This is a genomic window from Agrobacterium sp. SORGH_AS_0745 (assembly GCF_030818995.1).
GTDB lineage: Bacteria > Pseudomonadota > Alphaproteobacteria > Rhizobiales > Rhizobiaceae > Agrobacterium > Agrobacterium tumefaciens.
The window spans coordinates 203,595-318,937 of the sequence record NZ_JAUTBI010000001.1 but is presented as its reverse complement, the minus strand read 5'-3'; the positions used below and the strand labels follow the sequence as shown (position 1 = coordinate 318,937).

Sequence of the window (115,343 nt, the reverse complement as noted above, 5' to 3'; positions counted from 1 at the left end):
TGTTTCGGCTTGCGGTCGAGATAGGGTTCGATGGCCAGCATGCGTGCCGCCTCGTTGATGCGGCTTTCAATTTCTGCCCGCTTGAAACGCAGGTTTTCAAGGCCGAAGGCGAGGTTCTTGCGCACACTCATATGCGGATAGAGCGCATAGGACTGGAAGACCATGGCGATCTTGCGCTCGGCCGGCGAGAGCGCGCTGACATCGCGTCCGCCAATGCCGATGGTGCCTGACGTCACATCCTCAAGGCCGGCGATGATGCGCAGCAGCGTGGATTTTCCGCAGCCGGAAGGACCGACGAAAACGACGAATTCCCCGTTCTCGATCTGAAGATCGATATCATGCAGGACATGAACGGCACCGAATGCCTTGTTGAGGTTTTCCAGCTTTAGACTTCCCATTACCTGCTCCCTTCGGGCAAGGTCGTCTCTGCGACGATCTCTTTTGCATTCCAGCCCTCGGGTAAGGGCATCGTTCTTCCAATGGCAACGTCGCGCGCAGAAAATCCGTGAACGCCGGACAGATAGACCGCAGGCATGCCGCCGGGGTAATCTTCAAGTCCGACGATCCTGCCGTCGGCGCTGCGTGTCCAGGCATTGGCGCGGCCGGCAGCCTCCGGGCTTGGTGCAATGTCCGCATTGGTCGGGCGAAGATCATATTGCAGGCCGGTGCCGAGTTTGCCGGGCTGCTGCGACAGCGAAATGCGCGCGAGCGTGACATTGTGGATGCCGGCGCTCGAGGTGGCGACGAGGTTTATCGCCCCTTCCATCGAGCCGCTCACGTCTTCCACCACAAGGTTTTCAACCTTACCGGCCTGACGTTCCGGCCGGCGGTCTACCACGGTGACAGTCACGGCTTCGCCCGATCCCCAGAACCCGCCCGGCGTTTCGTGGCACTCCGCCTCGATCCGCGAAAAGCGGATATTGCGCATGGCGCCGCCATCGCGGGAGAAAAGGCCGATGCCGCGATTGGATGCGATGACTTTGCAGTCCTCGAACGCCACATCGGTGAAATCGCCGAAGGATTCCGTGCCGAGCTTCAAGGCGCAGCTCATGCTTGAGACATTGCAGCGGCGAACCGTGATATCGGCGCAGGCGCCAACAGCCTTGCCATCCGGTCCGGCGCTGGTCTTCAGGCAGATACCGTCATCGGCGGTGGAGATGGAGCAATCCTCGATCAGTGCGCGCCGGCAGGCATCCAGCACGATGCCGTCGGTGTTGGGCAGGCGGCGATCGTTTTCGACACGGATGTTGCGGAAACTCAGATCTTCGCAATCGACCATGTGCAGGGTCCACATTGGCGAACCGCTGACGACGAGGTTTTCAAGGCGAACGTCGCGGCAGGATTCCAGAACCATGACACGCGGCCTCTTTTTCGCGGGCACATAGGTTCCCATGGCTTCGTCGTCACCGATGATGAAGTTCTCACCGCCAGCCTCGATACGGCCGGGGCCGGTGACGGCGATGTTGCTCGCGCCCTTTGCAACGATCATGCCGCGGTCGGAATCCTCGGCGATGACAGAAACGGACGTATGGGCATAGGCGTCGTAGTCGGAAATCGGCGCGAGCACAGCGTCTTGTGCAAGGTGAAGTTCCACGCCGCTTTTAAGATGGAGGCCGCCGCTGACATGCCGTCCGGCCAAGAGCGACACGACGCCGCCGCCTGCGGCCGATGCTGTATCTATTGCCTGCTGGATATCGGCAGTGGCGTCACGGCCCTCGGCGGCTATGGTGATATTGGTGTGAGCACTCATGATGCCTGCGGCCTCTTCAGAAAGACGTCGATCAGCAGCAGCATCGTCAGCGCCTGCCCATAGGGTGTCGGCAAATTGGGAATGCGGCGGTAGAAATCGAGGTCGTGGCCCATGGGCGTTCCGTCCGACACACCGTGCACGACGCCTTCATCATCAATATTGCCCAGCACCGCCTTCAGCGCCCGCTCGGCATGGGCGCGGTTTTCTTCGCCGAGAATACCTGCCTCGATGCCTCGCAGAATGCCATAGGCGATGCCAGCGGTTGCCGACGTCTCGACCGGCGAAGTCGGATCGTCGAGGAGCGTGTGGAACATGCCATCCTCGCGCTGATACTGGCGCAGCGAACGCACCTGGCTTGCAAGCACATTGGCGAGGAAACGTTTGTCCTTTTCGGCAAGCGTCGGCACCAGTTCGAAGAGTTCGGGGATTGCAACGGTGATCCAGGAATTGCCGCGTGCCCAGAAGGCATGCGCAAAATTGTGGCGTCCGATGAAGGTCCAGCCGTGATACCACAGCCCGGTCACGGGGTCTGACAGGTAACGCGCATGGATCATGAACTGGTAGACTGCCTCATCGATCCAGTCCTGGCGTTTGCAGACCACACCGGCGCGGGCAAGGAACAGACAAGCCATGAACAGCGTGTCGTCCCAGAGTTCACCCTCGTTAAGCCGCCTCCTTTACCACGTGCTGGAAGCCGCCATCTTCGGTTTTCGGCAATTTGTGCACAAGCCAGTCGGCCCAGTCTTCTACCAGCGCCCGGAAATCCGGCCGGTCGACATGTTCGGTGAGGATGACGAGCGGCAGCATTGGCGCGGAACTGTTGATCTGGCGTGGCGGCAGGCCACGATCGATCTGCCAGCCGTACCAGGTCACGAGATCGTCCAGAGCTTTCTGGTCGTTCGCGGCAAGCGCCCGGCGCAGGAAGCCGTAAAGCCCAACGCCCACTTCCCAATCCCATTCATCGAACTGGATCTTGCCGTCGGAACTGCCGCTTGCCAGGCCTTCCTGTATGCCCTTGAGGCGGCTGAAGGCGGCGGCGACGCTGTCGATCGTCGTTCTGAGAGTGTCTTTCTCGATGCTTTGCTGGTTCATCTGGTCATTCCGCTTAGGAGTAAAATGGCTGTGCCACGCCGTTGCCTGCGGCGGTTTTGGCACTGTCGAAGGTGATCTGTGGCTGTGGCTGCTCGTGGTCGAAGGCCATGCCTTGCCCGCCGATGGTGAAGTTGCCTTCCCAGTTGAGGGAGAGTTCGGGGCCACCGGGCGGCGTGACAGACAGCAGGCGCCTGTCGGCGTCGAACATGACCTGCGTGGCGAGAATTCTTTCGCGGAAGTGCGCGAATGCGTTCGTATCTCCGCAGCCGATAATGCCGATCCAGCCAGCGCGGCGGCCAGGTGATCTGATCTCGCGGTCGGCGGTGGCGCCTGCTGTTACAGGTTCAAGCCCATTGGTCGCATAAAGTGCTGCAAAGCCGCGGCCCGCGCGGGTGATGAGCCAGTTACCCTTCGTCACCACCTCGTCCAGCCCGTCGCGACCGAGATAGGCATGGGTCCAATCATTGCGGTGATCATCCGTATCGAAGACCATCATGGCGATATCCCGGTGCTGCGCCACGCGCGGCAGGATGCCGCTGCCCGCCCAATAAGAGGGGCGCTGCGTGCCCCAGGGGTCGTCTTCGCCCGGATGGTTGACCCACAGCCGCGCCATCGGATGGCCGGCAAGCTTGATGTCCATGACGTGCTGCTGGTGGCCCTTGCGACCTGTCTTGTGGTCCACCACAGTGGAAAGCTGGGCTGCTTCGTTCTTGAAGAGCACGAGTTTGCCCGGCTCCAGTCCCTGCGCATAACGCGCCTCGACCATGCGGCCGCCTGTCAGTTGCGACAGGGCGGCAAGATGCGGTGGCGGCAGGTAATCTCCACAGCAGAACATCGGCAGCGAGGCGACGCCATTGTTGAGCCAGCCCTGACCGAAGGCGACTTGCGCAAAAGGTGCAAGTTCGGTCAGCGGCCCGGCGCGCAGCTCCTTGTCATAGGCTCTGCCCTGGGAACCGGAGGGAACGCCACCAAGCGTGTGCAGAGCGATCATTTCGAAAATGAGATCGAGCTGGTGGCGGGCGCGGGCGGCAAGTTCCGGTTCGGCCCAATGTTCGATGGCGAGAAGGCCGATGAAATCCACGCGGGTAATAGGCGGCCGAATTCCATTCGGCGAGACCATGCGCCTCGACGCTGTCGAACCAGCGCTGCAGCCGCTCAGTGGCGAGTGCCGTCTGTTCTCTGCCCGTGCGCCCGGAGGCGCTGAAGATGGCGTCCGGCAGATAGTCTCCCGCGAGCAGCTGGCTGGTATGGAAGCACAGAACGTGGTTTTCGCTCCAGAACCACATGACGTCGTTGCCGGGTTCGTCCACCCAGTAGCGATAGGAGAGAATAGAAGAGTTGATCCGCTCAAGCATCTGAGGGGGAAGCCGGTCACCATAGGCGCGCACCAGCCAGAGAAGCGGCACCAGCACGAAATCTGAACAATCCTCACGCCGGTCGATGGACCGCAGCGTTGCATCGACGATGCCGGAAATCGTCTTCATGTCACCGCTGCCGGTAGCGACCATTGCCAGCGCGCGGCCGATGCGCCATGCACCAAAGCGGGCGCTGAAGGACAATGCCGCTTTCTTTCGCTCGGCAATATCGGTGGCGGCCGGTTGTGGCGCCATATCGCCCATGAAGGCTGCGTCGATGACGCGCGTTACCGTTCCGGCACCTGAACCGATGGTGATCCTGACGCCATGATATCCGTCCGAAATGCCTACCGTCTCGGGGATCGTCAGGGTCGATTGCCCGGCTTTCAGCACGGTATCGACCTCGGCAAGGGCGGCGCGCTCGTGGCCGTGGCTTTTCACCGCGATGTGGACGGGAAGGTCGCTGGCAGGTGCTGCCCCGAAAACCAGCTCGAGGGCCGCGCCGGAAAAAACGTCGCGTGCGGGGCGAACATCGCGCACCAGTGCGGCAAGACGTTTCGTTTCTTCCCGGTCGAGCGGCACCGGCAGCACGACGGTGAGCGGCGTGGCGTCCGTAACCTCAAGCTCGAAGAACCAGATGATGTCACGTTCCGCCAGATCTTCGCAAAGCAGCAGCACTTCGTTATCGCCGGCCGCAAGTTCGAGCGTGATATCGCGGCTGCTTTCGACATTGCGGATAAAGGGCTCAAAGCGGACCTGCTCCACGCCGCCCACCCAGATGCGCACGCCGCCGCAGGTGCGCAGCCGGAAATGCGCCTGTCTTGTGGTGTCGCTGCGGAACGTGCCCTTCAGCCAGCGCTGCACATGGGTCGGAACATGCCAGAAGCCGGTGAATTCAACTCGTCGATTGGAACCCGGCAGGTTGAGGTGCGAAACTGTAAAGCTGGAGTCGGGCGCGATGTCACGGCCGATCATCGTCTGTTGAAAGGCCTTGCGGCAGGGCAGGTCGCCAACATCCACAAAGCCGTTGATGAAGCGATAATTGACCCGGTCTTCCGCCGGTGCCGCAGTTCCCGGAAATGAGGTTTCCACCAGATCCGAGACGATCCAAGCGGTAACCGTTTCGCCTGTCGGCACGGTATATGTGGGCTGCGACGTGCCCGTTGCCAATGGTCCATCCGTCATAATGGATCGCCTCCCGTCGATCTTTATGAAATTATTTTCACAAATCTATTTTCGCTGTGTTGCGGCGATTTGTGCGATTTAGCCGAAACAAACAGCTTGACGTTTATTCTGTCAAGTCGCAAAACAAGCGAAATCGAATTAAGACGAGGAGCTTCAATTCGATTTGTGAAAAGTTTTTCATTGGGAGGATGAGCATGCTGAAACTGTTTTCGGGCGTCAGCGCCCTCGTATTGGCCTCTATCGCCGGCCTTTCGGTCGCAGAGGCCGAGACAAGAACGATCACGTTCCTTTTTACGGATGACGACCAGGGTTATGTGCAGCGCATGTCTGAACTCAGCAAGGAGTTCGAGGCGGCCAATCCGGGCGTGAAGATCAACTTCGTGTCTTCCGGTTATGATGCCGTTTCCAAGCAGCTGCCGGTACAGCTTGCGGTGGGCGAGGGGCCGGATGTTGCCAAGATCACCGACTGGCAGCTCGCTTCCTACTATCTCGACATGCGCCCCTACATGAAGGATGCGGATGGCTTTGCCAAACTGCACGGCTCGAGCCTTGCCCAGCTTCGTCTGCCTGGTGTCAACGATCCGCAGTCGATAAACGGTTACATGGCCTCGCAGACGCTGAACCTGCCCTTCGTCAACAAGACGCTGTTCGAGCAGGCGGGTGAACCCTTGCCCGGGCCGACCGCGAAATTGAGCGAGATTGTCGAGGCGTCCGCCCGCGTCGCCAAGTCGACCGGCGTGCAGATTCCCTTCACCATGGACCGCTCCGGCCACCGCTTCTCCGGCGGCGCCTTCGCTTATGGTTCGACCTATGTGAAGGACGGCAAGTTCAGCTTCCCCGACGACGCGGCGAAAAAATACATCTCCGACATCTATTCATGGACGCAGAACGGCAGCTTCCCAAAGGAAATGTGGGGTGCTGCGGGTGGCTCGCAATACAAGAACATGGGTGATGAATTCGTCAACGGCAATGTCGTGACCTATCTGGCCGGCAACTGGATGGTCAATCCATTTCAGAACAAGATCGGTGACAGCTTCGAATGGACCGCGATCAACGCCCCCTGCGGCGATGCCGGTTGCTATGCCATGCCCGGCGGCACGGCGATTGTCGGCTTCAAGCGCACCAAATATCCCGAAGATGTCGCCCATTTCGTCGAATTTCTCGGCTCTGAAAAGGTGCAGCGGGAAATCGCCGAAAATTACGTGATCCTGACGGGTGCCGAAATCGTCGATCCGCAATACAAGCTGAAGAGCGAAAACGCCAAGGCGGCGATGAAGGTCTTCCTGGACAACAAGAAGAATGTGCCGCAGGCCGCCTGCGAATTCGAGCACGCCAAGGGTGGCACTGCCATGTATCAGCAGATCGTCCAGCGCATGAGCCAGCTCATCGTCGGCGAACTGACGCTCGACCAGACCTACAAGGTTCTGGAAGACGATGTCGCCAAGATCAATGAGGCCGTTGCGGTCAAGAAATGATGAGCGCCCGTTCTTTCATCACGAAATAACGATGCTCTCGATCTGCCCGGAGTTATGCTCCGGGCATACGTCACCGCTTGTTCGCCGGCTGTCGTGGCATATGCGATCTGACTTAATCAGCAAGTCGAAAAAAAACTGCAATACGCCCGGCATAAAAGCTGACGGCGAGGCGCGCCGGAAGCTGCGTGCGCGCTTCGTCACGCGTCATCCGCTGAAATCATAGGATTCGTCATGGCTAAACTGAAGATGTCGTCTTTTCCGTTCGTGCGGTCGGCCTTGCTTGCCTCCGTCGCATTGCTGGTTCTTGTCCCGAACGCACAGGCATTCGAGCGCACTCAACCCGCAGGTCAGGGTTATGCCATTACGGTACCCGAACCCGCAGCAAGATATCCGCTGCCGCTTTCCGATACCTATCGCAACCAGACTGGCAAGAATGCCAAGGGCGAAGACGTCCGTGCCTATGACGACCGCGACAATCCCGTCATCGAAATCCTCTCGGGTTTTAATCGCATCTGGACGCTGGGCGATGAAAAATGGGCGGATGGCGGCGCCAATGGCGACGGTCCTGCCGATTTCAGCCATGTGAAGGCCGTCAATCCCGCTGTGTGGCAGGAAAACATGCGTTACGTGCTTTCCGTAACCGGTGAGAACCGCACCCCCGCCGCGGCCTTGAACGCCTATATGAAAGACCGCCGCTCGCAGGGTTACAGCATGATCGACGGCATGGGGCCGCTTGCTCCGTGGTATCGCGAAGGCGCGGGCGCGACGACGACCATCAACCACACCCTGGCGGATTTCGATCCGAACGAGGTCATCACGCGCAAGGAGGAGGACAAGGGCACCGAGGCTGGAGCGGCCGATTCCGAGCTGAAGGATGTCGTGGCCCTCATGAAGGTAATGCGTGGCCCGGAAGGCACGACGTCGCCAGCGAAATATTTCTATTCCACGCCGCGCCCATGGCGCATGAATGCCAAGGGCGAGGTGATAGAGACAGGCACCGAGACCATCGGCGACCGCAAGTTTGAAACTTACGAAACCGATCACGGCGTCATTGTGCCCGCGCTCAAATATGCGCGCGAGAACCGTGGACGCGGCAAGGATGGCGGCTTTCCGAGCGGTCACACCAATGCCGCCTATCTCGCTGCCATCACTTATGCTTACGTTGTGCCGGAGCGGTTTTCCGAATTGCTGACTGCCGCTTCCGAGCTCGGCGAAAGCCGTATCGTTGCAGGGATGCATTCGCCAGTCGACGTGATCGGCGGCCGCATTACGGCCACCGCCATAGCCGCCGCTATTCTGCAGGATCCGAAAAACACCGATCTCAAGAAGGCCGCGCATGATGAATTGCAGGCCTATTTTGCCAAACGCTTACCAGCGGGACAGTCCCTGATCGACTTTGCCCATAGCGCGAAACCGGATCTAGACCCTTTTGCCGATGCGGCGATCAACGAGGCTGATTATCGCCGGCGTATGACCATGTCCTTCAGCCGCGACAAAACCGTTGGCGATGCGCCCATGGTGGTGCCGAAGGGTGCCGAGGTTCTGCTGGAGACACGCCTGCCTTATCTCGATGCCGCGCAACGCCGCGCCGTCCTGTTCTCCACCGGTATCGAGGCCGGTTATCCGCTACTTGACGACAGCAATGGCTGGGGCCGGATTAATCTGGTGGCCGCCGCTGCCGGTTACGGTGCCTTTAACGGCGATGTCGACGTGACGATGGATGCTGCAGCCGGCGGGTTCAATGCGGCTGACCGCTGGACGAACGATATTGCCGGGGCAGGGCGTCTCGTCAAATCAGGCAGTGGTGCGCTCACGCTCACCGGCGCCAACAGCTATAGCGGCGGCACCGTCTTGCAGGACGGAACGCTTGTGGCATTTTCCACAAACGCGCTTGGTACAGGCGGCGTGCTTGTCTCCGGCGGAACGCTTTTGCTGAACGGCGACAGTGACATCGTCATTGGCGGCGATTATGCCCAGACGGGCGGCACGCTGGCGCTTGATCCGCAAAAGGCTCCGCTGCGGGTCAAGGGTAACGCGACGCTTGATGGCGCAACCCTGCGGCTCGCCTTCGATGGGGCCGCACCCGCTGTCGGCACGCGCTTCAACGTCATCGCCGCAGACGGCCTGACTGGCACCTTCGCTGCGATCGACGCGGGCAATGTGAAGGTGCGGCCGGTTTATACCGGCTCGTCGCTGTCCGTGGTGGTCGAATAAGGCTGCGAGGCCAAGGTTTTGCGGGCGCGGTTTAATCGCCGCGCCCGGCCGGCCCGGTTACAGGAAATAACGGATCCTGAGCGGCAGCAATGTGGCGCCGAGTGCCGAGGAATCGCCTTCTGTCTCGCTGAGCACCAGTTTTGCTTCCTGCGGGCCGATGCCGTAACGGTGTTCGCGTTGCGAGGGCATGTGTACACGTTCGATCATCATCCGGCCGAGTGCGCGCGGCAATTGTCCACCAAAGACGATCGCCTGTGGATCGAGAACCGCAATCAGGCTCGCCACCAGCCGGTCCACCTTCGGCATGGTCCGCTCAAGCCATTCCTCGACGCCCGGCCAGGCAGGGTCAAAATGCTGATAGAGCGCTTCGATCGAATCTATCTCGCTCCCGTGTTTCTGCAGCGTCGCGATCAGATATTGCAGCGCCGGCCGCCTGTCGGCTTCATCCGGGTTGAAGATGCCGCTGAATTCACCGGCATTGCCGTGAAAACCGTAGAAAGGCTGACCTCCCAGAATGAGGCCGCCGCCGAAACCATAGTTGAAGGATAGATAGGCGAAGGTCTGGCACCACAGTCCCACGCCGCGAAGGCTTTCGCCGATCGCGCCGGTGGTTGCGTTGTTTTCCAGCCAGACCGGCAGACGGAATTTCTCTTCAAGGATCGGTTTCAGGTCCATCAGCGACCAGTCGCGTAATGGTTCCGGTGCGTTGAACGCCCGATCTTCCGACACGAAAAATCCCGACATTGAAAAGCCGAGGCCGAGCAGGCGTTCGCGCGGGATGCCGTGGTCCGCCAGCAACCGTTCCAGAGCGAGCGACAATGCGGCAAGCGTCATTTCGCGATCGCTGGGAAGCATCCGCAATTTTTCTTCGACAACCACCATGCAGCGGAAATCGGCGATGCAGATCACCACGGAGTCAGTGTTGATGGAAATTCCGAGCGAATAGGCCGCCTCAGGCACCAGTTCAATGGTCGGGCTCGGCTGGCCACGCGTTCCTTTAAGCGGTGCGCCGGTACGCAAAAGGCCGCGTTCCAGCAGGCCTTCGATCAACCGATGCACGGATTGCTGCGTCAGGTTTGTGTGACCGGTGATTGTTGCACGGGCAATGGGGCCGTGGCGGCGCACTATATCGAGAATGAGGCGCTCATTCTCGCTGGCAAGCGGCTGGCGGTCGAAGGTCTGGCGCGGTGTCTTATCTGTTGTCATGGCCTTGGATAGCGGCTGCACAAGGCCTTCGCAACTCGGGCCGCGCGCCGGGGACGGCATTTTTCACTGGACTGTCATAAATAATACACTTAGAGTGTAGTAATAAGAAGCCGGTCAATAACGGATCCCCAGGAGGAACCATTCAATGAGCATTAAATTTATTGCGGTCGCCGCGCTTGCGCTGGCGACGACGGTAGCGCCTTGCCTTGCGGCGGATACCAACATGAAGAACCTCGACTTCGATCTGTCGAAGGTCACGCGCGAAAATTTCTATGACATCGTCGTTCCCGCTGCCAAAGCGGAAGGCACGGTGACGATGTACAATTTCGCCGGCAGTTTCGCGGATACGTGGAAAGAACTGATCACCCGGTTCGAGGCCAAATATGGCATCAAGGTTACCTATAGCGACGTGAAGGGAGATCAGGCGAACCAGCAGCTCATCGCCGTGCAGGCGGCTGGGCAGGATTCACCCGTCGACGCCTATTTCGCTGGCGGCGGCGGCTATCCGCTTTTGTCTTCCAAGGGCGTCGTCGGCAATATTCCGCTGACGAAGATCTTGCCCAACATGGCCAATTACAATCCGGAACTGGCCGAGACCGTCTTCGGCAAGGCGCATGGCGGCAGTTTCCCTCTGGTGCATCTCAACCAGACCGCACTCGGTTACGATTCCGCCTTCGTGAAAGCCGAAGACGTGCCGAAGAGCTTCGACGATCTTCTCGTCTGGGCTGAAAAGAACCCGAAGCGCCTTGGCGTCACCCTGCCAGCCAAGGGCGGCTCCGGCGGCGGCTTCATCTATTCGGTGGCGCTCAATTATCTCACCGGCGACTGCCGCAAGCAGCTTACCGACTATAATCAGACGCTGCAGCAGGCCGAAGACTGGGCAATGACGTCCGAGTGCCTTACGCCGGTCTGGGATTATTACCGTCGTCTTCTTGCCGTGGCTGAACTGACAAACGGCAACGCCGACACGCTTAACCTGATCAACAACCAGCAGCTCTACATGGGCACCGTCTGGGAAGACCAGGTCATGAGCTTCCTCGGCACCAAGCAGTTGCCGGAGAGCTTCCGCGTCACGCTGCTGGAAAAAGGCCAGGTCGGCTCGGGCGATGCCATTTTCGTGCCGGCAAATGCCAAGAACGTCGCATCCGCGCTCCTTCTCATCGATATGGCGATGAGCAAGGAGTTCCAGCTCTGGAAGCTGGAGAACAAGGCTTCGCGCTCTCCGCAGGCGGATGTCACCAACGACCTGATGCCCAAAGCCGTACAGGAGCATGTTCTGCCGCAAAGCGTTTATCCGCGCCTGTCGGTTCCGGCGTTCTGGGACATGTCGACGGCCCTTGCCGAAGCGCTCGATGAAAAAGTGCTCAACCAGTAACACCTTCCCGGATCGACCGGACCGTGGGGCTGGAAACCGCCAAACGGTCCGGGAGCCTTGGTCGAAACCATGAGGGAGCCTCGCCATGAGTGAACTCGAGATCAGCAATATCAGCAAGGATTACGGTTTGAGCCGGGCGCTTCATCCCGTGTCGATCACTGTCGAGCGGGGCGAATTCGTCACCATTCTCGGCCCCTCGGGCTGCGGCAAGTCCACGCTTTTGCGCATCCTCACCGGCATCAGCCAGCCTTCGGGAGGCGAAATCCGGCTGGGCGGCAAGCGTATCGATCAGGCGCCGCCGGAAGCGCGCGACATCGCCATGGTTTTTCAGTCCTATGCGCTTTTCCCGCATATGTCGGTTGCCAAAAATCTCGGTTTCGGCCTGAAGATGAAGAAGGTCCCGAAGGACGAGCGCGCGCGCCGCATCGCCCATGCGCTTGAAATCTGTAATCTTGCCGGCCTGGTGGACCGCATGCCGCGGCAATTGTCCGGCGGGCAGCAGCAGCGCGTGGCGCTGGCGCGCGCCATTGTCATGCAGCCAAGCCTCTTGCTGTTCGACGAGCCGCTCTCGAACCTCGACGCCAAGCTCCGCGACACGCTGCGTCATGAACTGACTGAACTTCACCGCCGGATCGGCGCGACCAGCCTTTATGTGACGCATGATCAGGCCGAGGCCATGGCGATGTCGGACCGGATCGTGGTGATGAATGCCGGCCGCGTCGTTGAAGTGGGAACACCGCTCGAACTTTACCGTGCGCCCAAACACGCCTTTACCGCCGGTTTTCTGGGGCAGACCAACCTTTTGCCGGTTTTGGCTGAGGGTAGGCACGCGCAATTGCCTTGGGAGCAGTCCGTAACGCTGGATGCGACTGCTGCCGGCTCCGCACAGATTTCGGTTCGCCCGGAAAACATCCACATCAGCGCCGACGAGGCGGGTGCCGGCACGGTCTCTGCCGTTTCCTTCATGGGCGCCAATGCGCTCTATACGGTCGAAATCGGCGGCCACCAGATCAAGATCAGCCAGTCCGGTGCGGAAAATCTTATCGATGCGGGACGCAGGGTCGCCTTGCGTTTTCCCGGATCGGTGCATTTGCTCAATGACGGGCTGGCAGGGGAGGCGGCGTGATGCGCGGGGTACTTCGCGACAGGCGCGCCCAGCTGCTGGTCCTGCTTGCGCCGGGGGTGGGTTATTTGCTGATCTTCTTCGGCGGTCCGCTGCTTTCGGCGCTAATCGGCAGCTTCAGGCAGGACGATGGCAGCTTCACGCTGATGTTCTACGAGCGGATCTTCACACGTCCGTCGATGATCCGCGGCCTGACGACGTCCATCTATTACGGTGTTATGCCGGTGATGGTGTCGCTTGCGGCTTCGGTGCCGCTGGCGCTTCTGATCCGCAAGAGCTTTCTTGGCCGCAGGCTGTTCAGCGGCCTTTACAAGCTGCCGATGGCGGTGCCCGGCATTATCGTTGGCCTGATGGTGATCGTCGTTTTCGAAAGGGGCGGTTTTCTCGACCGTCTGGTCGCGCCGCTCGGGCTTGAATTGCCCAAACTCGTGCGTGACGACTGGGGCATTGGCGTCATTCTCGCCAGTGTCTGGAAGCAGATACCCTTCATGACGCTGATCATCACCAGTGCCTTTGCCGCCATTCCGGAGGACATCCGTTACGCGTCGCGCACGCTCGGCGCCTCGAGGCTGAAGACCTTTCTGTTCGTCGAAGTTCCGCTCGCGATGCCAGGCATCACCGCCGCCATCCTCCTTACCTTCATCGGCTCCATGGGCTCCTACGCCATTCCCGATATTGTCGGTCCGCCCACTGCCCGGCCGCTTTCGGTTCTCATGGTCACGGAGTTCAATCAGGGGCGGTTCAATCAGGTCTATGCCATGGGCATGGTGCTGAGCCTCTTCGCGGTCTCCGTCCTGCTTCTGTATTACTCCCTGACATCCCGCATCGGCCCCGGCCAAACCCGAGGAGACGCATAATGAGCGCCATTGCCCTCGAACCCGTCACCATGACCCGCCGCCGCACATTCACGCCGGACGACCGGATTTTCGTCTCCGTCGGGCTCTTTACCGCGCTGGCGCTCGCTATCGCCGTGCCTCTGGCGCTGATGTTCCTGTGGAGCATTGCCGATGGATGGACGCCGCCTCTGGTCGTGCCGAAGGATTACACCACCACGCGCTGGGCGAGCATTCTTGGCGATGCAAGCCTCATCCAGGCCGCCGTCAACAGCATCTTCATCGCCATCGTCGTGACTTTCTCGACGGCCGCGATCGCACTGCCGACCGCGTGGGCCATGGCCCGTTTTCCCTTCCGGCTGAAACGGCTGGTGGAGATCTTCATTCTGGCTCCCATCATCATTCCGGGGCTGGTCGTCGCTGTCGGCATCGGCCAAGTGTTTCTTCTTTTCGGTCTCGCTTATTCGGTGACCGGGGTCATCCTTGTGCAGATCGTCGGCACGCTGCCGCTGATGATACGGCTGATGACGGCGACGCTAGAAACCATTCCCGACGACCTGATTCATGCCGCCCGTTCGCTCGGCGCGGGAACGGCCGGCATTGTCATCCACATCATCCTGCCGCTTGCGGTGCCCGGCCTTCTGGCCGGTGGCCTGATGTCCTTCATCGGCAGCTTCGAGGAATTCGACAAGTCCTTCATCGTCGGTGCGCCTGTCGTGCAGACGCTGCCGATCAAGCTCTACATGTATCTCGACCCCTATTCGATGCAGATCCCGCTCGCCTCCATCGTCTCCTTCATCCTGCTTCTTCCCGCACTCGTCGTTTTCATCATCGCCGGCCGCATTCTGCGTGACGACCTGATGGCGGCGGGCATGGGGAAAATCTGATCCGGGCAACCCAACTCCGGTAAACGCAACATCCGAAAGTGAAAAAAATGCCTCAAACCCTTGCAGCCCAACGAAAAGTCTCCAATCCGTGCATTGTTCTTGCCCTCTGCTCGCGCGACAATCCCGCGATCCTCACCATCGCCCATCGTGGGTTCTGGACCGCGACCGCTGAAAATTCGCTGGCTTCGGTTCGCGCAGCGGTCGCTGCCGGTGTGGAGATGATCGAGATCGACACGCAGGCGACGGCCGATGGCCGGCTGGTCGTCATTCACGACGAGACGCTCGACCGCACGACGACGGGGCGGGGGACAGTGAGCGAACTGGCCTTTGATGTCGTCCGTTCCGCACGGCTGAAGGCAGGTGCTGGCGGCGATGCAGCCGATGTGACGGAGGAATGCGTACCGACGCTGGAAGAATTGCTGGAAGAGGCGCGTGGCAAAATCACCGTCAATATCGATACCAAGTTCACCCGTGACCTGCCGCAGGTCATGGAAACCGTACTGCGCCTCGGCGTCGCAGATCAGGTTCTGGTGAAAACCGATATCGATCCTGAAGCCGCGCATTTCGATGTGCTGGATACCGACTGGTTCGGCAAAATCCCGCATATGCCGATGTTTCCGGTGAGAAAGGGCAAGTTTGCCGAGGATCTGCGCCGCATCGAAGCGTTGCGCGCGCCGATGATCGAGGTAAAATTTACCGATATCGCTGATCTGGTCGAAGGCCGCGCCGAAATGGAGCGTCAGAATATCCGCCTCTGGATCAACACGCTCGACGTTTCCCATTGCCTCGATCTCAACGACACGCGCGCACTTTCCGATGCAGAAGGTGTGTGGGGCGCACTGGCGCAGGTCGGCGTCGGTGCAATCCAGACGGATGAAGTTGAGGCCTTCACGGGCTGGCTTAAGGCTGATGCAGGCGAGACGGGCAGGTCATGGACACGATGAACCAGCGCCTCGAGCGTGCAGCCGGCATCATAGAGGAGGCGATGGGGCTTGCCCTTCGCTTTTTCGAAGCGCGCGGCAGCATCGCCACCCGCACCAAGGGTTTTCAGGACTTCGTCTCGGAAGCGGATACCGCGGTTGAAGGGCTGGTGCGCGACCGGCTGGCGGCGGCATTTCCGGGTGAAACCGTTCTCGGCGAGGAGATGGGCGGGATCGCAGATGACGCCTATTGGATCATCGATCCCATCGACGGCACCGCAAACTTCCTGCGCGGCTCACCACTCTGGGGCATCTCGCTGGGCTTCGTGCGCAACGGCGTCCCGGAAATCGGGGTCGTCGCCATGCCAGTCTTCCAGGAGATCTATTCGGCTGCCGAAGGAACAGGGTTGCTGCTGAACGGCAAGCCGCTTGCGCGCGATGTTCCATTTAAGGAAGTGCAGGTGATGTCGCTCGGTGACAGCGCGTCTGCCGATGCCGCAGAGGTGGCGGCGCTCAATGTCGGTTTGAGGCATGCCGGCTGGGTGGTGGAATCCATCCGTTCGACCTCGATTTCACTGGTTTTTGCGGCGCGCGGCATCTTCGATGGCCATCTGCAAAAACTGACGACCATGTGGGACATCGCCGGTGGCGTTGTTCTGGCAAAAGAGGCGGGTCTTGACGTGCGGATTGGAACGCGCGGCGAAACCGGCATTCCCTGGGTTGCCGCCGCAACGCCTGAATTGATGGCCGTGACGGAGACGCTCTGGCCGGAGATCGCGGAATTGGTCCCGGCCGAACTTGCCTGAAATTCCCATAAAAACCGGTACCGGGTGAGAGATCCAGACACCCGGCGCCTTCCACCGGCAACTGGACCGAAAAGCCTCTGACGACTGGCGGTTAAGCCCAACCCTTCAACGCCCGGCCGGAATAATAGCTGGGCGTTGTGGCGCGGTAGATCGGTATGCTGGCGGCACCGAGATGGGGCAGGTCGCTCATCATCGATTTGCGTTATTTCAGGTGGCTCGACGAAAAAGTCTTCGCCGAGCATTTCCAGCGAGCCGATGCGCTGCACGATGTGTTCAAGAACCCAGTCAGGTAGCGATCCGCCAAAAATGATGGCGCCGGGATCCATCGTCCGGGCAACCGTCAGCGCCAGCAGACGAAGCTGGTCGGTCGCCCTTTCCAGCCAGGCAACCACGGCGGGGTGGTCGCAATAGCTTTCATCAATATCTTTCAAACGCCGGATGCCCACTCCGTGGGCGGCCAGCGTGTCGCAAAGGTCCTGTCCAGAGGGACGTGGATGGGATTTGGGAAACAGGCCGCCAAACTCACCGGCATTGCCGTTCGTGCCGCGATAGAGATGGCGCTGAACCACAACGGCGCCGCCTATGCCGTATGTCAGCCAGATCATCGCAAAATTGCGGATGCTTCGACCCGCTCCGTAATACAGCTCCGAGAGGATGACGGTATTGCCGTCATTTTCGTGAAAGACCGGGAAATCGAAATAGGGCTGGAAGTCCTTGTCCACGTCGATGTCGCGCCAGCTCTCGAACTGCTTGATGCGAAAGACATGGCCTCGATCACGTTTGAAGTGGCCTGGAAAGCTGATGCCGCACCCTAGCACATCCTTCTTTTTGATCTTGGCCTTTTCAACCACCTGTCGGGCGGCCGTCTCGGCCATCTCCATGATATGCTCGAAACTGTGTCCCTCAAGCTCGGACCTGATTTCCTGCCTGATCGTGCCGTTGAGATCGGCCAGGCAGACACGCAGATCGTCCGGGTTGAAATAGACCCCGAGCGTGAAAAGTCCGTTCGGATTGATCTCGATGGCAGTGGATGGCTTCCCCCGTTTGCCGTCGCTGCGCGCTTCCTCGGCTTCCAGGATCAGGCCGGATTCCAGAAGATTGGCCGTCAGGCGGGTGAGGGTCGGTGCGGAGACATCCATTTCGCGCGCCAGTTCGATGCGCGACATGCCTCCCTTGCCGCGCAGGATTTCGAGCAGACGCCGTTCATTGTAGCCGAGGTCGATCAACCAGGTCTCCCACGAGAAGTTAAGTCGGATGATTAGCGCAATTTCAGGGGCTGTGCACCTTGTTTTCCGGAACGTCCTGACTTTTCAGGTTCGAAGATTAAGCGCGGCTGTCTTCAAATGTTGAGTTATTTCAGACGGATATTGGATTTTTGTATTCAAGATAAATTGCAGCTTGACTAATTAATTTACGTAAAGAAAATAAATAACAGACGGCGGGTAGCGACACGCAAAATCAATAAGAAATTATGTCGTACTGCCTTGCCAGTCAGGGAACAAAAAAACGGAGCACCCTTTATGCGTCAATCATGCACTATTTTCGCGCGCCTTGTTGCTGGCGCAACTTTCCTTGCCAGTGCGGCTTTCGCCCATGCGGAAGGTACCGTCGTGGTCTATTCGGCAGCGCCGCAGCAGCTCATGGATGAGTTGCTGCCCATGTTTGAAAAGAAGACCGGCACCAAGGTCGAGCTTGTCAAAGCCGGTTCCGGCGAGCTGATGAACCGCATCAAGGCGGAAAGCGGCAAGGCGGCTGGCGACGTGATCTGGAGCGTTGATGGCACCGTCATCGACTTTTCCGCCGACCTCTTCGAACCTTACAAGCCTGTCGAGGCAGCATCGATCAACCCTGCATTTTCGCCGAGCACCAACTGGGTTCCTTTTACCGCAGTCGTTACGGCCTTCATCGTCAACAAGGAAGCGCTGAAAGGTGCGCCGGTTCCGACATCCTGGGCCGATCTTGCCAAGCCTGAATATAAGGGCCTGATTTCCTCGGCCCGTGCAGATCAGTCCGGTTCCGCCTATATCCAGATGGCGACGGTTTTGCAGGATTTCGACAGTGAGGAGAAGGGCTGGGAAGTCTATACCGGCATTCTCGGCAACTCCGTTCTTTCCACCTCTTCAGGCGCTGTTCCGCGTTTCGTCAATGATGGCGAGCAGGCGGTCGGTATCACGCTCGAAGACGCCGCCCTGCGCTACAAGCTTGGCAGCGCCCCGGTAGAGATCGTTTATCCGAAAGAAGGCACGGCAATCGCGCCTGACGGCATGGCGCTCGTCAAGGGTGCGCCGAACGCCGAAAACGGCAAGGCCTTCATCGATTTCATCGTATCCAAGGAAGCGCAGGAAGTCGTGGTGAAAGCCGGTCGTCGCTCTGTCAGAACCGATGTTCCTGCCAATTCGGCGCTCGTTCCGCTGTCCGATGTTCCGGATGCAAAGTACGACTTCAAGTGGGCTGCGGAAAACCGCTCGCGTCTGATGGAAAAGTGGAACGAGATCCTGCTCGACGTCCAGTAAGAACATTGCCGGGGGCGGTGCGTCAGGCAGCCGTCCCCTGCTTACCTCTTTCACAACAGCATTTTCGTTCCGTCCACCGTGGTCGCGTGCCGCGCAGGATATGTCATGGAGCAGCACATGGCCGCCGTAGAAATTACCAGCATCAAGAAAAGTTACCGGGATGTCGTTGCCCTCTCCGACATCAACATCTCCATTCCCTCCGGATCGTTTTTTACGCTTCTTGGACCCAGCGGTTGTGGCAAGACGACCCTTTTGCGCACGATTGCAGGTTTTCACCAGCAGGATAGCGGCAGCATCAGCATCGAAAGACAGGCGATCGAACATGTGCCCGCCCACAAGCGCGATGTCGGCATGGTCTTTCAGGACTATGCGGTGTTTCCGCATATTTCGGTATTTGACAACATTGCCTTCGGTCTGAAACAGCGCAAGGCGTCTTCAGCCGAGATCCGCGTACGGGTCAGCAAGATTCTCGATGTCGTGCAGCTCGCTCCCTATGCCAAGCGTATGCCTCACGAACTCTCCGGCGGCCAGCAGCAGCGTGTGGGTCTTGCGCGCGCACTCGTCATCAACCCGAAAGTGCTGTTGATGGACGAGCCGCTGTCCAACCTCGACGCCAAACTTCGCGTGGACCTGCGCCGGGAACTGCGTGAAATCCAGCAGGCCATGAACATCACCACCGTCTATGTCACGCATGATCAGGAAGAGGCGCTTGCCATGTCCGATTTGGTTTGCGTCATGTATGGCGGCGTCATTCAGCAGGCTGCACCACCCTGGGAAGTCTACAACAATCCCGCCAACCGCTTCGTTGCGTCGTTCGTGGGCGCAAACAACTTCCTGTCGCTTGATCGTGCAGGCGGGCAGACATCCATTTCCGGCCACAAGGTCGCATTGCCGCAGGCGGATGCGATTTCCCCGCAGCGGAAGATCGTCGCCGCCATCCGCCCGGAGGCGATTTCTGTCGGTCCTGCCGCGATCGATGGTGACGAGCGCATCGAACTGCCCGTGACCATAAGACTGGTCAGCTTCACGGGGCGTGAGATGAACGTTGCAGCCGTTCTCTCGTCGGGCGAGGAAATCGAGGCGATCACCAAGCCATCGCCTGAGATCATTGCACTGCAGCCCAACCAGAAGACCACTTTCTCCTGGCGCGCGGCCGATGCGAAGCTGTTCGGCGAGGGCGTAACCGGGGAGCGCCTGTCATGACGGATATGACTGCGACTGCAACTCCCGGCGGTTTCCGCCTGCGACTGCCAGGTTTTTGGACAAGCGTGACGGTATTTGCCGTCATCCTGCTGGCGATCTTCCTGATCCTGCCGATTTTCAGCGTCTTCTTCATAAGTTTCTTCGATGCCAAAACCGGGGCCTTCGGTCTCAGCAACTATGCGGAAGTGTTCACACGGCGTTTTTATACCGTCGCACTCTGGAATACGCTTCTCATCGGTGTGCTGGGCATGCTGGGCGCCTGCCTTCTCGGTATTCCGCTTGCCTTTTGCACGTCCCGTTATCGCATCAAGGGGCGCACTTTCATTGCCACCTTCGCGGTTCTGGTTCTGTGCGCACCGCCGTTCATTGGTGCTTACGCCTGGATTATGCTGTTCGGTGCCAACGGTGCCGTCACCAATCTCTTGTCCTTCGCCGGCATTTCATTGCCGACGATCTACGGGATCCCGGGCATCGTGATGGTCTTCAGCCTGAAGTTCTTTCCCTACATCTTCCTGATGACGGAGAACGCGCTGAACACCATCAACAAGTCCTATGAGGACGCGGCGGAAAATCTCGGCTGCACGGCGTTCGAGCGTTTCCGCAAGATCACCTTGCCGCTGGTCTTTCCGGCAGTCAGCACCGGCGCGATCATCTGCTTCGTGCTGTCCATCGCCGACTTCGGAACGCCTGCAATCCTCGGCAAGGGCATCAGAACGCTTTCGACAATCGCCTATGCGCAATACACCTCCGAAATGGCCGGTACGCCGACCATGGCGGTGACGATTTCCATGGTGATGATTGCAATTTCGATGGCGGCACTTCTGTTGCAGCGGCACATTCTTGCCAAGCGCCGTTACGCCAGTTCACTGACCAACAGGCCGGTAAAGCAGTCCATGCGCCCGTTGAAGTCGTTCATCGTGCACGGCTTCTGCTATCTGGTCGTCTTCATCGCCATGCTGCCGTCTCTCACGGTCATCTACACCTCGTTCCTCGCAACCAGCGGTCCCGTCTTTACCGGCGGCTTCGGGTTGGACAGCTATGCCCGTATCCTTCGTGATTCACCGCAGGCGATTGCCAACAGTTTCACGTTTGCACTGGCTGCCGTGGTACTGATTGCGATCGTTTCCGGCCTGCTGTCCTTCATCGTGGTGCGACGCGACAATGCTGTCTCCGGCTCGCTCGATCTCCTGCTGATGGTGCCTTACCTCATTCCCGGCGTTGTCATGGCGATCGGCTACGTTACGACGTTCCGCTATCCACCCTTTGATATCACTGGGACGGCGCTCATCATCATCGTCCTGGTGTTTATCCGCCGGCTGCCCTACGGCGTCCGCTCCACGACATCGATCCTCAGGCAGATCAAACCGTCCATCGAGGAGGCTGCGGTCAATCTCGGGGCTTCGCCGGCAAAGACCTTCGTGTCGGTGACGGTGCCGCTGATGCTGCCAGGTCTCATCATCGGTTCGCTGATGAGCTTCATAACGGCTATCAACGAGCTGTCCTCGACGCTGATCCTTTACACGGCACGAACGATCACCATGCCGGTTCTCATCTATGTTCAGGTGATTGACGGCGAGTTTGGCACGGCTGCAGCGCTTTCAACCGTCCTTCTGGTCAGCACTGGACTTTGCGTCTTCATCGTGTTCCGCCTCTCGGAAGACAAAGAAGCCTCTTTCGTCTGAAACCATACCATCCCTCACCAAACGACTGCAGGAGCGGCGACATACGTGTCGCCGCCAGCCTCCCTCTGCCCAGCCTCCCTCTGCAAGGAATACACGACGATGAATATCGCGAGCTTTTCGCAATCGAAATACAAGAACGCCGCAACGCCCGGGGACGATGTGGCGCTGATCATACCGGGACGGGTTCTGGCCGTTTTTGACGGTGCGACCGACCCTACCGGTGCAAGTTACGGCGGCTTGAGCTCGGGCCGTATCGCAGCACTTGCTGCCGCAAATGCCGTGGCGAAAATGGGCCTCGATGGCACGCTGGAAACAATAGCCGCGCCCAAGCTCTTTCAGAACATCAGCGATATCTTGAAGCAGGAGGCCGAGCGCATCAATGCCAGCCATCCACCGTCGACAACCCTGGCAATCGTTGCCGACCTGGGAGACAGTTTCCGCCTGCTTCTGGCCGGCGATTCCGGTGTGCGTATCAACGGCTCCCGGTTGCTGCAGCATGCCAAGCTTATAGACAAGGTAAGTACATCGGCACGCATCCTTGTCTTCAAGCAGCTTTTTGCCTTTATGGGGGATGGTGATGCAGCCGAGGCACGCACGCGCGCGACCATCTTTTCCGGCCTGCGTTCCGCTGTCGAAAACGGCATCATGACTGCGCAGGAGGCGGAGAATGTTGTCATTGCCGCAGCCCGCATGAGCGGTCTTGAGAGCGATATCGACGCAGTCGAGGAATTTCTGATGGGAGGAATTCGCGTCCAGCCGCAATTCGCAAACAGGCAGGGACACGTACTGGGATACGCCTCGGTCAATGGCGGAACGGTCATAGAAGAGGGGACGGTCGATCTTAGCATCGCCAAGGACACGCTTGTGAGCCTTGAAATCTTTTCCGACGGTTATCTGTCTCTGCCGGCTGGAACCGATGTCGCTGACTGGGAAGCGGAATTTGACCGCGTCGAGGCGGCAGATTTTCACAAACTCGCCGACTATCCTTCGGTAAAAGGTTCGACAAGCACCGAATTCAGCGATGACAGGACGGTCGTCTGCCTGAATGGCTGGTAAGGGCAGGGTGCGGCGCCGTCGCCGCGGCACTCTCAAAGTCCGAGGAATTTGAAAGGCTTGCTATCTTTCAGCCTGTCGTTCGCCATGCCGGAGTAAATGTGGATCTGATTTGGCCCCAGGTCGAGTTTCTTCACGGAGCCTGTTTCTTTCGAGACGTCGAGCTTTGTCATGTCTATCCAGAAGATGTTCGGCGTCAAAGCGGATTCGAAGAAATAGAGCTTTCGCTTGTGGTCGATCACCGTGCGCCAGCGCGTTGAAGAAATGTTCGGCTGGTCGGGGGTGGTTATGCCATAGGGCACCGAGACGTTGCGGATGACGCTGAACACGCTGGCGATTGCCTCGACCGGGTCTTCGCTTTTGGGGATTGCATTGGCGTAAAACGCTGCGCGGGCAAATCGGTCCGATGCCCGGTTCGTGCCGGGAAGCATCACCGTGCCCCCGATCTGCGTCCAGTATTCGTTGAGGGCCAGCTGTTTGTCGAAAGTCGGGGAATTGGTCATCACCTGGTATTTGCGGCTGTGGTGAATGACCTGTTTGCCATCGATATATTCAACGATTGCGCTGTCGCCGCTCGCATCCGACAGCGATAGATGCAGCGTTGCGAGACGTTCTTCCCCCGGCACACTGTCCGTCACCACCGTGAAGGGGTTCTTTTCGAGTGCGTTGACGGCCTCGCCGACCGTGGCGAAATTGTCGAGTACATATTGCGCCCATGCCGCAATGGACAGTCCCGGAGACTTGCCATCATAGGCCGGGTAACTCGACTCGACCAGCCAGAGCACGTTGGCGGCAAGGCCAGCTTCGTTCATGCCATCCGTGGTGGAAATATCGTAGCCCGAGGCAATGACGCTGCCGTATTTCGAGGTCCATTTGACCGAGTTCGGCCCGGCCTCGCCAGATCGCTCCATTCCGCGCGGAAAGACCCAGATGTTCGTGCCAACATCTGTTTTCCAGTCCATGGAGCGGGCAGTCATGACCTGGTCGTTTTCACCCAGATAGACGAACCGTGTGCAGGCTTCAGCCACCGATGTCGCAAGCGTGGCAATGGAAAAAACGGTGGCGGTGCAGGCAGACAAAAAAGGAATGGTCTTCGGTCGCATGGTGCATCCTCCGGTGCTCGCGGCGCGATTGCAGCGTATGATAGAAAATCGGACTTGTTGCCGGATGTCAAATCGGTTTACCTTCGGTGCCGGACGGGGGGTAAGCCTTTGCTAAAATTATCTATTTTTTCGACCGTTATGGTTTTTTCCGCAAGCTTGGCCTTAGGTGCGGATGCGCAGAGTTTCACTCCCGCGGGAGTTGATCAACCCGATTGGGCGCTTCAGGTCACGGGCTATTTGTGGGCAACCGGGTTGAACGGCAACATTTCACCGTTCCGGCGTGCGCCGACGCTTCACGTCGAGAAATCATTTTCCGACGTCATGGATGATCTCAACTTCGGGGGATTTGTTAATATCTGGGGGCGGTACGACCGCTTCGTTCTGTCCGGCGACTTGATGTATGTCGACACGACCGACAGCAAGGCCACCGGCCCGTTGCCGGCCCTGCAAATTCCCGGCTTGCCGACGCTGCCCCCGGGGGCGGCCATCAACGCTGATGTCGATACCCAGGAATTCATGGCAACGCTGCAGGCCGGGTATCGGATCGTGGATACGGAAGGGTTCACGCTCGATGCGCTGGCGGGTGCACGCTTCTGGCATATTTCCAACGAGGTCGCGGTTACGGCCAGTCACCCATTGATCGGCAGCGTGTCGGCAACCCACAAGGAAAACTTCGGCTGGGTGGATCCAGTCATCGGCGCAAGGGTATTTTTTGGCGTGACGGACCGGCTTTCACTTCAGGGTCAGGTAGACATCGGCGGATTTGGCGCAGGATCGGATCTGACATGGTCGGCCCTGGCGACGGTGAACTACATCTTTACCGATACACTCTCTGTCTCGGCCGGCTACAAGGTGCTTGATGTCGATTATTCGCATAACGGCTACGTCTTCGATTCGCGGCTGAGTGGCCCTGTTGTCGGGCTGACCTACAGGTTTTGACGGTTTACGCCCGACGCACACCCTGTGCGGTCTACCCGCCTGTGGTTGTGAAGATGCACTTCGCCCGCTGCGTCCGCGCTTTGCACTGATGTTTGTTGGGGCTCGTCCTGATCTCATCCGCGCATGGACCACTGACCGTCCCGCGTGACCTTGACACAGCGACCATGCCGACTAGACGGGGTCTCATGTTCATTTTGGGAGTATAGACATGAAATCGCTGGCAGCCGTTTCGGCTTTCGTGGGAAGAACCTTTGCGGTCTGGGTCATCTTGTTTGCCGTGCTCGGCTTTTATTTTCCAGAAACCTTCAAGCAGATTGCGCCGTGGATCGTTACGCTTCTGTCGATCATCATGTTCGGCATGGGGCTCACACTTTCGGTCGACGATTTTCGTGAAGTCGTGAGGCGCCCTGTTGATGTCACCATCGGGGTGCTCGGGCAGTTCCTCATCATGCCGTTACTTGCGGTGCTGCTGACTCTGCTAATCCCGATGCCACCGGAAGTGGCAGCAGGTGTCATCCTGGTTGGCTGCTGCCCGGGCGGTACATCGTCCAATGTCATGACATATCTTTCGAAGGGCGACGTCGCCCTTTCCGTCGCCTGCACGTCAGTGACGACGCTTGCTGCTCCCTTGGTGACGCCATTCCTCGTGTGGTTGTTCGCCAGCCAGTTCCTGCCGGTTGATGGCTGGGCAATGTTCCTGAGCATCGTCAAGGTCGTTCTGGTGCCGCTGGCACTTGGAGCCGCCTTGCAGAAGCTGTTGCCGAACGTCGTCAAGGCGGCTGTGCCTGCGTTGCCGCTTGTCAGCGTGATCGGTATCGTTCTGATTGTTTCGGCGGTTGTCGGCGCATCGAAAGGTGCGATAGCCCAGTCTGGACTGATGATATTTGCCGTCGTGGTTCTCCATAACGGTCTTGGATATCTGCTTGGCTATTTTGCGGCGAAGGCGACCGGTCTCTCCCTCGCCAAGCGCAAGGCAATCGCCATCGAGGTGGGAATGCAGAACTCCGGTCTCGGTGCCGCTCTCGCGACAGCCTATTTCTCGCCTCTCGCAGCTGTGCCCAGCGCCATCTTCAGCGTCTGGCACAATATCTCCGGCGCGTTGCTGGCCAACTGGTTTTCGGGCCGCGTGGACACGACGGCGACGACGAAAGCCGGATAGGATCGCCGGCCGGAGACTGGCCGACGGGATATGAAGCAGCCCGAAAGGGGGGCTTCGAAACATGACGCCTTAGATCCGCAACGCCTCGACCAAAATCGCCATCGACGCGGAAGCACTATCCGCGTCTATGGCGACAGGCGACGATCAAGAGCATGAAAGTGTGAAAGCCCCGACCGGTTTCATATCGATATAGGTGTCGGCTGCAAGGTTGCTTGTTATTGCACCACAAAGACTGCCGGTGGTGACGATCTGTCCGCGCTTCAGCGTTCCATTTCTATTGAGGTTGGAATTGGCGAAAGCGATGAGCGGGGCGAGTGGGTCGGTATTTGGGTGTTTCACCACCGCATCGAAACGGATATCTGTGCCTTCGGTCACCGTCAGATGCGGCAGATCGCCGGTATTGTCGGCAAAAGTATCAACGATTGCCGCGTTGATTTCCGGCCCGAGAACAAATCCGCGATTGGCAAGGCGATCCGCCAGAAAAAGCGGGAAGGGAACCTGGTTCTTTTCCACCAGTCGGTAGCCGAGGAGCTCGACGCCGAGGTGAACGGCGTCGATATGCGTCAATATATCGGCCCTGCTTAGCGGGGTTGCGGTTGCCGCGGGTATGTCGGAGACGAGGGTGAAACAGATTTCCACCTCGATGCCTTCAACGTCTCTTCCAGTAAAAGACGCGACGTTATCCTCATCGACGCCATAACAATCGACCATCGGCGCAGCAACCGCGTTCCCGTCCGGCCGGATCGCCAGCTTCCAGCCCCCCACCGTTTTGCCTGAAGCTTCAACGAAAGCGCGTTGAACGGCCATGGCATCTTCAAGGCCGTCTGGAACGAGGCCATCCACCTCGATTGACGCCAGCGCAATTTTGCCGCTGTTCAGGCCTGCTTTCACAAGGTCCTGGGCCAGTTTTTCGATCGCCGTCATTCCCGTCATCATCCTCGCTTCAGTCTATTGGGCGAATGCTGTCACGATTTGGCGCTGCTTGCCAAGGCCATCTATGCTAAGTTCTACAACATCTCGAGCTTTGAAGAAGACCGTCGGCTTCATTCCAGGCAGACGCGGAGCGGCGTACGGGTCGTGACGACGTCACCGGGCATTAGCCGGATCGAGCCAGAGCACGAGGTTTTGTAGATCGTCGATTTGGTACGGGTTCACAAGCAATGGGCCGAGCAGGCTCAAGCTTTGGCCGCCGAGGAGGGGGTAATCGCTGTTGCCATCCGTTAGGGGAAGGAAGTCGCCGGCACTATGAGCTTTGCCGCGCCGCTAATAGGGTTGAGCGATGAACGCGTGGCAGATTCTGCCGCTCCTGGTGAGGGCAGCGAGCGATATGGATATCGCCTTGTAATCGGCATAACCGGCCGGAGGTATCTGACATAACAGGCAAGCTTAATAAGGATCGGGCGGCAATGCCGCCCGATAATTGTTTGACTTAGGCTACGTCCGCATCGAACTGGATGCTGTGCAAGCGCTTGTAGAGACCATCCGTCGCGAGCAGCTCGCGACGGCTTCCCTGCTCGACAACCTGACCATTATCCATGACGACGATCTTGTCGGCGCGGTTGATCGTGGAGAGCCGGTGAGCAATGACAATCGATGTCTTGTTAAACGTCAACCGCTCAAGCGCGTCTCGGACAAGCGCTTCGGATTCGGAATCGAGCGCGCTCGTTGCTTCGTCGAGGATCAATATGTCCGCATCTCTCAGCATGGCGCGGGCGATGGCAACACGCTGCCTTTGGCCGCCAGACAGACCAGAGCCGTTTTCGCCAAGCTTGCTGTCATAACCATCGGGCATGCTCATGATGAAATCATGTGCGTTGGCCGCTTTGGCCGCAGCGATGATTTCCTCATCGGTAGCGTTGTCACGACCGACAGAAATGTTGTGCTTCACCGTTCCCGAGAAGAGGAAGGTTTCCTGACCCACGTAAGAAACATGCTCGCGCAGGCTTGCGAAGGACACATCGCGCAAATCCATTCCGTTGATCTCGACCGAACCGCTTTGCGGATCATAAAGACGCATCATGAGGTTGATGATCGTCGACTTGCCGCTGCCGGAAGGCCCGACCAGCGCAGTCATCTTGCCACCCTCGAAGAGGACACTGACGTCCTTCAGAACCGGCTGGTTAGCAACATACTCGAAGCTGACGTTCTTGAGTTCCACATTGCCGCTTGCCTTGGGGAGCGGCTGGGCATCCTTCTTTTCGGCAAGTGTCAACGGAGCGTCCAGAACCTCGAACATCATACGCACGCCGATCATACCGCCCTCGATCTGGACACGCATGCGGGCGAGACGCTTGGCTGGCTCATAGGCGAGAAGCAGGGCAGTAATGAAGGCCATCAGGTCGCCCGGCGAACCACCTTTTTCAAGAACAGTGTAACCGGATACGGCGATGACAGCGGCAATGGCGAGACCGGACAGTGTCTCCATGATCGGGCTGGTCGCCGCTTCAAGCTTCGCAATGCCATTGGCGCGTTGCTCGACATCGGATACCGCCTTGTTCATGCGCTGGCGCATCAGCTTTTCGAGAGAGAATGCCTTGATGACGCGAACGCCGAACGGATGCTGGTTTCCTGCACGACGTTGACGATTTCTCCGAGTGAAGCAAGTTCCGCTTCCATGATTTTGCGAACTCGACGTAGAACGAGACGAACGCTGAATATCGCCAAAGGACCGATAATCATGGAAATCGCACTCAAAAGGAAATTCTGAGCGAACATCACGATAATCAGGCCAAGGAGTGAAAAGAGGTCACGGACGAAAGACGTTACGATCGTGTCTATGACGCTTCGGGCCGCTTGTGCATTGTAGGTGACGCGCACAAGCAATTCGGAGGACGGCAGGTTCTGAAAAAAGGAGACTCCCTGTTTCAATAACCGATCATAGATTTTTCGCTGTTGCTCGGCAACAATGCTGTTGCCCGCTTTGCTGAGGTAGTAGCTCTGTACAAAGGTGGCGAAGCCTTTAACGATGAAAATGGCGGCAACCGCAAACGCAATCTCAAGGACAACGTCGAAACCCTGCTTCAGATAAACACTGTTGACGATATCACGCATGATCCATGCGCTGAGAGAGGTCGTACCTGCTACGATAAGCATTGCAGCAATCGCCGCAGAATACCAGCCAACGTGTTTTTTGAAGTTTTCCTTAAAGAGCCGCGCTAGCAGCTTTTTGTCGTCTGGCGACAAAAATGATCCGATCACTGCAATATCCTTACGAATTCAAGATAAATAACGTTCCGAGATAAGACCTGCTCACCGCCCCATGGCGAAGGTAATTGTCGTGTCACCTAGTCAGCATGTTACTTGTATTCACCTTGTTACATCATCGATAAGTGCTGCAGGGGTACGCGCCAGCCTCTATTCAGGTTGGTCCCGCGGCGGCGCGCTTGCGAGGACTAGAAGCTATATTGTTGAAGCTATATGTGCCCACATTTGTCGCTAGGCAATAGTCTTCCTCATTCTGCCTGTCAATATCGGCGTGCCCCTATCGATGGGGCGGACTGCGGTTATGCGTCTTCAGATGCGGCTGAAGGCAAAGTCGCTTACATTAGCACTCAATGATTAGAACTCATCGATCCATTTCATGTGACTGATGGACACAGTGCTTCACGGCTGGCTCCCGAGCTTTCGCCAAGCATTGCAGCGATGATCGACGATGTCATCGTAGGATTTGAAGACCCGCTTTGAAAGCCAGTTCCGGGGCATAGACTGCCAGAAGTTTTCGGCCGGTTTCAGCTCCGGGGACTTTAGCGGCAACGGCACAATGGTGATTTTGCCGGGGACGACGAGATTGTTGCACATGTGCCAGCCCGCCTGGTCGATAATAAGGATGGCGTGAGCATCGTCAGCGACATGACGAGAGTCATCGCCTAGATGTCGCACCACGGCATGATGACTTTGGGGCTGCCATTGTGGCGCACGATCAAGCAGACAAATGCACGACCCGACGAATATGGACGTACGTATGCGATTACCGGCCTTACGGCGGCGCCGCGGCGCCGGCAGCCATATACTATGCGTCGAGCGACCGCCGCGGCGAGCATCCGCAGAAGCACTGGCCGCGGGTATCGCGGCATTCTGCAGAGTGATTGTTACAATGGTTTCGAGCCGCTCAGTGTCGCCGGAAAGAAAGCGGTACCGATCACCTTCGTCTTTTTTTCATGCGCACGCGCGGCGCAAATTCTTTGCACTGGCCGGCATCCAGAAAAGCGCCCGCGACCGCAAACGCAAAGGTAAGCCAATCTCGCCGCTCGTCTTGGAGGCCGTCCAACGGTACGACGCGCTGTTTGAGATCGAGCGCGACATCAATGGATTGAGCGCCGCAGAACGGTTGGCCGCACGGCAGGAAAAGAGCAAGCCGCTGTTCGACGACAAGCACGCGTGGCTGAAACGGGAGCGCGCTACGCTCAGCAAATCGTCCGAGGTGATCGAGCCCATCGATTATACGGTCCCTCAATGATCAGAACCCATTAGCCCATTCTCTTCGGCCGTTGGACATGATGCGCCATGGCTTGCTTTCGAGTCTCCGCCAAGCGTCGCAGCAATAGTCGACGGTGTCTTCGTATGATTTGAGGACCTGGTTTGAGAGCCAGTTTTCGCGCAAGAATAGCCAGAGATTTTCACCCGGGTTAAGCTCCGGCGACTTCGGCGGTAGCGGTAAGATGGTGATGTTGTCGGGCACAACGAGATGGTTGGAAATTGTGCTAGCCCGCTTGATCCATGTTGAGTATGGCGTGCGCGTCCTCGGCAACGACGCGGGAGATTTCGGCCAGGTGCTGGGGCATGGCGTGGGTGTCGGACCGAGGCATGACGAGTGCTGCCGCCTTTCCGAGCATCGTGCAGATCGCACCGAAGATGTAGGGTGACCTTGTTCGCTGATCGTGTGGCGCTGAAGGCCGTCTTCCACGTTTTGCCCAGCGGCGCGTGATCTTGTTCTTCTGCCCGATACGAGCTTCATCTTTGAACCCGCGCGACAAAATTAGTGAAAAGAGCAGGATCCAGATTATCTTTGCCGCAGAAGATAAGACCGCTAAGCTGGTCTGCATCGAGGTATTTTTCAGGATGCATCAAAACATCATCAGTTTGCGTGAGGCAATCGGGAATCGTAGAAGATTTACGCTCTGCGAAATAGGAAAATGTCGAGCTCCAATAGTTACCCCGTGCGATAAACTGCCCGCTCTCTGTAGTGGCGTTTTTTTATCGATTTCCCAACTGCGATGTCGCGATCATAGCTGCTGGATTGTTGAGATATGGTCGGGTAGTATTTTATTCCGAAATAGACGTCGTTTGACGCCAAGATAAAAAGAAGAAATCCCGTGACTGCTTTAGGAGCGTAATTGTGGAACGTTCCAAGTGCCAAGGCTGCCGCAAATAGAAGTAAAGCAAGGTTGGCCGTCGGATAGTAGGTATGAATTATATGCAGATTGGGGAACATAAAAACGGCAGGAAACCAAGGGCAAGCGCCATGCAAAATAACGTCGACGGCACCGAGATTTCCGACGAACATCCGCAGCAGAATGACTTCATCGTAGATCGTAGGTGCAAAATCTCTGAGCCAGCGTGGCCCCAGTTCCAGGAGTTCAGACGAGCGGATGTCAGATACTCGCCGAGTATGTTCAGCGATTTCTGATCGGCGGTAAATTTTACCCACACGTAAGCGACTATGACGGGAATCAAGAAGCCGAAAACCGGAACAGCAAGTACTTTGAATTTGAAGAGCGATTTAAATCGTTCCGCCTGACGCAGGGTTACATAAGCATAGATCAACGCCGCAACGATCATCACGGGCAATGCCGTCGTTGACTTGTGCAGCAAAGCGAGCGTTGCACACAAAGCAGAAATGCGTTGCAACGGATGCTAAAACCCCTCGCGCATGCCGAGTGAAAAATAGTATAGAAACGCGGTGATGAAGAAAAGCGCCGTTGTTTCGATCATGAAAGACCGACTCCAGTACAAATATATGGGGTATGGGAATATTAAGACCGGAAATATATAGAACGTCTCGCGCTTAATCTTAAATATTTTAAATATTCCGGCGACAGGCGAGAGGCCTGCTAACAAAGGTCTGCTGGCGCATTCCCAATTCTGCAAATGAGCGGATAGCAATGGGATGGTTATTTTCGTATAGGCTGTAGCGACGCGACGTGAGAGAGCAAGGGCATTATGAGTTTAAACAATTCATCAGAGAGACAGAGTTCCACAACTGGCGAGGCCCGGTCCGCTTTACCCATTGTCGTTGATTTGGATGGAACGCTTCTTTTATCGGATACGCTTTATGAGGCCGCAGCACTCTCTTTGTTCCGAAAGCCTTTCGCATTGCTGTCGGCGCTGCCAACCCTTTCACGTGGCCGCCATGTCCTTAAAGCTTCCATCGCAAAACACTTGGATCTCACTTCGCTTGTTTTGCCCTTCAGGGAAGATCTGGTGAATTGGCTGCGCTTGAAAGCAGGTGAGGGGCACACTCTGCATTTGTGTTCTGCTGCGGACCAGTCGATCGTTGATGTTGTTGCAGCGAAGATTGGAATATTTGATTCCGCAGTTGGATCCAGCCAGAGCAACCTGAAAGGCCCTGCTAAAGCGAACTATCTGGCCTCGCGTTTTCCAGGAGGGTTCATCTATGTCGGCGATAGCAATGCGGATTTGTCGGTTTGGGATACAGCAGATGCGATAGTTTTGGCTGGTGCGAGTAGCGGCGTTGCTGCAAAGGCCAAGAAGCTGAACAAGCCCGTGATTGCCGAGTTTTCCACCCCGCCTCTCGGTGTAAAAGAGTTCTTGAAGGCAATTCGTGTCCATCACTGGACAAAAAACGTTTTGATTTTTGTTCCGCTAATTCTCGCTCACCAATGGTCAAACGCATTTTTGATTGTCGAAACGCTTCTCGCATTTGTGTGTCTGCTGGCGGTGACATCTGGTACGTATCTTTTGAACGATATTGCCGATCTGCCCGCAGATCGGCAGCATTGGTCGAAACGCAGCCGAGCTATGGCGAGCGGCCGCTTGTCGATCAGATCGGGATTCGTGCTTGCAGTAGCACTTATTTTAGCGGGCTTTCTTGCGGCAGGTCTGCTTTCGTTGCAATTCGCTTCGGTGCTTTTGGGTTACTTTGTTGTCACAGGCGCCTATTCACTTGGGCTTAAGCGTATTCCTCTCCTCGATACGCTGATAATCGGCCTCCTCTTTACATCACGTGTGGTGATGGGCGCTGTTCTGTTAGAGCATTCGCGTCCGGCTTGGCTTCTGACATTTGCTGTTTTCTTTTTCTTTTCCCTCGCTGTTGCGAAACGCCATACCGAGATTGTTCGTGCGTCCACCAGCGGTGGCGCGAGCCTTAAGAGCAGAGGTTATGAGGTAGGGGATGCGCCGCTCACACTTTCGCTCGGCGTGAGTGCGGCGATGGCGTCGCTTGTCGTTCTGGTTATTTTTATCCTGATGGAAATGCTGGCGGGCAATGACTATGCGCGTCCAGAATTTCTATCCGCCATTCCTGTCCTGTTGTCGGTATGGCTAGGCCGTATTTGGATATTGGCTCACAGGGGAAGGATGAACGATGACCCCGTCAGTTTCGCCATCAGGGACAATGTAAGTATCGGTCTCGGCGCGGCCATTGCGATCGTTTTTATGGTGGCGTTATGAGCCGTTTTGCGTCCGCTCTTGGAGTTAGTTCGTGGGGCGGCGTGCTCAAGGCCCGGCATATGCTGTCGCGTCCGACCTGGCGAGACGAATTGCCGTCATTGATGAATGAGGCTCTTAAACTGGATATTCCCTTGTTAGCGTGTGGTCTGCGCCGTTCCTATGGCGATAGCGGACTAAACCCTAACGGAGGGTTGATCGACATGACTTCCCTTGACAGGGTAATTCACTTCGATCCTGAAACAAGGCTCCTGCGTGCAGAGGCAGGTTTGTCCATCGACACCATCCTCAGGATCATTGTTCATCAAGGGTATTTTATACCTGTCACCCCCGGCACCCGTTTTGTAACGATTGCCGGCGCTATCGCAAACGACGTGCATGGTAAAAACCATCACAGAACCGGCACTATAGGCCGTTGGGTAAGGCGCATCGGCTTGTTGCGATCCGATGGCGAAGAAATCGAGTTGGCTGCGGACGACGCGACCGGGCTGTTCGCCGCGACCGTCGGCGGATTAGGGCTGACAGGGCTTATAACATGGGTCGAGTTGGAGGTAATACCCATCCAGAGCGCTGTCATCGACGTTGAAAACATTCCATTTGGTAATACAAAAGAGTTTTTTCACCTTGCTGAGGAGAGCGAGGCAGATTTCGAATATAGCGTCTCTTGGATTGACTGCCTCTCTGGCGGAGACAGGCTGGGGCGGGGAATATTTACGCGTGGAAATCACGCAAAACTCGGTTCCCGTCTGCTGGACAGCGGCAATACCGCGCTCACCATGCCCGTTAGCTTGCCGGCTGCAGCCATGAACAGCTATTCTATTCGTGCCTTCAATGCCGCTTACTTCTACCGGGGCCGCAAGAAAAGCGGGAAAAGCAGGACGGGTATTTATCCTTTCTTTTATCCGCTGGACTCGATCGGCCGATGGAACCGCATGTATGGCAGGAGGGGCATGTATCAATACCAATCCGTTGTCCCTCCATCTGTGCAGGAAGACGCGACGAATGAGATGTTGAAAACGATTGCCGCGAGTGGACAGGGCTCGTTTCTTGCTGTCCTTAAGACATTCGGTTCAATCCAGTCGCCCGGACTTCTATCGTTCCCGCGCGAGGGGACAACTCTGGCGTTGGATTTTCCGAATCGGGGAGAGACGACGCTGAAGTTGATGGATCGGCTGGATGCTATCGTGATGGAGGCTAAAGGACGCCTCTATCCCGCCAAGGACGGCAGGATGCCGGCCAGGATATTCCAAGACGGTTATCCGGATTGGCATCTCTTCTCAAAACATATCGATCCGGGATTTCGTTCAGGTTTTTGGACGCGGGTGACTCAGGGTTAAAGGAAAAACAATTGCGAATTATTCTCTTGGGAGCTACGTCCTCCATCGCTATGGCGACTGCGCGGATTTATGCCGCTGAAGGAGCATCCATTCTGCTTGTCGGTCGCGATATGGGCCGTTTGGAACAAACTTCGGCCGATCTGAGGAGCCGCGGTGCAGGGCGCGTTGAGATTGCTACCTGCGACCTCGCGACGCCAAGTGACGCAGCTGCTCAGCTGCAGGGTTTCGCCGGCCAGATCGGTGGTGTCGATCATATTATCCTGGCCTACGGTATTCTGGGTGATCAGCATGAGGCGGAGCGGGACACAGAACGCGCTGAAGAGATTTTGAGGGTCAATTTCAATTCTGCCGCCGCCTGGTGCCTGGCGTCGGCAGATTTGCTTGAGCGACAGGCGAGGGGCGCCCTGGTGGTTATCGGATCGGTTGCGGGGGATCGCGGGCGTCGGGCTAACTATATCTATGGTGCGGCTAAATCCGGATTGGCGGTACTCGTGCAAGGTATTGCACATCGTTTTGCAAACAAGGGGCCACGGGCTGTTCTGGTAAAACCCGGTCCGACAATAACGCCGATGACAGATGGCATGAATAGGACCGGCCTTCTTTGGGCGAAGCCCGAGCAGATTGCGGCGGTGGTTCATGCCAGCGCGCTACGCGGCGGGCCGGTCGCCTATGCGCCTGGGTTCTGGCGTTACATCATGCTGGTTATCCGAAATATCCCCAATCGCATCTTCAATCGGATGGAGATATAATGAAGAAAATCCTCATAACGGGCGCTGCGGGCCTGGTGGGCCAAAATATCATTGCGCGCCTCAAGGGTGTCGACGGGCTTGAGATCATCGGCATCGACAAACATCCTAGCAACACAGCGTTGCTGCGCCGGCTGAACCCTGAAATTGAAGTCCTAGAAGCTGATCTGGCCGTGCCTGGAGAATGGCAAAATGCGTTCCGGGGCGTGGACGCCGTTCTGCTTAATCAAGCACAGATCGGTGGTCTGGACGAACACGAATTCATCGAAAACAATGTCACCGCGACAGAGAATATCGTAGCGGCGATGCGTATGCATAAAACACCTTATTTTGTGCATATCTCGTCTTCGGTGGTAAACTCAAAAGCTGATGACTTCTACACGCGATCAAAAACGGCTCAGGAACAGTTGATCGATACTGTGACGGATATCCCGCATGTGATTTTGCGTCCGACGCTGATGTTCGGCTGGTTCGATCGTAAGCATCTGGGATGGCTTCGCCGGTTCATGGATCGCACGCCCGCCTTTCCGATTCCCGGCGACGGCAAGTTCATCAGGCAGCCTTTGTATGTCGGAGATTTTGCTGCGATCATCATCTCTTCCATGGAGAAGATGCCGACCGGGACCTACGATATTTCGGGGCTGGAGCAGGTTTATTATGGCGACCTGATAAATCTGATCCACAGCACCGTAAAGCCCAAGGCCCGGATCATAAACATCCCCTACACGGTATTTTGGTGGCTTCTTTTCGTCTACGGAAAGGTGAGCGCCAAGCCCCCTTTCACAACCAGCCAACTCGAGGCGCTCGTGATACCCGAAACATTTCCGGTGATCGATTGGCCGACCGTCTTTGGGGTGGAGGCTACTCCGTTGCGCAAGGCAATCAGTGAGACCTATTTGCACCCGACATACAGCAAGATTGTACTGGATTTTTAGGAGACAATACCAATGAGCCGCATTGTGGTGATCGGGGCGGGGGCCATGGGGCTTGCCGCGGCACATCGTGCCGTAAGTTTGGGCCACGAGGTCGATTTGATCGAGAGCGACGCGGTAGCCGGCGGAATGGCCGCCCATTTTGATTTTGGCGGACTGTCGATTGAACGATTTTATCACTTCGTCTGTAAGTCCGACGAGCCGACATTTGCACTGATGCGAGAGCTCGGCATCGCCGACCGCATGAAGTGGCGCGGAACGTCGATGGGATACTTCATGAAAGGCCGGATTCATCCTTGGGGTGATCCAATCTCCCTGTTGCGGTTCCCGCATCTGAGCCTGATCGCGAAATTCCGTACGGGACTTCAAATGTTCCTGACGACGAAAGCACGCAATTTTTCGAAGATTGAACATAAAACCGCGCGGCAGTGGCTTGAACAGGGGTCCGGCAAAGAAGTGTATGGCACACTTTGGAAGCGTTTGATGGAATTGAAGTTCTACGAACTTGCAGACGATATTTCCGCCTCCTGGATCGCAACGCGCGTGCGTCGTATAGGCAACTCCCGGCGCTCGATATTTCAGGAGGAACTTGGCTATATTGACGGTGGAAGCCAGGTTCTGGTGGATGCGCTTGTTGACGCCTATACGAAAAAAGGTGGACGCCTGCATCTCGGCGAGGCCGCTGAACGCGTCGAGTGCCAGGACGGCAAAGTGACGGGCGTGCGAACGAAAGAGCGGTTCTTCCCGGCAGATGCGGTTATTTCAACTCTGCCGACACCTTTGGTTTCCCGCTTGGTGCCTGATCTGCCTGACGCTTCGAAAAAGAAGTACGATGATATCCGCAATATCGGTGTCGTGTGCCTTCTCTTCAAATTGAAGAAGTCCATCAGCCGTCATTTCTGGATCAACATCGTCGACGACGCCATTGAAATACCCGGACTTATCGAATTTTCCAATCTTCGCCCTGTGAACGATACAGTCGTTTATGTGCCTTATTACATGCCGACGACGAACCACAAATGGAGCTGGAGCGATCAGCAGTTCATCGATGAAGCTCTGGGATACATCAAAAAAGTAAATCCTGACGTCCGCGACAGCGACGTTATTGAAGCGAAAGTCGGGCGCCTCGCTTATGCGCAGCCGGTCTGCGAGCCAAATTTCTATGAGAAATTGCCGCTTGTACAGACGCCCATTTCCGGGCTGCAGATCGCGGACACGTCCTATTATTATCCAGAGGATCGGGGGATTGCGGAAAGTGTCCGGCTGGGCAGATCGATGGCTGAAGCTGCGTCGAAATGAAGCCGATTTCTGAAGTGATCTCATCGCCTTTCATTCGTTTCGTCTTATCAGGCGGCATAGCTGCCGGTGTTAACGTTCTATCCCGGGCAGCATTGTCCACAATCACCAGCTACTCTGTTGCCATCGTGATCGCGTATCTGATCGGGATGACGACGGCTTATGGCCTCATGAAGCTATTCGTTTTCGAGGAGTCGGGTCGCAGACCTGAGGCGGAATACCTGCGCTTTGGCTTGGTGAATGTGGTTGCGTTGGCGCAGGTCTGGGTCGTAAGTGTCGGATTGGCCAGATGGTTCTTCCCGCTCGTAGGGTTTAATTTTCACCCGGAGGCCGTGGCGCATGTGATCGGTGTCTTGAGTCCGGTCGCGACCAGTTACTTCCTGCATAAGTACTTTACGTTCTCGTCTAGCTAAATTTGGTAGAGCTAAATCTACTAGTAGCGCAAATTTTGCATCGTGCTTCATAGGTGGCGAACCGTGCAGAGATTATAAGATGCAAGAAGGCCGTGAGTTTCGATACCCGCCCTGCCGTCGCCTACGCTTTTGTCACGCAACGCCTTATGTAGTAACGCGGCGGCTGAAGCGGTCTTTTTAGTCCGACTGGAGGCGGAATTCGTCGTCTCGTCCATGTTCTAATACCCGAATTACGGAGAATCGTTGTGACACGCGTGTTAGGTCCTCAGCGGCAGAGAATATCGATTTATCTAGACTGGCTTTGGGGCGTGTTTTTGTCTGTTACAGCCTGTGCCGTCTTCGTCCCGTTTTGGCCTAACTTGCCGGAAACTGGACTCGATCCATCATGGGCAATAGCAATGGACACGGCAGCAGGAAGCCGAATGGTTTTCGGTCGAGACATCATATTCACATTCGGCCCTTATGCCTCGGTTTTCACGCGGCTTTCCTATCCACCCACATATCTTTTGACGTGCTTTGCTGCGATGTGCCTATCGTTATCGTGGTCCGTAGCAATACTCACAACATTCAGGCATTCATCTTGGTGGCTCCGCGTAGTTGCAATATTGATTATTGCAGGGCTCATCAACTCGACTGATGCGCTGCTTTTTTCCTACCCAATGGCAGTAACATTTGCCGTTTACAGCACGATTTGCGACCGCGAGGGCGACGGAACTTCTTTGAAACGGTTCGCAGTGCTCTTGGGAGTTATGTTTATCCCGTTTGGCTTGATGCCTCTGATCAAAGGCTCGATGCTGATCGCCTGCGTGGCTATTGCCGTAAACTGTGCGCTCATGCTCTCGATTGCGGGTTACGCCCGGTTGGTACCAATAATCTTCATCGCCGGCGGAGCCGCGACACCCATTTTCTGGTTATGTTCTGGACAAGCACTTCCGAACCTACCCGGGTATTTTTCGTCGATGATTCCAATCATCGATGGTTATTCTTCTGCCATGTCAATATCAGGCGACCCAGTTCAATTACAAGCCTACATCGGCAGTATGACTGTCATTGTATTGCTAGCCTACTACTCTGGACGGGGAAGACCTCTGGTCGCATTCCTTTTCGCAGCGGCAATAGCTGGGATGGCATTGCTCGTCTTTAAAGCTGCTTTCGTTCGTCACGATGGGCACGCCATCATTGGCGGAGGCTTCATAGTGTTCGTTGGTTTAATGGTTGCTACGAGATTTAGGGGCGTCGCAGGAGCTCTACCACTTACATTGGCTGCATTTAGTTGGAGCGTCGTCGATATAGCTTATGTGCATAGCACCCCGACCTCTATCATTCTCCGGGTCGCTAATAAGTTCCAAGAGGCAGGGCAAGGCGTCTCGGACCTCATTATGGCGACCGAAAAACGCAAAGAAATGTATGATGAGCGTATGTCTCAGCTCAGGAACGAGGCGAACATTCCCACCCTAGCCGGTACCACAGACATCTACTCGTACGATCAGTGGGCGCTCTTGGTCTCGGGGAACGCATGGAGTCCAAGGCCAATATTGCAAAGTTATTCTGCCTACACATCTAGCCTGGCGGACCTGAACCGGGAACACTTGCTTAATCAAACTCGTCCAGATAACATACTTTTCTCACTGCAGACGATTGACGCCCGTTTTCCGTCGCTAGACGATGGCCCCAGTTGGCCAACTATAATTACCAACTATGCACCGATAGGAAGAACTTCGTCGCGTCTAATTCTCAGGCGGAAGTTCGAGCATACTGCGACCCCCGCCTCAATGACGGCTATATCACAAGCCACTTATGGTTTTGAGACAGAGATTCCGGTCCCCGAGTTTGAGGGGGCAATCTATTTAACTTTGGACATCCGACCTACGAATCTCGGTAGATTGCAAAATACATTATTCAAAAGTCCACAGATCGAAATAATTGCCAAACTTGTTGATGGCGACGAGCGCCATTACCGAATTGTACCTGAGATGGCGCGTTCCGGATTTGTGATTTCGCCCTTGATCGAAACCACAGAGGATTTCCTGATGCTTTATGGTTATTCGAGCTTTCTTGACCAACAGCGGGTGAAATCTTTTTCACTGCGGTCGATCGGTGGTAGAATATCTTGGAACCACCAAGTCGGGGTGACTTTCCAAGGGCTCCATCTTCCCGACGACGCGAAACTCGCTCCCCCTGCCGGCGTGAGTCAGCCGTTTCAATTAACTGGAAGTAGTCGCACAATTGATGGCGTAGAATGCTCGGGTTGGATCGATGCTATTAACCATTTGGATCCGCGACGTGAAAAGTTAAGCTCTGACGCCCCGTTCAGTGCGAAGGGCTGGTTCGCGATCTCAACTGAAGAGGGCGTGGTACCAGAGGAAGCCCTCATCGCTCTAACAGATAGGCAAGGGCGCAGAAGTTTTCTGGCGACGAAAAGAACTCTGCGATCCGATGTCGCGACCCATTTTAAGCAACCACAACTCATTCAATCCGGTTTCGACGTGCGGGCTGACTTACGAGAACTTGAAGGAGAATACGATTTGCGTATGGCTTACCGGTTGGCGGGCCAAGTGTTCATTTGTGGGGGGGCTGGGTTCAACCTCAACGTCAAAAGTAAGAAATAGCGTTGGCCTATTGATATAATATTACCATTGATCATAAGTTGGCCGCCCGCCAGGGGGTATCGGGTTTCATGCGTTTCGTTGAGGGGAGTGAACTATGCCATGCAGATTCAATACAGGATATAGGTAGATGACTACGTCAGGTGGGTAGAGTGGCAACCACATGGGATAATTTCGGGAGCCGCACCCCTTCGGGCATGATTTGGAAGGTCGCTGGTTCCAAATAAGGTGAGGTATGGGCTCTCGAATGGCCGCCGGGCCCAGCGTCGAAGGAGAACAGCCATAAAAGAGTATATCTGCCTCGATCTATCTATGAAAGAGACGGTAATTGCGATCCGTCGGGATTGCGTGCGTGTTTGGCGTTTGGCGCGGGAAATGCGCATCAGAACCTCACGTCATTGCCGAACTAGTCCGTAAACGGGTACCGATGGTGAAACGGGTGGTGTTTGAAACAGCGGCGCTCTTTGGTGTGGTTCTATCATGTGGTTCGAGCCGAGGGTCTTCATGTCATCTGCATTGATGCGTTACACGCTAAAGCGGCTCTCGACATGGCGACGAACAAAACGGACGCGAACGACACCGATGGGCTGGCCAATCTCGCGGAAGTGGGATTCTTTCGCGAGGTCCGTGTGGAGGGTTTCGGCAGCATGTTTGCGAGCACGCTTGTCGCGGCCGGCACCGGGATGGTCCATATGACCACCGAACTCTCCAATCAGATTATTGATGAACCTCGAGAGAGCCATCAGGTAGCCTCGTATCGAGCGCTTGCTGGCACCCATTTCAGGACAACAGATCTTAAAATGGGTCTTTGGGGTGATCAGCAAAAACAGCTCACCGGACTCGCGGTCTTCTCGTGGCAATTCGAGGCTCATACTATTGCTCAAGAAAACCCTAGTAGTTATACGTGGTGGAGATGTCGTAGAAATCTAGTAAGTATATGATATCTATAATAAAGCGTGGGGATGAAATAGTTTTGGCGATTAAGTTCAGTGGTGAACCGGTTTGTGACGTTTTCCTCGATTTCACGGAAACGGCATTTGATGAAATTAGCCCTCATATTGAGGCGCTTGTAGTCGCAGAAGGGTTGTCCGCGGGTGAGCAACTTGTCACCGTGACCTGTCCGATGGGGGCTGTTGTCGAGCTTCAGGCTGAGTTTCCACATTTTTCTGTTCACGGACATCCATCGAAAGCACTGTGCGCAGCGCTAACAGCGGCAAGTCTTCGGCGTCGACCCCTCGCCCTGGTTCAAGGCGGCTGGAGTTTGCGGAACCAGACGTTACGAAGTCTGGTTGAGGAACTCAACCACGACCCGATGATCGCTAGCGTCCAGCCACGTTTCGTTTCCGTTGGCGGAGACTTACTTCTGCCATTCCTGTCAGGTGCATCAATTCAGATGCCAGTGGCGGCGGCTAGCTATCTTCCCGAGCATTATATCACCGGGGAATATTTATCGCCGCTCATCGTGTTGGCGCCGAATGCGGTGGTGGGGGCGCCGCTGCCAAAAAGCGAGAGCATGCTTCACGCTTATGCGGAACTCCTTTCAGGGCTGCGTCGCCGCGGGTATCGTAACCTGCTTTGCAACCGCATAACGGCGCCTTGGGACGGTCTGGGGGCGCCATGCGGCAGAGTCTTGCCCCCATTGGCGCACGAAGACGACGAATTGTTACGTTCGATCATTCTTGAGCAGCCAGAGTTAAAACTGGAGCGTATTTTATCGCAGGCCTTCACGGTTCAGGGCCAGCCGAAGATTCTTATCGACGCCCGTGGCTTGCCATCGTTTGTTAACGGCACCGCTGTGTGCGTGCTCGGTTTTCTCTCAGGATTACATGCAATCGCTCAAGGCTGGTTGCACATTACCGTCGTGGCAGGTGGGAAGGAAGCGGTTGCCCATCGCCTAACTGAGCGGTATCCTGCATTCGAAATTCATCACGACACGCCTAAAGGGCATTTCGTGGCCATGACGCTTCTAAATCAACCATGGGCCATGAGTACCATTCGGGAAATGCATGAACGTTCGGCGATCATCAGCGCGAACATCCTCGATACCATCCTTTGGGACATCATGTTTATCTCCAACCCAGGTCTGCGAAAGGCTTGGTCTATCCTCGGACAATGTGCGGATATTCTGTTCTTCAATACGGCCTACAGTCGAGATCGCTACTGTTTCCGGTTTCGACCCAAACCGCAGATGCCATGCGTTGTGACGCATCACAGCATGGTAACAGAAGAGATCACTCATGATCCTGGCGAAACCCGTATTGTTGCCGAACGCTATATCCTTATCATGGGCAACAACTATGACCATAAAGAAGTGCGAAATACGCTACGACTTCTTTCGGATGCCTTCCCCTATTTGAACTTCGTCAGCATCGGTGCCGACGACCCGAATCTTGCGAGCGTTCATGCTTATGCCAGCGGGGATCTTTCCAACGAGACGATCGCCAACCTTTACACTCATGCAGAGGCTGTGGTCTTCCCGTCGCATTACGAGGGCTTCGGGCTCCCAGTCGCCGAGGCGCTTGCCTACGGAAAATACGTGCTCGTCCGGGATATGCCACTATGGGACGAAATCAAGTCCATCAGCGCGCGGCCTGATGCGGTTCTAAGCTTCCAGACCGATAGTGATGTCGTGAGACTGTTGGGGCCCATTGTGAGCGGCAATTTGACGGGTCCGGTTGAGTTGCCCTCAACTTCGCTCAGCAGTCAACCCAATTGGGCGGATTGCGCTCGCACCATGTTGGACGCGCTGGAGGCTGCTATGGCGAGCTTCAATGGTCAGCATTGGCTGATCCGTGACGACATACTGTCGCAAAGTTAAGTGCCAGTCGGCGAATTTGTGGAACTCAACCAATGGCGGAAACGATGTTTAACGATGATTCTACCGAAACGATCCAGGGCCGTCACGGTACGATCAGTTTCTTTTCAACTGATCCGGTCATTGGAAACGCGCTGCGTCGGTACGGCGAATGGGCAGAGAACGAGCTTCAATTTTTTGCCAAATTCGTTCCTGAGGGCGGCACAGTTCTCGACATTGGGGGGTTCATCGGAACCCATGCATTGGCATTTGCCCGAATGGTTGGACCAAGTGGTACTGTGCACAGCTTCGAGCCTCAGCCGCTTTCGTTTGATTTGCTGTCTTCAAACGTCATGGCGAACTCTCTGAGCCAAGTCGTATTACACAGGGCGGCTGTTGGCGACGAGGTGGGCGAACTGGCAATCGAGCCGATGGCTGTTGGATCCGAGACAAATTTCGGGGGTTTGACCGTTGGCGGCAAGGAAGCCGGCGCTGATCAAGTAGCGGTCAAGACAATTGATACGCTAGGCCTACAAGGTTGCGATTTCATCAAGTGCGATGTGGAAGGTATGGAGAATTTGGTGCTTCTTGGCGGCGCCTCTACCATTAAAGCTTTCAGACCAGTAATCTATAGCGAAGCTAATTCCTTGGATAGTGCCGTCAAAACGGCAGAGACGCTGCGTCGGCTCGGATACTCCGTCTATGGGCATGTGGTGGATGCATTCAATCCGAATAACCTTTTCTCAGTTACCGACAATATCTTCGGCTATGCGCGCGAGTTCGGATTGATCGCTGTTGCCCAAGGACAGGAGTGTCGTCTCGAGTCTCTCAGCAGCCCCTATTGGGAACTCTATCCCATCGACACTGTCGACGACCTTGCCTATGCGATGATGCAAAAACATCAGTATTTCGACGAAGTACTTCGTTCGGGTCGAGCGGCGTCTGTTGGGGGACGAGTCATTTCGGGACCAGACTATAACGCGATCGAAAAAGAGCTGGCGGAAATTCGGCGTCAGGCCGAGGACATGCATGGCCAACTGCTGAGAGAACGCGACGAACTCGCACGTAGTCGAGCAAGGGCGGACGTGCTTGATGACAAAAACAGGATTCTGGCAGAGGATTTGCTTGTGGTGCGTCGTAGTGACGCAGAGCTTCAGCAGCAGCTGCATGCCAGCCAGACTAAGGCCGCACAGCTGGAAACGCAGTTGCAGCGTATTTTTAAGTCAAAAATTTTCCGGCTTTTCAAGCGCTTCATCGAGAAAGAGATGAGGTTTCGAGAAAGACGCAGAAAGCGGCGTGAGAAAAACAAACTGCGCGTGGAAGATATTCAGTCTTTGGATACAATGTCGAAAGGCGCGCCAATCGCGCCGGCTGCAAGGCCAGGCGATCACCTTTCGGTCAAAGCGATCGGTCGCGGCCTCACGTCAACCGTGGCGCGCAGCGCCGTACCGGTCATGCTGTATGTGACACATGTCTCCCCATCGGAGCCGCGGGCGGGCAACGAATATCGTATTGCCCGTGTCCTTAAATTCATCAAAGGCATGGGAATTGAGCCTATCCTTCTCCTGGTACCCCTTCCAGGCCAGGAGCCAAACACTGATCTCCTCGAAAAGCTCTGCGCGGAATTCGAAAACGTTATCCTTGTAGATCGAGCCGGTTCGCTCAAGTGCCAGCTTTCTCTAAGCGACGCGTCCGAGGTGTTGCGAGGGCTGGATGGCAGAGCAATTAGCGATTACTCGGACAAGCTTGAAGAACGTCACAGCGCGTCCCGTCTCTTGCCTATCGTACGCACTTTCTCGCCTGATCTGCTGATCGATGTCTTGACAGAGCTGGAACGCGGCCTTTCTCCATTCTGTGTAATGGTCAACTACGGCTTTATGACCCGCAGCTTTCCGTTGCTCAGTAATAAAACGTTCAAGGTGGTTGACACGCACGACGTCTTTTCGACCAAGGCGCGAAAGGTTACGCGCTTTGGGATCGAGGATGCACTGACTTTAACAGCGTCTGAAGAGGCGACGCTATTGCGGTCGGCTGATTTGCTGGTGGCCATACAGCCCGACGAAGCCCGTGAGCTTGAAGAACTGGGAAGTGACGTTGATATCATTACGGTGGGTGTCGATATGCCCGTACCTCCGGTAGCGTCGAGGCCGGTTTTGGCCCCACGGCTTCTGATGGTCGCGTCATCAAACGATATGAACTGCAAAGGTCTACGCGATTTCATCCGTTTTGCTTGGCCACTCATTCGAGAGGCAGTGCCTGAGGCGGAGCTTGATGTCGTGGGATCGGTGGGGCGCGAACTCACCGGCCACGAACCAGGGGTACGCGCGCTTGGTTTCGTTGAAAATCTTGCGGCGGTCTATTTGGAGAGCCGCGTTGTGATAAATCCGGCGGTCGCCGGAACTGGGCTGAAGATAAAGACTCTGGAGGCGTTGGGGCATCTTCGGCCCATTGTCCTTTGGCCTTCTGGTCTAGACGGCCTGCATCCAGATCTCGCGCGATACTGCGTGTGCGTCAACGATTGGTATCAGTATTCTCAGGCGGTGATTACATTGCTGCAAGACCCAGCGTCGGCGCATGGACTGTCAGCCGCCCGGGGGGAAATCACTCATCTGCTGTCTGAAGATTTTACCTATGCCGAACTCAAGCAGGTGCTTGAAGTGCAGATCGCAAAAAAAGGGTCCGAGTAAGGCGATGAAAATCCTCAGCCTATTCCTTCGCCATGGTACGGAGAAATACACGGACGCCAGCGCGACGCTGTCTGAATACTATTTGCGCCGCCTGCCTAGCGAAACCATTACCCGGGTGATCATCGATAGTGCCAATCCGGTTGACACGGAGTCAGTACTAGATGATGGCACGCTGGTGATCGGGGGCGATAACAGCTTCTGGGAGTTTTCAGCTTGGGACACGGGGCTAGCCAGGTTTGCTTCTACCCTGGCCAGGTATGACTACGTGCATTTTGTAACGTCGGCCTATCTTCAGCTTTATACCGCCTACATCGACCGGATTGATAGCTCGATGCTGCAAGCGCTCCAGGGGAAGGATATCGCGCTGGGACACATTGACGCCTATAATGAGGCGGTCGAATTCCTGGGTGTGACCAGTCAAGCGTGGATCCGCTCATCGTTCTTGTTCGTTCCGCCTTTCGCCCTTCGACGGTTGGGGCCAATCACAAGCTTGGCTGACCGCGCAGTATGGTTCTCGGGTGATACTGCAAATCCATTCGCCAAGGACGCAGCGATTGGCCCTGACATGCGCCGGAATATTATAAACTGGCTGACCGGCGACGGGACGGGCCAAGGGACGACATGGCATTCACGCTTTGTCCTTACGCAAGAAACGCTTCCATTCTTTGAGGCAAAAACGTTGGCGATCCTCAACGAGCACGCGCTTTCATTGCGGTTGCTGGCACAGGGCACATCGATGGTGGATCCTACCTGGATGTCAGCACTGCTTCAGCAGAAGCCACTAGTGGATGCGAGAGCTCTCATCGATTGGCGGCGGCAGCTTGCTCAACGTGTGCCGTATCTTTGAAGGCGAATTAAACGAAGCACGGCGGTGAAGACAACGCCGCCGACAACGCAAGGGATATTGCGGAATGGGCGTGTCGCGCCCCCGCACACCAGATAGGATGTAACTTAATAATCGCGACTTGCCGCTGCAAATTCAACCATTTCCTTTGTCCATTTTAGTGCCTTAGGATCTGGTCGACCACCAGGCAGCTTATACCTCGGGGACTTCCGTCAGCTGCTCTTGCATCTCGCTGTCGTTGAAGTTGTCTAGTCCCGCGGCTCGACTCTGCAGGGGGAATACGTTATCGGCACTTGGAAGCCGATGGATTATAGCTATGTTGAGGAAATGATGATCGAGGAAACCAGAGGCGCAGTGCGATCCAAATTTCCCGATGTGAAACCAAGCGTCGAAGAGGAATATTCGAAGCGGTATCAGCTGGCGAGAAATTTAGTCGTAGGTAAAGCCGTTCTTGAAATCGCAAGCGGTAGGGGTGTCGGCACGGCATTTCTCGCAAGAACGGCCGAGTCCGTCACTAGTTTGGATATTTCCGGCGACGGTGTTCGTGACGCGCACTCAACGTATCAAACTGGAAATATTTCCTTCAAAAGCGCGTCGCCTGAGGAAATTCCGTTGCCATCGGCATCGGTCGATGTCGTCGTTTTGTTTGATAGGCTGGAAAGTATCGAATCCTATGATCGATTCTTGCAGGAGATCAAGCGAGTTCTGCGCGTTGATGGATTATTGATCATCTCGACGCCAGAAAACTCCCTCGGCGTTGGAACAGGTCCCGATCATGCGGTTGGACTTTTAAACCCGGATTTCAACGAACTCCTGCGAGAATATTTTGCCCACATATCGACGCATCGCGAGAAGATAAATGAGGGTTCGATCAGTCTATCCGATCAGGGGGCCACTCAACATTCTGAAACAGACGCCAACAGGGTCTTAGCGACACCGGTTGACGAGACGCCAGTATTCATGATCAGCATCGCATCAGATCGCGCCCTCGACGATGTACGGATGCGCGACGCCACCTCCAACGGTTTGGAAGCGAGCGAGCCTAGTCTTGAGAGCGTGCAATTTGAACATGCTCATTGGGCTGAACTCCTGATGAAGGATATCGGTGACATATCGGGGAAAGTTGATGCGCTTCAGCGTAACAACTGGATGAGCCAGGCTTCGTTGACGAAAATTTTGAAGCGCCTGATCTTTGCTCGGTTGTTATACGCATTATCCCGCGTGGGCGCGTTCAGTACCCGAAGACGCAAACGCTTCTTGAAGTCCGCAGAAAAGCGCGATCCCATGTTGCTGTCCCGTAAAGTCGATCAGTTCTGTCTAGACTATTACCAGATGATCAGCTCCAACAAGATCATCGCAGCCAGCCGCACCAGTGTTTTTGCCCAAACTGGATTGAGAGTGACGGCGATCGTGCCAAACTTCAACCACGCGCGTTATCTTCCTCAGCGGCTGGATAGCATTTTGTCACAGACATATCCGCTCGTTGATATTCTGGTTCTAGACGATTGCTCCAGTGACGATAGTCGCTCCGTAATTGACTCCTATGTAAAGCGTTTTCCTGGGCGGATCAGTGCGGTCTACAACACTGAAAACTCAGGAAATGTGTTTCGTCAGTGGCAGAAAGGTCATTCGCTTGCGAAGGGTGATTTGGTCTGGATTTGCGAAAGCGACGATTATTGTGAGCCGACTTTCATCGAAAGAATGATCAATGCTTTCCGCGACCCGAGCGTGATGATGGCTTTCGGGCGGATCCAGTTTACGAATGGTCAGGGCGAATATTTCGCCGGGCTTGATCAGTACCGAGAAGATAGTGAGCCTGGGATCTGGGATGCCCGCCTGACCCGGCCAGCCGCCGAATGGTTTCGCCGTGGCTTTGGTGTCAAGAATGTTATTGCCAATGTTGGAGGAAGCCTGTGGCGGCGGTTTGAGATTTCGGACAAGGTCTGGGAAGAGGCACGAAACTACAAAATCATGGGCGACTGGTACCTCTATTCGGTGATCGCGGGCGGAGGACAAATTGCTTATGAGCCAAGTGCCGTCAGCTTTTTCCGTATCCACGAGAGCAATACCTCTGGAAGCAGCGCGCAATCAAAACCAGAATATTACAAAGAATATGCGCAGCTGATGACTGCGTTGAAGAAGAGGTGGGATTTACCTGATGGCACCCTTCAACGATTTATCGAAGTCTGTCGTAGCGTCTCGAGGGGCGCCGGAGTGCAGGCAGAGCTCTTTGAAAAACTTGTCAATTACCGAGCTCTTAGTAATATACCGCGCGAACATATCCACGTCCTAATCGGTATTCTCGGTTTTTCTTTCGGTGGCGGAGAGATATTCCCCGTTCACCTTGCGAACGCGCTCCGTCGACAAGGCATAATGGTTTCCATTCTTCAGATACACGACGCGGACGACCACAAGGATGTCAGGTCCATGCTTGATCCCGGCATACCCGTTTATTTGGCAAATGCGGTTCGCGACATGGGGATAGACAATTTTATCAGGAATGCGGGGATTTCCGTCGTTCATTCCCACGTTGCCAACGTGGAGGGCTTTTTGCTCGACCGAACCCGTACTTCTGTTCCCTTCATCTCCACACTGCATGGCTCTTACGAGGCAATGGGGATTCCAACGAGAAGGATAGCCCGATGGAGCAAAAAAATTGACAAATTTGCCTATACGGCGGACCGAAACCTGAGGCCGTTTGATGATCTAAAGGTCGACGAGAGAAAATTTTTGAAAGTCAAAAACGCCATGCCAGTCGATTACGTGGCGTTTCCACAAACTCGCACGCAGTTGGGTATCACGGATGATGCCGTTGTGTTCTCGCTTGTTGCGCGCGGAGCTGAAGGCAAAGGCTGGGTGGAGGCCGTCAGGGCGTATCGTCTATTGCGTGAACGGAGACCTGATGTCCCGATGGCGATGCTTATGGTGGGCGAAGGGCCGGCCACCGACGAGGCCAAGCGCCTCGCGACATCGGATAAGACGATACATTTCCTTGGTTTTGTAAAAGAGATTTATGGTCTCTATCGTATTAGTGACGTGGCGCTGATCCCGACGCGCTTTCCAGGCGAATCATACCCCCTTTGCTTGATCCAGGCCCTTCAAGTTGGTGTTCCTTGCGTCTCCACCGATGTCGGTGAGATCAAAGCAATGTCGCAAATCGATGGCCAGCAGGCGGGAATAATCATCACTAATGATAGTGACAACGACCGATTTGTCACCGCGCTGAGTAAAGCCATGGAGAACATCCTGGAGAAGGATGTCCGTGACGGCTTTAAAGAGAAAGCGAAGGTCCTAGGGGCAACGTATGATGTCGATGTATTAGCTGGTGAATATATCGATCATTATCGCTCGGTGCTTTCAACAAAATAATTTTCATCGCGGTCAGGTAATAGGTTCTCTATGAAAATACTTGTTCTCGGGGGCGCTGGATTTATCGGTTACCACCTCGTCGAAGATTTGGTCGCTGCAGGGCATGACGTAGTGGTGATGGGAAGAAGCGACGTGGCCTCGCGTCCACTCCCTGCAGATGTGCACTATGTTTCGGGAGAGTTGGCGGATAGCCGACTCATGCGCGAGTTATTGAGCGGTGTTGATGCTGTTGTGCATCTCGTAAGCGGAACCGTGCCATCCACTGGTGATAAGGACCCCGGAAGAGATGTCGAAGTCAATCTTCTCGGAACCCTTAGCCTTCTCGAGGATATGGCCGCATGTAATGTGACACGTATCCTCTATTTATCGTCAGGTGGAACTGTCTACGGAAAACCGCAGGAAGTGCCAATTCCGGAAGGACACATTCTAGATCCGATATGTTCCTACGGTGTGGTGAAAGTCGCAATTGAGTCCTATCTCAAGCTCTACGAGATGAAGGCCGGCTTGCAACCGATCGTGATACGTGCGTCCAACCCCTACGGCCCGTATCAGGGCAATCTTGGGGTGCAAGGCATCATTGGGACTTATCTGAATCTCGCTCTTAAGCATCAACCGATCGAAATTTGGGGTGATGGTTCGACCATCAGGGACTATATCCACGTCAAGGACCTCGCCAGCCTCTGTGTCGCCGCGCTGCAAAGCGACAAGATCGGGATCTATAACGGCGGCAGTGGTACTGGCACGTCAGTCCTGCATATAGCGGAAGTGGTTCAGGAGATTACCGGAAATCCCATACCGATCATCTACAAGCCCCATCGCAGTCTGGATGTTCCTGTATCGGTTCTGGATGTGGAGCGGGCAAAGATGGATTTCGACTGGAATCCGAAGATTGGCCTTAGGGAAGGCATTGCTGGCGTGTGGTCTTGGCTCAAGGAAAGTCAGGTAAAATCCTAAGGTACTTGGAGAGTGAAAAACTTGCGAGTGCTGAACTCTGTTAGAGGCCGATGGGATTCTTGCTGGTCGCCCCCTTGAAAAAACCGACAGCCTTTGCCCGACGCCGCGCTGAAAAAAGAACGGTTGGCGAAAGTAGAAGCGCAAGCGCCTGAACGAATGTCGAAGTTTTTGGGAAGGGTCTCTTGTGTTTGATGCCCGTGTAAATCCTCGATCGAGCCATGTGAAAGGCCTTCAGATGCGCGATCTGAGGTGAACGCCCTGAAGAATGTCCCGCCGCATGAACGGTCAGGGAATTGCGCACGAACATGAGTGGCCCCAGTTGCGCAAGACGCAGGGAAAGGTCGTCATCTTCGTGATAGAGGAAAATATTGGGGTCAAAGCCTCCAACTTTTTCGAAATTTTGCTTCGAAACAACAAATGCGGCGCCGCTGAGGACCGGCACGGGGCGGTCGGCGTCGGGCCATCCCTTCTTCATGTAGTCGCTGCGCGGCAGGAGCCATGAGCGACGCTTGAAGTACTCACTTCCATCCGCGTTGGCGATTCGCGGATTGAAAGCGACTGCTGAAGGATATTGCTCTATTGCCTCCAGCAGTGCCTCAAGAGCGCCGGGCTTCAATCTCGCGTCTGGATTCAAAAACAGGATCCAGGGTGTCTGGACGACTTCCGCTCCTGCATTGCAGCCTCGGCCAAAGCCTAAATTTTCATCAAGCCGGACGATGTCGATGTTTCTTCCTTTAGGAAGACTTGCGAAACTGTTAGTCCGCCCGTTGTCGACAAGAACGATTGGCGTCTCCGCGGGGATCGATGCGATCATGTCAACAATGAGCGCATCGCTCTTGTAGCAAACGGAAACGATTGTCACCGCTGAAAGTGGGACTTTTGCCATTTCGTATCCAATGGGTGGGTAGCGAGTGTGCGCCTGCATTCATTATTGTTTCAAGCCTGTCCGACGAACAGACGTCTAACGAATTCAGTCTCCATCTTACATCAATGGCAGATGATCAAAGCGCTTGCTAGGATGCCGCAAGCATTCTCAAGTAAACACCGTAATCACCTTTGCCGGCCTTTTCGGCGATTTCTGAAAACTGGGCCTTCGTAATGAACTCCTTGCTGAAGGCAACTTCTTCAGGGCAAGCTATCTTGAAGCCCTGACGCTTTTCCAGGGTGCGCACAAATTCCCCGGCTTCGAGCAGGCTATCCGGTGTTCCGGTATCAAGCCAGGCGTAACCGCGACCCATGATGGATACCTTCAGCTTTCCGCGTTCCAGATAGACGCGGTTCACGTCCGTTATCTCATACTCGCCGCGCGCGGAAGGCTTGAGATTGGCGGCGATGTCCACGACATCGGCATCATAAAAATACAGACCGGTAACGGCCCAGTTGGATTTGGGCTTTAACGGCTTTTCTTCAATGGACAGCGCGCGCATCTCGCTATCGAATTCAACGACGCCATAACGTTCAGGATCGTTGACGTGGTAGGCGAAAACGGTGGCTCCGTCATTGACGCCGGTACCGCTTTGCAAGAGCTCCGGCAGTCCGTGCCCGTAATAGATATTGTCGCCGAGGATCAGGCAGGACGGGGAGCCACCAATGAAGTCGGCGCCTATCATGTATGCTTGGGCAAGCCCGTCCGGGCTTGGCTGAACGGCGTATTCGATCGAGAGACCCCACTGGGAACCGTCTTTCAGAAGGTTCTGGAAAAGCGGCATGTCATGTGGCGTCGAGATGATGAGGATCTCGCGAATGCCAGCCAGCATCAACGTCGTCAGCGGATAATAGATCATCGGCTTGTCGTAGACGGGCAGAATCTGCTTCGAGACCGCCAATGTCATAGGATGCAGACGGGTTCCGCTGCCTCCGGCAAGAATGATGCCCTTCATGGCATTTCCTTTTTGTTCTGCGCTAGGGCGGCCATGACCGCGCGCGTTGATGTCTGCCATTCCGGCAATCTTATTCCATAAACTTCTTCCAGCTTACAGCAATCGAGCCGGGAGTTTGCCGGGCGTCGGGCCGGGGTAGGGTATTGTGCGGTCGTGATGTCGTTGACAACAATCGACTTTCCGCCATTTTCCGCAGAAAATGCGAATATCTGCTTGGCAAAACCTGCCCAGTTCGTTTCACCTGTGCCTGACACGTGAAAAACGCCGCGAAGATGCGCAGAAGGATCCGTCGCAAGTCTTTTCGCGATCGACACAATTGCGATGGCGATGTCATTTGCCGAGGTGGGGCAGCCAAACTGGTCCGCAACCACATTGATCTCGTCGCGGCTTTCGCTTAGCCGCAGCATGGTTTTTACGAAATTGCTGCCATATTCCGAATAGACCCATGCGGTTCGCAGAACAGCGTAGTTGTCGGTGCTTTCAGAGACAGCCTGTTCGCCTTCGAGCTTTGAGCGGCCGTAAACGGAGGCCGGTCCAGTGGGATCATTCTCGACGTAAGCGGTTGCCTTGGTGCCGTCGAACACATAATCCGTGGAAATATGAATGACGGGAACGCCGATGTCATTTGCGGCTCGCGCGACGGCTTTTGCTCCGTCCCGATTGACGGCAAAAGCGATGTCTGGTTCGCTTTCCGCTTTATCCACGGCGGTGTAGGCAGCGGCCGATACCACGACATCGGGTTTCGCCTCCCGCAGCGCTTTGAAAACAGTGTCAGGTCGCGCAAGGTCAAGCTCCGGCCGGCCGAGAGCGACAATCTCCAGATCAGGTCCGGCCAGTGCCTGAAGGGCACTAACGACCTGTCCATTTTTCCCGGTGACTGCCAGCCGCATCCGGTTCAGTCCTTCGTCAGAACGCCGAGGCGCTCACCTGAGTAGACGCCTTGACGCAGCGGCTCCCACCACCATTCATTGTCGAGGTACCATACAACGGTCTTGCGAATTCCAGTCGCAAAATTTTCCTGTGCTTTCCAACCCAGTTCCGTTTCGAGCTTTGTTGCGTCGATAGCGTAGCCGGGCATCGTGACCAGGGCGATCCGTGACGTATTTGATAAGCTCGGCATAAGGCTTTGACCGCGGGCGCAGTTCGTCCAGAATGGAGCAGATGCAATTTACCACATCGATGTTCTTCTGCTCGTTTCTACCGCCGACATTGTACTTTTCGCCGGCGAGCCCCGTCTGGACAATGAGCCACAGAGCGCGGGCGTGGTCTTCCACATAGAGCCAGTCGCGGATGTTGGCGCCGTTTCCATAGACCGGAAGCGGCTTGCCTTCCAAGGCGTTTAGGATAATCAGCGGAATGAGTTTTTCCGGGAAGTGGAATGGCCCGTAATTGTTGGAGCAGTTGGAAATCACGACCGGAAGGCCATAGGTCCGCTGCCATGCCGTGGCGAGATGGTCGCTTGCGGCTTTTGAAGCGGAATAGGGCGACGAGGGATCGTAGGGCGTTGTTTCTTCGAAGAGGCCATGCTCTCCGAGCGAACCGTAGACCTCGTCGGTCGAGACGTGAAGCATGCGGAAGGCTGATTTTGCGTCTTCGGCAAGACCGTTCCAATATTGCCGCGCTGCTTCCAGCATCGTGAAAGTGCCATTGATATTGGTCTGAATAAAATCAGCCGCGCCGGTGATGGAGCGATCGACATGGCTTTCGGCCGCCAGATGCATCACGTAGTCCGGCTGAAATGTCGCGAAAGCGTCATTCATTGCAGCCCGGTCGCATATATCAGCCTGAAGAAAGCGGTGGTTTGGCGCGTTTTCGATTGGCTTGAGCGAAGCCAGATTACCGGCATAAGTCAGCTTGTCGATTGTAAGGACATCCGCACCGACCTCGCTTACGAGATAACGCACAAGGGCAGACCCGATAAATCCGGCGCCGCCGGTGACTAGAACGCGCATCATCAGTTTCCAGTTTTTTCGTAGGTGAAATATTCAGGCAATTCGGACAGAGACGGCTGCTTGGCATCCTTGTCGGAAAGCACGCAACTGTCCATTTTTGGCCAGTTGATGCCGATGGCGAGATCATCCCATTTGACACCGCGATCATGGACGGCGCTATAGGGAGCTGTCACCTTGTATGAGATAACGGTGTCGTCAACCAGCGTCATGAAACCGTGGGCAAAGCCTGCCGGAACCCACAGCTGCTCGCCGTTTTCCGGTGAAAGCTCAACGGCTGCCCATTGTCCAAAAGTGGGTGATCCGGTTCTGATATCAACCGCAACGTCCAATAGTCGTCCACGAAGGCAGCGGACGAGTTTGCCCTGTGCGAAGGGTTGCGTCTGGAAGTGAAGGCCCCGAACAGTTCCGGCCTGCGCGGACAGAGATTCATTGTCCTGCACGAATTCGACATCCGAGACATTCTCGCGAAACCATTCCCGTTTGAAAACTTCGCTGAAGTAACCCCTGCTGTCTCCAAACCGAGCCGGAGTTATCTTTTTTAAGCCTGATATCGAGAATGCTTCTACCTGCACTTCGTGGATCCTGTCTGGTCTACCTGTGTACGGTGATATGACTTCATCGCTACGGACAGTCAATAACGCTTTATCGGTCCGCCACACAAGAGTATCTTGCTCTGCAACAGAGAGTATAGCGGATAACGTGCCGGGTCTGTATCTCGCCCAAGACTATGTCCGTTTATGCGGCCTGATCGATGTCCTCAGTTCCACCAGCCTTTCCAGTGTCTCAAGGCTTCGGTCGGGGCGGGCAGCGGAGAGGGCGAGCGCCATGGTTTCCATGGCGATGAAGGATGGGGCGTGTAGCGCTACCCCTTCGTTCTTTGCACGGGGCAGCAGGAGACAAGCGTTGGCGTGTTTTTTGAGAACGCTGTCTTCCTGGCCGAGCAGCATGATAATCGGGATGTCGAGGCGACCAGCCTCAGCGATTGCGGTTTGGGCTTCGCGGTGGGCGCGGCCGTGCAGGAGCATGATGAGGACTTGGCCGTTTTCAAGGTCGAGCAATTGTTCGGCAAGCGTAATGCCGGTGGCGTTCAGCGCATAGGAGCGAACGCCTGAGCGCTGGAACAGCCGGGCGGCATAGGTGGCGATGACGCCGGAGGCTCCGATGCCGAGGACGCCGATGCCGCGTGCTTCCGCCAGAAGACGCACGGCGGCGGCCATGGCGTCGCGGTTTTCCACAGTGGCCAGCATTTCCAGCGCGTTTTTCTGGTTCTCGAGAACGAAGTCGATTGCCGCGTCGCAGTTGCCCGAAATGGATTTCGTGGTAGCGGCCAATTTTTCAACCGGCGAATCCGTCACGCCGAGATAGGCCTCCAGAGTTTCCTTGAGGTCGACTAGCCCCTGAAACCCAAGTGCCTGAATGGCGCGAATGACCGTCGCATCGGAGGTATTGGTCTCAAAGCCGATCTCCAGCGCCGATTTACCAAGAACGGCATGGCGGTGGCCGTCAACATATTCGGCAACGGCAAGCAGCCCTGGCGAAAGACGGTCGCGGCGCTTGCGCAGTTGCTCACCGAAACGGTCTGTATGTCTAGGCCTTGATGTACGGGTTTCGCCAGTCGTCATGGGACTTTCCGTGAAGGTGAGTTTCTTACTCTTCTTCACGGATTAGCAGTGCGCCAAGCTCCCAGGCAAGCGCTTTTGTCGCGGCAATCGTTCCCCCTACTCTTCAGCCGTGGGCCTTACCGTGAGATGCGACTGGATGGCGGAGACCATGAGGCTGAGAGCGGCGTAGGAGTTGGAGATTGCCGCTTCCCGCGGCAAAAGGATGTAGCGACCGTTGCGGCAGGCCTGCAGAAAATTGCAAAAACCCGGCATTACAGCTTCCATCATGTCGATCTCGGCCTGCGGAGAAGCGCCGGTATCGGAACGATACGGATCGAAAATGAAGTCGGCGTCGAGCTCCGGCAAACGCTCTGCGCTGATCTCGATGCGTTCGCCGTCTGGAATATCGTCGATGATGGCTGGGAAACGAAAACCGGCATCTCGCAGCACCCGGCCTAGCGCACGATACGTATGGTAGACGCTGATCTTGCCATTTAGTGGCTGGAACACCGAGACAGTGCTCGCGCCGGTATCGACCGAGGCCTTCAGCGCTTCGATCTGCGCCCGGTAGCGTCGGTCCAGAACGGCAAGTCGCGCCTGCGTGCCGGTCAGTTCAGCCAGCACCCTGTAGATATGCGGCGCGCCGTCCTTCGTATTGTCGATGGCGACGGTCGGGGCAATCTGTTCCAGTTTTTCGATAGGGGTGGGGCGGTCCGGTTCGGTCAGGATGAGATCGGGCTTGAGGGCGACTATCGCTTCCAGATCGGCGTTGATGGAGCCGATATAGGCGATGTCGCTATTGTCGAAATCGACACCGGTCAGAGTGGCGCTGGAGCGCAGGTAGGGTTTGCCGTCTCCACCCATGCGGCCATGGCTACCCACTGGTATCACACCCAATTCTATCAGCGGGATGGTGAGATCGATGTCGTGCAGGGCGACGATACGTTTCGGCTGTAAGGGGACGGACACGGTGCGGCCGAGGTCGTCGGTAAAGGTCCGGCTGCCCTCCGCGTGAGCAACGCATACCCCCAGAAGAAGTCCGGCGGTTGAAAAGAAAGCGAGAATGGTATTGCGCATGAAAGACCTATAGTCGGTGCCGGTGAAACCAAAGAAGGGTAAGAAGCGTGGGGGCGCCCACGGCCGAAAGAACGAGCCCGGTCGGCAATTCCAGCGGTGAGAAAGCGGTTCGGGCAATCGTATCGGCAATTGCAACCAGCGTCGCTCCTGCCAGACCCGCGCCCATAGCAAGCCCGGCATGGGAGCTGCCCGGCAGCAAAAGTCGGGCGATATGCGGGCCGATCAGGCCGACAAAACCGATGCTGCCGATAAAGGAGATACAGGACGCGGTGAGAACGACCGCAAGGATGACATGCAGCGCTGATAGCCAGCGGGTGTGAACGCCGAGTGCCGCTGCATTATTGTCGCCGAGCGCCTGAACATCGGCGGCACGGGCGGTGAGGAGAACAAGACAAAGGGTGATGGCCAGGATGGCTGAAAGGATGGAGACGGCGCTCCAGGATGCGCCTTGCAGGTTTCCTACCATCCAGATCATCGCCGTCTGCAAATTGCGGATATCAAGCGATGCCAAAAGGATAAGCAGCAAAGCTGATAAAAACCATGAGAAGCCGATGCCCGTCAGAACGAAGCGCAGCCGTGAGGTGACACCGGAAAGCGAAAAGACGATTGCAGCACTCGCGATCCCACCGGCGATACCGGCCAGGGGGCGGAATATCACCGGCAGGGATGGCAACAAAAACAGGCAGCCCAGCACCGCGAGCAACGCGCCTTCGCGCACGCCGAGCAGGCCCGGGTCGGCAAGGCTGTTGCGGGTGGTCGCTTGCATGATGGCACCGGCAACGCCCAGCATGGCGCCGGAGACCATGGCAAGTGCCAGGCGCGAAAAGCGAAAGTCGAGAACCATCACGGCGTCATTCGAGGCGGGATGATTATTTCCAGCGGTTAATAAAGACCACAGGGAGGAGGCCGGGATATATTGGCTGCCGGCGGTAAGCGACCAGACGGCGACAAGCGTAAGGCAAAGGGTAAGCGTCACCATAATAGCCAGCCGCTGCGGCAAGAGGCGAATTGAAAAATGCGCCAGTCTGATGACCCTGTAACGGTTCATTTAAGCACCCTGCGCACCAACCAGAGAAAGACCGGCGCCCCGACGAGGCCGGTCATTGCCCCAGTCGGCAGTTCCTTTGGCGCAAGGATCAGGCGGGCGGCGAGATCGGCGGCGATCAGTAAAACCGCGCCGCCGAGCGCGGCTATGGGAATGGCAAGCAGAAGCCGCCCCGTTCTTAGCCGCGACACGAGTGGTGGCACCACCAGACCGACGAAACCGATAGGCCCGGTGACGGCTATGGCCGCGCCACAGAACAGCGATATTGCGGCAAGCGCCAAGATCCGGGTCGAGCGGACAGGTACGCCAAGCGTTGTGGCGGTGGTGTCACCCAAAGCGAGCAGATCGAGCCGCGGCGCGACGGCGAATGCAAGGAGAAGTGCGATAATGGCGGCAGGCAGGGCGGCGGCGACGGCTGCCATCGAAATGCCTGCCGTATCGCCAACCAGCCAGAAGCGCATCTGCTGTAATGTTTCCTCGTTGAGAATGAGGATGGCGGAGGTAAGGGTTCCGGCAAGCGTCGACAGCGCGATGCCGCAAAAGACGAGTTTTGCTGGCGTCAGACCCTGCCGTCCGGCGGATGCGAGCAGAAGGACGAGCGAGAAGCTGATGCCTGCGCCCGTGGCCGCCAGCACAGGGCGCAAGGCCGGCGTTGCGATTAACCCCAGCGGCGTCACGGTCGCCGCGACGACGGCGAGGCTCGCGCCCGCATTTAATCCCAGAATATGCGGCTCGCCCAGCGGGTTTCGAAGCAGAGTCTGCAACAGAAGCCCTGCCACTCCAAGGCAGGCGCCGGCTTGCAGCGCCGCAAGCAGACGCGGAAGCCGCAGACGCAGCAAAACCTGCTGGTCAAAATTGCGGGCGTCGTAGGAAAATATCAGGTCGTTCAGAACATGTGGGGCAACGGCGCGCGGGCCAGAGCCAATATGTGCCAGAATCAGAAGCAGCATGGCCAGAAGCATAAGCAGTGTTGCCGCAAGCGCGCGGCCATTGGCCTGTTCCTGCATGGCGGGCTTGCTGTAGCTCATCCTGGCGAACATCATGCCGCGCCAGTCCGTCCGGGCAGGGGAAGGAAAACCGGCCTCGCCGTGACCGGATGCGTCAGCTGGGCGACAGGCATGTCGAAAACGTCCGAGATGATTTGGGCATCGCACAGCGTCGCTGTTTCCAGCCGGTGCCGCAGCCGTCCATCCTTTAGAAAAATCAGGTGATCGGCATATTGCAGGGCGAGATTGATATCATGCAGCACGGCAACGATCGTGCGGTTGTGGTGGGTGACGAGGCCAGCCAGCATATCCAGCACCTCTATCTGGTGATGCAGATCCAGAAATGTCGTCGGTTCGTCCAGCAGGATGATATCTGTCTGCTGCGCGAGCGCCATGGCGATCCACGCGCGCTGGCGCTGGCCGCCGGAGAGGCTGTCGATTGCTCTTTCGGCAAGGCCTGACATTCCGGTCACAGAAAGTGCCTCGTCCACTGCGTCCGCGTCTTCCTCTCTCCACTGCTTCAAAAATCCCTGATGCGGGTAACGGCCACGGGAGACGAGATCGAAGACCGAAAGCCCTTCCGGCGTGTGGTTCTGCTGTGCCAGCATGCCCAGCCGCTTTGCCACTTCCCGTGTGGGATGATGAAATATGTCGCGGCCGTCGAGAAGGATATGGCCGCCTGCCGGGCGGTGCAGGCGGGCAAGTGCGGAGAGAAGCGTCGATTTTCCCGACCCGTTCGGACCGAGCAGAACGGTGAATCGGTTCGGGGCAACGTCTATGGACACGTCGGCAAGCACGGGCGTGTCGCCATAGGCAAACTCAATTGCCTTGGCCGCAAGACGTATGTCCGCGCGTCTATTGTTGCCACCGTCGTCCAAGATCTTCCCCGTTTGAATGAGCCGCCACCAGAATTATTGATGACTGTAGTAGTCAAGTATACAGCTTTCGAAAAGCCGGTTTTTACGCGGTGATTTGCACAAAAAGCGACGATCTTGGCCTCGAATCAGAACTGTGGAGGCACGAGGGAGCGCGCATTCGCCAGATGTTTCGCCGGTGACAAGCTGAATTAATGTTGACTACTACATTCATCAATTGAAAGAGCGGTGCATCATCGTCGCGATGACGTAAGGGGCAGCCGGGGACAAGACAGATGCATGACGGTTCGATGATAATTCAGGCAGGCTCGCGAGCGCTGTTGGCGTTGCTTCTGGCCGGAGTTGCCCTGCCTGCTTTTGCGCAGGAGAACACGGCACCGAAGAAAAATGCCGATGGGACGACCGTGCTTGAGACGATAACCGTTAATGCCGACGTCAAAAAAGGCGCGCGCGGATATCAGCCGATAACCACGGGCACTGCGACGCGCACAGAGACGCCGATCCTCGATATTCCGCAATCGGTCAACGTCGTGACCAACGAAGTGCTTCGCGACCAGCAGGCGCGCTCGCTGGATGATGCGCTCGCCAATGTCAGCGGCGTTACCCAGTCAAACACGCTGGGCGGCACGCAGGATGCCGTTATCCGCCGTGGTTTTGGTGACAATCGCGACGGCTCGATCCTCATCAACGGGCTGAAGACCGCATTGCCGCATTCCTTCAACGATACGGCGGAGCGAGTGGAAGTTCTGAAAGGGCCAGCCTCCACGCTCTACGGCATTCTCGATCCAGGCGGCATGGTGAATGTCGTGACGAAGAAGCCTGAAGATACTTTCTCCGCCGAAGCCTATTCGCGCTTCTCAGCCTTTGGGGCGGGCAAGTATGGTACATCCGGCGGTTTCGATGTAACCGGACCTATTGCGGGAACGGATTTTTCCTATCGCCTGATCGGTCAGGGGGAGAACAGCGACTACTGGCGCAATTTTGGTGAGAAGAAGAACTGGCTGATCGCACCCTCGCTAAAATGGAGCGGCGAGGATACCGACATTACGGTTTCCTATATGCATGAGGATTACAGCGTGCCCTTCGATCGCGGCACGATCTTCGATCCGGCGACAGGAAAGGCAATCAATGTCAGCCGACGTCTCAGGCTGGACGAGGCCTATAACATCACCGATGGCAAATCCGATCTGGCGAGTATCTCAATAGACCGCCAATTGTCCGAAGACTGGAAACTGTCGCTGAACTACGCCTATAGCCAAAACGAATATTCCGACAACCAGGCCCGCGTGATGGGTTACAATTCCCGCACGGGGCAGGTGACGCGGCGCGCTGACGCCACGCAATATTCCACCATCTACAACCATGCGGCCCGCGCTGACCTGACCGGTGAGGCTGATATTGGTGGCCTGCGCAACGATCTGCTGTTCGGCATGTCCTACGATTACAGCGACACGCTGCGCACCAACATGTTGCGATGCGCAAATTCCTCGAATTTCAACATTAACAATCCCGTTTACGGCAGGTTGCCGGCGTGCACGACGGTCAGGGCCGTCGACAGCGACCAGACGGAGGAGCTTTCCACTGCTTCGATCTATATGCAGGACGCCGTGCATCTGGGCGATCAATGGATCGCTGTCGGCGGTTTGCGCTACCAGTATTACGACATCTATGCCGGCAAAGGCCGCCCCTTCGTCGTCAACACCCAGAACAATGGCGGCGAACTCATCCCCAATGCCGGTCTCGTCTACAAGATCACGCCGGATGCATCCCTTTATGCCAACGTGGCGAAAACCTTCCGCCCGCAATCCTCGATCGGAGCCTATTATGGCGGGCTCGATCCGGAGGAGGGCATTTCCTATGAGGTGGGCGCCAAGTTCGACCTGTTCACCGGTTTGAATGCCAATATTGCCTTGTTTAATGCCCGCAAGCGCAATGTCGCCTATTCGGAGGATGTAGGCGGTGTGTCGACGGTGAAGGCCGCCGGTCTCGTTCGCTCGCGCGGGGTGGAGGTGGATATTGCCGGCAACCTTACCGATAGTCTCGATCTAATCGCAAGTTATGCCTATACGGACGCTCTCGTTCTCGAAGATTCCACCTATGCCGGCAAGCGCTTGCCGAATGTCGCGCGTCACACCGGCTCGCTGTTTCTTGCCTATGATGTCGGTGAGGTCGGGCCGAACGGCAACACGCTGCGGATCGGCGGAGGAGTGCGGGCCGTCGGCCAGCGTGCCGGCATCAACGACAATTCCTATGACCTGCCGGGTTATGCCGTCTTCGACGCCTTTGCGACCTATACGCTTCAGCTGGAGAAACCGGTGACCCTACAGCTCAATCTGAAGAACATCTTCGACAAAAGTTATTATACCTCATCCATTGGCTCCACCAGCTATGCCAATGCTGTCGGCGAGCCCTTCAACGTCAGCCTCACGGCCAGCGTGAAATTCTAAGGGTACAGGCGGCGCAGTCCATCTGGGTCTTGCCGCTGCTGATGAAAGCAGACTCGTGCGTTTCTTGCATGGCTGCGCTGCATTAAAGCCTATTTAATATGCGGTAAAACCGGGTATCTTGTTTTCATCGAAGCGATGCACCTCCTCCCGCAAAGCTTCGGATTGAGATGACCCTATCCTCCTCCCAAGGGTTGTCTTGTGAACAATGGCACTCCTCCTCCCAGCCGTTGTTCGAAATTTCGGAAAGCCTGCCGCACCTCCTCCCGCGGCGGGCTTTTTCGTTTTCGGGACAGGGGCATCACAGGCCAAGCGCGAGCTGCGCTTCCTCTTCACTCTCTTCGGTGCTCAGCGAGGAAAGGGTAATCCCCAACAGTCTTACCGGACGTTTGAATGGAAAGACGGAGGCAAGCAGGCTCTCCGACATCTCCTGGATCGTTGCGAGGTCAGACACGGCTCCCGACACTGTTTTGCTGCGTGTCGCCTGGCTGAAATCCGAATATTTGATTTTCACGGTCACAGTTTTTCCCGTGATGTCGTGCGCCTCGCAATAACGCCAGACTTTCTGAGCCAAAGGGCCAAGCTCCGCCTTCGCCAAGTCGAGATCGTCGATATCCTCGACGAATGTGTCCTCGGCGCCGACAGATTTGCGGATGCGATCGGGCTTGACCTGCCGTTCATCGATGCCGCGGGCGATGTTGTAGAAATAAGGGCCGGACTTCCCGAAATGCTGTTGCAGAAAACCGAGTGATTTCGACTTGAGATCGAGGCCTGTCTCGATGCCGTGCCGTTTCATCCGCTCGGCCGTGGCGGGTCCTACGCCATGGAATTTCTTGACGGCCAGGGCTTCAACAAAGCCAGGCCCATTCTTTGGCGTAATGACGGCCTGGCCATTCGGTTTGTTCAGGTCACTTGCCATCTTGGCCAGAAACTTGTTGTAGGAGATGCCGGCAGATGCATTGAGGCTGGTGACCGCCTTGATTTTTGCGCGGATCTCCAGCGCAATTTCGGTGGCGATCTCCATGCCTTTCAGGTTTTCGGTGACATCGAGATAGGCTTCGTCGAGCGATAGCGGCTCGATCAGAGGGGTATATTCGGCAAATATCTCGCGTATCTGTTGCGACACCTGCCGGTATACCTCGAAGCGTGGCGGCACGAAGATCAGATCCGGGCATTTCCGTTTGGCAGTGACGGACGGCATGGCTGAATGGACGCCGAAGGTTCTCGCCTCGTAACTTGCCGCAGCCACCACGCCTCGTGCGGCCGATCCGCCGACGGCGACCGGCAGGCCGCGAAGTGCGGGGTTGTCGCGTTGCTCCACCGATGCATAAAAGGCATCCATGTCGATATGGATGATCTTTCGAACAGCCGTGTTATCCATCGTTCCAGCCTGTACGATCTTCCCTATTTCCACATCGCCCGCATCCGCGCGCCTACATCGATGCGGATCTGCTGCGCGCTGCGCTCGGAGGCTGCGGCCGAAACCAGGGGCCAGGTGGCGGTTTCAAAGAACTGCAGCAAAGTTGCCGGTATGAAGCGGGTTCTAGCGGCATAGACATGCCGGTCGCCCTGCGCGTTCTGGCCATGGGTGAAGAACCGTTGCGGGGTTATCAGTGACAGGCTGTCCTTGGCGCGCGTCATGGCGACATAGAGCAGCCGGCGTTCCTCCTCGACTTCATGCGTGGAGCCGACACCCAGATCGGAGGGTATGCAGCCATCGACCACGTTCAGGATAAAGACGGAACGCCATTCCTGGCCTTTTGCCGAATGAATGGTTGAAAGCGTCAGATAATCCTCATCGAGCAGCGGCACGCCTGCCTGATCGCTGGTGGCATCCGGCGGATCGAGCGTCAGTTCGGTGAGGAAGCGTTCGCGGGAAGGATAGCCGCCGGCAATCTGCTCGAGTTGCAGCAAATCGGCCTTCCGCGTCTCGGCGTCCTCATGGATGCGTTCGAGGTGGGGCTCGTACCAGAGCCGCGCCTGCTCGATATCTGATGGCCAGCCGCCGTGCGATTTTCGCATGTTCGCCAGCAACTGCACGAAGGATACCCAGTCATCACCGGTTTTGGGTGGCGGCGGAATTTCGGCAAGGGCGAGCAAAGGTTCGGGATCTGCCGCAATCGTATCGAGAATATTGCCGGCTTTCTTCGGCCCGATACCCGGCAGCATCTGAAGTAGCCTGAAACCGGCGACGCGGTCGCGCGGGTTTTGCGCGAAACGCAATACCGCCAGCATGTCCTTTACATGGGCACTGTCGAGAAACTTCAGGCCGCCAAATTTGACGAAGGGAATGTTGCGGCGTGTAAGTTCAACTTCAAGCGGCCCGCTATGACTGGAGGTGCGAAACAGCACGGCCTGTTGCTTCAGCGTCATGCCGGTCTCACGATTGGCCAGCACCTGGTCGATAATGAAGTTCGCCTGCTCGGTTTCGCTTTTTACTGTCACGAGCTTCGGCCGCTCGAGTGACTGTCGTTCGGTCCAGAGGTTTTTCGTGAACCGCTCACGGGCAAGGTCGATGACACCATTGGCGGCAGCCAGTATCGGCTGTGTCGAGCGATAGTTGCGATCAAGGGTGATAATATCGGCAGCTGGGCTGAAAGATGCCGGAAAATCAAGGATATTGCGCACCGTTGCTGCCCGGAACGAATAGATCGACTGGGCATCGTCACCCACCACGGTCAACCCGCGACCGCCCGGCTTCAGTGCCATCAGCACCGCGGCCTGCAGCCGGTTGGTATCCTGATATTCGTCGACCATCACGTGGTCGAAACGATTGCCGATATCGCCTGCAAGGTCGGGATCGCTGACCATCTGGGCCCAGTAGAGCAGAAGATCGTCGTAATCGAGAACGTTCTGGGCCTGCTTGGCCTCGACATAGGCGGCGAATAATTGCTTGAGTTCTTCTTCCCAGCTGGACACCCATGGATAGTGCTGGCGCAGGATTTCTTTCAGCGGCGTTTGTGAATTGACGGCGCGCGAATAGATCGCAAGGCAGGTGCCCTTTGTCGGAAAACGGCTCTCGGTCTTGGAGAAACCCAGTTCGTGTCGGGCAAGGTTCATCAGATCAGCGCTGTCTTCGCGGTCGTGGATCGTGAAATCCACGTCCAGTCCAATCTGTTCCGCATAGATTCGCAAGAGGCGCGCGCCGATCCCGTGAAACGTGCCGGACCAGGCCATCGCATCGGTGAGGGCTCCGGCGTTAGCGCCGATGACCTGCTTGCAGATACGCTCGACACGACGCGACATTTCGGAAGCGGCACGCCGTGAAAACGTCATCAGCAGGATGCGGCGAGGATCGGCGCCGTTGACGATCAGATGCGCCACCCGGTGCGCCAGCGTATTGGTCTTGCCGGAACCGGCACCGGCGATAATCAGCAACGGTCCAGCCGTGTGTCCGCCTGAAGGCCCAACGCCATGTTCCACGGCCTTGCGTTGCTGCTCGTTCAGTTTGTCCAGATAGGCAACCGCCATGCCTGCATCCTTGATATTTGCCTATCCGCACGACGACGGCATTTTTCAAAAGCACTCTTGTTGCAATGATTAGCAAAAACTCAAACAGCAGGCCAGAACAAATAATGAACGCATGTCTCTGTCCTCCACACTGCGGTGGACAAACCTGGCTGATCGATATTCGCAGCCTCAATCGGGTTCCGCATGGCGTCTCGACCGGCATGCTTTTCAAACCACTGAACCAACCCGGCGGCTGATGAGTTCACCAGTCGCGTCTTGGAAGACGTGTTTGTTGGGAGGACAAAAGCATGAAGCATCTGAAACTATGCCTGATCGCTGTTGCGGCACTGGCCACATCGACATTTGCCTTTGCCGAGCAGAAGGCCATGAGGTCTGACGCCACGATCGCGTCGGATATCAATTATCTGCTTTATACGCCGAAAGACTACGCCGGTTCGGACAAAACCTATCCTCTCGTGGTCTGGCTGCATGGCGGCGATCAGGGCGGGAGCGACGTCGAAAAGCTGCGCCGCAGCGGCCTGCCAAAATTGATCGAAGGGGGCCGTGATTTTCCTTTCATGGTGTTTTCGCCACAAAATCCGAGCGAGGAACTGCTTTATCCGATCGAACGTGTCGCAAGCGTCCTGGCTTCCGTTGTGGCGGATCATCGGGTGGACCGCAGCCGTATCTATTTGATTGGATATAGCCGGGGAGGGTTCGGCGCCTGGTCAATGGCCGAGCAGTTTCCACAAACTTTTGCTGCGGTCGTCCCAATTGCCGGTGGCGGCATCCGCCATTACCTCAACCGCACCAATGAAAAGACAGCCTTCTGGGCCTTTCACGGCTCAAGGGACGAGGTGATTCCTTTGTCCGATACTGTTGTCCTCGTTCAGCGTCTCCAGGAACTGAAACGTAATGTGCGGCTGACGGTTTTTGAAGATACGAACCATGAAGAGGTGGAGGCAAAAGTGCTCGGCGATGAGGCGATGTGGACCTGGCTTCTCCAGCAAAAGCTTGCAGACGCAAAGACGCCTTCGGTACCCTGAACCCGCAGCGGGCACCGTTTTACCGCTGGTATGGAAGCCCATAACCCAGCGCGGCCGTCATAAGGCCGGGCTGGCCGCCTCATAAGCCTTCGTCAAAACATCTCTCCGCAGGCGTGTCTTTCGCCTCTTGACACAGAGTAGGGAAGTCGTGCTAATACGCATTAACAGCTAATACGTATTAGCAGTCAACGAGTGTCGGGGAGGGCATTGCGTGACCAGCCATAAACGCCTCACTCAGAACGATATTGCGAAGCTTGCCGGCGTCAGTCAGGCAACAGTATCGCTTGTTCTGAACGGCGCGCCGACCGCGATTGCCCGTATCCCGGCTGAAACACGCGAACGCGTACAGGCGGTCATTCGCAAAACGGGTTATGTCGCCGACCCGATCGCGCGCCGCATGGCCAAGGGGCTCAATCGCATCCTCGGCGTCTTCACCTACGAGCCTGCTTTTCCAAGCGCACAGGCGGACTTCTTTACGCCGTTCCTGTTGGGCATCGAGGAAGAGGCGCAGCAGCAGGCATACGATCTTCTGCTGCTGACCAGTGCCGGCGTCGGCAATAACCGCAAGATTTTTTCCGAGGGCAACAGGCTCCGGATCGCCGATGGCTGCCTGGTCCTGGGCCGTGAATTTGACCGCAAGGAGCTTACCCGGCTGGTCTCGGAAGATTATCCATTCGTGGCGATCGGCCGACGCGACGATGCTGGCGGGCCCGTGCCCTATGTTGGCGGCGACTATGCCGCGGGCACACGGCAGCTTGTTGAAGATGCCATGATGTTCGGGCATTCCAAGCTCGCCTATATCGGCCCTGCGGGTCCGGCGGAATCGATTGCCGACCGCTGGCGAGGTTTCAGTGATGCGCTCGGCACGGCGGCGACGCTTGCATTGCACATAAAGGCGGTAAACCGGCCTGCCGAAAAGATCCTCGACGCGATCATCGAAAGCGGCGCGACGGTGGCATTTTTCATAGAACTGGCGGATGCGGTGCGCGTCGAGACTTTGGCACGGGAGCGCGGAATTGGGGTGCCCGACGTGTTTTCGATGGTCGTGCTTGGCAGCCATATTCGTGCCGGCCGCAGCCCGGTGCGTTTCACATCCTATGAAATTCCCCGTGAAGAGATGGGCCGGCAGGCGACTGCAATGCTGGTGAACCGCATCGAGACCGGCAGCCCGGGAAGTCAAATTCTACTCAAATGCCAACCCGTCAAGGGTGAAACATTGGGGCCGGCTCCAGTGGCCTCCCCAGATAAGTCCCCAGTCAACAAAACGGATGAGACGACGTGAAAGAGATGCAAGCAGACATTCTTGTGGTCGGTGGTGGCCTTGGCGGCGTGGCGGCGGCCCTCGGTGCCGCACGCGCCGGAAAGCGCGTGATCATGACCGAGGAATATGACTGGATCGGCGGTCAGCTGACCAGCCAGGCCGTGCCATCGGACGAACATAGCTGGGTCGAGCAGTTCGGCATCACCCGCTCTTATCGCGCACTACGCAACGGCGTGCGCCAATATTACCGCGACCATTATCCGTTGACGGAAGGCGCCCGCTCCTGGAGTGACCTCAATCCGGGTGGCGGCTGGGTCAGCCGCATCTGCGCCGAGCCGCGCGTCAGCCTTGCGGTGATGGAAAGCATGCTTATGCCCTATATCGGCGCCGACCGGCTGACGGTGCTCAAGCCCTATCGGCCGGTTGCTGCCGATGTGGACGGCGATAGGGTCCGCGCGATCACCGTGCGCCATCGCGACAGCGGAGCGGAGATCGTCATTTCCGCCGACTACATTCTTGATGCCACCGAGCTAGGCGATCTGTTGCCGATGACGGGCACGGAATATGCCAAGGGGTTCGAGGCGCAATCGGACACGGGTGAGCCCAGCGCGCCGGCCAGCGCCCAGCCTGATAATGTGCAGGCCGTGTCGATCTGCTTTGCAATCGATCATGTCGACGGCGATCAGACGATCGACAAGCCTGATAATTACGACTACTGGCGCAAGTACCAGCCGCATTTCTGGGGTGGGCCGATGCTCGGTTTCACCGCGCCGCATCCGCGCACGCTGGAACACACGACCCGCTCCTTCACGCCCAATCCGGACGACGATCCGTTGCTGGTCGATGCCGACCAGCGCAAAGGCGGTGGCGATGAAAACCTCTGGATTTTCCGTCGCATCGCGGCACGCAAGAACTTTGCGCCAGGTTTTTATAAATCCGACATCTGCCTCGTGAACTGGCCGATGATCGACTACATGGACGGCACCATCATCGATGTGTCGGAAGAAGAAAAGGCGCGGCATCTGAAGGCGGCGGCCGAACTTTCCTATTCGGTGTTTTACTGGTTGCAGACCGAAGCGCCGCGCCTTGATGGCGGACAGGGTTTTCGCGGCCTGCGTCTCAGAGGCGATATTACCGGCACCGAACACGGCCTTGCCATGGCGCCCTATATCCGGGAAAGCCGCCGCATCAAGCCGGTCACGCGCATCGTCGAACAGGATCTTTCCTACACGGTTCGCGGTGACAGGGGGGCTGTCCGCTATCGCGACAGCATCGGCATCGGCATGTACCGCATCGATCTGCACCCATCGACCGGTGGCGACAACTATATCGATGTGCCTTCCTGCCCGTTCGAGATTCCGCTTGGCGCACTCATACCCGAGCGCGTGAAGAACCTTATTCCGGCGGGCAAGAACATCGGCACGACGCATATCACCAATGGCTGCTACCGCCTGCATCCAGTCGAATGGAATATCGGCGAAGTGGCTGGAATGCTGGCGGCCTATTGCCTGGAAAAAGGTCTCACACCGCATCAGGTGCAGGAAGACGATGACCATCTTCATGCCTTCCAGACGGCGCTGACCCGCGTAGGCATCGAAATACGCTGGCCGGATATCGCGGCCTATTAGGACGGCGGACTGTCGTTCGATCGAACCCATCTTTGGAGGAGGACTGGGAATGAATAGTCATTTGAAAATGCAAACCACGGCCTGCGCGCTGGCCCTTATCGGCTCGTTGGCGCTGGCAGGGGCAGCGGCGGCGCAGGATGCGGTCAAGCTGCGCATGACGATCTGGAGTGCCAACGAGGCGCATCTAAAGCTGTTCAACGACATCGCAGCCGGCTTCAAAAAGGACCATCCAAATGTCAGCGTGACCTATGAGTCCCTGCCTTTCGACACCTATACCACTGCGCTCACGACACAGATCGCCGGTGGCAACGCCCCTGACATGGCCTGGATTTTCGAGACCTCGGCCTATGATTTCGTCAAATCAGGCGCGCTCTATCCGCTCACCGACACGCTGAAGGCCGCGCAGGGTTACAATCTCGACGAAGTCAGCGCCGGGGCCACGGAACGCTGGTCGCAGGACGGAAAGCTCTTCGCCTATCCGTTCTCGACCTCGCCCTTTGCGGTCTTCGTCAACAATGATCTCATCAAGGCCGCAGGTGCAAAGACGCCGGCGGAGATGATCGCTGCCGGCGAATGGACCTGGGAAAACGCCATCGCGACCGCCTCGGCGGTCTCGAAATCCGGCAAGGGCGGGCTTGTCGTCCGCGACTTCAATTACCAGAGCTGGCAATATCTGACCTCCGTGTGGAACGGTTGGGGCGCATCGCCCTGGAGCGCGGATGGCGCAACGTGCACCATGGCGGAAAAGCCGATGGCGGATGCTTTATGGTTCATCCATGATGCCATCTTCAGCAAGAAGGCCATGCCCGGCCCCGGCGAGACAGTCGATTTCTTCGCCGGTAATGCCGCGATGACCATTACCCAGATCAGCCGGGCCTCGCTTTTGCCGAAGGACAAGCCTTTCGGCTGGGACCTCGTGCCGCTGCCGAAAGGACCGGCCGGTGAATACGCGCTGATCGGACAGGCCGGCATCGGCGTCATGCAGTCTGGCAAGAATGCGCAGACGGCGGCCGAATTCGTTGCTTACATGACCAATCCGGAAAATTCGGCAAAGCTCAGCCAGTTCTTCCCCTCGGCACGCAAGTCGCTGTTGAATGCGGAGGTGTTGAAAAAAACCAATCCGCTGCTCAGCCAGGAACAGATCGAAAAGGTCGTCATATCAGGCATCGCCACGGGCAAGGTCATGCCCGGCCACACCGGCTTTGCCCAGATCCAGCAGATCGTGCGCTCAAACCTCGACGCGGTCTGGCGGCCGGAGGCCGATGTCGCGGGAGCGCTTCAAAAAATCTGCGGCCAGATCGCGCCGCTCCTGAAGCGCTGAGGAGAAAGCCATGGCTGTCGCGCAGGAGATTACCCGTCCCCGGCATCGCCCTTCATCGGCGTTCTGGACCATCGCGCGGCGCGACAGTCTCGCTGGCTTTCTGTTCATCGCCCCGCAGCTGATCGGGATCATCATCTTCGTGCTGATCCCGCTCGGGCTGGTGTTCTGGTATTCGCTGCATGAGTGGAACGTGCTCGCCAATACCTTCACCTATACCGGTGCGCAGAACTACCGGATGCTCATCGAAGATGGCAATCTTCTGGAGGTGTTGGGCGCGACCGGGATATTCTCCGCCGGCCTCGTCGTGTTCAACCTGTCGCTGGCGCTGCTGCTTGCCGTGCTGCTTAACCAGAAGCTTGCCGGCATTGCGATATTCAGAACGCTGTTCTTCTCGCCCGTCGTCGTGTCTCTCGTTGCCTGGACGATCGTCTGGGGTTTCCTGCTGCAGAAGAACGGCGGCATCAACGGCATGTTGCTGATGGTCGGGATCGAAGGTCCCAACTGGCTGCGCGAGGAGACGACAGCGATGATTTCGGTCATCGTCGTGCAGGTCTTCAAGAATGTCGGGCTCAACATGATCCTGTTTCTGGCGGCACTTCAGGGCGTGCCGAAGGAACTCTACGAGGCCGCTCGCATCGACGGCGCGCCAGCCTTCAAACAGTTCCGTCGCATCACCCTGCCGCTGATCAGCCCGACGATCCTGTTGACCTCGATCATCACCATTGTCGGCTCGTTACAGGTTTTTGCTCAGATTGCGGTTTTGACCCAGGGCGGGCCGGGTCTGTCGACCACGGTGCTGGTCTACTACCTCTATCAGCAGGCCTTCCAGTTCCATTTCTTCGGTTACGGCTCGACGCTGTCCATCCTGCTGTTTCTGATCGTTGCCGTGCTGACCTTTGCCCAGTGGCAGATGCGCAAGAGGATCGTCTTTTATGAAAGCTGACCTTTCTCCCCGCATGCAGGTGGCGCTCTACGGGTTGCTGTGCGTGCTGCTTGTCCCCTTCGTCTTTCCAACCTGGTGGATGGTTACCTCCTCCATCAAGCCCATAAGCGACATCTTCGCCTTCCCACCGCAGCTCATCCCGCAGAGCCACGACTGGACGACCTATGCGAAGGTGTTCGAGTTGCAGCCCTTCGTGCGGCAATATTGGAACTCCGCCTACATTGCCGCTGTGGTGACGGTCGGCACGATGATCATCTCCTCAATGGCAGGCTATGCCTTCGCACGGATCCGGTTTCCGGGCGCCAATGTGATCTTCATGATCGTGCTGCTTGGCCTGCTGATCCCGTCCGAAGTGACGATCGTGCCGCTCTTCCAGATGTTCCTGAAGGCAGGCATGGTCAACACCCACTGGCCGCTGATCCTCGTGCCGATTTTCGGGGCGCCAAGCGTGTTTGCCACCTTCGTCATGCGGCAGTTTTTTGTGACACTGCCGGGGGAGCTGGAGGAGGCCGCACGCGTCGACGGTCTTGGACGTTTCAAGATATTTCGCAAGATTGCCTTGCCCCTGGCAAAGCCGGCGCTTGCTTCGGTCGCGATCTTTACGTTCCTGCATTCCTGGAACCTGTTCCTCGAACCCATCGTCTTTCTCTCCAGCGCCGAGATGTTCACGCTGCCGCAGGCGCTGACGCAATATACCGACGCCTATGGCGGGCCGATGTGGAACATCCAGCTTGCCGCAGCGACGCTGACTGCGCTGCCCGTGCTCATCGTCTTCGTGATTGCCCAGAAGCAGTTTGTCGAAGGCCTCGCCCATACCGGCCTCAAGGGCTGAAGAACCGGAAACCGATTGATGGCTCACGTTACTCTCTCCGACATCCGCAAAAGCTATGGCGCGGTGAAAACCATTCACGGCATCGATCTCGCCATTAAGGACGGCGAGTTTGTTGTGCTTGTCGGGCCTTCCGGCTGCGGCAAGTCGACCCTGCTGCGGATGATAGCGGGGCTCGAAACGATTACCGGCGGAGAGCTCAGGATCGGCGAACGGGTCGTCAACGATCTCGATCCCAAGGATCGCGATATTGCCATGGTGTTCCAGTCTTATGCCCTATATCCGCATATGACGGTGGCCAGCAATATGGGCTTTTCGCTGGAGCATCGGGGCTCGAGCAAGCAGGAAATTGCTGAAAAGGTGAACTGGGCAGCGGATATTCTTGGCCTTGCGCAGCTGCTCGACCGTTATCCCCGCCAGCTCTCCGGCGGCCAGCGCCAGCGCGTCGCGATGGGCCGCGCCATTGTTCGCAATCCGCAGGTGTTCCTGTTCGATGAGCCCCTGTCAAACCTTGATGCGAAGTTGCGCGTCGTCATGCGCGGCGAGATCAAGGCACTGCACCAGAAGCTGAAGACCACCACGATCTATGTGACGCACGACCAGGTCGAGGCGATGACGATGGCCGACAGGGTCGTGGTTCTCAATGGCGGCAGGGTCGAGCAGATCGGCACGCCGCTCGAACTTTACGACCGCCCGGCAAATCAGTTCGTTGCAGGCTTCATCGGTTCGCCATCGATGAACTTCCTGAGCGGCGCGATAACTGAAAGAGGTTTTGAAACCGCAGGTATCGTGTTGCCCTTGCCAGTTTCCGCGGCCGGCTTTGCCGGCAAACAGGCCGTTTACGGCATCCGCCCGGAACACTTCCTGCTTGATGCCGGCGGCGTACCTGCCGAGATAATGCTGGTTGAACCATTAGGATCGGAAACGCAGGTCACCATGAAACTCGGCGATACCAAGGTACTCGGCGTCTTTCGGGAACGTATAGGGCAGGCAGTCGGCGACAGCATCATGGTCTCGCCGACGCTTAACTGCGTCCATCTGTTTTCGAGTGAAGACGGAGCAGGGCTGAACTGATCACGAGGCCATCTGCCTCTTGCGCCGGCCGAAGGCCTGATCAGATACTGGACTGCCAGGGAAAACCTCGCAGTCCAGCTGTTCCAATGGCTCACCCCATGACTGCTTTCAGAGGAAGCTGCTCTCGAATAGTTCGCCTGAATAGGCGGCGTGGGTGATGCCCGCTTCAAGATCGGCCTTGGTCAACTCATCGACAAAAACACCATTCTGCATGACCAGAACGCGGTCGCACATATGGGCTATAACCGACAGGTCGTGGCTGACGAGAACGAAGGTGAGGTTCTGCTCGTCGCGCTGATCGGCCAGCAGGTTCAGGATTTCCGCCTGAATGGAGACGTCGAGAGCGGATGTCGGCTCATCGAGAAGCAGGATCGGCGGCTCGAGGATAAGCGCGCGGGCGATCGCAACACGCTGACGCTGGCCTCCGGACAGTTCGTGCGGGAAGCGCTCGGCAAAATGCGCGGGCAGGCCAACCTGCTGCAGCGCGGCCGGAACCTTCGACCAGCCGTCACCAAGCCCCATGGAGCGGATCGGTTCGGCAAGAGCCCGGCCGATGCGGTGGCGTGGGTGCAGGGAACCATAGGGGTCCTGGAACACCATCTGCGCCAGCTTTAGCTCGTCGCGGCTACGCACTTTACCCACAGGCTTGCCTTCGAAAGAGATCGATCCGGTCCAGCCGGATTCCAGGCCGGCAAGCGACCGCAGCAATGTCGACTTGCCGCAACCGCTTTCGCCAACGATGCCGAGTGTCTCGCCTCGGTTGACCCGAAAGCTGACGTCGCGCACGACGTGATTGCGGGTTTCCTTCGTGCCGTAGACGACATCCAGCTTGTCTACCGTGATCATCGCGTCACCTCCGCATCGATTGCCTGGCGATCCAGCACCTTGAGGCGCCGGACCGGATTGCGGGGATCGGGCATGGCCGCGATCAGGCCCCGCGTATAGGGGTGTTGCGCATCTTCGAGCTTGGAAAGCGTCTCCACGACGCGTCCGCCATACATGACCAGCACGCGTTCGCAAAAGGCCGCAACCATGCGGATATCGTGACTGATGAGGATGAGGCCCGAATTGTTTTCGCGCACCATCTCGTCCAGAAGCAGAAGGACATCCTTGCGGACGCTGACATCGAGTGCTGAGGTCGGTTCGTCGGCGATGACCAGCTTGGGTTTGGCAAGCAGCATCATGGCGATCATCACGCGCTGTCCCATGCCGCCTGAAATCTGGTGGGGATAAAGCCCCATAACGCGGTCAGGATCGTTGATGCGCACGCGCAGCAGCATGTCGCGCGCGGCATTTCTGGCGGCCTTGCCCTTGAGGGCCAGATGCAGCTCGGCCGCTTCCGCCACCTGCTTTCCGATCGGCAGGACCGGATTGAGGGAATAACGCGGATCCTGCATGATGAGCGCCATCTCGCTGCCGCGGATCGCACCCATCTGGCGCTCGGATTTTTCAAGCAGGGGTTCGGAGAGGAAATCCATCCGTTCTGCCGTCACCGTGGCACTCTTGGGCAGAAGGCGCATGGCGGCACGGCCGGTCGTGGACTTTCCGGACCCGGATTCGCCGACGATACCGACACGCTCGCGTCCGACGTCGAAGTTGACATTGGAGACGGCGGGGATGGCGTTGCGGCCAAAGCGAACGTTAAGATCGCGGACCGAAAGAATGGGGGAGCTATCAGGAACGGGCATGACGCGGATCCAGTAGGTCGCGCAGCGTATCGCCAGCGATGTTGAAGGCAAGGCTCGTCAAAAGGATCGCGATGCCGGGCATGACGGCGACCCACCAGTAATCGAGCATGAATTTACGGCCGCTGGAAATCATCGCCCCCCATTCGGGAAGCGGCGGCTGCGCGCCAAGACCGAGGAAGCCAAGCGAGGCGGCCGTCAGGATGATACCGGCCATATTCAATGTCAGTCTGACGATGACCGAAGGAATGCACATCGGCGCGATATAAAGAAACAGGATGCGCATCGGCGAGGCCCCATAGAGGCGTGCGGCCGCAACATAGTCGGTGTTGCGCACGACCAGCGCTTCGGCACGCGCCAGACGCGCGATGGGCGGCCAGGCGGTCAGCGAGATCGCGATGATTGCGGTGCCGAGACCGGCTCCCATTGCAGCAGCAAAGGCAAGTGCCAGAACGAGCGAAGGGAAGGAAAGGACAATATCGGTCGCGCGCATCAGAATGGCGTCGGTTCTGCCGCCGAAGAAACCGGCCATGACACCGATTGCAAGGCCGATAGGGCCGACGATGACCGAGACTGACAAAACGGTCTGGATCGTGATGCGGGTGCCATAGACGAGGCGGCTGAAAATGTCTCGGCCAAATTCGTCGGTTCCCGCCAGATGCGCCCAGCTGGGAGGCTGGAGCGCATTGTCGAGCACCTGGCGCACCGGATCATATGGCGCAATCAGGGGAGCGAAAATGGCAACCACGACCAGAATGGCGAGAATGGCAAAGCCGAACATTCCAAGCGGCTCGTCGCCAAGCTTCCGCAGCGTCCGCGCCGTCGTTGTGGATATCCGAGACAATGCGCTGCGGCTCCGCACGGGAGTGTTCTGAGTTATATCGGTCATCGAGCGACCTCCCGTGTCCGCGGGTCAAGCGTGGTGTAGGCCACGTCTGCGAGGAAGTTGAGCATCATGAAGATGAAGCCGATGACGATCGTGGCTGCGAGGATCGCATTCATGTCACCGATAAGCAGTGCATTCGTCATGTATTGTCCGATGCCGGGCCAGGAAAAGACGATTTCGGTCACAACGGCGCCTTCCAGCAGGTTGCCATAGGAGATGGCGAGAACGGTGATCAGCTGCACCGCGATATTCGGCAGTACATGGCGGGTTACGGTGCGCGCCGGGCTGACGCCTTTCGCACGCGCCGCAATCACGTAATCCTGGCTAAGCTGTTCGAGGGTGAAGGCGCGGGTCATGCGGGTAATGTAGGCCATTGCCATATAGGCAAGGATAATCGCCGGCAGCATGATATGCGCGAGCGCGTTCCAGAAAATCTCTGTCTCACCTGCGAGAAGAGTGTCGACCAGCATCAGCCCTGTTCTCGGCTCCACGAGGCCTTCGTAAAAGACGTCCACGCGGCCGGGCCCGGCGACAAGGTTGAGATTCGCATAAAAAATCACGAGCCCGACGATACCGAACCAGAATACGGGTATCGAATGCCCCACCAGCGCAAAGACACGTGCGAACTTGTCGATGAACGTGTCGCGAAACAGGGCCGCGGAGAGACCGAGCGGGACGCCGATGACGGTGGAGATGATGATTGCCAGCGTTGCAAGCTCAAGCGTCGCCGGGAAGGCTTGCGCCAGGTCCCGCGTTACCGGGTTTCCTGTCAGGATAGCTATACCGAAATCGCCGTGCAGCAGGCCGCGGAGATAGATGAAAAACTGCTGGTAGAGAGGAAGATCAAGCCCAAGCCGAGCCCGCATGGCTTCATAGGCTTTGGGATCTGCAAGCTCACCGACGATTGCCCCGACCGGATCGGTCGGCATCACCCGGCCAATGATGAAGGTGATGCAGAGCAGGATGAAGAGGCTGACGACAAGTTGCAGGAAGCGATGTCCAAGCCCGCGCAATGAAATTTCAGTCATCGCAAATCGCACTTCCACGCGAAAACGCTGTCAGCGATGCCACTTTTTGAACGGCTCGCCGCAGACGAGCAATTCTACCCTGCAAAAACTTTTGATGGTACTTCATCCCAACTCCTCCCTGAGCTAACATGAAAACATATGACGTAACGCCACGTCATCATATGAGTAACGAAGGGATTCGTTTTCTGCAAGAGGGAAGAGTGGCATGATGGGCGATAGGGAAAAGCCGCGGGAGCGGCGGGCACAACAGATCATCGATAATCTCAGTGCAGAAATTCGCAGTGGAAAACTGAAGAACGGCGATCAGCTTCCCACGGAACCGCAGCTTGAGCGCACCTACGGCGTGAGCCGCACAGTGGTTCGCGAGGCGATCGCGGATCTGCGCTCTTCCGGCTATGTCATTCCCATCCACGGCAAGGGCGTGTTCGTCAGCAATGTCAGCGAGTGGGCCGGTGTGAAGCTGACGCAATCCGAAGTTGGCACAATTGCAGAAACGCTGGAAATGCTTGAGTTTCGGCTCGCAACCGAAGGCGAAGCAGCGGCAATTGCCGCCTATCGCCGCACAGCCCAGCAGGAAGCGGCGATTTCCGCAGCCCATCGGAAAATGGGCCGGGCCATCGATGCAGGCGAAAGCACCGTCAGTGCCGATTACGAGTTTCACACGGCCATTGCGATAGCGACCAACAACCGGTTCTATCTCGAGGCACTGCGCCAGTTCGGGTCACGCTCGATACCGCGCGGTCAGTTTCCAACCCTGCCGGAGACGGGCGACGCGGATTATCTGCGCAAAGTGCAGGCCGAGCATGAGGCAATCCTGCGCGCCATCGTAGAGCAGGATCCGGATGCCGCGCGGAAAGCCATGCGTGATCATATGCTTGCGAGCCAGCGTCGATACAGGTTGCTTTCCGAGGCGCAATAGCATCTCGACACTCATCTTATTTCGTGCGATGTCATATGATGACTAGCATGGAGTGAGGAGAGAATCGATGTATGTCGGCACCCAGGTGACAGCGCGCGATGACGAGGATTTCAAGGTTTGGGCGCAGCTTGGCGTCAGGAATATCAACGCAGATCCGCCTGGTGCACCCGCAAGCTGGACCTTTGAGGATTTTGAGCGCCACCGCGACAAGGTCGAGAGCTTTGGCCTCGTGCTCGACATGGTGCAATTGCCGTTGCCATCAAGGCCGATCGAACAGGCATCGTTTCCCGATATCCTGCTTGCCGGGCCAGAACGCGACCGGCAGATCGATGCCGTCTGCAGAATGATTGAGGATATCGCCAGGGCCGGCATCCCGGCGGCGAAATACAACCTCAATCTCATCGGCATCCCGCGCACTGAAATGGAGCGCGGGCGCGGTGGTTCGCTCAATGAAGCCTGGCGATGGGACAAGGCGGACCATGATGCGGCTCCGGGCCTTGCCGGTGTTCTATCCGAGGACGAAAATTGGGAACGCATCGACTATTTCCTCGAACGCGTGGTGCCGGTTGCCGAAAGCAACAAGGTCCGGCTCGCCTGCCATCCGCATGACCCCTACACCCCGCCCGGCTACAAGGGTGTCACCCGGGTGCTCGGCACGGTCGAGGGCCTGAAGAAATTCGTGCAGATGCGGGAAAGCCCCTATCATGGCCTGAATTTCTGCCAGGGATCGATCGGCGAGATGCTCGACAATCCGCGCGAGGAGATCGACGAGATCATCCGCTGGTTTGGCAGCCGCGACAAGATATTCAATGTCCATTTCCGCAACATCAGCGGCGGCAAGCTGTCGTTCATGGAAACGTTTCCCGACGAGGGTGACATGGACATGGTCCGTTCGCTGAAGCTCTACCATGAACTCGGCTATCGCTACATGATCATGCCAGATCATGTGCCGACGATTGCGGGCCGCGATCCCGTCGGTGTCGCCTTTGCGTTTTGCTACGGCTACATCGCCGCGCTCATCGAGGCGCTTAATAACAACCATCTTTGACTGTTTCAGGCCGGTTGGCGCACGTGGCGCTGCCGGCTTGCAATTACCGATCTGTAGGAGGAGCAGGTATGAAAAAATCAATGATCCGTCTCGCATTCACCACCGTTCTGGGCGCCATGCTGGTGCAGGCGTCGCCGGTGGCGGCCAAGACCCCCAACGACCAGCTCGTCGTCGGGACATCGCTTGCCCAGGTGCTGTCGCTAGACCCCCATCAGGCTACCGAAGCGAAAGCCAACGAAATCATGGCCAATCTTTACGATCGGCTGATCTCGGTCGATGGCTCGGGAAAGGTTTCGCCGCAGCTGGCAGAGCGCTGGGAGACAGATGACAAGGGCATCACGTTTCATCTTCGCGCTGCCAACTTTGCCTCGGGCAATCCCGTTACCTCCGCAGATGTGGTTTATTCGTTCAGCCGCCTTTTGAAGATGAATCAGGCGGCGGCCGCCAACCTCAAGCGCGTCGGTTACAACGCGGAAAATGTCGACAAGCTGGTGAGCGCCCCGGACGAAAAGACGGTCCGCATTGAACTGTCAGGGCAAACGACATCCGAACTGCTGCTCTATCGTCTGGCGATGGTCATTGCCAGCGTTGTCGACAGCAAGGAGCTCAAGTCCCATGAAGTTGACGGCGACTGGGGCAATGCGTGGCTGAGAACAAATTCCGCCGGTTCAGGCCCCTTCACCCTCAATCGCTGGTCGCCGAACGAAATCATCATTCTTGAGGCCAACAAGGACTATGTAGCCGGCAGCCCGAAAATGCGTCGCGTGATCGTGCGGCATGTACCGGAAAGCCAGGTGGAGCGCCTGATGCTGGAGCGAGGCGACATCGACATTGCCAGCGCGCTGACGGCGTCCGACCTTGCGACCTTCAACAACAAGGAAGGTTTTCAGATCCAGCGCGTGCCGACGGGTGGTTTCTACGTCCTGTCCATGAATGCGGGCAAGGAGCCTCTTTCCAACCCCAAGGTTCGCGAAAGCAATTGCTTACAGCATCGACTACAAGGGAATGGAAAAGACCATCATGGGACCCTATGGCAGGGCGCGCACGGTGCCGGTTCCGGAGAATTTCGAATATGCCATTCCAAGCCCCGACTGGAAGCTTGATGTCGAGAAAGCGAAATCTCTTCTGAAGGAAGCCGGTTATGAGAATGGCTTCACGCTTAATCTGAAGACAATTGCCCAAACGCCGCGTATCGATCTTGCTACGGCCATCCAGGCATCGCTCAGCCAGGTCGGTATCAAGGTGAACATTCAGCAGGGTAACGGTTCGGATGTGATTGCCGCTCACCGTGCGCGAGACTTCGATCTGCTCATTCCGCAGACGGGCGCCTATATGCCCAACGTCCTCGGCTCGATGGAGCAGTTCTCCAGTAACCCCGACAACTCGCTTGCTGCCAACAATGCCGGCAATTTCGTCTGGCGCTCTGCCTGGGACATTCCGGAACTGACGGCTCTGACCGCAAAGGCTTCCCTTGAGCCCGATGCCAAGAAACGTGGGGAAATCTACACCCAGATGCAGGAAATGTTCGTCGCGCAGAAGCCAGCGGTTCTGCCTCTCTTCGAGAGATACGAGCCGATCGTTTTGACGTCGCGCGTCAAGGATTATGTCGGTCACCCCAGTCAGACGACACGACTGGAAAACGTGACGAAGCAGTGACTGCAAACCACTAGACGGAAAACATGTGACGGGCGGTGACTTTACCGCCCGTTTTTTTGTGGGTCCCCCGACCGCTTGCTGGCCAATTAAGACAGGGCCGCCGTGCGAACTATTACGCCCGCATCCTTGAATTCTTGGGGTTTTCGCGATGGCTCTAGCGGGTTAGACCGTGCAGCGATCGACCCTTTCCCAGAGCGGGATTCCCAAACCCCGCTCGCTCACATTCCACTAAATGCGTTGGCACCATGAGCTTCCCACAAATAAAACTTCCCGCAAGGCCGCTCAGTTTGAAGCGCGGTGTCATTTCGGTACCGGCGGCCTATTATTTCTCCATCCCCGTGCTGCTGGTGATTACAGTCGTCCTGCTCGTGGCCGAAGGCCCGGGTGTGTTGCGCGACTATCAGATCAGCCGCGACCCGCTGGAGATCGAAAGCGGCGACATCACCGGCAGTTGCAAGACCCGCAAGGCGATCTTCACGAATTGCGAAGCTGAGCTTTCCTACGAGCATGGCGGTGTGAGCTACAAGAAGGATGTCGAGGTCATGTTCGTCGATTTCCATTCCGGCGACTATGAAACCGGTCTGGTCATTTCGGCGAAGAATCCAGAACTTGCAACGATTTCACTTGGCCTCGATATGCTCTGGAACCGGATCATAACCCTGGGCGTGTTCGTTGCCCTGCTCGGTTTCGGCTGTTTCGCACTGCTGCTTACACTTATCCGCACCTTGCGGGCTCGTCTGCGTCTGCGGCACCCGGCGCCATTGACTGTTATTCCGGTGGCGCTGACGGCGGTCGCCGAAAAACGCAGCCGTCTCTTCGTGACCTATGCCGATACGGTCAGGGAAGGGAAGACGAAGAGGCAATCCTTTACCTACCTGGAGAGAGGGCGAATCCCGGTCGTCATCGGCCACACCGGCAAACACGATGTCGCACTGGCGGTCTGGCACGGTGAAACCCCGCTGCCTGTTCTGCTTGACGATCAGCTAGAGCGAATTGACCTATCGGAACAGGAAAGAGCGGAAGCACTTGCTTCGCTCGAACCGGCGCTTGCGAACCGTGGTCAGGAGGGCGTATCCGCCCCCGGCGCGGCGGTGACAAAAGCCCCGAGCCTTGCGCGACGGCTGGCAACGTTCGTTGCAATTGTCGCCTTTATCGTCGTTGCAACCTTGGGGTACTGGCTGTGGTACGTCACCAGCGCGCCTTCGCAATTCAACTCTCCGGGCATGGACCTCAACAACATGATGCCCGCGGCGCTCAACGAGTGGGGCTGCGCGCGTCTGCAGGAGCGTTTTGCTGATGGTCCGGCACCTTTCGGTTGTGCCGGGAACGATTTTCGAAGCTGGAAATAAAGGCTTTTTCTCTTGGCGTTTATTGGGCCGGTCGCAAGAGCTTTATGGGCTGGCGCGTCGGCCCGGCGTCCCCTGGCTCTTTGTCGATGAGATCGATCAATTATCCAAAGTTGCATTAGAGATTTATAAATAAACCAACTCCATAGTGCGATCGTGGGCGGTTCTCGAGGCTGGGAGAGTGCATCATGTTCACGGTTCTGGAATGCGTTGCGGTACAACACGATCATGCGATCGTGCTGCTTGCAGCGGTTATTTGCCTGCTTGGCATGCATGCTTTTTTCCATTTGTTGTTGCGTGCGGAAGAAAGCCCGGCTGGCCGCAAGCCTTACTGGGTGCTGGTTGCCGCCTTTGCAGCGGGGCTCAGCGTCTGGGCCACGCATTTCGTGGCCATGCTTGCTTATAAGGGTTCAGTCCCGATCGGCTTTGATTTCCAGTTCACGGCTCTGTCGGCGGTTCTGGCCGTTCTGGGGTTCTGGCTGGCGCTCAGGGCGCGCTCGAAATCGAGCTACAGTCCCGTTATCGTTGGAACGCTGGTTACCCTTTCGGTTGCCGTCATGCATTTCGTCGGCATGGCGGGCATGGATGTGGCCGCCACGATCAGCTATCGCTGGGGCCCCGTTTTTGGTGGCTTTGCTGTTGCCTGGGTATTTTTTCTGCTGGCCTTTTTCCTGTTCCTTCGTTCCGCCGCATGGAAACGCATCGTCATTCCGGCCGGATGTTCGATCTTGGCAATCTGCGCTTTGCATTTCACCGCCATGTCGGCCACGATCCTGTCGCCGGATCCGTCCGTCGCTGGCCCGGATCCCGACAATCTGGCCAGAGTAATCATGATTGCTGCCGTTTCGGGCGTGACTTTCCTGGTCCTCGCAACCACTGCCACCGCCGCTCTCGTTGACCGTTACCTTGTCGATCTCAAGGGGCTTGTGGATGCGACGCTGGATGGTCTTGCCGTGGTCCGTGATGGCCGCATTGTTGAGCTGAATACCCGTTTTGCCGGGCTTGTCGGCAGCGATGAGGCATCGCTGATAGGTAAAAATCCAGATGATCTCTTCAAGGCCATGGACGGACAGCCCACCTATCTGCCGCGCCTCGCGCCGGTTGAGGCAATCCGCGAACGCAGCGACCGGCCGCAGGTGTTCGAGCTTGCCGTGCGCACCATCGAGTATCGCGGCCATCCTTGCGAAGTGCTGGCGATCCGCGACCTGACGGAAAAGCGGGAGGCGCAAAGGGAGATCGAATATCTGGCCCGCCACGATGTGCTGACCGGCCTTTCGAACCGCACCATGTTCCAGACGCGGCTGCACCAGCAGATCGAACATTGCGACGCGGAGGATGAGTTTGCCTTGCTGGCGCTCGATCTCGACCGGTTCAAGGCGGTCAACGACATTTTCGGCCATGCCGAGGGCGACCGGGTGCTGAAAAAAGTTGCGACCATCCTCGATGAATGCGCAAGGCCGGGAGATATCGTCGCCCGTCTCGGCGGCGATGAATTCGTTATCCTGACTGCCCGGCATACCAAATCGGAGGAGGCACGTCTGCTTGCCGAGACAATCCTTGCCATGTTCGGGTTGAAAATGAATGCGGCCAACGACCCGACCGCTGTCGGCGTCAGCATCGGCATCGCCGTCTTTCCGCGGGACGGGAACAGCAACGAAAGCATCTTGCACGCCGCTGATCTGGCGCTTTACCGCGCCAAGATGGGTGGGCGCGGAATATTGTCCTTTTATGATCCCCTGATGGATCAGGAGGCCCGCGAGCGCCGCCAGCTCGAAACTGATCTGCGGCTCGCCATCAACCGCAACGAATTGGTGTTGAACTATCAACCTGTCCTTTCCGTCGAATGTGGTCAGGTCGTCGGTTATGAGGCGCTGGTACGTTGGCAGCATCCGACAAGGGGTGTCGTACCTCCGGATGTCTTCATTCCGATTGCAGAGGAAAGCGGGATCATCATCTCGCTCGGCGAATGGGTGCTGCGCGAGGCCTGCCGCCAGGCGAGCACCTGGGCGCCGCACCTGAAAATCGCTGTCAATGTTTCACCATTGCAGTTTTCGCTCGCAAATCTCGGCCATGTCGTCTGCACGGTTCTCATGCAGTCCGGCCTTTCGCCGAACCGGCTGGAACTCGAGATCACCGAAGCCGCGTTGCTGAAGGACCGCAAGGCGACGCTGATCATCCTCAACCAGTTGAAGGCGCTGGGTGTGGCCATCGTCATGGATGATTTCGGGACCGGTTATTCCTCGCTCAGCAACTTGCAGAGCTTCCCCTTCGACAAGATCAAGATCGACCGCAGCTTCATCGCCGCCATGAGCGAGGATGATAATGCCCGCGCCATCGTGCGCGCGGTGATCGGCCTCGGTCGCAGCCTCGATCTGCCAGTGACGGCGGAGGGTATCGAAACCGACGCGCAATATCGCATGGTTGTCGATGAAGGTTGCGCGCAGGCGCAGGGTTATCTCTTCGGCAGGCCGGATGTGGCTCCTGCCGCGGCGGCAAGTACGGGCAAGCGGAAGAAACATTCCGTCTGAAAGAGGAGTGCGGCGGCGTGATGCCGTCGTAATTCCATTCTCCTACGCCAATGGAACGAGAGCGAACGCAGATCGTTAGGATTGTGTGTGGTGCGTCCGTGTCGCCACCGCCGCAGCAGGCGGCAGACGACAGCCCTGACCTTCCGATGATGAATTCGCTGGTCATGAGACGCACCAAGGATGGAATTCTATCTCTGGGAGAAACCAATGACAGACCGCCTTGAGCCGCAGGACCCGCGCAACCAGTATCCGCGCCCGCCCTTTTCAACGCCGACTCAGGAAATGCCGGGGCTGGTCACGAACATGATGCCTTTCCCTGATCATGGTGAAAAGACCTATCGCGGGAGCGGCAAGCTTGCCGGGCGCAAAGCGCTTATAACCGGCGGTGATTCCGGCATCGGTCGCGCCGTGGCAATCGCCTTTGCGCGAGAGGGTGCAGATATCGCGATATCCTATCTGCCGGAGGAAGAATCGGACGCCGAAGAGGTGGTAGCACTTATCGAAGCGGAAGGCCGCGTGGCGGTCGCCTTACCCGGAGATATTACCGACGAGGCATGGTGCCGCGAACTGGTTGAAAAAGCGGTAGGTGATCTCAACGGCCTCGATATTCTGGTGATCAATGCCGCAAGACAACAATATCGCGAGGGTATCGCCGAGCTGTCGACTGAAGATTTCGACCGCACGATGAAGACCAATCTCTACGCGCTGCACTGGATTGCGCAGGCCGCCGTTCCTTATCTAGAGCCCGGATCGTCGGTGATTACCACCGCATCTATACAGGCCTATGAGCCGTCTCCCATTCTTCTTGATTATGCAACTACGAAAGCCGGCATCGTTGCCTATACGAAAGCGCTCGCCAAACAGCTTATCGAAAAAGGCGTGCGGGCAAATGTCGTCGCGCCTGGTCCCTTCTGGACGGTTTTGCAGCCAAGCGGCGGGCAGCCCGGACGAAAAGGTCAGGAATTTCGGTAAGGACAGCGATTTTGGCCGTCCAGGCCAGCCTGTCGAACTGGCTCCGGTCTATGTGCTGCTGGCTTCGCAGGATGGCAGCTTCATCAATGGCGAGGTCTATGGTGTGACCGGAGGCCGGGGCGTTGCCTGATCGGCTTTGAGGACTTGACATGAAACGACAGACAGAACGTTCAGACAGAGATGTGAAGCCCTTCGATGTCCGCGACCGGCTGATACTGGCGCTTTATGCGCAGCTGAAGGCCGAGCGGCAAACGCGCGAAGCCATGGAATGGGTCATCCGCAATGGCGGGCTTTCGCCTGAGGTGCTGGAGGCGATGGCATCCGACCCTGTGCCGGTGCTGGCCGATGCGGACGTTCCCGCTATCGAGCGTATCCTTGCTGCGGACCGGGGCAGAGGCCAATCCTCTCAAGACGACCATGGGCGGCGATCATGAACCGGAGAGCGAGCTGGAAGGGTCATCTGACATTCGGCGATTTCAACTGTGAAATCGGTCTCTATTCCGCGCTCACTTCATCGGAAAAGATCTCCTTCAACATCGTCAACCGAAAGACCGGCCATCGCGTCGAACGGCAATATGTCGATAGCGATACCGGCGACGCTGTCGACCGCGAGGATCAGGTTAAGGGATATGAACTCGACAATGGCGACCATATCGTCATCGAGGGAGATGAGATCGCAACGCTGATGCCGGAAAACGACAAGGTCATCCGCATCAGGCATTTTCTGAGCCACGACGAGATCGACAAGCTCTATTTCGACAAATCCTATTATCTGGCGCCGACGCAGGAAGGTGGCGAAGAGGCTTTGACGCTGCTGGCAAAAGCCATGGACGACGAGAAGGTCTCGGCACTTGGCGAAGCGGTACTCTTTCGCCGAAACCGCGTGCTGTTGATCCGTCCAAGCGGCAAGGCGCTCGTGGCGACGACCTTGAATTTCGGCTACGAGGTTCGCTCGCAAACCACCGTTTTCAAGTCCATTCCCGATATTCAGTTCGATGAAGAGATGCTTGAACTCGCCGGTCACATCATCGGGAAACGGGCAGGCACATTCGATCCCGCGGAATATACCGATCGTTACAATGATGCGCTGGCGGAACTGGTGAAGGCGAAGATCGAGGGCAGGGAAATCAGCAAACAGCCGCCGCGCAAGCAAGATAACATCATCGACTTGAAGGAGGCTTTGCGCCGCAGCGCCGGTGACGGCGACAGCGGAAAATCTACCGCTGGTGCGGGGCGCAAATCCTCCCGGAAAGCGAGCTGATCCATGGGTTTGCAGAGCTATAACGCCAAGCGCAGTTTCGACAAGACGCCGGAGCCGAAGGGCGACAAGGTCGACGCAAAGGGATCCAGTTTCGTCGTACAGAAGCACGATGCCCGCCGACTGCATTATGATTTCCGGCTGGAGATGGACGGCGTCCTCAAAAGCTGGGCGGTAACCCGCGGGCCGAGCCTTGACCCGGAGGACAAGCGCCTTGCGGTGCATGTCGAGGACCACCCTCTAAGCTACGGCGACTTCGAAGGCGTAATCCCGAAAGGTCAATATGGCGGCGGCACCGTGATTGTTTGGGATCGTGGTGTCTGGCGCCCGATTGGCGACGCGAAGAAAGGCTACCGCAAAGGCCATCTCGAATTTGAACTGGAGGGCGAAAAGCTTAGAGGCCGCTGGCATCTTGTACGTATGCATGGAAAGCCCGATGAAAGCCGTGAAAACTGGCTGCTGATCAAGGGCGACGACGAAGAGGCAAGGCATGATGGTGGCGACGATATTCTGGAGGAGCGGCCGCAATCCGTGAAGACTGGCCGAAGTGTTGAAGAAGTTGCCGCCAAGCCGAAGGACACCTGGAATTCGAAGCCCGTATCGAGAAAGACCGTTAGTTCGTCCTCGGGCCAAAAACAGGCGCATGCCCTGCCGAAAGGTGCCCGCAAACAGGCGCTGCCATCCTTCGTGCCGCCGGCACTTGCAACGCTGAAACCCAAGCCACCGGAAGGCTCCCGCTGGCTGCATGAGATCAAGTTCGACGGCTATCGCCTGCAGGTCCGTATCGACCACGGCAAACTCCAGCTTCTGACCCGTAGCGGACTGGACTGGACCGAAAAGTTCGGCGATGCCGTGGCGGGAGCGCTCAAGTCGCTGCCGGCCGAAACGCTGATGATCGACGGCGAAATCGTGGTGGAACGGGACAGCGGCGCCTCGGATTTCTCAGCCTTGCAACAGGACTTGAGCGAAGGGCGCAGCGACCGCTTCGTTTTTTATGCCTTCGATCTCCTGTACCTGGATGGCACGGATTTGCGCGGGGCGGCGCTGACGGATCGCAAGGCGCTACTGGAAAAGCTGCTGCCCGCCAGCAACCCGCATCTTCGCTACAGCGAACATTTCGAGGAAAGCGGCGGGCTTGTTCTCGATCATGCCTGCCGCCTCAGCCTCGAGGGCGTCATCTCCAAGGTCAAGGACAGCAAATACGTCTCGGGCCGCAAGGGTAACTGGGTGAAATCCAAATGCTCGATGCGGCAGGAGTTCGTCATCGGCGGCTACACGCTGTCATCCGCGTCGGACAATGCCATCGGCTCACTGGCGCTCGGCGTTTATGAGGAAGGCAACCTGCGTCATGTCGGCCGCGTCGGCACCGGCTATACCGCTGACATTGCCGAAATGCTGCTTGGCCGCCTGAAGCCGCTGGGCATCGATGACAGCCCTTTCGGCGAAAAGCTCACGGCACTTGCGCGCCGCGACCTGCATTTCGTTAAGCCGGAACTGGTTGCAGAAGTAGAGTTTCGTGCTTGGTCCGGAGATGGCAATCTGCGCCATGCATCATTCCGCGGCTTGCGGGAAGACAAGCCGGCGGGTGAAATCGAACGCGAGGATAAGGCAGTGTCGGAACAAGGGACGCCGCAGTCAAAGATCAAGTTCACCCATCCGGAACGGCTTTATTGGCCGGGCGATGGCGTGACCAAGGAAGGGCTTGCCGATTATTACACGCAGGTCTGGCGCTATATGGCCCCCTTTGTCGTCAACCGGCCTCTGGCGCTGCTGCGTTGTCCTGAAGGGATCGATGGTCAGCGTTTCTTCCAGAAACACGCCTGGCGCGGTGTGAACAAGGCGATAGAACAGATCAAGGATCCGAAGGACAAGGGCGGGGAACCGCTTATCAGGATTACGGATTTCGATGGCATGATGGCCCTGGTCCAGTCCGCTGCGCTTGAAATTCACCCATGGGGGGCGACAACCGCGAACTGGGAAAAGCCTGACATGATCACCATGGATATAGACCCCGGCGAGGACGTGTCATGGCAGGAGGTAATCGGCGCGGCACTGGAACTGAAGCGGCGTTTCGAAGATGCCGGTCTGGCCGCTTTCGTGAAAACCTCCGGCGGCAAGGGGTTGCATGTCGTGGCACCCTTGAAACCGGAAGCGGGATGGCCGGCCTTGAAGGCCTTTGCAAAGACCATGGCGGATGACATGGCCAAGGCGGAGCCGGAGAAATATCTTGCGGTGGCAACCAAAGCGAAACGCCAAGGCCGCATCTTCCTCGACTATCTGCGTAATGGCAGGGGCAATACGGCTGTTGCGCCCTATTCGACACGTGCCCGACCGGGAGCCGCCATTTCAGCGCCAATCGAATGGGCGGAACTCTCAGATGAGATAGGTCCGGCACACTTCACGGTCAGCAATATCGGCGCGCGCCTTTCTGCCCTGAAGAAGGATCCATGGGACGGCTTTTTCGCTGCCGCGCGACCCCTGCCGAAAAAGGCCCGATGAGCGTCAGCCTTTCTTGTCCGAGGCAAGGCTTTTCTTCAAGGCATCCATGATGTTGATGACGTTGCCGCCGGTCCGGGTTTTCGTGCCGGTCTTCTTTTCCGGGGAAGAGACGGTCTTGCTCTTGGTTTTCAGCAAAGCGCTGATCTTTTTCTGGATCGGATCCTGAACCAGCGCCGGTTTCCATCCCGTCATCTGTTTGCCGATGCGTTTTTCCATCGCGTCCAGCAGCGGCTTTTCGAATTTCATCTTCGGATCCAGCGCGTCGATGCTTTCGCGCACTTCCTCGCCATAGTGCAGGGTCCACAGAATGATGCCCTTGCCTGACGGTTCCAGCAGAACCGCTCTTTCGCGGCGATAGAGAACAAGCCGCGCAATGCCGACAACGCCGTTTGCCCGCATGGCTTCCCGGATCACGCTGAAGGCTTCCGTGCCGATCTTGTCTTCCGGGCGCAGGAAGTGCGGCCGGTCGTACCATATCCAGTCGATAGAACCTGTGGGTACGAAGGTCTGTATGTCGATGGTGCGGGTGCTTTCGAGCGCGACCGCATCGATCTCGTCATCCTCCAGCAACACATAATCGTCTTCGGCGCGGGGAAACCCCTTCACCTGGTTCTTTGCGGCCACCGGCTTGTGGGTAACGCTGTCGACATATCGGCTTTCGACGCGATTACCGGTTTTGCGGTTGAGAACGTGGAAGCGGTATTTGTTGCTTTCGGTTGTGGCAGGCGTCAGCGAAACTGCGGCCGTCACCAGCGACAGCTTCAGATAGCCCTTCCAGAAAACCTGCCGTGCCATGATCCGCGATCCGCCTTGTCGCCTGTTGTCTCCCGGATCAACAACCACAGGGTGGCTTTTGTTCCGGGAGCTTTGGCAGAGAGGGCAGTACTCTGTCTCAGCCGAACAACGATGTAAGACCATAGACAGATGCGGATATCAGGGCAGCGGCCGGCATGGTCACGACCCAGGCAATGACGATATTGCCCGCAAGGCCCCAACGCACCGCCGAGACGCGACGTGCGGCACCGACGCCGATGATGGCGCCGGTGATCGTATGGGTGGTGGACACCGGAATGCCGAGCCACGTCGCGCCGAAAAGTGTCAGCGCACCGCCGGTTTCGGCGCAGAACCCCTGCATCGGGTTCAGCCTGGTGATTTTCGACCCCATGGTGTGCACGATGCGCCAGCCGCCGAACAGTGTGCCGAGCGCCATGGCCGACTGGCACGAGATCACCACCCAGAACGGCACGTAGAAGCTCTCTCCAAGATGCCCCTGGCTGAACAGCAGCACAGCGATGATGCCCATGGTCTTCTGTGCGTCATTGCCGCCGTGGCCGAGCGAATAGAGCGAGGCGGAAATGAACTGCATGATGCGGAAGGTACGATCCACGGCGAAGGGTGTCTGGCGCACGAACAGCCAGGAGACGGCAAGCACCAGCAGCAGTGCCAGGAAAAAGCCGATGGCCGGCGACATGAAGATCGCGCCCACGGTTTTCAGAAGACCCGACCAGACGATGGAATTGAAACCGACCTTCGCAAAGCCCGCACCGACGAGACCGCCGATCAAGGCATGTGACGAGCTGGAGGGAATGCCGAAAATCCAGGTGACGATATTCCAGACGATGGCGCCCATCAATGCCGCGAAGATGACCTGCGGGGAGACGATGGCCGGATCGATGATGCCGGTTCCGAGCGTTTCGGCCACATGCAGGCCGAAGAACAGGAAGGCGATGAAATTGAAAAAGGCCGCCCATGCCACCGCATATTGCGGGCGCAATACACGGGTGGAGACGATGGTGGCGATGGAATTTGCGGCGTCGTGGAGACCGTTCAGAAAATCAAAGAACAGCGCGATGGCGATAAGGCCGACAAGCAGTGGCAGTGCAAGCGCGACATCCATCAGACGTTCTCGATAACGATGCCGCTGATCTCGTTCGCCACGTCCTCGAAGCGGTCGACGACCTTTTCGAGTTCGCCGTAGATCTCGCTGCCGATCATATAGGCCATGGCATTGCCGGTCGCACCATGGCGCCGGAAGAGGTCCTTCAGGCCCTGGTCATGAAGCTCGTCGGAGCGCCCTTCGACGCGGGTAACCTCTTCGGCAATCACCGACAGGCGCTGGGCATTGGTGCCGACCTTTTCCAGAAGCGGGATGGCTTCGGCGATGAGGCTTGCCGCACGCACGATCTCGTGGCCCATCTCGCGCATCAGCGGGTCGAATTCGGTTTGCTCGAACAGCCGGATCGTCTTGACGGTCTTGTGCATCATGTCGATGGCGTCATCCATGGACTGGATGAGGTCCTTGATATCGCCACGATCAAAGGGCGTTATGAAGCTGCGGCGCACCGCAAGCAGAACGTCGCGGGTAATATCATCCGCCTGGTCTTCGAGGGCGACGATAAGGTCGCAGTTTTTCTCAACGTCGACGCCGCTCAGAAGGTGGTCCAGAGCTGCGGCGGCTTTGACGACCGTTTCCGAATGTTTGCTAAACATGTCGAAGAAACGGTCCTCGCGCGGCATCAGCTTGCGAAAAATGCTCATCATGCGAATTGGCCCTCAATGGCGCTTTATTAGTTGTGGGGGGTGATTGTCATAAAACTGTCATAAATGCACGCGGGGCATTGATGCAACCCGGAAAATCGGCAGTATCAACGGATATGAAATCCATGAAGAAAAGCCGGAAAGCCCGTCCGGCGCGTTCCCTGACATTGCTTCAGCAACTTGCTGCTGTTCCTGAAAAGCTGTTCACCGGCTCTTTCCGGCAGCAATATGCCGCCTTATGCTTCCGTTATACCGGAAGCGGCGAAGAGGTCGAAATCCTCGTCGTCACCTCCCGCACCAGCGCACGCTGGATCATTCCGCGCGGCTGGCCGATGAAACGCAAGAAGCCGCATGAGGCTGCCGCGATCGAGGCGTGGGAGGAAGCGGGCGTTCGTGGCCGCGTGAGGAAGGACGCCGTTGGCCGCTACACCTATCTCAAGATGCTCGACAACGGCGATGTCGTTCCCTGCGTTGTCGATGTCTTCCAGATCGAGATCACCGGGGAGGAAACGAGTTTCAAGGAGCGCGGCGAACGCCTTCTGGAATGGGTTCGCCCGGACGAGGCAGCAAGGCGCGTCCGGGAAATCGAACTGAAATCGCTTCTGGTCGACTTCCGCCCGAGGGGGAAGAGGAAACGCCTGACCGAAGAAAAGTCCTAACGGCAAACGTCACCGGCGAACCTAGGATGGTGAAGATGGACGTTCGGTCGATCCCGTCTCCCCCATCTCGTCCGGTGCCTTCGGTAGCAGGCGGGCGAAACGCCGGGTGATGCTGTCGATGTAAGACAGGATTGTTGGCACGACGATCAGGGTGAGCAGGGTGGAGCTGATGAGGCCGCCGATTACTGCGTGCGCCATCGGCGCGCGCTGCGCCCCGCCACCGCCAACAGCCAGCCCGAGCGGAATCATGCCGAAAATCATCGCAAGCGTCGTCATGATGATCGGGCGGAAGCGGATGATGCCGGCGCTCGCCAGCGCTTCGTTGAGCGAAAGTCCACGCTTCCTTTCGCGGTTGGCGAAATCGACAAGCAGGATGCCGTTCTTTGTAACGAGGCCCATCAGCATGATGAAGCCGATCAGCGAGAACATGTTGATCGTGCTGCCGGCAACCAAGAGCCCGACGAGGACGCCGATGAGAGACAGCGGCAGCGACGCCATGATGGCGAGCGGTTGCAGGAAACTGCCGAATTGCGAGGCGAGCACGATGTAGATGAAGATGACCGCCATTGCGAGCGCAATTACCATGTGGCCAACCGTCTCCTCCATGGTTTCGGCGTCGCCGCCGAAGCGGATACGGTAGCCGTCCGGCAGGTCGCGGGCGGCGGTAAGGGTTTTCAAAACGTCTGTCACTTCGCCAAGCGCTCGTTCGGATATGTTGGCCGAAACCAGCACCTCGCGGCGATTGTCGATGCGGCGGATTTCGGCGGGTGCTTCCACGGTGGTGATATCGGCGACCTGATCCAGACGTACCAACAGGGGCGAGCCGTTGGATGCCGTGCGGCTGGTGGCGATCATCAACTCGCTGATCCTCGCCGTGTCGGCACGCCGCTCGCCGGGCAGGCGCACGACGATGTCGTAGCTGTTACCGCCCGCATCCGTCCATTTCGACACGTCCTCACCGGCGATGAGCGGCGAGAGCGCTGCGGCAAGATCGGATCGGGAAATGCCGAGATCGCTTGCCGCCTCGCGTTTCAGGCGTACCGAAAGGATGGAGGTCACGTCGCGGGTGCTTGAGGTCACATCCACGAGGCCGGGGATTTTTTTCATGTCTTCCATCAGACCGTCGGCGATCTTTTCGAGGATCGCCCGGTCGTCGCCAAGAATGCTGAGCTGGACGGGGCTTTCGCCACCGCCAAGACCGTTTTGCAGGATCGCGACCTCTATGCCCGATATGGCCGACAGGCGTTTGCGGATCGGATCGGCCAGCGTGACCGGAGTTCGGGTGCGCATCTCCAGCGGCACCAGTCCCACCAGAACGGCGGCGCGATGTTTGCCGACGGTGCCGCCGGTATTGACGGTGGAATAGAGCATCTCGACTTCCGGGAATTCCTGGAGTGCCTTCTCGACCTGCCGCACCTTCGCCGTGGTGTAATCCAGCGAGGAGCCGACCGGTGCCGTGACGTTGATCTGGAAGCGGCCTTCATCCGTATTCGGGACGAATTCCGCACCGACCAACGGCACCATGAGCAGGCTGCCGACAAAAATGCCTGATGTGACGAGCAGGGTGACGAGGCGGTGGTGCAATGTCCAACCGATCACGTGCCGATACTGATCGGCGAGCGATTCGAAGCCGTGATCGAAACGGGCGATCAGCCGGCCCACCGGCCCGCGCGGGGCGTTGGGTTGCGCATCCGGATCGTACCAGACGCTCGACAGCATCGGATCGAGCGTGAAGGCGACGAAAAGCGAGATCAGCACGGCAGCTGAAACGGTGATGCCGAATTCATAGAAGAACCGACCGACGATGCCGTCCATGAAAGCGACGGGCAGGAAGACCGCCACGATTGTCGCCGTTGTCGCGATAACCGCAAGTCCGATTTCGTTCGTGCCGTCGAGTGCTGCGCGGATATGGGATTTCCCCATGTGAAGGTGACGGGTGATGTTTTCGCGCACAACGATGGCGTCATCCACCAGAATGCCGATGGAAAGCGTCAGCGCCAGGAGGCTCAGTGTATTGAGCGTGAAGCCCATAACGTCAATGACCGCCAGCGTGCCGATGATCGCAATCGGCAGCGTCAGTCCGGTGATGACGGTGCTGCGCCAGGAATTGAGGAACAGGAAGACGATGGCCACGGCAAGTGCCGCCCCTTCTATCAACGTCGTCTGCACCTGCGTGACGGATTCCCGGATGGGAATGGATGTGTCCGTAATGACCCGCAATTGCACGTTTTGCGGAACAAGGTCGGCATTGAGGGCGTCCAGGCGCTTTCTCACATCCGCGACAACCTGAACCGTGTTGGCACCCTGAACCTTGACGATGTCGATCGCCAGCGCAGTCTGGCCATTATAGAGGGCACGGTTTTCGGGGTCGGCAGCCCCTTCGGAGAGTGCGGCGATGTCGCGAAGATAAATGGCTGCGCCACCGCTCCGGGCTACGACCATGTCCAGCAGCGCCTGCGGTTCTGCGATGCGGCCCTGGACCTGGATCGTGCGTTCGGAAACGGTATCGACAAGGCTTCCAGCCGGGCTGTTGCTGTTGCCGGTGCGTAGCGCGCTTACCACCTCGTTAATGCCGATCCCAAGCGCGCGCATGCGGGTATCGTCGATCACAATGTCGATCTGCCGCTTGCGGGCGCCGACCAGCGTTGCCTGCCCGACACCGGGAACGGTCGTCAGTTGCCGCAGCACCCTTTGGTCGGCAAGGGTGGTGAGTGCGGGTATGTCGAGCGACGTCGAGCTTATCGCCACCGACAGGATAGGCTCGGCGGCGGGATCGAACCGGGATATGACCGGCTTTTTGGCCTCTTGCGGGAAATTCGCGTCGATGGCGGCGATCTTGTCGCGCACGTCCTGTGCCGCGGTCGCGCTCTTAACCTCGAGCTTGAATTTTGCGACGACGACAGAGCGTCCCTCGTAGGAGGTTGACGTGATCTCGTCCAGACCGCCGATGGCGTTCAGCGCATCCTCGACCGGGCGCGTCAATTCTGTCTCCACCGTTTCCGGCGTGGCGCCCGGATAAGCGGTGGACACCACGACGACCGGAACGTCGACATTGGGGTAGAGGTCGAGCCCCAGCCGCTGCAACGAGAAAAGACCCATGACCAGAAGCGCCACCATCATCATGGTGGCGAAAACGGGGTGGGAGACGGATATGCGGGTCAGAAACATCTCAGCCTGCCTTGTCGACCGTAACAGCCATGTCGGGCTGCAATTCGGGAAGCGGTGCGGTCAGGATCGTCTCACCGTCCTCTAGACCGGCGCCTATCTCGATCAGGCTGCCATCGTTCCAGCGCGATCCCACCGCCACCGTCTGGCGGCGAAGATGGCCGTTCAGGACTTTAAGAACATGGTAGCCGGTTTCGTCTTTGCGAAGCGCGATTGCAGGAACGACAAGCGCATCGTTTTTTTCGCGCACGAGGATGGACCCGCTGGCGAACATTCCTCCCCACAGCCGGCCGTCGCGGTTGGCAAGCCGGAGATAGACGGCGACAAAGCGCGTCCCGTCTTCGGCAACCGGGCTGATGCGCTCAACGGTGCTTCTGAGAGGCTGGCCGCCGATGCCGTCAATATCGAGTTCGGCGGTCTGGCCAACGGCGACACGTGGGATGTCGCGCGTGGCAACGAGAACCTTCGCCTCAAGCATGCTTTTATCGACCAGCGTCATGAGTTCACCATCGGCACTGACGCGGGAGCCGGCTTCTGCCTGCCGGCGGGTAATGGTGCCATCAAAAGGCGCGCGGATTTCGGCATTGCGAAGGGCAAGGCGGGCGATATCCACCTGCGCCGAAAGGCTCTGAAGCCTTGCCGTTTTCACAACGACATCGCTCTTCGCCTTGTCGAGCTGTTCAGCCGATGCGATGTTTTTTGACGCTAGCTGTTCGGTTCGGGTGAGGGCCTGCATCGCCAGTGTGAGTTCGGCCTCGGCCGCATCCCGGTCGCTCTGCCGCAGCAGGAGAGTCGATTGCAGTTCCTCGGTTTCGAACCGTACCAGCAGGTCGCCCGCCCGCACCGCCTGCCCGTCCCGGACATTCATATCCAGAATTTTTCCAGCCTCGCGGGCGCGGATCACGACACGGCTGACCGGCTGAAGTTCGCCACTGATGCTGAGCCGCTCCGCCATCGCTCGTGTGCCGATCCTTGCGATTTCCGCAGCCGTCAGTTCGAACGGGATACCGGCCGGGCTCATCGAGGTTGACGCCACGATCCCCTTGACGCGCTCGTTCGCATCGACGCTTCCGCGCGCCGGATCGAGAGCCGTGACGACGAGAGCGCAGCCCGCAAGCGCGATCCCCGCCTTGATCGTTCTTTTCACCCACATAACATAATCCTTCCAGGCAAAACTCATCCTGTGACCGATCGAGCGGTCATGTCGCCTGTCTTGCAGGCTGATGGCTTCTGGATAAGTGTTCATAATTGCAGCAGCATTACCCGCCCGCATCTTCTGCGCCGCAATACTGTCGCAACCTTTCTGGCAGACAAGGAGGGGGCGAAGGGACGGTGGCAAATGAGACTTCTGTTGATTGAGGACGAAAAGGAAATGGCGGATGCGCTGTCGACGACGCTCGGCAAGCAGGGGATCGTCATCGACCATACGATGCGGCTCGGCGATGCGATGGAGCTGGCGCGCCAGCATGTCTATGATGCGATTCTGCTCGACCGTCGTCTGCCGGACGGGGAGGGACTTACCTTCATTCCAAAGCTGCGCCGCGCCGGTATCGATACGCCGATCATCTTATTGACGGCGATGAATGAACCGGAGGAGCGGATCGAGGGGCTGAATGGCGGCGCCGACGACTATCTTGGCAAGCCGTTTCTTGTCGGCGAACTGCTGGCGCGGCTGCGCGCGGTTTTGAGAAGGCCGGCAAGCATCGCCCCGTCGCAAATCGCTGCAGGCCGCATCGTGATCGATCCGCTTCATCTCAGCGTCACGATCAACTCGCTTCCCTTTGATCTGCCAAGGCGCGAGCTGATGGTCCTCATCACGCTGGCGAAACGAAAGGGCAAATCCGTGCTGCGCTCGACCCTTGAGGCCGCCGTCTACAATTACGAGGAGGAAATCCAGTCCAATGCGCTCGATGCGCATATATCGCGACTGCGCAAACGCCTGCTTGACGCTTCGGCCGGGGTTAGCGTGCATAATATTCGCGGCATCGGTTATCTGCTCAGGGAAGACACATGAAAGCGCAGGGCAAGTCCAATCCCTCCTTGTGGTGGCAATTGAGCTGGCAGCTCAGCATTGTCGTCTCCTCCATGATCGCTGTCGTCATCGTCGGGCTCTGCGTTTACGGGGTGATGAAGCTCTCGCCCAATATCGGGCTCTGGAACGATTTGTCGGCGACGCTTGACGAGTCGCTTTCGCTTGATCCGCAAAAGGGTCTGGTCGTTACCGAGGGGCCGGCATTACGTGCCTTGAAGGCGAAGAATGAGACGTTGTGGTTCGTGGTCTCGACGCCTGACGGTCACGCGGCCACCTTCGGCACCGTACCGGCTGTTTATGCAGAACTGGCACGCTACGTTCATCTGATGACGGACGCCGATATTCGCGGCGGCAGCGGCATATCCGAGGTCGCTTCGGCTGAAAGTATCGAAACGACGTCGGGGCCCGTCAGGATCATGTTCGGCGGAACCTCAAATGCACGAGCGTCGTTTCTGACGCTTCTTGCCGGCACCTATCCGATTTATGTCCCCCTGCTGGCGGTTCTTTTGCCTGCGGTGTTTTTCTCCGTGCCGCACATTGTGCGCCGGGCGCTTGCCGGCCTGAGTTCCGTCGTCAGAAAAGCACCGGAGATCGACCCGCGACGACCGGGTTCGAAGCTTCCTGTCAAAGATGTGCCACGCGAAGTCGTTCCGTTGATCGTTTCCTTCAACAGCATTCTCGAGCGGCTCGAAGAGCAGTTCCAGGCGCGGCAACGTTTTCTGATCGATGCCGCGCACGAATTGAGGACGCCGATTGCAATCATGCAGACCCGGATAGAGGGCCTGCCCGGACCGGACCAGCAGCGCCTGATGGAGGATGTCGCGCGGCTCGGTGAAACCGCCGAACAGCTTCTGGCCTTTGAGCGAAACGATCAGGTGAACGACCGGCGCGAGGTGGTGGACCTTGTCGATATCGCCCGCACGGTGGTGGCAGAGCTCGCGCCGCTTGCGCTTTCGGCAGGTTACGACATCTCCTTCGAAACGCAGATCGAAAAATACGACATGCAAGGCAACCCCTTCGCCCTGCCGCGCGCCATCAGCAATATCGTGCGCAACGCCATCGACCATGGTGGAAACAAGGGGCTGATCCATGTCTCGGTTCTCGCAAACGGCGAAATCGCGATTTCCGACGAGGGGCAGGGCATACCCGAGGACCAGCAGGAGCGGATATTCGAACCTTTCTATCGGGTCACGCCGAAAAGCACGGGTGCCGGACTTGGCCTCAGCCTCGTCAAGAAGATCGTCGCCAATCATAACGGCCGTATCGTGCTGGAAAGCAACCCCTCTGGAAGCACGTTCCGGGTTCGATTCTGATAGCGCTTTGCGCGCTGTAGACCGGTCGCGGCGATTGTAATGCTGCCGCAACGTTCGCGGTCATAATGTGTGGGCACGGGATCAACCGTGCCAACCGGAGTACTCACAGTGACGCACCCACCGGATCGTTTTCTTCCGGATTGCCGGCGAGAAGACGGCGCGTAGAAAGCGCGTCGCCGGCCCGGAACCTCGCGCAATGCCGTAGCGTCAATGATCGCAGCAGAGCACCAATCCGATTTCATATTCGGTTCATCCTGGGCGCGCACAGTCCCGGCCAAATCACTCCACGCCCCAGTCCAAACAGTCATACTCCCCGGAATTTTACGATGTCGCATACTGAAATCGCCGCATTCGCTGCGGAAAAAAACTCGGCGAAACCCGAGCCGGTCATCGCTGCGCAAACGATGACTGGCGATGGGCTGGAACTCCTCCGTTTTCCCCTGGCCTGGAGCGTTGCGACCTTCGCTATGCGCGCCCACTGGAAACGGGGTTTCCTTTTCTGGATGCGTTTTTTGGCTCATCCGCTTGTAACCCTGCGGTGGTGGCGGTTTCTGTCCCGGTTCTCGGCGACGCAAAAACTGCCACCGCCGCATGACGAGCTTCTTCAGAAACCCCTGTCGAAATTCCTCGTCGGCAAAATCTCTTATGGAAGACGGCTGGATTTTCTCATGAAGAATTTCGTCATCGCCAGCGATTGTTTTTCCAGAGAGGTTATGGCTGCGCTCTGGAGTGGAAAAACGGTCGAAATCGGCACCATAGGCGGCCGTGCTGACGAATATCGCTGCACGCTTGCTCTTGCGGATTTATGTGGCGGCCGCCACGAAGGCGCTCTCGCGGTTCGGCTGATCAGAACCCGTGACGACGTCACCTTGTGGACGACGAAGTTTATCTTCGTGACGCAGGATGGGGGAGGGTACAGGACGATTGCCGTTGGCGGCATGCAGGGGCCACGCGCCGCAAAGCAGGAGATGGTGGCAGTAACGCGCGACCTTGCGGGTCTTCGCCCGAAGGATGCCGTTTTGATGCTGCTGCAAGGCCTAATCGAGACGGAAGCGGGTTCCTATTTCGCAGTCTCCCACGCCAGACATCCGATCAATTATCGTCGCGCGCGGCGGCAGAAAATGTTGCTTTCCGACATAGACGCATTCTGGCGGGAACGTTCCGCCGAGCCGGACGACGTGTTCGGTTTTCAGGTACCGGTTTCAACCCTCGAGGGCGCGGACAAACGCAGCAAGATGAAGCTTGCCTTTTTTGCCATGGCCGACCGGCTTTGCGAGGGTAACGCTGGTAGTGCTGTGAAGAGTTGAGGCCGCAGATCCGAGTTGGCCCTCGACACCGTCACGCCGCTGCATCGGCAACACGGCCGAGTTTTTGCAGGCCGCATTCGCGGACGATCTCGGCAATGTGGGTAAACTGCGCCGAGAGCGGATTGCTCTTGCGCCACACCATGCCGATGGTGCGGGATGGTCTTGGCTCTGCCAGCCGAAATACCGAGACGGTGGATTGCCGCGTTTCCATATCGACAGCCATCTGCGGAATGAGCGTGACGCCGATGCCGGCGCCTACCATCTGGACCAGCGTCGAGAGCGAACTGCCCTCCATCAGCACGCGCGGCGGCGCGTTCGTTGTACTGCAGAAAGACAGTGCCTGATTGCGGAAACAATGGCCTTCCTCGAGCAGCAGCAGGCGCATTTCACCGAGCTTGCCGGCGCTTGGCACCGGCATCCCCGCATCCTCCATCGGCCGGACCAGAATGAATTCCTCGGAAAACAGCGGAACCTCTTCCAGCGACGCTTCAGACACCGGAAGCGCGACGATTGCCATGTCCAGCCGGGCTTCCAGAAGGTCCTCGATCAGTTTCTGTGTCACCGCTTCGCGCGGGCGCGTTTCCAGTCCTGGATAATGCCGGGTTAGCGTCTTAATGACCTGCGGTAAAAGATAGGGCGCGACGGTTGGAATGACGCCGATGCGCAGGCGGCCGCTGAGCGGGCCGTGCCTTGCCCTCGCCAAATCCTGCAATTCGTCCACCGAACGCAGGATCAGGCGGGTGCGTTCGGCGAATTCATCGCCGAGAGCGGTCAGCCTTATCTGGCGGCTGCCCCGTTCGACGAGAGGCGCGCCGATCAGCTCTTCCAGTTCCCTGATCTGTAGCGAAAGTGCTGGCTGGGAAATGGCGCATGCCTCCGCCGCCCGCCCGAAATGGCCGATCTTCGCCAAGGCGTCGAAATAACGCAGGTGTTTCATCGATAGTCCAATCATAAGCTGAGCATATCGCAGCCTTTAGAATATACAATTGGAAATTATGGAACCTGGCTGTTAGTCATCGTCATGACAGAAAGAGGATGTAGCTGTTCGGTATCACCAGCGTCACTGCGCGGTTTCCGTAAGGATGATCTGCTGTGGGCTGTGGTTCCAACATGCTGCGCATGTCGAATTGACTATGTCGTTTAATTACTAAACCCATCGGAGGGCGAAATGGACGCAACTTCAAAACCGGCTGGCAAGTGTCCCGTCATGCATGGAGGCAATACGGCCTCCGGTAAATCGGTTACCGAATGGTGGCCGAACGCGCTGAACCTCGATATCCTGCATCAGCACGACACCAAGACCAATCCGCTCGGCACCTCCTTCAATTACCGCGAAGCGCTAAAGTCGCTCGACGTGGAAGCCCTGAAGGCCGATCTGCGCGCCCTGATGACGGAAAGCCAGGAATGGTGGCCGGCCGACTGGGGCAGCTATGTGGGCATGATGGCCCGCGTGACCTGGCATGCGGCCGGTTCCTACCGCGTGACGGACGGACGCGGCGGTGCCAACACCGGCAACCAGCGCTTTGCACCGCTCAATTCCTGGCCCGATAATGTGAACACCGATAAGGGCCGCCGCCTGCTGTGGCCGATCAAGAAAAAATACGGCAACAAGATTTCCTGGGCCGATCTCATCGCGCTCGCCGGAACGATCGCTTATGATGTCGCGGGTCTGAAGACATTCGGTTTCGCCTTCGGCCGCGAGGATATCTGGGCTCCCGAAAAGGACACCTATTGGGGTGACGAAAAGGAATGGCTGGCACCGAGCGATGGTCGTTACGGTGACGTAACCAAGCCCGAGACGCTGGAAAATCCGCTTGCCGCCGTGCAGATGGGTCTCATCTACGTCAATCCAGAAGGCGTCAACGGCAAGTCCGATCCGCTTGCGACAGCCGCGCAGATGCGCGAAACCTTTGCCCGCATGGGCATGGATGACGAAGAAACCGTCGCGCTCACCGCAGGCGGCCACACCATCGGCAAGTCGCACGGCAACGGCAGCGCCGCCAACCTCAGCCCCGATCCGGAAGCAGCAGGCCCCGAATATCAGGGTCTCGGCTGGATCAACACCAAGGGTCGCGGCATCGGCCGTGACACCGTGGTGTCCGGTATTGAAGGTGCCTGGACAAGCGAACCGACCAAGTGGGACAACGGCTTCTTCGACATGCTGTTCAAGCATGAGTGGACATTGACGCACAGCCCGGCTGGCGCGTCCCAGTGGGCGCCGATCACCATTGCCGAAGAGGACAAGCCTGTTGACGTCGAGGATCCCTCGATCCGCACCATCCCGATGATGACCGATGCCGACATGGCCCTGAAGGTCGATCCGATCTACCGCGAGATTTCGCTGAAGTTCAAGGATGACCAGGACCACTTCTCCGAGGTCTTTGCCCGCGCATGGTTCAAGCTGACCCACCGCGACATGGGCCCGAAGTCCCGCTACTTCGGCCCGGATGTTCCCGCAGAAGACCTGATCTGGCAGGATCCCATCCCGGCAGGTTCCACGAGCTACGATGTCGCTGCCGTAAAGGCAAAGATCGCCGCTTCCGGTCTGGCGGTCGCCGATCTGGTCTCGACCGCATGGGACAGCGCCCGTACCTTCCGTGGTTCGGACAAGCGCGGCGGCGCCAATGGTGCGCGCATCCGCCTTGCGCCGCAGAAGGACTGGGAAGGCAACGAGCCCGCCCGTTTGGCCCATGTGCTTTCGGTGTTGGAGCCGATTGCCCGTGAGACTGGCGCCAGCATCGCTGATGTCATTGTTCTCGCCGGCAACTACGGTGTTGAGCAGGCGGCGAAATCAGCCGGCTTCGATGTCGCCGTGCCTTTTGCACCCGGTCGTGGCGATGCCTCAGCCGAGCAGACTGATGCAGACAGCTTTGCGCCGCTCGAGCCGCTGGCGGATGGTTTCCGCAACTGGGTGAAGAAGGACTATGTCGTCAGCCCCGAAGAACTGCTGCTGGACCGCGCTCAGCTTCTGGGCCTCACGGCGCCGGAACTGACCGTTCTCATCGGTGGCCTGCGCGTCATTGGCGCCAATTACGGCGGCGCAGCGCATGGTGTGTTCACGCAGACCCCAGGTGCTCTGACCACCGATTTCTTCACAACGCTGACGGATATGGCCTATTCCTGGGTTCCGACCGGCGGCAATCTCTATGATATTCGCGATCGCAAGTCCGGAGCAACCCGATATACGGCGACCCGCGTGGACCTCGTTATCGGCTCCAACTCCATCCTGCGTGCCTATGCGGAAGTTTATGCGCAGGACGACAACAAGGAAAAGTTCGTGCGTGATTTCGTCGCCGCCTGGACGAAGGTCATGAACGCCGACCGTTTCGACCTTGTCTGATAAGGCTGACTAGTCCAAAAAAGCCCCTCCCTGAGCGATCAGGGAGGGGCAATTTTCTATCTGCGGTCTGAGGATGGAACCGGTTTTTCGGGTGATGGCTTTTCGCCACTATCCCCCGGCGCCTTGCCGCCCTTTTCATTCTCATGCGCATCCGGCCCAGCGACGATGACGCCGCGGCCCTGCTCTTCGCGCTTCTTGTCGGCGAAATCGCCGGGTTCCCTTTTGTCGTTCATAGTGATCTCCCTTCGTGATTTCATTTGTCTGGAGATCAAACGGCTGGTCGGGGCAGAGGTTCCAAGGCTCACATTGGAGCGGGATCGACTGGCAGCACAGCAATGTTTTGCATTACAACCATCTTTGCTATTAACATGAATTGATAAGTCATGTTATTGCGGCCTCATATGGTGGAGCGTGCGGCGCCGTTATCGTGACGCGCATGTCTTACAACCTCGGCTCGACAACTGAACGGTACCCGCATTGAGTTTCTGGCACTCCATGACCTGGCACACGGAAGGGATCAGCGTCACTGCGCCGGTCAAATGGCGCCAGCTGGACGGGCTCGTCAGCGCCTTCTGGGAGGCAGAGAGCCAGATGGGCGCGAAGGGTTATTACCTGGCCGCCGATCCACGTATCATGATATTCTTCAACGATGTCTCGTCGCGCATCAGCATTTCCAACCGCGACGGCGAGTTCACGCAGCATTCCCGCCCCATGACGCGGGCGGTCTATGTGCCGGCCGGTGTTCCGATGTGGACGAGCAGCAATGCTACGCACAGGTTTTCGCATCTCAATCTGCATATCCACAAGGACCGCCTGCTGCGTTTCCTGTCGCCATCGGTCGGCAGTTCGGCGGCGATGACAGCCTTGCGCCGCCCGGTCGAGATACAGGATATCGGTTCGGTCGAAACACTGGCTGGACTGCTTGTCGATGAACTCGCCGAGCCTTCGAAACATGCGGTCTATGCGGAAAGCCTTGTTGGCAGCATCGTCGCCGGTCTTCTCGATATTCCCGGATCTTCGCCGGAACAGGTAAATGGCAGGCTGACGCAGGCGCAGATGAACAAGTTGCTTTTCCGTGTCGAAAGCCGCGGTGACGACCGCATGACGGTTGCAGAAATGGCCGACATCGTCGGGCTTTCGGAAAGCTGGTTCGCAACGGTGTTCCGCCAGACAACGGGCAAGACGCCGCTGCAATGGCAACTGGAGCGGCGGATAAGCCTTGCCCAGAAACTGTTGCTCGAAGGCGATCTGACGGTGGCCGATATTGCCGCCCAGCTAGGCTTTTCCGATCAGGCCCATTTGACCAAAGCCTTCCGCCAGTCCGTGGGCAATACGCCAGCCGCCTGGCGGCGCATGCACAGGCTGCTTTGAATGGTCGCCTTGCCGTCTATGCGGAGCGGGTTCGGCGCATGCCTCGAGCTTCGTTCCACGTCACCCCAGGTGATGACGTGGAACGTTAGGATGGTTACGTAGTATGTTGAAAAGTAGAGATATACTTACCCTCACCACGTCTTGCGCAGCGTAGCCGAGAACGCTCGGCCGGGGTTATAGAAGTCTGCGCCGAAACCGCCATAAGAGACGTGCTTCTCGTTGAAGAGGTTGGAAACATTCACCTCCAGCGAGGTGGTTTCTTGGATTTTGTAGCTGAACGCTGCGTCCATGGTCACGCTGCTGCCGGTCGAAACCTTGTTCGCGTCATCAAAATAATACGAGCCGGTGAAGCGTCCGCCGAGCCCGAAGGTCATGTCGCCGCGTTTGTCGTTGCCGGCCAGCGTGTAGTTTACCCAAAGCGAGGCCTGATGTTCAGGCACGAATTGCGGGCGGTTGCCGACATTGCCAGCGATGCCGTTTTCGGTGATTTCCGCGTTGAGATAGGAATAGGCCGCCGTCAGGCTCAGCTCGTCGGTAACCTCCGCCTTGGCCTCGAGGTCGAGACCACGCACGCGCACCTCGCCGATGGTGGTGGGCAGGCTGGTGATCGGGCTGGTGACGGTAATATTGTTTTTCTTGAGGTCGTAGATCGATGCCGTGAACAGGGCAGGGAAGGCATCCGGGCGATACTTCACGCCAAGCTCGATCTGCTCGCCGCGTTCGGGCTCGACGGTCAGGCCCGAGGCCGGCACCACGGATTCGGCGTAGCTGATATAGGGCGCGATCTCGTTCGTGACCTTGTAAGACACGCCGATGCGCTTTGTCAGTTCGCTGATGTCGCCGCTTGCCGTCGTGCCGTTCAGCCTGTTGGTCTGGTCGGTGTCGATCCAGTCATTGCGCAGACCGGCGCTGACGGTCAGCCTGTCGAAGAAGGTCAGGTCCTGCTGGAGGTAGATTGCCCTTGTCTTTTGATCCGTCAACGAGCTGGCGTAGAGCGGCACCGACGCGGGCGCACCGGTATAGACCGGGTTCAGCCAGTTGATGTCCGGCGCAGAACCGAAGTAGCTTTTGCTGCCAGACGAGTAGTCGTTATAAAAAACGCCGACAAGGCTGCGGCTTTCGACGCTTTCGAACGTCGCGTCATATTGCAGCCGGGTGTCGATCAGGAAATTCTCGGTTTCGGTCTCGTTGCCGAAATAGGAACGGTTGGCGATGGTCGAGCCATTGGTCGGTGTGGACGAGATATACGCATAACCGAAATCGGTGTTTGCCTTGCTGTAGCGCGCGTTCGAACTCAGCGTCAGGCCAGAGCCGAAATCATGGTCGAACATCACGCTCAGCGAATTGCGGTTGGTGCCGCGGTAATTATAGTCCGGTTCACCGAAGAAACGGCTTCTGTCGAAATGCGAGCCGACCGGATGGCCGCCGCCGCCGGGAACGCCGTCCTTGTTGAGATGATCGTAAACGACGGTGAGGCTGGTGGCATCGGTGGGCCGCCATGTCAGGCCGCCCATGAAGAATTTTTCATCGTCGCGGGAATAGTCATATTCCGCGTCGGCATTTCTGAGCTTGCCGGTCAGGCGGTATGACAGGGTGTCGTCGCTGGTGATGTTGTCACCGAAATCGAAGCCGGTTTCAGCGCGGCTATAGGAACCGCCTGTCACATAGGCCTCACCAAAGCGGCTGCGTTTGGGAACCTTCGTCGAGTAGTTCACCGAACCGCCGGGATCGGATACGCCAAAGGTCGTGGAATTGCCGCCCTTCAGGACTTCCACGCGCTCATAGGCATAGGTCTCTTCGCGCAGCGCACCGAAGGGACGGCCGAGCGTCAGCCCGTCGCGATAGGTGTAGGCGTCGAAACCGCGAATCTTGAAATAGTCGAAACGGTCGTCCGAGCCGTAGAAATCCGCGGTCACACCTGCCGTGTATTGCAAGGCTTCTTCCACGGTCTGCACGCCACGCTGCTGCATTTCCTTGGCGGTGATGACGGAAACGGCGGCCGGCGTATCGAGAATGTCGGTTGCCATCTTGCTTCCGCTTGTGGTGCGGGTGGCGACGATCGACTTCTGGTCATTGTCACCGCTGTCGATGGTGATGCGCTCGAGAACCGTGCTTCCGCCCGTATTGGCGGCCTCCTGCGCCAGCGAACGAGCGGGCAGTACCGTCACGAGCGCCGTGCAGGCAAGAAGGGCTGCCTGCCCGTAGCGCAGTCGCGCGGTCCTGCCGTTGACGCCATTCATTTCAGTGTTCATTGCTAAATTCCAGAAGTTGATGCCCCAATCGCCGCTTCCACGGCCCGCTCTCGAAGCGCCCAATAACTTGAGAAAGATTATCCGGTATTGTAAGTTTTTGCGGTTTTGTACAAAACCCCGGAAATTTCACCACTGTTGTGGCGGCATTTCCTCACCGGGGTTGACGGGGGCATGTGAAGCTGAGAGTTCAAGTCCACTTTTGAACCGTTGAGAGCTTCGCCCATGCTTTTCCTGTTTCGCTGCCTCGCGCCGGCATTCGTGTTTTTCCTGTCGATGATCGCGCCGACCATTGCCTCGGCGGAAGAGGCGACGCGCTATCCCGTCGTCATCAAACACGCCTTCGGCACGACCACGATTGCGAGGACGCCTCAGCGTGTGGCGACCGTCGCCTGGGCAAACCACGAGGTGCCGCTGGCGCTCGGCATCGTGCCCGTCGGTTTTGCCGCTGCCAATTTCGGCGATGATGACGGTGATGGATTGCTGCCGTGGGTAGCGAAGCAGCTTTCTGAATTGGGTGCTGCAAAGCCTGTTCTGTTCGACGAGGGTGATGGTATCGATTTCGAGGCCGTGGCGGCAACGCAGCCGGATGTCATCCTCGCCGCCTATTCCGGCCTCAGCCAGTCCGACTACGATACGCTAAGCCAGATCGCACCGGTCGTTGCCTATCCCGTGTCACCGTGGGCAACCGACTGGCGCGAGATGATCCGGCTGAACAGTGCCGGGCTTGGCATGGCGCCGGAAGGTGAGGCGCTGATCAAACGCATCGAAGGTGAGATCGCGCAGGTGGTTGCCGGCCATCCGCAGCTGAAAGGCAAGTCTGCGATGTTCGTCACCCATCTCGACGCCACCAATCTCAGTGTCGTCAATTTTTATACCGCCAATGACAGCCGGGTGAAATTTTTCACCGATCTTGGGCTGACCTCGCCGAAGAGCGTGGCGGAGGCGACGAAACCGGGGCAATTCGCCGCCGGCGTCAGCGCCGAGCGCGTCGATGCCTTTGACGATGTCGATATCGTCGTGACCTATGGCAGCCAGCCATTGCTCAAGGCGATGCGGGCCGATCCGCTGCTTGCCCGCATGCCCGCCGTTGCCGATGACGCCATCGTCATGCTGGGGCGTGATCCGCTCGGCACCGCATCCAATCCCACACCGCTGTCGATTTCCTGGGTTTTGAAGGACTACGCCGATCTTCTGGCGAACGCAGCGGATAAGTCCTCCGGTAAAGCGAAATGACAATGGAAGGGCCTGCCAAAGGTCCGGCCGTGCTGCCAGGTGGCCGCTCCAACCGCATGCGGACCGCGTGGCTCAGCGCCGTGCTGGCGCTTCTGGCGCTGCTATGTGCGCTTTCCGTCGCGATTGGCACCCGCGACGTCACGTTCGTTGACATCACGGCAGCGCTTGCCGGTCGCGTGGAGACGGTGGCGGAAGCGGCTGTTGCGGTTCGCCTGCCGCGAACGCTGCTTGCCCTGCTGTCCGGGGCAGCGCTCGGGCTAGCTGGCGCCATCATGCAGGGCGTTACGCGCAATCCGCTTGCCGATCCCGGTATTCTTGGCGTCAATATGGGCGCATCACTTGCCGTCGTTATCGCCATCGTCTGGTTCGGCATTGCCTCGGCGCAGGCCTTTATCATCACGGCGATTGTCGGGGCGGGTGCGGCTGCGGTTTTCGTTTATGTCGTCGGTTCGCTCGGACGCGGTGGGGCAACGCCGCTGAAACTCGCTCTGGCCGGTGCCGCCACCTCTGTCGCCTTCTCATCACTCGTCATTGCCGTCGTGCTGCCGCGCAGCGATATTGCCGGCGGCATCCGTTCCTGGCAGATCGGCGGTGTCGGTGGTGCCACCTTTGACCGGATTGAGACCGTGCTGCCGTTTCTCGCCGCCGGTTTTGCCATCAGCCTTCTTTCGGCACGCAAGCTGAATTCTCTGGCGCTTGGTGATGAGTTGGCTGCCGGTCTTGGCGAGAATGTCGTAGTCGCGAGAGCCATCGCATCCTTTGGAGCTATCCTCCTCTGCGGCGCGGCGACTGCCATCTGCGGGCCAATCGGTTTCGTTGGGCTGGTCGTTCCGCATCTCTGCCGCCTGCTCGTTGGCGTCGACAATCGCTGGCTTCTGCCATTTTCCGCGCTCGGCGGCGCCTGTCTGCTGATTGCGGCCGATATTTTCGGGCGCATCGTGGCGCGGCCGTCCGAACTCGATGTCGGTATTGTCACCGCCCTTGTCGGCGCACCTTTCTTCATCTGGATCGTCAGACGTCAGCGGGTACGCGAACTGTGAACATGCACACGTCCGTCATGGAAACATTGCTTTCCAATCGTCACGACCGCCAGCGCCGGCGTCGCCTTGTCATTGCACCCCTTTCAGCTCTTTTGATCGCGGTTTTCGCATTGACGCTGATGCTGGGACAATCCTTCACGCCGCCTGGCGACGTCCTGCGGGTGCTGCTCGGAGAGGACATTGCCGGCGTCACTTTCACGGTCGGGCAGTTGCGCCTGCCACGCGCGCTGCTTTCCGTTCTCGCGGGTCTGAGCTTCGGGCTGGGTGGTGTCGCCTTCCAGATCATGCTGCGCAACCCGCTTGCCAGCCCTGACATTATCGGCATCAGTTCCGGCGCAAGCGTGGCAGCGGTGTTTGCCATCGTTGTCCTGCATCTGAGTGGACCGCTCGTTTCGGTGTTCGCCGTCGTCGCCGGGCTTGGCGTCGCATTGCTGGTCTATCTGCTGTCCTTCCGCAACGGGGTTGCCGGAACGCGGCTGATCCTTGTCGGCATCGGCGTTTCGGCCATGCTCGAAAGTTTCATCGCCTATATCCTGTCCGTTGCACCGGCCTGGACGCTGCAGGAGGCGATGCGCTGGCTGACGGGCAGCGTCAACGGCGCAAAACTTGCCCAGACGCTGCCGCTCTTCGTCGCGCTCATCCTTTTTGGCGGCCTGCTGCTCAGTCGCGCGCGCGATCTCGAGGCATTGAGGCTTGGCGATGATACGGCCGCGGCGCTTGGGGTCCAGGTGGGGAGAACGCGCATCATCGTGATTATCGCCGCCGTCGGCATGATCGCCTTTGCCACGGCAGTGTCGGGGCCGATTGCTTTCGTCGCCTTTCTGTCCGGGCCGATTGCCGCGCGTATCGTTGGCAGCAATGGGTCGCTGCTCATTCCGGCTGCGCTCGTTGGGGCAGCCCTGGTGCTGGTGGGCGATTATTGCGGCCAGTTCCTGCTGCCGGGCCGTTACCCGGTCGGCGTCGTCACCGGCGCGCTCGGCGCGCCCTATCTGATCTACCTTATCGTGCGGGTGAACCGCAGCGGAGGCTCGTTATGACCAGCCACTCCCTTTCCGTGAACCGTCTTTCGGCCGGATACGGTGAAAGCCTCATCATCGAAGGGCTGGATCTTGTCGTTCCGCGCGGACGGATCACCGTCATCGTCGGTGCCAATGCCTGCGGCAAGTCCACGCTTCTTCGCAGCATGTCGCGGCTTATCTCTCCCCGCGCCGGTCAGATCCTGCTCGACGGAAAGTCGATCCACCGTCTTCCCTCGCGCGAACTTGCAAGACGGATGGGTCTTTTGCCGCAGTCACCGATTGCGCCCGAGGGCATTGTCGTTGCCGATCTGGTCAGCCGCGGCCGGCACCCGCATCACGGCCTTTTCGCGCGTTGGTCGCGCCAGGATGATGAGGCCGTGGCCGCAGCCCTCGTCGCCACCGATACGGTGGAACTTGCCGAGCGGTCGGTGGACCAACTCTCCGGCGGGCAACGGCAACGCGTATGGATCGCCATGGCGCTCGCCCAGGAGACCGAGATATTGCTGCTCGACGAACCCACCACCTTCCTCGACATCAGCCATCAGGTGGAAGTGCTGGATCTTCTGACGGACCTCAACCATGCCCGTCAGACCACCATCGTCATGGTGCTGCACGATCTCAATCTCGCGGCGCGCTACGCTGATCATCTGGTCGCCATGACCGGCGGAAAGCTGCATATCTGCGGCACGCCGGAGGAGGTGCTGACGGAAGAAAACGTGCGGCACGTCTTCGGCATAGAAAGCTGTGTCATCGAAGACCCGACGTCGGGCAAACCAATGATGCTGCCGATCGGGCGGCACAGGACGGCGGCGCAACGGCCGCAATAATCCATCTATTTTTGCGGTGACCGTCTGCGTCCACGGGTGGTGGTTTTAACCGGAACGCTCGCGCCGTACTCGTTCCACCATGCCATCAATGCCTCCATGGTCGGGCCAAGTCCTTTCGCCTTTGCCGTAATTTCATATTCCACGCGTGGCGGAACCTCTGCAAAGACGGTGCGAGAGACCAGTCCATCGGCCTCGAGCTCACGCAATTGAGAGGTCAACATGTGCTGTGTGATGCCGGGAATGGCTTTGCGCAGCTCGTTGAAACGATAGATCCGCTGGTTGAGAAGCCACATGATTTCGAGCTTCCACTTGCCGGAAAGCAGCGCGAAAGCGCGACGCATTTCCTCGTGCATGTTAATGGTTTCACCGCCATTAGTCTGGTTTTCCATACTTACCACGCCAAATTCATCCTACTTGCGCATATTCATTCAATAGCACATTTTCCATGTGAACGCCGGATCATGAGCCCCAAGCTGTTCCGGAACAACGAAAATATTGAACAAATCAAGCTGCCGAAGACATTCGGCGGCAATGGATATCCCATGTCTTCATTCTATATCTACTGGGTCGCAACAACCCTTCTCGTCCTGCTCTATCTGGCGTCGGCAGTCACCTACGTCGTCAAATCCGACTGGGTGAGGGAGACGATAACCGGCTTCGGTTACCCTGCCTACCTCGTGCCTCTTCTGACGGCGGTGAAGATCGCCGCCGTCATCGCCATCCTTGCGCGGTTCAACGTCGCCATCAGCGATCTGGCGTATGCGGGGGTACTGTTTCACCTGCTGCTGTCCGGCCTTGCACATATCGGCGTCCGCAAACCTGCCGGCGCACTGCCTGCCGCCATCGGCCTCGGGCTGCTCGTCGTTTCCTTCGCCATGCAGAACGCTGCACGCGAGGTCCCATCCCCCTATGCCCTTGCACGGCAGCTCTGACGCATCCATCACGAAAGGAAATCAAAATGGGAAAACTGACCGGAAAAGTAGCCATCGTGGCGGGCGCAGGCAGAGGGATTGGCCGTGCGACGGCAGAACTCTTTGCAAGGGAGGGCGCCAAGGTCGTGGTATTGTCCTTGACGCCTGCAAATGTGAACGCGGTCGTCAGTCAGATACAATCCAGTGGTGGCACCGCGCTCGGCATCGTCTGTGATCTTGGCGATGGCCAACAGATCACCCGGGCTGTGGCTGAGGCAGCGGAGGTATTTGGCGGCATCGACATTCTCGTGAATGTCGCGTTCGACCCGACTGTCGTCCACTCCCCGATCCTCGAGCTCACCGTCGAGCAACTGCAACGAAACCTCGATATGGGGCCGATCGCCTATCTTCGCACGATGCAGGCTTGTTATCCGTACTTGAAGGCCAGTGGCGAGGGCCGGATCATTAATTTCGCGTCGCTGGCCGGTATTCTCGGCATGTCGCCGTATGGACCTTACAACCTTGCCAAGGAGGCCGTCCGCGCCCTGACGAGATCTGCTGCGCGCGAATGGGGTCCTGACAATATCACCGTGAACAACCTGCTTCCGGTTGCCGACACCTGGGGTGCGGGCGTCGACGCTCCTGCTCCCACGAATGCCCTTGGTCGTTACGGTTCCCCTGAAGAGGATGTCGCTCCGGTCGCTCTCTTCCTCGCAAGTAGCGATTCGAGATTCATTACAGGCTCGAGCCTGACCCCGGACGGCGGCCAGATTATCGACAGCGCCCGCTAACGCCCCGTTGGAGTGCCGGGCAAACAGGCCGGCACTTCGCTCCGTTGTCTCTTCTGCCGCTCCTGATTTGCACCTGCCGGGCAGAACTCAAGGCCATGCGGCATAGGACGGCGGTGCTACGTTCTGTATGCGCATCGCCATTCGCCGGAAACGGCCGGGAGACGTGCCTTCATTGCGGGTGAAGAAGCGGTTGAAATACCCAGGATCCTGAAATCCCAATCGAAACGCAATTTCAGCGACTTGCAGTGAAGAGTTGAGAAGAAGGTCACGCGCTTCGGAAAGCAGTTCGCGGTGAATATAGGCCTGTGGTGAAAGCCCCGTTGCCTTGCGCACCACAAATCCAAGACGTTCACGGTTGACGCCGAGTTGACCCGCATAGTCTTCCACGCCCCATTGGTCGCGTTTGTGCTGACTGACAAGTAGAACAAACCGCTCCGTAAGGCTGCCTGCGGTGGAAGCCGCGGCCGCGACCTCGGCCATGGCATGCTGGCAGATGCGGATAAGGGTGACGGATAACAGGCTGGCGATAATCGTATCCGACGCTGTCGATGACCGGAAATTCTCATCCGCGATGGTGTCGAGATAACCCGCCAGTTCCTGGCTGTCTTTTTCAGCCAGCGTCCGGGTCAGAACGCGCTGCAATGTGCTGCGCACCATGATTGCGCTCGTTCCGGTTGGCATGGCATGCGCAAGGCCGATTTCAGTCGTTTTCAGCAGTGATCCGCGGCTTCCGGCATTCAGCCGCAGGCGGCCGACGGGGCCGGAGGCAGGCAGCCAGGCCAGCCCCGGCGCGGTAACCACAAGTGTCTTTTCGCCCTGAATGATCTCCGC

General features: G+C 57.6%; 85 protein-coding genes and 10 pseudogenes (2 of these 95 cut by a window edge). 57 read left to right on the top strand and 38 right to left on the bottom strand.

The features are described from left to right. The 4 genes and pseudogenes from QE432_RS01415 to QE432_RS01400 form a co-directional block, all read right to left on the bottom strand. Positions 1-398: the beginning of an ABC transporter ATP-binding protein gene (locus QE432_RS01415; protein ID WP_306623172.1), read on the bottom strand. The gene continues 709 nt to the left of window position 1, outside the view; 398 of the gene's 1,107 nt are visible here — the first part of the coding sequence; the start codon lies at positions 396-398; the stop codon falls past the left edge of the window. Beyond that, positions 398-1,750, bottom strand: a complete 1,353-nt coding sequence (pglB, locus tag QE432_RS01410; protein ID WP_306623168.1) for a polygalacturonase PglB — start codon at positions 1,748-1,750, stop codon at positions 398-400. Before pglB ends, QE432_RS01415 begins: the two co-directional genes overlap by 1 nt. Further along, a pseudogene (bglB, locus tag QE432_RS01405) lies at positions 1,747-2,842 on the bottom strand (beta-galactosidase BglB). Before bglB ends, pglB begins: the two are co-directional and overlap by 4 nt. A 13-nt stretch (positions 2,843-2,855) precedes the next feature. Next, positions 2,856-5,382: pseudogene (locus QE432_RS01400) on the bottom strand (hypothetical protein). Positions 5,383-5,576: 194 nt separating this feature from the next. Here QE432_RS01400 and QE432_RS01395 point away from each other — a divergent pair. Together QE432_RS01395 and QE432_RS01390 are read left to right on the top strand one after the other, a co-directional pair. Next, complete coding sequence (locus QE432_RS01395) at positions 5,577-6,857, top strand: ABC transporter substrate-binding protein (protein ID WP_306623165.1); 1,281 nt, start codon at positions 5,577-5,579, stop codon at positions 6,855-6,857. Positions 6,858-7,088: 231 nt separating this feature from the next. Continuing rightward, complete coding sequence (locus QE432_RS01390) at positions 7,089-9,071, top strand: phosphatase PAP2 family protein (RefSeq protein ID WP_306623162.1); 1,983 nt, start codon at positions 7,089-7,091, stop codon at positions 9,069-9,071. 57 nt (positions 9,072-9,128) lie between these two features. Here QE432_RS01390 and QE432_RS01385 read toward each other — a convergent pair whose 3' ends face one another. Further along, entirely contained in the window at positions 9,129-10,277 is a 1,149-nt protein-coding gene (locus QE432_RS01385; protein ID WP_306623159.1) for an ROK family transcriptional regulator, read from the bottom strand. Positions 10,278-10,422: 145 nt separating this feature from the next. On the opposite strand from QE432_RS01385, the gene QE432_RS01380 reads away from it, so the two are divergent. The 6 genes from QE432_RS01380 to QE432_RS01355 all read left to right on the top strand — a co-directional run bounded on the left by QE432_RS01380 (position 10,423) and on the right by QE432_RS01355 (position 16,221). Then, positions 10,423-11,652 carry an ABC transporter substrate-binding protein gene (locus tag QE432_RS01380; protein ID WP_306623156.1) on the top strand — a complete coding sequence of 410 codons (1,230 nt, stop codon included), beginning with the start codon at positions 10,423-10,425 and terminating at the stop codon, positions 11,650-11,652. A gap of 85 nt (positions 11,653-11,737) precedes the next feature. After that, positions 11,738-12,778 carry an ABC transporter ATP-binding protein gene (locus tag QE432_RS01375; RefSeq protein WP_127966459.1) on the top strand — a complete coding sequence of 347 codons (1,041 nt, stop codon included), beginning with the start codon at positions 11,738-11,740 and terminating at the stop codon, positions 12,776-12,778. Then, positions 12,778-13,632 (top strand): ABC transporter permease, encoded by an 855-nt coding sequence (locus QE432_RS01370; RefSeq protein WP_065660250.1) that lies wholly within the window; start codon positions 12,778-12,780, stop codon positions 13,630-13,632. The genes QE432_RS01375 and QE432_RS01370 overlap by 1 nt, the downstream gene beginning before the upstream one ends. Further along, entirely contained in the window at positions 13,632-14,495 is an 864-nt protein-coding gene (locus QE432_RS01365; protein ID WP_149916203.1) for an ABC transporter permease, read from the top strand. The genes QE432_RS01370 and QE432_RS01365 overlap by 1 nt, the downstream gene beginning before the upstream one ends. 47 nt (positions 14,496-14,542) lie before the next feature. Further along, positions 14,543-15,439, top strand: coding sequence for a glycerophosphodiester phosphodiesterase family protein (locus QE432_RS01360; protein WP_306623147.1), 897 nt, complete (start codon positions 14,543-14,545; stop codon positions 15,437-15,439). Next, complete coding sequence (locus tag QE432_RS01355; protein ID WP_306623146.1) at positions 15,427-16,221, top strand: inositol monophosphatase family protein; 795 nt, start codon at positions 15,427-15,429, stop codon at positions 16,219-16,221. Before QE432_RS01360 ends, QE432_RS01355 begins: the two co-directional genes overlap by 13 nt. Positions 16,222-16,312: 91 nt before the next feature. Here the strand turns inward: QE432_RS01355 and QE432_RS01350 are convergent. Beyond that, positions 16,313-17,447 (bottom strand): annotated as a pseudogene (locus QE432_RS01350) (ROK family transcriptional regulator). Between the two features lie 294 nt (positions 17,448-17,741). Here QE432_RS01350 and QE432_RS01345 point away from each other — a divergent pair. From QE432_RS01345 to QE432_RS01330, 4 genes are all read left to right on the top strand, one after another. Then, complete coding sequence (locus QE432_RS01345) at positions 17,742-18,734, top strand: ABC transporter substrate-binding protein (protein ID WP_065663325.1); 993 nt, start codon at positions 17,742-17,744, stop codon at positions 18,732-18,734. Positions 18,735-18,851: 117 nt separating this feature from the next. Continuing rightward, a complete protein-coding gene (locus QE432_RS01340; protein ID WP_038495908.1) occupies positions 18,852-19,937 on the top strand; it encodes an ABC transporter ATP-binding protein in 1,086 nt (361 codons plus the stop codon). Beyond that, on the top strand, positions 19,934-21,619 hold the full coding sequence (locus QE432_RS01335; protein WP_035200257.1) for an ABC transporter permease: 1,686 nt from the start codon (positions 19,934-19,936) through the stop codon (positions 21,617-21,619). The genes QE432_RS01340 and QE432_RS01335 overlap by 4 nt, the downstream gene beginning before the upstream one ends. Positions 21,620-21,718: 99 nt before the next feature. After that, positions 21,719-22,675: a hypothetical protein gene (locus QE432_RS01330; protein WP_111789894.1), complete on the top strand. Its 957-nt coding sequence runs from the start codon at positions 21,719-21,721 to the stop codon at positions 22,673-22,675. A gap of 32 nt (positions 22,676-22,707) precedes the next feature. Here QE432_RS01330 and QE432_RS01325 read toward each other — a convergent pair whose 3' ends face one another. Beyond that, complete coding sequence (locus tag QE432_RS01325) at positions 22,708-23,775, bottom strand: linear amide C-N hydrolase (protein ID WP_025594990.1); 1,068 nt, start codon at positions 23,773-23,775, stop codon at positions 22,708-22,710. Between the two features lie 138 nt (positions 23,776-23,913). On the opposite strand from QE432_RS01325, the gene QE432_RS01320 reads away from it, so the two are divergent. Both QE432_RS01320 and QE432_RS01315 read left to right on the top strand, forming a co-directional pair. Further along, positions 23,914-24,714, top strand: a complete 801-nt coding sequence (locus QE432_RS01320; RefSeq protein ID WP_065660253.1) for a hypothetical protein — start codon at positions 23,914-23,916, stop codon at positions 24,712-24,714. Between the two features lie 208 nt (positions 24,715-24,922). Beyond that, a complete protein-coding gene (locus QE432_RS01315) occupies positions 24,923-25,873 on the top strand; it encodes a bile acid:sodium symporter family protein (RefSeq protein WP_004431095.1) in 951 nt (316 codons plus the stop codon). Between the two features lie 144 nt (positions 25,874-26,017). Here QE432_RS01315 and QE432_RS01310 read toward each other — a convergent pair whose 3' ends face one another. The 3 genes and pseudogenes from QE432_RS01310 to QE432_RS26605 all read right to left on the bottom strand — a co-directional run bounded on the left by QE432_RS01310 (position 26,018) and on the right by QE432_RS26605 (position 29,752). Further along, a complete protein-coding gene (locus QE432_RS01310) occupies positions 26,018-26,797 on the bottom strand; it encodes a 2-keto-4-pentenoate hydratase (protein WP_306623132.1) in 780 nt (259 codons plus the stop codon). A gap of 505 nt (positions 26,798-27,302) precedes the next feature. Next, positions 27,303-29,071, bottom strand: a pseudogene (locus tag QE432_RS01305) (ABC transporter ATP-binding protein). Between the two features lie 405 nt (positions 29,072-29,476). Continuing rightward, a complete protein-coding gene (locus QE432_RS26605; protein ID WP_373465118.1) occupies positions 29,477-29,752 on the bottom strand; it encodes a transposase in 276 nt (91 codons plus the stop codon). A 47-nt stretch (positions 29,753-29,799) separates the two neighbouring features. Here QE432_RS26605 and QE432_RS01300 point away from each other — a divergent pair. Then, positions 29,800-30,314 (top strand): annotated as a pseudogene (locus QE432_RS01300) (IS66 family transposase); the annotation flags it as partial. Between the two features lie 15 nt (positions 30,315-30,329). On the opposite strand, the pseudogene QE432_RS01295 reads toward QE432_RS01300, so the two are convergent. Both QE432_RS01295 and QE432_RS01290 read right to left on the bottom strand, forming a co-directional pair. Beyond that, positions 30,330-30,828: pseudogene (locus QE432_RS01295) on the bottom strand (IS630 family transposase); the annotation flags it as partial. A 194-nt stretch (positions 30,829-31,022) separates the two neighbouring features. Beyond that, positions 31,023-31,520 (bottom strand): hypothetical protein, encoded by a 498-nt coding sequence (locus QE432_RS01290; RefSeq protein ID WP_306623129.1) that lies wholly within the window; start codon positions 31,518-31,520, stop codon positions 31,023-31,025. 512 nt (positions 31,521-32,032) lie between these two features. Between QE432_RS01290 and QE432_RS01285 the strand changes: the two genes are divergently transcribed. The 13 genes and pseudogenes from QE432_RS01285 to QE432_RS01225 all read left to right on the top strand — a co-directional run bounded on the left by QE432_RS01285 (position 32,033) and on the right by QE432_RS01225 (position 51,477). Then, positions 32,033-33,502, top strand: coding sequence for a UbiA family prenyltransferase (locus QE432_RS01285; protein WP_111801948.1), 1,470 nt, complete (start codon positions 32,033-32,035; stop codon positions 33,500-33,502). Next, positions 33,499-34,836, top strand: a complete 1,338-nt coding sequence (locus QE432_RS01280) for an FAD-binding oxidoreductase (RefSeq protein ID WP_306623124.1) — start codon at positions 33,499-33,501, stop codon at positions 34,834-34,836. Before QE432_RS01285 ends, QE432_RS01280 begins: the two co-directional genes overlap by 4 nt. Further along, positions 34,764-35,585 carry an SDR family NAD(P)-dependent oxidoreductase gene (locus QE432_RS01275; protein ID WP_306623121.1) on the top strand — a complete coding sequence of 274 codons (822 nt, stop codon included), beginning with the start codon at positions 34,764-34,766 and terminating at the stop codon, positions 35,583-35,585. The genes QE432_RS01280 and QE432_RS01275 overlap by 73 nt, the downstream gene beginning before the upstream one ends. Continuing rightward, positions 35,585-36,517, top strand: coding sequence for an NAD-dependent epimerase/dehydratase family protein (locus tag QE432_RS01270; protein WP_111801945.1), 933 nt, complete (start codon positions 35,585-35,587; stop codon positions 36,515-36,517). The genes QE432_RS01275 and QE432_RS01270 overlap by 1 nt, the downstream gene beginning before the upstream one ends. Positions 36,518-36,529: 12 nt before the next feature. Further along, positions 36,530-37,813, top strand: coding sequence for an NAD(P)/FAD-dependent oxidoreductase (locus QE432_RS01265; RefSeq protein ID WP_111788506.1), 1,284 nt, complete (start codon positions 36,530-36,532; stop codon positions 37,811-37,813). Beyond that, positions 37,810-38,223: a GtrA family protein gene (locus QE432_RS01260; RefSeq protein WP_111788505.1), complete on the top strand. Its 414-nt coding sequence runs from the start codon at positions 37,810-37,812 to the stop codon at positions 38,221-38,223. The genes QE432_RS01265 and QE432_RS01260 overlap by 4 nt, the downstream gene beginning before the upstream one ends. Positions 38,224-38,621: 398 nt before the next feature. After that, positions 38,622-40,832 carry a hypothetical protein gene (locus QE432_RS01255; RefSeq protein ID WP_162633678.1) on the top strand — a complete coding sequence of 737 codons (2,211 nt, stop codon included), beginning with the start codon at positions 38,622-38,624 and terminating at the stop codon, positions 40,830-40,832. 279 nt (positions 40,833-41,111) lie between these two features. Continuing rightward, positions 41,112-41,548 (top strand): annotated as a pseudogene (locus QE432_RS01250) (IS110 family transposase); the annotation flags it as partial. 254 nt (positions 41,549-41,802) lie between these two features. Continuing rightward, positions 41,803-43,647: a glycosyltransferase gene (locus QE432_RS01245; RefSeq protein ID WP_162633680.1), complete on the top strand. Its 1,845-nt coding sequence runs from the start codon at positions 41,803-41,805 to the stop codon at positions 43,645-43,647. A gap of 32 nt (positions 43,648-43,679) precedes the next feature. Continuing rightward, the gene (locus QE432_RS01240; RefSeq protein WP_111801942.1) at positions 43,680-46,310 is read left to right on the top strand and encodes an FkbM family methyltransferase; all 2,631 of its coding nucleotides are present in this window, start codon (positions 43,680-43,682) and stop codon (positions 46,308-46,310) included. Positions 46,311-46,314: 4 nt separating this feature from the next. Next, positions 46,315-47,157, top strand: coding sequence for a hypothetical protein (locus QE432_RS01235; protein WP_111801941.1), 843 nt, complete (start codon positions 46,315-46,317; stop codon positions 47,155-47,157). Between the two features lie 300 nt (positions 47,158-47,457). Beyond that, complete coding sequence (locus QE432_RS01230; RefSeq protein ID WP_306623107.1) at positions 47,458-50,523, top strand: glycosyltransferase; 3,066 nt, start codon at positions 47,458-47,460, stop codon at positions 50,521-50,523. Between the two features lie 30 nt (positions 50,524-50,553). Further along, on the top strand, positions 50,554-51,477 hold the full coding sequence (locus tag QE432_RS01225; protein ID WP_111801940.1) for an NAD-dependent epimerase/dehydratase family protein: 924 nt from the start codon (positions 50,554-50,556) through the stop codon (positions 51,475-51,477). Positions 51,478-51,517: 40 nt separating this feature from the next. On the opposite strand, the gene QE432_RS01220 is transcribed toward QE432_RS01225, so the two are convergent. From QE432_RS01220 to QE432_RS01175, 10 genes and pseudogenes are all read right to left on the bottom strand, one after another. Beyond that, positions 51,518-52,363 (bottom strand): glycosyltransferase family 2 protein, encoded by an 846-nt coding sequence (locus QE432_RS01220; RefSeq protein ID WP_111802000.1) that lies wholly within the window; start codon positions 52,361-52,363, stop codon positions 51,518-51,520. Positions 52,364-52,490: 127 nt separating this feature from the next. Next, positions 52,491-53,357, bottom strand: a complete 867-nt coding sequence (gene rfbA / locus QE432_RS01215) for a glucose-1-phosphate thymidylyltransferase RfbA (protein ID WP_065660259.1) — start codon at positions 53,355-53,357, stop codon at positions 52,491-52,493. Next, positions 53,354-54,247: a dTDP-4-dehydrorhamnose reductase gene (rfbD, locus tag QE432_RS01210; protein WP_111801939.1), complete on the bottom strand. Its 894-nt coding sequence runs from the start codon at positions 54,245-54,247 to the stop codon at positions 53,354-53,356. The genes rfbA and rfbD overlap by 4 nt, the downstream gene beginning before the upstream one ends. A gap of 5 nt (positions 54,248-54,252) precedes the next feature. Continuing rightward, positions 54,253-55,309 (bottom strand): annotated as a pseudogene (gene rfbB, locus QE432_RS01205) (dTDP-glucose 4,6-dehydratase). A gap of 2 nt (positions 55,310-55,311) precedes the next feature. After that, positions 55,312-55,881 carry a dTDP-4-dehydrorhamnose 3,5-epimerase gene (gene rfbC / locus QE432_RS01200; RefSeq protein WP_111801937.1) on the bottom strand — a complete coding sequence of 190 codons (570 nt, stop codon included), beginning with the start codon at positions 55,879-55,881 and terminating at the stop codon, positions 55,312-55,314. 153 nt (positions 55,882-56,034) lie between these two features. Further along, positions 56,035-56,931, bottom strand: a complete 897-nt coding sequence (locus QE432_RS01195; protein ID WP_111801936.1) for a MurR/RpiR family transcriptional regulator — start codon at positions 56,929-56,931, stop codon at positions 56,035-56,037. A 96-nt stretch (positions 56,932-57,027) separates the two neighbouring features. Continuing rightward, entirely contained in the window at positions 57,028-57,987 is a 960-nt protein-coding gene (locus tag QE432_RS01190) for an ABC transporter substrate-binding protein (protein ID WP_111801935.1), read from the bottom strand. Between the two features lie 7 nt (positions 57,988-57,994). Then, the gene (locus QE432_RS01185) at positions 57,995-59,035 is read right to left on the bottom strand and encodes a FecCD family ABC transporter permease (RefSeq protein WP_111801934.1); all 1,041 of its coding nucleotides are present in this window, start codon (positions 59,033-59,035) and stop codon (positions 57,995-57,997) included. Next, positions 59,032-60,075: a FecCD family ABC transporter permease gene (locus tag QE432_RS01180; protein WP_111801933.1), complete on the bottom strand. Its 1,044-nt coding sequence runs from the start codon at positions 60,073-60,075 to the stop codon at positions 59,032-59,034. Before QE432_RS01180 ends, QE432_RS01185 begins: the two co-directional genes overlap by 4 nt. Continuing rightward, on the bottom strand, positions 60,072-60,896 hold the full coding sequence (locus QE432_RS01175; RefSeq protein ID WP_111801932.1) for an ABC transporter ATP-binding protein: 825 nt from the start codon (positions 60,894-60,896) through the stop codon (positions 60,072-60,074). Before QE432_RS01175 ends, QE432_RS01180 begins: the two co-directional genes overlap by 4 nt. A gap of 272 nt (positions 60,897-61,168) precedes the next feature. Between QE432_RS01175 and QE432_RS01170 the strand changes: the two genes are divergently transcribed. Next, positions 61,169-63,340 (top strand): TonB-dependent siderophore receptor, encoded by a 2,172-nt coding sequence (locus QE432_RS01170; RefSeq protein ID WP_111801931.1) that lies wholly within the window; start codon positions 61,169-61,171, stop codon positions 63,338-63,340. A 298-nt stretch (positions 63,341-63,638) separates the two neighbouring features. On the opposite strand, the gene dinB is transcribed toward QE432_RS01170, so the two are convergent. Further along, positions 63,639-64,718, bottom strand: coding sequence for a DNA polymerase IV (gene dinB, locus QE432_RS01165; RefSeq protein ID WP_004431141.1), 1,080 nt, complete (start codon positions 64,716-64,718; stop codon positions 63,639-63,641). Between the two features lie 23 nt (positions 64,719-64,741). After that, entirely contained in the window at positions 64,742-66,808 is a 2,067-nt protein-coding gene (locus tag QE432_RS01160; RefSeq protein WP_111788489.1) for an ATP-dependent helicase, read from the bottom strand. Positions 66,809-67,095: 287 nt separating this feature from the next. Between QE432_RS01160 and QE432_RS01155 the strand changes: the two genes are divergently transcribed. From QE432_RS01155 to QE432_RS01125, 7 genes are all read left to right on the top strand, one after another. After that, entirely contained in the window at positions 67,096-67,833 is a 738-nt protein-coding gene (locus QE432_RS01155; protein WP_025594974.1) for a prolyl oligopeptidase family serine peptidase, read from the top strand. A 211-nt stretch (positions 67,834-68,044) separates the two neighbouring features. Next, positions 68,045-69,115: a LacI family DNA-binding transcriptional regulator gene (locus QE432_RS01150; RefSeq protein WP_004431149.1), complete on the top strand. Its 1,071-nt coding sequence runs from the start codon at positions 68,045-68,047 to the stop codon at positions 69,113-69,115. Positions 69,116-69,120: 5 nt separating this feature from the next. Further along, complete coding sequence (locus QE432_RS01145) at positions 69,121-70,722, top strand: FAD-dependent oxidoreductase (protein WP_065660272.1); 1,602 nt, start codon at positions 69,121-69,123, stop codon at positions 70,720-70,722. A gap of 49 nt (positions 70,723-70,771) precedes the next feature. Further along, the gene (locus tag QE432_RS01140; RefSeq protein ID WP_065660273.1) at positions 70,772-72,043 is read left to right on the top strand and encodes an ABC transporter substrate-binding protein; all 1,272 of its coding nucleotides are present in this window, start codon (positions 70,772-70,774) and stop codon (positions 72,041-72,043) included. Positions 72,044-72,053: 10 nt separating this feature from the next. After that, positions 72,054-72,986 carry a carbohydrate ABC transporter permease gene (locus tag QE432_RS01135; protein ID WP_065660274.1) on the top strand — a complete coding sequence of 311 codons (933 nt, stop codon included), beginning with the start codon at positions 72,054-72,056 and terminating at the stop codon, positions 72,984-72,986. Then, complete coding sequence (locus QE432_RS01130; RefSeq protein ID WP_013761144.1) at positions 72,976-73,818, top strand: carbohydrate ABC transporter permease; 843 nt, start codon at positions 72,976-72,978, stop codon at positions 73,816-73,818. Before QE432_RS01135 ends, QE432_RS01130 begins: the two co-directional genes overlap by 11 nt. An 18-nt stretch (positions 73,819-73,836) precedes the next feature. After that, positions 73,837-74,889, top strand: a complete 1,053-nt coding sequence (locus QE432_RS01125) for an ABC transporter ATP-binding protein (RefSeq protein ID WP_111801930.1) — start codon at positions 73,837-73,839, stop codon at positions 74,887-74,889. A 108-nt stretch (positions 74,890-74,997) separates the two neighbouring features. On the opposite strand, the gene QE432_RS01120 is transcribed toward QE432_RS01125, so the two are convergent. Genes QE432_RS01120 through QE432_RS01105 form a run of 4 tightly spaced genes read right to left on the bottom strand, consistent with a single transcriptional unit; the run spans position 74,998 to position 78,488 of the window. After that, entirely contained in the window at positions 74,998-75,735 is a 738-nt protein-coding gene (locus tag QE432_RS01120) for an ABC transporter ATP-binding protein (RefSeq protein ID WP_111800783.1), read from the bottom strand. After that, positions 75,732-76,577 carry an ABC transporter ATP-binding protein gene (locus tag QE432_RS01115; RefSeq protein WP_111801929.1) on the bottom strand — a complete coding sequence of 282 codons (846 nt, stop codon included), beginning with the start codon at positions 76,575-76,577 and terminating at the stop codon, positions 75,732-75,734. Before QE432_RS01115 ends, QE432_RS01120 begins: the two co-directional genes overlap by 4 nt. Further along, on the bottom strand, positions 76,564-77,463 hold the full coding sequence (locus QE432_RS01110) for an ABC transporter permease (RefSeq protein WP_013761140.1): 900 nt from the start codon (positions 77,461-77,463) through the stop codon (positions 76,564-76,566). Before QE432_RS01110 ends, QE432_RS01115 begins: the two co-directional genes overlap by 14 nt. Beyond that, a complete protein-coding gene (locus QE432_RS01105) occupies positions 77,460-78,488 on the bottom strand; it encodes an ABC transporter permease (RefSeq protein WP_065660278.1) in 1,029 nt (342 codons plus the stop codon). Before QE432_RS01105 ends, QE432_RS01110 begins: the two co-directional genes overlap by 4 nt. 205 nt (positions 78,489-78,693) lie before the next feature. On the opposite strand from QE432_RS01105, the gene QE432_RS01100 reads away from it, so the two are divergent. From QE432_RS01100 to ligD, 9 genes and pseudogenes are all read left to right on the top strand, one after another. After that, on the top strand, positions 78,694-79,407 hold the full coding sequence (locus QE432_RS01100) for a FadR/GntR family transcriptional regulator (protein ID WP_004431172.1): 714 nt from the start codon (positions 78,694-78,696) through the stop codon (positions 79,405-79,407). A gap of 67 nt (positions 79,408-79,474) precedes the next feature. Next, positions 79,475-80,455: a mannonate dehydratase gene (locus tag QE432_RS01095; protein WP_004431175.1), complete on the top strand. Its 981-nt coding sequence runs from the start codon at positions 79,475-79,477 to the stop codon at positions 80,453-80,455. 116 nt (positions 80,456-80,571) lie between these two features. Then, a pseudogene (locus QE432_RS01090) lies at positions 80,572-82,111 on the top strand (ABC transporter substrate-binding protein). 245 nt (positions 82,112-82,356) lie between these two features. Further along, on the top strand, positions 82,357-83,460 hold the full coding sequence (locus QE432_RS01085) for a hypothetical protein (protein ID WP_111801928.1): 1,104 nt from the start codon (positions 82,357-82,359) through the stop codon (positions 83,458-83,460). 185 nt (positions 83,461-83,645) lie between these two features. After that, positions 83,646-85,985 (top strand): bifunctional diguanylate cyclase/phosphodiesterase, encoded by a 2,340-nt coding sequence (locus QE432_RS01080; RefSeq protein WP_306623067.1) that lies wholly within the window; start codon positions 83,646-83,648, stop codon positions 85,983-85,985. 207 nt (positions 85,986-86,192) lie between these two features. After that, positions 86,193-87,087: pseudogene (locus tag QE432_RS01075) on the top strand (SDR family oxidoreductase). Between the two features lie 19 nt (positions 87,088-87,106). After that, positions 87,107-87,391 (top strand): hypothetical protein, encoded by a 285-nt coding sequence (locus tag QE432_RS01070; RefSeq protein ID WP_065660283.1) that lies wholly within the window; start codon positions 87,107-87,109, stop codon positions 87,389-87,391. Next, positions 87,388-88,218: a non-homologous end joining protein Ku gene (gene ku / locus QE432_RS01065; RefSeq protein ID WP_019566663.1), complete on the top strand. Its 831-nt coding sequence runs from the start codon at positions 87,388-87,390 to the stop codon at positions 88,216-88,218. Before QE432_RS01070 ends, ku (QE432_RS01065) begins: the two co-directional genes overlap by 4 nt. A gap of 3 nt (positions 88,219-88,221) precedes the next feature. After that, positions 88,222-90,714, top strand: a complete 2,493-nt coding sequence (gene ligD, locus QE432_RS01060) for a DNA ligase D (RefSeq protein WP_113556356.1) — start codon at positions 88,222-88,224, stop codon at positions 90,712-90,714. Positions 90,715-90,717: 3 nt separating this feature from the next. Here ligD and ku (QE432_RS01055) read toward each other — a convergent pair whose 3' ends face one another. The 3 genes from ku (QE432_RS01055) to QE432_RS01045 all read right to left on the bottom strand — a co-directional run bounded on the left by ku (QE432_RS01055) (position 90,718) and on the right by QE432_RS01045 (position 93,255). Continuing rightward, positions 90,718-91,509: a non-homologous end joining protein Ku gene (gene ku, locus QE432_RS01055; RefSeq protein ID WP_065660285.1), complete on the bottom strand. Its 792-nt coding sequence runs from the start codon at positions 91,507-91,509 to the stop codon at positions 90,718-90,720. A 97-nt stretch (positions 91,510-91,606) separates the two neighbouring features. Beyond that, positions 91,607-92,611: an inorganic phosphate transporter gene (locus tag QE432_RS01050; protein ID WP_004431194.1), complete on the bottom strand. Its 1,005-nt coding sequence runs from the start codon at positions 92,609-92,611 to the stop codon at positions 91,607-91,609. Then, positions 92,611-93,255 (bottom strand): DUF47 domain-containing protein, encoded by a 645-nt coding sequence (locus tag QE432_RS01045; RefSeq protein WP_065660286.1) that lies wholly within the window; start codon positions 93,253-93,255, stop codon positions 92,611-92,613. Before QE432_RS01045 ends, QE432_RS01050 begins: the two co-directional genes overlap by 1 nt. A 113-nt stretch (positions 93,256-93,368) precedes the next feature. Between QE432_RS01045 and QE432_RS01040 the strand changes: the two genes are divergently transcribed. Continuing rightward, positions 93,369-93,911: an NUDIX hydrolase gene (locus QE432_RS01040; RefSeq protein ID WP_065660287.1), complete on the top strand. Its 543-nt coding sequence runs from the start codon at positions 93,369-93,371 to the stop codon at positions 93,909-93,911. A gap of 21 nt (positions 93,912-93,932) precedes the next feature. Here the strand turns inward: QE432_RS01040 and QE432_RS01035 are convergent, their stop codons facing one another. Both QE432_RS01035 and QE432_RS01030 read right to left on the bottom strand, forming a co-directional pair. Beyond that, a complete protein-coding gene (locus QE432_RS01035) occupies positions 93,933-97,079 on the bottom strand; it encodes an efflux RND transporter permease subunit (RefSeq protein WP_111801925.1) in 3,147 nt (1,048 codons plus the stop codon). Between the two features lies 1 nt (position 97,080). Then, the gene (locus QE432_RS01030; protein WP_065660379.1) at positions 97,081-98,229 is read right to left on the bottom strand and encodes an efflux RND transporter periplasmic adaptor subunit; all 1,149 of its coding nucleotides are present in this window, start codon (positions 98,227-98,229) and stop codon (positions 97,081-97,083) included. 186 nt (positions 98,230-98,415) lie between these two features. On the opposite strand from QE432_RS01030, the gene QE432_RS01025 reads away from it, so the two are divergent. The 3 genes from QE432_RS01025 to QE432_RS01015 all read left to right on the top strand — a co-directional run bounded on the left by QE432_RS01025 (position 98,416) and on the right by QE432_RS01015 (position 101,728). Continuing rightward, on the top strand, positions 98,416-99,090 hold the full coding sequence (locus QE432_RS01025; protein ID WP_004431205.1) for a response regulator transcription factor: 675 nt from the start codon (positions 98,416-98,418) through the stop codon (positions 99,088-99,090). Beyond that, complete coding sequence (locus QE432_RS01020) at positions 99,087-100,421, top strand: sensor histidine kinase (protein WP_065660289.1); 1,335 nt, start codon at positions 99,087-99,089, stop codon at positions 100,419-100,421. The genes QE432_RS01025 and QE432_RS01020 overlap by 4 nt, the downstream gene beginning before the upstream one ends. 326 nt (positions 100,422-100,747) lie before the next feature. Next, positions 100,748-101,728 carry a DUF535 family protein gene (locus QE432_RS01015; protein ID WP_065660290.1) on the top strand — a complete coding sequence of 327 codons (981 nt, stop codon included), beginning with the start codon at positions 100,748-100,750 and terminating at the stop codon, positions 101,726-101,728. A gap of 31 nt (positions 101,729-101,759) precedes the next feature. Here QE432_RS01015 and QE432_RS01010 read toward each other — a convergent pair whose 3' ends face one another. After that, positions 101,760-102,680: a hydrogen peroxide-inducible genes activator gene (locus tag QE432_RS01010; protein ID WP_013761123.1), complete on the bottom strand. Its 921-nt coding sequence runs from the start codon at positions 102,678-102,680 to the stop codon at positions 101,760-101,762. A gap of 216 nt (positions 102,681-102,896) precedes the next feature. Between QE432_RS01010 and katG the strand changes: the two genes are divergently transcribed. Next, positions 102,897-105,068, top strand: a complete 2,172-nt coding sequence (katG, locus tag QE432_RS01005; protein ID WP_065660291.1) for a catalase/peroxidase HPI — start codon at positions 102,897-102,899, stop codon at positions 105,066-105,068. 56 nt (positions 105,069-105,124) lie between these two features. On the opposite strand, the gene QE432_RS01000 is transcribed toward katG, so the two are convergent. Continuing rightward, the gene (locus QE432_RS01000) at positions 105,125-105,301 is read right to left on the bottom strand and encodes a hypothetical protein (protein ID WP_035200363.1); all 177 of its coding nucleotides are present in this window, start codon (positions 105,299-105,301) and stop codon (positions 105,125-105,127) included. A 244-nt stretch (positions 105,302-105,545) separates the two neighbouring features. Here QE432_RS01000 and QE432_RS00995 point away from each other — a divergent pair, with 244 nt between their 5' ends. Continuing rightward, positions 105,546-106,439, top strand: coding sequence for a helix-turn-helix domain-containing protein (locus tag QE432_RS00995; protein ID WP_198927084.1), 894 nt, complete (start codon positions 105,546-105,548; stop codon positions 106,437-106,439). Between the two features lie 131 nt (positions 106,440-106,570). Here the strand turns inward: QE432_RS00995 and QE432_RS00990 are convergent, their stop codons facing one another. After that, entirely contained in the window at positions 106,571-108,691 is a 2,121-nt protein-coding gene (locus QE432_RS00990; RefSeq protein ID WP_065660292.1) for a TonB-dependent siderophore receptor, read from the bottom strand. 222 nt (positions 108,692-108,913) lie between these two features. On the opposite strand from QE432_RS00990, the gene QE432_RS00985 reads away from it, so the two are divergent. Genes QE432_RS00985 through QE432_RS00970 form a run of 4 tightly spaced genes read left to right on the top strand, consistent with a single transcriptional unit; the run spans position 108,914 to position 112,810 of the window. Beyond that, positions 108,914-109,924, top strand: a complete 1,011-nt coding sequence (locus QE432_RS00985) for an iron-siderophore ABC transporter substrate-binding protein (protein ID WP_065660293.1) — start codon at positions 108,914-108,916, stop codon at positions 109,922-109,924. Next, a complete protein-coding gene (locus QE432_RS00980; protein ID WP_065660294.1) occupies positions 109,921-110,964 on the top strand; it encodes a FecCD family ABC transporter permease in 1,044 nt (347 codons plus the stop codon). Before QE432_RS00985 ends, QE432_RS00980 begins: the two co-directional genes overlap by 4 nt. Before the next feature lie 2 nt (positions 110,965-110,966). Beyond that, positions 110,967-112,001, top strand: coding sequence for a FecCD family ABC transporter permease (locus QE432_RS00975; RefSeq protein WP_065660295.1), 1,035 nt, complete (start codon positions 110,967-110,969; stop codon positions 111,999-112,001). Then, the gene (locus QE432_RS00970; protein WP_065660296.1) at positions 111,998-112,810 is read left to right on the top strand and encodes an ABC transporter ATP-binding protein; all 813 of its coding nucleotides are present in this window, start codon (positions 111,998-112,000) and stop codon (positions 112,808-112,810) included. The genes QE432_RS00975 and QE432_RS00970 overlap by 4 nt, the downstream gene beginning before the upstream one ends. 5 nt (positions 112,811-112,815) lie before the next feature. On the opposite strand, the gene QE432_RS00965 is transcribed toward QE432_RS00970, so the two are convergent. Continuing rightward, on the bottom strand, positions 112,816-113,199 hold the full coding sequence (locus QE432_RS00965) for a winged helix-turn-helix transcriptional regulator (protein WP_035200376.1): 384 nt from the start codon (positions 113,197-113,199) through the stop codon (positions 112,816-112,818). A gap of 153 nt (positions 113,200-113,352) precedes the next feature. Here QE432_RS00965 and QE432_RS00960 point away from each other — a divergent pair, with 153 nt between their 5' ends. Both QE432_RS00960 and QE432_RS00955 read left to right on the top strand, forming a co-directional pair. Continuing rightward, entirely contained in the window at positions 113,353-113,742 is a 390-nt protein-coding gene (locus QE432_RS00960) for a DoxX family protein (protein WP_025594944.1), read from the top strand. A gap of 26 nt (positions 113,743-113,768) precedes the next feature. Continuing rightward, on the top strand, positions 113,769-114,512 hold the full coding sequence (locus tag QE432_RS00955; RefSeq protein WP_065660297.1) for an SDR family NAD(P)-dependent oxidoreductase: 744 nt from the start codon (positions 113,769-113,771) through the stop codon (positions 114,510-114,512). 87 nt (positions 114,513-114,599) lie between these two features. On the opposite strand, the gene QE432_RS00950 is transcribed toward QE432_RS00955, so the two are convergent. After that, positions 114,600-115,343 carry the 3' portion of a helix-turn-helix transcriptional regulator gene (locus tag QE432_RS00950; RefSeq protein ID WP_065660298.1) on the bottom strand. 132 nt of this gene lie beyond the right edge of the window, so the window shows 744 of its 876 coding nt (coding positions 133-876); its start codon lies off the right edge, out of view; it ends in the stop codon at positions 114,600-114,602.

Bases quoted from the DNA above. Each gene is read 5' to 3' on its own strand.
- katG (WP_065660291.1), top strand. From the start codon at position 102,897: ATGGACGCAACTTCAAAACCGGCTGGCAAGTGTCCCGTCATGCATGGA.
- QE432_RS01045 (WP_065660286.1), bottom strand. From the start codon at position 93,255: ATGATGAGCATTTTTCGCAAGCTGATGCCGCGCGAGGACCGTTTCTTC.
- QE432_RS01255 (WP_162633678.1), top strand. From the start codon at position 38,622: ATGGACACGGCAGCAGGAAGCCGAATGGTTTTCGGTCGAGACATCATA.
- QE432_RS01010 (WP_013761123.1), bottom strand. From the start codon at position 102,680: ATGATTGGACTATCGATGAAACACCTGCGTTATTTCGACGCCTTGGCG.
- QE432_RS01115 (WP_111801929.1), bottom strand. From the start codon at position 76,577: ATGCCCGTTCCTGATAGCTCCCCCATTCTTTCGGTCCGCGATCTTAAC.
- QE432_RS01020 (WP_065660289.1), top strand. From the start codon at position 99,087: ATGAAAGCGCAGGGCAAGTCCAATCCCTCCTTGTGGTGGCAATTGAGC.
- QE432_RS01085 (WP_111801928.1), top strand. From the start codon at position 82,357: ATGAGCTTCCCACAAATAAAACTTCCCGCAAGGCCGCTCAGTTTGAAG.
- rfbD (WP_111801939.1), bottom strand. From the start codon at position 54,247: ATGCGGCTGGCAGTCACCGGGAAAAATGGACAGGTCGTTAGTGCCCTT.
- QE432_RS01320 (WP_065660253.1), top strand. From the start codon at position 23,914: ATGGTTTTTTCCGCAAGCTTGGCCTTAGGTGCGGATGCGCAGAGTTTC.
- QE432_RS01360 (WP_306623147.1), top strand. From the start codon at position 14,543: ATGCCTCAAACCCTTGCAGCCCAACGAAAAGTCTCCAATCCGTGCATT.
- QE432_RS00955 (WP_065660297.1), top strand. From the start codon at position 113,769: ATGGGAAAACTGACCGGAAAAGTAGCCATCGTGGCGGGCGCAGGCAGA.
- QE432_RS01220 (WP_111802000.1), bottom strand. From the start codon at position 52,363: ATGGCAAAAGTCCCACTTTCAGCGGTGACAATCGTTTCCGTTTGCTAC.
- QE432_RS01325 (WP_025594990.1), bottom strand. From the start codon at position 23,775: ATGCGACCGAAGACCATTCCTTTTTTGTCTGCCTGCACCGCCACCGTT.
- QE432_RS01070 (WP_065660283.1), top strand. From the start codon at position 87,107: ATGAAACGACAGACAGAACGTTCAGACAGAGATGTGAAGCCCTTCGAT.
- QE432_RS01000 (WP_035200363.1), bottom strand. From the start codon at position 105,301: ATGAACGACAAAAGGGAACCCGGCGATTTCGCCGACAAGAAGCGCGAA.
- rfbA (WP_065660259.1), bottom strand. From the start codon at position 53,357: ATGAAGGGCATCATTCTTGCCGGAGGCAGCGGAACCCGTCTGCATCCT.
- QE432_RS00980 (WP_065660294.1), top strand. From the start codon at position 109,921: ATGACAATGGAAGGGCCTGCCAAAGGTCCGGCCGTGCTGCCAGGTGGC.
- QE432_RS01265 (WP_111788506.1), top strand. From the start codon at position 36,530: ATGAGCCGCATTGTGGTGATCGGGGCGGGGGCCATGGGGCTTGCCGCG.
- QE432_RS01355 (WP_306623146.1), top strand. From the start codon at position 15,427: ATGGACACGATGAACCAGCGCCTCGAGCGTGCAGCCGGCATCATAGAG.
- QE432_RS01345 (WP_065663325.1), top strand. From the start codon at position 17,742: ATGCGTCAATCATGCACTATTTTCGCGCGCCTTGTTGCTGGCGCAACT.
- QE432_RS01105 (WP_065660278.1), bottom strand. From the start codon at position 78,488: ATGACTGAAATTTCATTGCGCGGGCTTGGACATCGCTTCCTGCAACTT.
- QE432_RS01125 (WP_111801930.1), top strand. From the start codon at position 73,837: ATGGCTCACGTTACTCTCTCCGACATCCGCAAAAGCTATGGCGCGGTG.
- QE432_RS01140 (WP_065660273.1), top strand. From the start codon at position 70,772: ATGAATAGTCATTTGAAAATGCAAACCACGGCCTGCGCGCTGGCCCTT.
- QE432_RS00960 (WP_025594944.1), top strand. From the start codon at position 113,353: ATGTCTTCATTCTATATCTACTGGGTCGCAACAACCCTTCTCGTCCTG.
- QE432_RS01225 (WP_111801940.1), top strand. From the start codon at position 50,554: ATGAAAATACTTGTTCTCGGGGGCGCTGGATTTATCGGTTACCACCTC.
- QE432_RS01385 (WP_306623159.1), bottom strand. From the start codon at position 10,277: ATGACAACAGATAAGACACCGCGCCAGACCTTCGACCGCCAGCCGCTT.
- QE432_RS01080 (WP_306623067.1), top strand. From the start codon at position 83,646: ATGTTCACGGTTCTGGAATGCGTTGCGGTACAACACGATCATGCGATC.
- ku (WP_065660285.1), bottom strand. From the start codon at position 91,509: ATGGCACGGCAGGTTTTCTGGAAGGGCTATCTGAAGCTGTCGCTGGTG.
- pglB (WP_306623168.1), bottom strand. From the start codon at position 1,750: ATGAGTGCTCACACCAATATCACCATAGCCGCCGAGGGCCGTGACGCC.
- QE432_RS01135 (WP_065660274.1), top strand. From the start codon at position 72,054: ATGGCTGTCGCGCAGGAGATTACCCGTCCCCGGCATCGCCCTTCATCG.
- QE432_RS01390 (WP_306623162.1), top strand. From the start codon at position 7,089: ATGGCTAAACTGAAGATGTCGTCTTTTCCGTTCGTGCGGTCGGCCTTG.
- QE432_RS00965 (WP_035200376.1), bottom strand. From the start codon at position 113,199: ATGGAAAACCAGACTAATGGCGGTGAAACCATTAACATGCACGAGGAA.
- QE432_RS01335 (WP_035200257.1), top strand. From the start codon at position 19,934: ATGACGGATATGACTGCGACTGCAACTCCCGGCGGTTTCCGCCTGCGA.
- ku (WP_019566663.1), top strand. From the start codon at position 87,388: ATGAACCGGAGAGCGAGCTGGAAGGGTCATCTGACATTCGGCGATTTC.
- QE432_RS01095 (WP_004431175.1), top strand. From the start codon at position 79,475: ATGTATGTCGGCACCCAGGTGACAGCGCGCGATGACGAGGATTTCAAG.
- QE432_RS01230 (WP_306623107.1), top strand. From the start codon at position 47,458: ATGGATTATAGCTATGTTGAGGAAATGATGATCGAGGAAACCAGAGGC.
- QE432_RS01260 (WP_111788505.1), top strand. From the start codon at position 37,810: ATGAAGCCGATTTCTGAAGTGATCTCATCGCCTTTCATTCGTTTCGTC.
- QE432_RS01285 (WP_111801948.1), top strand. From the start codon at position 32,033: ATGAGTTTAAACAATTCATCAGAGAGACAGAGTTCCACAACTGGCGAG.
- QE432_RS01160 (WP_111788489.1), bottom strand. From the start codon at position 66,808: ATGGCGGTTGCCTATCTGGACAAACTGAACGAGCAGCAACGCAAGGCC.
- QE432_RS01120 (WP_111800783.1), bottom strand. From the start codon at position 75,735: ATGATCACGGTAGACAAGCTGGATGTCGTCTACGGCACGAAGGAAACC.
- QE432_RS01035 (WP_111801925.1), bottom strand. From the start codon at position 97,079: ATGTTTCTGACCCGCATATCCGTCTCCCACCCCGTTTTCGCCACCATG.
- QE432_RS01375 (WP_127966459.1), top strand. From the start codon at position 11,738: ATGAGTGAACTCGAGATCAGCAATATCAGCAAGGATTACGGTTTGAGC.
- QE432_RS01370 (WP_065660250.1), top strand. From the start codon at position 12,778: ATGCGCGGGGTACTTCGCGACAGGCGCGCCCAGCTGCTGGTCCTGCTT.
- QE432_RS01180 (WP_111801933.1), bottom strand. From the start codon at position 60,075: ATGATGTTCGCCAGGATGAGCTACAGCAAGCCCGCCATGCAGGAACAG.
- QE432_RS01270 (WP_111801945.1), top strand. From the start codon at position 35,585: ATGAAGAAAATCCTCATAACGGGCGCTGCGGGCCTGGTGGGCCAAAAT.
- QE432_RS01190 (WP_111801935.1), bottom strand. From the start codon at position 57,987: ATGCGCAATACCATTCTCGCTTTCTTTTCAACCGCCGGACTTCTTCTG.
- QE432_RS01340 (WP_038495908.1), top strand. From the start codon at position 18,852: ATGGCCGCCGTAGAAATTACCAGCATCAAGAAAAGTTACCGGGATGTC.
- QE432_RS01015 (WP_065660290.1), top strand. From the start codon at position 100,748: ATGTCGCATACTGAAATCGCCGCATTCGCTGCGGAAAAAAACTCGGCG.
- QE432_RS01395 (WP_306623165.1), top strand. From the start codon at position 5,577: ATGCTGAAACTGTTTTCGGGCGTCAGCGCCCTCGTATTGGCCTCTATC.
- QE432_RS01330 (WP_111789894.1), top strand. From the start codon at position 21,719: ATGAATATCGCGAGCTTTTCGCAATCGAAATACAAGAACGCCGCAACG.
- QE432_RS01145 (WP_065660272.1), top strand. From the start codon at position 69,121: ATGCAAGCAGACATTCTTGTGGTCGGTGGTGGCCTTGGCGGCGTGGCG.
- QE432_RS00975 (WP_065660295.1), top strand. From the start codon at position 110,967: ATGCACACGTCCGTCATGGAAACATTGCTTTCCAATCGTCACGACCGC.
- QE432_RS00990 (WP_065660292.1), bottom strand. From the start codon at position 108,691: ATGAACACTGAAATGAATGGCGTCAACGGCAGGACCGCGCGACTGCGC.
- QE432_RS00970 (WP_065660296.1), top strand. From the start codon at position 111,998: ATGACCAGCCACTCCCTTTCCGTGAACCGTCTTTCGGCCGGATACGGT.
- QE432_RS01130 (WP_013761144.1), top strand. From the start codon at position 72,976: ATGAAAGCTGACCTTTCTCCCCGCATGCAGGTGGCGCTCTACGGGTTG.
- ligD (WP_113556356.1), top strand. From the start codon at position 88,222: ATGGGTTTGCAGAGCTATAACGCCAAGCGCAGTTTCGACAAGACGCCG.
- QE432_RS01170 (WP_111801931.1), top strand. From the start codon at position 61,169: ATGCATGACGGTTCGATGATAATTCAGGCAGGCTCGCGAGCGCTGTTG.
- QE432_RS01185 (WP_111801934.1), bottom strand. From the start codon at position 59,035: ATGAACCGTTACAGGGTCATCAGACTGGCGCATTTTTCAATTCGCCTC.
- QE432_RS01030 (WP_065660379.1), bottom strand. From the start codon at position 98,229: ATGTGGGTGAAAAGAACGATCAAGGCGGGGATCGCGCTTGCGGGCTGC.
- QE432_RS01100 (WP_004431172.1), top strand. From the start codon at position 78,694: ATGATGGGCGATAGGGAAAAGCCGCGGGAGCGGCGGGCACAACAGATC.
- QE432_RS01050 (WP_004431194.1), bottom strand. From the start codon at position 92,611: ATGGATGTCGCGCTTGCACTGCCACTGCTTGTCGGCCTTATCGCCATC.
- dinB (WP_004431141.1), bottom strand. From the start codon at position 64,718: ATGGATAACACGGCTGTTCGAAAGATCATCCATATCGACATGGATGCC.
- QE432_RS01110 (WP_013761140.1), bottom strand. From the start codon at position 77,463: ATGACCGATATAACTCAGAACACTCCCGTGCGGAGCCGCAGCGCATTG.
- QE432_RS01240 (WP_111801942.1), top strand. From the start codon at position 43,680: ATGGCGGAAACGATGTTTAACGATGATTCTACCGAAACGATCCAGGGC.
- QE432_RS01235 (WP_111801941.1), top strand. From the start codon at position 46,315: ATGAAAATCCTCAGCCTATTCCTTCGCCATGGTACGGAGAAATACACG.
- QE432_RS01315 (WP_004431095.1), top strand. From the start codon at position 24,923: ATGAAATCGCTGGCAGCCGTTTCGGCTTTCGTGGGAAGAACCTTTGCG.
- QE432_RS01195 (WP_111801936.1), bottom strand. From the start codon at position 56,931: ATGACGACTGGCGAAACCCGTACATCAAGGCCTAGACATACAGACCGT.
- QE432_RS00985 (WP_065660293.1), top strand. From the start codon at position 108,914: ATGCTTTTCCTGTTTCGCTGCCTCGCGCCGGCATTCGTGTTTTTCCTG.
- QE432_RS01380 (WP_306623156.1), top strand. From the start codon at position 10,423: ATGAGCATTAAATTTATTGCGGTCGCCGCGCTTGCGCTGGCGACGACG.
- QE432_RS01040 (WP_065660287.1), top strand. From the start codon at position 93,369: ATGAAATCCATGAAGAAAAGCCGGAAAGCCCGTCCGGCGCGTTCCCTG.
- QE432_RS01365 (WP_149916203.1), top strand. From the start codon at position 13,632: ATGAGCGCCATTGCCCTCGAACCCGTCACCATGACCCGCCGCCGCACA.
- QE432_RS01155 (WP_025594974.1), top strand. From the start codon at position 67,096: ATGAAGCATCTGAAACTATGCCTGATCGCTGTTGCGGCACTGGCCACA.
- QE432_RS01310 (WP_306623132.1), bottom strand. From the start codon at position 26,797: ATGACGGCGATCGAAAAACTGGCCCAGGACCTTGTGAAAGCAGGCCTG.
- QE432_RS01025 (WP_004431205.1), top strand. From the start codon at position 98,416: ATGAGACTTCTGTTGATTGAGGACGAAAAGGAAATGGCGGATGCGCTG.
- QE432_RS01280 (WP_306623124.1), top strand. From the start codon at position 33,499: ATGAGCCGTTTTGCGTCCGCTCTTGGAGTTAGTTCGTGGGGCGGCGTG.